The following is a 115343-nucleotide window of genomic DNA, read 5'->3' as shown; positions in this document are numbered from 1 at the left end:
TACCGCGACTGGCAGATCCCGCTCGGTAGGCGGTTCCGGGCGCTGAAGCTGTGGGCGGTGCTGCGGACCCACGGGCTGTCCGGGGTGCGGGCGCACCTGCGCGGGCACGTGGAGCTGGCGCGGCGGTTGGAGGGGTGGGTCGCGGCGGACCCGAGGTGGGAGGTGGTGACGCCCAGGACGCTGTCGCTGCTGGTCATCGCGGTGCGCGGGGACGAGGCGGCGACCAGGCGGGCGGTGGAGGCGGTGAACGCGGGCGGGGAGGCCTACCTGACGCACGCGGTGGTGGGCGGGCGGTACGTGGCCAGGGTGGCGATCGGGGCGGTGGGGACGGAGGAGCGGCACGTGCGGGCGCTGTGGGAGGCGCTGCGCGCGGCGGTGTGACGCGGCGTGGTGGCCGGGCTCCCGCCCCCCGTCACCGCCGCAGCAGCTCCGCCAGGTCGACCACCAGCGGGAACGGGCTCGCCAGCTCCACCTCGCCGCTGCCCGAGGCCACCCGCCGGTACTCGCCGTCGACGAGGGTGAACGCGGTCAGGCTCACCGGGTCGTCCAGCTCGATGATCCAGTAGTCCGGGATGCCCGCGTCGCGGTACTCGGCGAGCTTGGTGACCCGGTCCGTCCGCCCGGTCCCCGGCGACACGACCTCGACCGCGAGCAGCACGTCCTCGGCGTCGAACCGCACCGGCTCCTCGTCAAGGCGGGCGCTCGGCACGACGACCACGTCGGGCGCGCGCACGGTCGCGGGTCCGACCACCACGTCGGTCCGCAGGACCGCCGTGCGGCCGGGCGCGACGTCGAGGATGGTCGCCAACCGGGCGCAGGCCACCTGGTGCCGGGGCGCCGGCGGCGGGACCGGGACCAGCTCGCCCGCCACGAGCTCGTGCGCGCGGCAGACGTGCTCGGGCAGCGCGTCCCACCGCGCCAGCGCACCGGTCACTTGATGACCCGCAGCAGCCCCTCCTGCACCACCGTCGCCACCAGCTCCCCGTCCGCGCTGAAGAACCGCCCCGTCGCCAGCCCACGCGCGCCCGACGCCGAGGGCGAGGCGCAGTCGTACAGGAACCACTCGTCGGCCCGGAAGCGCCGGTGGAACCACATCGCGTGGTCGAGGCTCGCGCCCAGCACGTTGTCCGTGCCCCAGTACACCCCGTGCCTGACCAGGATCGAGTCCAGCAGCGTCATGTCCGACGCGTACGCCAGCACGCACACGTGCAGCAGGTCGTCGTCGGGGAGCTTGCCGTCCGCCCGCATCCACACCTGGCTGCGCGCCTCGGCGGGGCCGGTGTCGCGGGCCTTCCACGGCGGGGTGGTCACGTACCGCAGGTCGATCGGGCGCGGCAGTCGCGCCATCGCGCCCGCCTTGTCGAGGTAGCCCTCGGCGGCGGTGGCGTAGTCGGGCAGGGTGTCCGGCGCGGGGACGTCCGGCATCGGCTCCTGGTGGTCCATGCCGGGCTCTTCGCTCTGGAAGGACGCCGACAGGGAGAAGATGGCCTTGCCGCGCTGCACCGCCACCACCCGGCGGGTGGTGAACGAGCGGCCGTCGCGGATGCGGTCCACTTCGTACACGATCGGGATGCGCGGATCACCGGGGCGGATGAAGTACGAGTGCAGCGAGTGCACCCGGCGCTCCGGCGGGACGGTGCGCCCGGCGGCCACCAGCGCCTGCCCGGCCACCTGCCCGCCGAACACCCGCACGGGCGACTCCGCCGGGGACACCCCGCGGAAGATGTTCTCCTCGATGCGCTCCAGGTCGAGCAGCGCCACGAGGCGGTCGAGCACGGGCTGCCCGTGCGGCACGCCGTCGGTGTCCAGCGGCCCCTCGGTGGGGAAGCCGGCGGCAGCGGCGGCACGGGCAGCCTCGGTCACGTCATCTCCAGTGGTCAGGCGTGGTCTTCCTCGCCGAGCCGGTGGACCCGGATGAGGTTCGTCGACCCCACGGTACCGGGCGGGGAGCCCGCGACGACCACCATGAGGTCACCCGCCTGGTACCGCCCGATGGACAGCATCGACGCGTCCACCTGGCGGACCATCTCGTCGGTGGACTCCACCCTGGGCACCAGGAACGTCTCGGTCCCCCAGGTCAGCGACAGCTGGGCGCGCACGCTCTGCTCGGGCGTGAACGCGAGCAGCGGCAGGTGCGTGTGCAGGCGGGCGAGCCGCCGCACGGTGTCACCGGACTGGGTGAAGGCGACCAGCGCCTTCGCGTTGAGGCGCTCGCCGATGTCGCGGGCCGCGTAGGAGATCACGCCGCGCTTGGTGCGCGGGACGTGGGTCAGCGGCGGCACGGTCGTCGACTCGGTCTCGACGTGCTCGATGATCCGGCTCATCGTCTGGACCGTCTCGATGACGTAGCGGCCGACGCTGGTCTCGCCGGACAGCATCAGCGCGTCCGCGCCGTCGAGCACGGCGTTCGCCACGTCGGAGGCCTCCGCGCGGGTCGGCCGGGAGTTCGTGATCATCGAGTCGAGCATCTGGGTCGCCACGATGACCGGCTTGGCGTTCTCGCGGGCGATCTGGATGGCCCGCTTCTGCACCAGCGGCACGTACTCCAGGGGGAGCTCGACGCCCAGGTCGCCGCGGGCGACCATGACGCCGTCGAAGGCCAGGACGATGGCCTCCAGGTTGTCCACCGCTTCCGGCTTCTCGATCTTGGCGATCACCGGGAGGCGGCGGCTGCCCGACCGGTCCATGACCTGGTGGACCAGGTCGATGTCGGCGGGCGAGCGGACGAAGGACAGGGCGATGAAGTCCACGCCCAGGCTGAGGGCGAACTCCAGGTCCTCGATGTCCTTCTCGGACATGGCAGGGACGGAGACGTCCATGCCGGGCAGGGACAAGCCCTTGTTGTTGCTGACGGGGCCGCCTTCGGTGACCTCGCAGACGACGTCCGGACCGTCGACCTCGATCACGACGAGACCGACCTTGCCGTCGTCCACGAGCAGCCGGTCGCCGACCTTGGCGTCCTTGGCGAGCTCCTTGTAGGTGGTGGAGACCCGGTCGTGGGTGCCCTCGACGTCCTCGACGGTCACCCGCACGACGTCGCCCGTCCGCCACTCGACGGGACCGTGGGCGAAGCGCCCGAGCCTGATCTTGGGGCCCTGGAGGTCGGCGAGAACGCCCACCGCCCGACCCGAGGCCTCCGCCGCGGATCGCACCAGGTCGTAGACCTGCTTGTGATCTGCGTGGCTGCCGTGGCTGAAGTTCATCCTTGCCACGTCCATACCGGCCGCAACCAGCTCGTTGATCTTGTCAGCGGTAGCGGTGGCGGGGCCCAGGGTACAGACGATCTTCGCGCGTCGACTCACGTTCCAAGAGACTAGCCCTGCTGACTGGACCGATCAGGATGTACCCGGCGGTAATCCGCTCGAAACAGGGAAAATCCCCGGTGTGATGGCCAGATTCTTTCCGTTCGTGACCGCGCTGTTGCTCAGCGTCATCATTTTGTTCACCCCGGCGTCGGGCGTGCCCAGTTCACCGCCCGGAACGGACAAGGTCGTGCACGCCGCGCTGTTCGCGCTGCTCGCGCTCACCGCGCTGCACGCCAGGCTGCCGCGCGCGGCGGTGCTGGCGGGGCTGGTGGCGTACGCGGGGGCGTCCGAGGTGGCGCAGCACCTGCTGACCGGTCTGGGGCGGTCCGGGGACGTGGCGGACGCGGTGACGGATGTCGCAGGAATCGGGCTGGGGTGGCTGCTGCACCGGTGGCTGGCGCGTCGGGGCGGACGCGTTCGAGGGGGCGCGGGCGGGCGGCAGGCCTGATTCCCCCGCCGCCGGAAGACTTCCGGTCCCGGACGTTCCAGGGGTCGGGACGTCCGGGACCGGAGCGCTTTCCCGCGCTCAGCGCCGGAAGCCGACCTCGGTGACGCCGACGTGGTCGGCGCACCACTCGTTGAACGCCACCAGCTCGCGCCAGGCGCCGAGGACCCGGTCGAAGCACTCGCGCTCGTGCAGCACGTCGTCCGGCTCCCAGACCTTGCCGGTGTAGATCGAGCGGTGCTTGAGCAGCTCCAGCCGGGGGTGCTCGGGGTCGACCCCGCGCGGGGCGCGCTTGAGCCGGTTGCCCCTGACCTCCCAGCCGCCCGCGACGAGCTTGTCCAGGATCGCGCGCAGCTCCTCGCCCCGGCGCTCGTCGGCGGCGGACTCGCGGTAGCGCGCGAGCTGGTCGGACGCCATGGCGAACGACCCGCCGCCGACCATCAGCCCCTCGGGGCTGATCTGCACGTAGTAGGCCCCTCCACCGCGCCCGGACTCGACCACGCCGCCGCAGTGCGTCTTGTACGGCGTCTTGTCCTTGCTGAACCGGACGTCCCGGTGCGGCCGGAACACCTTCCCCGCCCCGAACTCCGCCTCCAGGTCGGCCAGCAGGGCGCGCATGGGGTCGCGGACGTCGGAGTGGTAGGTGTGCTTGTTGGCCTCCCAGTAGGCCTTGGAGTTGTCGGCCACGAGCCCGTCGAAGAAGTCGATCGCGTACTCACCGAACCCGCGGAATTCCATGGGTACAGCTTACTTCGCCGGTTCGGGTGGTTAGCGCAAACCCTCCGCGACGGGACGCGCACCACAGCCACCACCGAGCTAGCGAAACTTCACCCCATCGGGAACTTAGGACCCTCTGCATCTATTCCACATCAAAAGGATATGATCTGAATCACGCGAGCCAACACCCATGTTGTCCGCTCGACACCAGCGAAAAGCTCACACATTCATCGGAGGATCTCGACGTGAAGACTGCACGTGGCGGCGAGGGCGGCGACGGCGATGGCGACTGAGCCATCGCACTATCCACTTTCGAGCAATTCGCCTTCAGATGATCTGCAGGAGCACGCCTAGTTCGCGGTGCGCCACCACGTCGACGCCATCGACGTAGAAGCGCGTGCGCCCTTGCTCATCGGTCGCCCTGCCCAGGTGGAACCCGTCGTCGTGCTCGGCGAACCCGTGCGGTTCGCACACGGCGTCGACCCCCTCGGGCAGGGTGATCTGGTAGCGCGCGTAAGGCACCGGCCTGCTGAACCGGAACGTGAACTTGTCCGCTTTCCCCTCGCGCATCAACGGCATCGACTTGCCGGGCCAGTCGCACTCGACCACAACGGAGATCTCCTCACCGACGCGCGGCGGTTCCGGGAAGTGGATGACCAGGCGCAGCTTGCCGTCCTTAACCCACCGAACGGTGCGCTCCAGGTTCAGGCCGGGCCGATCCCCGATCATGAGCTTGCGCACCCGCAACCGCACCTTCCCCCGGTGCCGGGCGGGTTGCGGCCACCCGGAGCCGAAGGCCAGGCGCATGAACAGCATTCCACCGTCGATCACCTGAACCCGGACGGTGGTGGTGTCGAGCGAGTCACCCCTGCGGTTCAGGATGACCGAGGACTCCTCCCACTTGATGAAGCGGTACGGGAGCCCGTCACGATCCGCGAGCTCCTTCACGTAGCGCATGACGAGCCCGCGCTGCGAATCGACCTCGCGGCGCAGGAAACCGAGAGCACCGATCAGCAGCAGCACCGAGCACAGCGCCAGCAGCACCAGGGCCGCGACCGCAACCGCTCTCACCACCCCATCCCCGAGGACCAACCCGAGAATTGCGGACAGCAGCACGGCGCCGGCCACCGATTTGATCACCGGGCGCGCGTCCTCGCGCGCCAGGCAATCGTCGATCCGGGAGAGGAAGCCTTTGAGCACAAGAACCCCCGACGTTCCGTTTCATTCCACCGTGGAATCACGGTAACCAGTTCCGGGAGGTCCAAGCGGCCTATTCTTCACGGGCCGGAGTCCTGCCCACGGCCCTGGTGGCGCACCTCCGAAAGGAGGCGACCGGCTACCGTTCGACGCAGGCGGGCTGGGCCGGGTTCAGCAGTTCAGCCATCAGCTCGACCGGCAGGGCGGGGTTCGCAGCGGCGCGGCTGAGGGCTTTCCAGGGGGCGTCCTCGGCAAGCAGGACGCGGAACGCGGACGTGGGCAGGTTCGGGTGGCTCGCCGCTTCCTCCGCACCTCGCTCGTCGGTCAGGCAGCGCAGCAGGGTACCCGGTCCGGCGTTGGGGTGGGTCGCGATCGCGCGGTACGCCTTCCTCGGCGTTTCCGGGTCGTTGGCCATGCGGTCGAGCAGATCGGGTGGGCAGTTCGGGTTCTGGGCGAGGCGGTGGTGCAGGCGAGGGCCGTGGCGGTCGGCCAAGGCGCGCAGGCGTTGCGCGGGCAGCGCGGGGTTCGCGATCACGGCCTTGACCACGACCACGTCCTCGTCCTCCGCGAACTCCTCCAGCAGGTCGGTGGGCAGGTCCTCGCGCGCGGCGACCAGCACCCGCAACCGCCGCACCGGCGAGGCCGCCATAGCGCGCAGCTCGTCGTGGGTGGCCGTGACGATCCTGAGCAGCGGGTCGTGACCGGTGCGGGTGGTCCCGACCAGCGCCACCAGCACGTCTAACGGCACCACCGGGTTACGCAGAACCGCTTGGCGCACCTCGGAATCCGGGTCGTCCGCCAGGGCGCGCAGGAGTTCCTGCGGCACGAGCGGGTTCCGCGCGGCGGCCCAGCGGGCTGCGGGCAGCCCGTCGGAGAGCAGCGCGACGACCGCCCCGCGCGGCAGGTTGGGGTGCTCGACGAGGTCCCAGCGCACCCAGGACTCCGGGTGGCCGCACAGCGCCAGCAGCACGTCCGGCGGCGTGCTCCCGTTGCGCGACAAGGCTTTGCGCAGATCGGGCGACGGGTGCGCGAGCAGCTCGGCCGCCAGCTCGGCGGTGAGCGGCTGGAAGAGGGCAGCCTCCTGCGCGACCTCGGCGACCGGATCGCGCACCAAGGCCGTGACGACGTCGACCGGCAGCCCCTCCCCGTGCTCTGCCAACCAGGCGCGCACCCGGACATCGGGATGCGCGGCAAGGCGACGGACGAGTTCCGGATCGGCACCGGGACGCGCGGCGACCACGCAGGCCACCCGGTCGTCCCCGAGCGGGACGTCACCGGGCACGACCGCACCGGACTCCAGCAGCGCGGCCACGATCGACTCGTCCCCGCAGGCGAGCAGCGCGCGGGCCTGTGCGGGCGAGAGATCACCCCGCCGGGCCAACTCGCGCCTCAGCTCGGGACCGGCGATGGCGATGAAGCGGTCCAGCAGCTCGGCGGGCAATGCCGGGTTCTCGGCCACCCCGGACAACCGCACGTCGTACTGCGGCAACCGAACTTCCGCGCACGCCAACCCCGGACAACCTGAAGCGGAGGACGGCCGCAACATCGACTGTCCCCGAAGAACCCCAGGTCAATGATGGGGGATGGGGAGCGACGAACGCCAGGACATTTCAAGGGGCAATTCGCGGACGAGGGGTGATGCTTGGCTGGCTGCCTCTGCCAAGCTGGTGTGGAGGACGGGTAGAGGCACGAACGGCGGGAGTGAACGAAAAACGCCGGAGTGCTTGGGAACGCCGCAGGTCAAGTAGTGTCTTCCCCGCGTGGGCGGGGGTGGTCCCGGGGCGGGCACCGGCTCCGGTCGCAGGCGCCAGTCTTCCCCGCGTGGGCGGGGGTGGTCCCGCCACCGTGGTGGTGGCATCGGGCGGGAAAGCGTCTTCCCCGCGTGGGCGGGGGTGGTCCGGCGGTGTCCGTGGACACCAGCTCGGCCACCGGGTCTTCCCCGCGTGGGCGGAGGTGGTCCTCGGGCGGCGGCACCGAAGTGTTTGCCTGGTCCGTCTTCCCCGCGTGGGCGGGGGTGGTCCCAGCGCGGCCGTCTTGAGCGCGGACAGGCCTTGTCTTCCCCGCGCCCCCCATAAAAACCGCCCCCCGACACCATTGTCGGGGGGCGGCGGTCAGTGGAGGGGCGGCGTTGCCCTCCTGCTGTTGTCGCGGCGCACTTCGTCGTGCGCCGCAGCTCTGGGGCCGGGTCAGACCACGGCCAGGGGCAGCTGGTTCGGGATCACCGGGGACGGGAGGTCGGACGAGCCGGTCAGGTGGCGGTCGACCGCGTTCGCGACCGAGCGGCCCTCCGCGATCGCCCACACGACCAGGGACGCGCCTCGGTGGGCGTCGCCGCAGACGAACACGCCGGGCGCGGTCGTCTGCCAGTCCGAACCGCACGAGATCGTGCTGCGGGCGCTCAGGGAGATGCCCAGGCCGTCCAGCAGCGGCATCTGCTCGACGCCCTCGAAGCCGATCGCCAGCAGCACCAGGTCCGCGGGCAGCTCCTCGACCTCCTCGGACATCGGCACCACCACGCGCTTGCCCGTGGAGTCCCGCTGCACCTTCACCTTGCGCAGCTTCACCCCCGTGACGCGCCCGTCCTCGCCGGTGAACTCCTCCACGGCCACGGCGAACCGCCGCTCGCCGCCCTCCTCGTGCGCCGCGTAGGTGCGCAGGATCCACGGCCACACCGGCCACGGGGACCGCGCGTCGTCGCGCTGCGACGGGGGCTGCGGGTACTGGTCCAGCTGCGTCACCGACAGCGCGCCCTGCCGCACGGCCGTGCCGTAGCAGTCCGCGCCGGTGTCGCCGCCGCCGATGACCACCACGTGCTTGCCCGCCGCGCTGATCGCCGGGGCCCCGTCGCCCTCGCACGCGCGGTTGGCGGGCACCAGGTGCTCCATCGCCAGGTGGACGCCGTCCAGCGAGCGGCCGGGCGTGGTCGTGTCGTCGCGACCGCGCAGCGCGCCCACCGCGAGCACCACGGCGTCGAACGACTCGCGCAGCTGCTCCACGGTCAGGTCCACGCCGACCTCGCAGCCGGTCACGAACTTCGTGCCCTCCTTGCGCAGCTGCGCGAGGCGCCGGTCGAGGACCTTCTTCTCCATCTTGAACTCGGGGATGCCGTACCGCAGCAGCCCGCCGAGCCGGTCGTCCCGCTCGTACACGGTGACCTCGTGCCCGGCGCGGGTGAGCTGCTGGGCTGCGGCCAGCCCGGCCGGTCCGGAGCCGACGATGGCGACCTTCTTGCCCGACGACACCTGGGACTGGCTGGCCTTGACCGAGCCGTTGTCCCACGCCGTGTCGGCGATGGCCTGCTCGACCCGCTTGATCGCCACCGCTCCCCCGGCGTCGGGGGTGATGGCGAGCACGCACGCCGCCTCGCACGGCGCCGGGCACAGCCTGCCGGTGAACTCCGGGAAGTTGTTGGTCGCGTGCAACCGGTGCGACGCGGACTCCCAGTCGCCCCGGCGGACCAGGTCGTTCCACTCGGGGATCAGGTTGCCGAGCGGGCAGCCCGCGCTGCCGGAGTGGCAGAACGGGACGCCGCAGTCCATGCACCGGGTGGCCTGGACGCGGACCTGCGCTTCCCGGACCTCCGGCCCCTGGTCGAGGTACACCTCGTCCCAGTCGGCGGCGCGCTCGGTCGCGGGCCGCTTCTTCGCCTCGGCGCGGGTGTGCTTGAGAAAGCCCTGGGGATCAGCCACGGGAGGCCTCCATGATCGCCTGGTCGACGTCCCGGCCCTCCGCGCGAGCGAGCCTCATCGCTTCGAGCACGCGCTGGTAGTCCCTGGGCATGACCTTCGTGAACACCGCGGACCGCCGGGGCCAGTCGCCGAGCAGCGACGCGGCCACGGCCGATCCGGTGAGCTGGTGGTGCCGCTCGACGACCTCCCGCAGCCAGCGCAGGTCGTCGCCGCTGGGCCGCTGGAGCTCGACCATCTCCTTGTTGACGGCCTTGGGGTCGAGGTCGAGCACGAACGCGATGCCGCCGGACATGCCCGCGGCCAGGTTGCGCCCGGTCGGTCCGAGCACGACGGCGCGACCGCCGGTCATGTACTCGAACGCGTGGTCGCCCACGCCCTCGGACACGGCCAGCGCGCCGGAGTTGCGCACGCAGAACCGCTCGCCGACCCGTCCCCGCAGGAACAGCTCGCCCGCCGTGGCGCCGTAGCCGATGACGTTGCCCGCGATGACCTGCCGCTCGGCCGCGAACGGCGCGTCGGGGTGCGGTCGCACCACGATCCGGCCGCCGGACAGGCCCTTGCCGACGTAGTCGTTGGCGTCGCCGATCATCTCCAGCGTGACGCCGCGCGGCAGGAACGCGCCGAGCGACTGGCCCGCCGAGCCGGTGAACTGCACGTGGATGGTGTCGTCGGGCAGCCCGTCGCCGCCGAAGCGGCGGGTGACCTCGGCGCCCAGCAGGGTGCCGACGGTGCGGTTGACGTTGCGCAGCGGCAGTTCCAGGCGCACCGGGTGCGCGTCCTCCAGCGCCGCCTCGGCGAGCTGGATGAGCGTGCGGTCGAGCGCCTGCTCCAGGCCGTGGTCCTGGTCGCGGACCCGGCGCTTGGCCGTGCGGTACGGGGTCTCGGGCACCGCGAACACCGGGGTCAGGTCGAGCCCGTCGGCCTTCCAGTGCTCGATGGCCTCGTCGGTGCGCAGCAGCTCCGCGTGGCCGACGGCCTCGTCGATGGTGCGGAAGCCGAGCGCGGCCAGGTGCTCCCTGACCTCCTGGGCGACGAACTCGAAGAAGTTCACCACGTGGTCGGCCTGCCCGGTGTACCGCTTGCGCAGCTCCGGGTTCTGGGTGGCCACGCCGACCGGACAGGTGTCCAGGTGGCACACGCGCATCATGACGCAGCCCGCGACGATCAGCGGCGCGGTGGCGAAGCCGAACTCCTCGGCGCCGAGCAGCGCGGCGACGATCACGTCGCGGCCGGTGCGCATGGCCCCGTCGACCTGCACGGTGATGCGGTCGCGCAGGCCGTTGAGCAGCAGCGTCTGCTGGGTCTCGGCGAGGCCGATCTCCCACGGCGTGCCCGCGTGCTTGAGCGAGTTCATCGGGGACGCGCCGGTGCCGCCGTCGTGGCCGGAGACCAGCACGACGTCCGCGTGCGCCTTCGCCACGCCCGCCGCGACCGTGCCGACGCCGAGCGCGGAGACCAGCTTCACGTGGACGCGGGCCTGCTCGTTGGCGTTCTTGAGGTCGTGGATGAGCTGGGCGAGGTCCTCGATCGAGTAGATGTCGTGGTGCGGCGGCGGGGAGATCAGGCCGACGCCGGGCGTGGAGTGCCGGGTGCGGGCGATCCACGGGTACACCTTGTAGCCGGGCAGCTGGCCGCCCTCGCCGGGCTTCGCGCCCTGCGCCATCTTGATCTGGATGTCGCTGGCGTTGACCAGGTACTCGCTGGTGACGCCGAACCGGCCGCTGGCGACCTGCTTGACGGCGGAGCGGCGCTCCGGGTCGTGCAGGCGCTCGGGGTCCTCGCCGCCCTCGCCGCTGTTGGACCGGCCGCCGAGCCGGTTCATCGCGATCGCGAGGGTCTCGTGGGCCTCGGCGGAGATGGAGCCGTAGGACATGGCGCCGGTGTTGAACCGCTTGACGATGGCGCTGACCGGCTCGACCTCGTCGATCGGGATCGGCGTGCGGCCCTCGGTGCGGAAGGAGAACAGGCCGCGCAGGGTGCCGCCCTGGCGGGCGAGCTGCTCGACCTCCTCGGTGTACCGGCGGTACACGTCGGCCTTGCGGGTCTTGGCGGCGTGCTGGAGCAGGAACACCGTCTCGGGCGTGAACAGGTGCAGCTCGCCCTCGCGGCGGTACGAGTACTCGCCGCCGACCTCCAGGCGCCGGTGCACGCGGTCGGTCGGGTTGTCCGGGTGGGCGCGGCGGTGCCGCAGCGCGACCTCCTTGGCGAGCACGTCCAGGCCCGCGCCGCCGAGCTTGGAGACGGTGCCGGTGAAGTACTCGTCGAGCAGGTCGGTGGACAGGCCGACGGCCTCGAAGACCTGGGCGGCGGTGTACGCGCCGACCGTGGAGATGCCCATCTTGGACATGATCTTCAAGGTGCCCTTGACCAGGGCCTTGACGTAGTTGCGGATGGCCTTGCGGGGCTCGATGCCGCTGATCGCGCCCTGCCGGACCAGGTCCTCGATGGTCTCGAAGGCCAGGTACGGGTTCACGGCGGCGGCGCCGTAGCCGAGCAGCGCGGCGATGTGGTGCACCTCGCGGGCGTCGCCGGTCTCGACGACGAGCGCGACGCGCAGCCGCTCCTTGGTGCGAACCAGGTGGTGGTGCACGGCGGAGACCAGCAGCAGCGACGGGATGGGCGCGAGCCGGTGGTCGGAGTCGCGGTCGGACAGCACCAGGGTGCGGGCGCCCGCGGCGATGGCCTCGGACGCCTCGCGGCGCACCCGCTCGATGGCCTCGCGCAGCGCCTCGCCGCCGCCGTCCACGTCGTACAGGCCGCTCAGGACGGTGCAGGCGAAGCCGGGCAGGTCACCGTCGTCGTTGACGTGGATCAGCTTGGCCAGCTCGTCGTTGTCGATGACGGGGTAGGCCAGCTTGATGTGCCTGCACGAGACCGGGCTCGGGTCGAGCAGGTTCTGCTCGGGGCCCATGACGCGGGAGACGGAGGTGACGATCTCCTCGCGGATGGCGTCCAGCGGCGGGTTGGTGACCTGCGCGAAGTTCTGGACGAAGTAGTCGTAGAGCAGCCGGGGGCGCTGGGAGAGCGCGGCCACCGGGGTGTCGGTGCCCATCGAGGCGAGCGGCTCCATGCCGCCCACGGACATGGGCGCGAGCAGGATGCGCAGCTCCTCCTCGGTGTAGCCGAAGGTGAGCTGGCGGCGCAGCACGGACTCGTGGCTCTGCACGACGTGCTCGCGGTCGGGCAGCTCCTCCAGGCTGAGCAGGCCCGCGTGCAGCCACTCCTCGTAGGGGCGCTCGGCGGCGAGGGCGGACTTGAACTCCTCGTCCTCGACGATGCGGCCCTGCTCGGTGTCCACCAGGAACATCCGGCCGGGCTGCAGGCGGCCCTTGGCGACGACCTGGTCGGCGGGCACGTCGAGCACGCCGGTCTCGCTGGCCAGCACGACGCGGCCGTCGGCGGTCTGCCACCAGCGGGCCGGGCGCAGGCCGTTGCGGTCCAGGACCGCGCCGACGAGCGTGCCGTCGGTGAAGGTGACGCAGGCGGGGCCGTCCCACGGTTCCATCAGGCTGGCGTGGAACTCGTAGAACGCGCGGCGGCCCGCAGGCATGGAGGCGTGGTTCTCCCAGGCCTCGGGGATCATCATCAGCACCGCGTGCGGGAGGCTGCGACCGCCGAGGTGGAGCAGTTCGAGGACCTCGTCGAAGGAGGCCGAGTCCGAGCCGTCCGGGTGGCAGATCGGGAACAGCCTGCTCAGGTCGCCGGTCACCAGGTCGGAGGCGAGCAGGGCCTCGCGGGCGCGCATCCGGTTGCGGTTGCCGCGCACGGTGTTGATCTCGCCGTTGTGCGCGACGTACCGGAAGGGGTGCGCCAGCGGCCACGACGGGAAGGTGTTGGTGGAGAACCGGCTGTGCACGAGGGCGATGGCGCTGGCCAGCCGCTCGTCGCGCAGGTCGGGGAAGAACGCGGGGAGCTGGGTGGTGGTCAGCATCCCCTTGTAGACGATGGTGCGCGCGGACAGCGACGGGAAGTAGGCGCCGACCTGCGCGGTCGCGGTCTCGTGCTCGACCCGCTTGCGCAGGGCGAACGCGAGCCGGTCGAGGGCGATGCCGCTCTCGCCGTTGTCACCCTTGACGAACAGCATCGCGAAGTGCGGCATGACCGAGCGGGCGGTGGGGCCGATGTCGGCGCGCTCCGGGTCGACCGGGACCTCGCGCCAGCCGAGGACCTCGAGGCCCTCCTCCTCCGCGATCCGCTCGGCGAGCGCGACGGCCTTGGCGCGGTCACCGGGTTCGGCGGGGAGGAAGGCGGTGCCCGCGGCGTAGGAACCGCGCTCGGGCAGGTCGAAGTCCACGCTCTCGCGCAGGAACTCGTCGGGCAGCTGGAGCAGGATCCCGGCGCCGTCGCCGCTGGTCGGCTCCGCTCCGGCTGCGCCCCGGTGCTCCAGGTTGGCCAGCGCGGTCAACGCGTCGACTACGATCGCGTGCGAACGCCTGCCGAACGTGTCGGCGACCATCGCGACACCACAGGCGTCACGCTCCGCGTTCGGGTCGTAGAGACCCTGCGCGGAGGGGATGGCGGAGAAGATCACTGCGTAGACCTCCCTCGTCGTCGTTCGAGAGAACGAGTCCTCGTGCTCAGTCCTGGGAATCTCGGCTTCTGGGCACGGGACGACGATGGCCCGCGTGTTGACGCGACTTTAACAGCCGTGAAACCAAGTCACACCATCCAATGGGTGATCCCGGCTGTTGGCAAGTAACGATTGGGAGGCGGGGGGCGATAGAGCCCCTGACGCTGTTACGCCGTGTTAAGCATAACTCCGCGGACGTGCGGGCGCGTTCCCGTTGAGACGCGGGGAACAGCGACAACGCTCATCCGGCGGACGGATCGATTCCCGCTCTTTCGTCACTCTGCGTCGACTTCTTTCGGCCGGAGCGCCCAGCGGCACCCCTGTTGGTGACGTCCTCAGCGACCTTTTCGCTCAGCGAGGACGTTCGTTCGACCGCCTTCGGCGACCGTCCCGAGTGGAGCGGGACCGCCTCCGACCGGCGGATCGGGTTGCGGGAGACGCGCGGGCGGGTACGCCGGAACGGATCTCCCGTTGTGCGGGTCGGGTGGTTTTTCCACCCGCCCAGCGGAATCGCGGGACATTCTGCGTTCAGGTTCAAGATCCCGTCAAGGGGCGGCCCCGCGTCGGGCCCGGTTCGTGGCGCTGAGTGATCTTCGCCGACCTCTCGACTTGGCTGGGTTCCCGGTTCTCCCCCGGCGCAAACACGGCGTGGCGGGACCTGGGGCGACGCGCGGACGTGACCCGGCCGCAACGGGGGCGGAACGGGTGGTTCCTGGGGCCTCGCGCGGGCCGGTCCGACCGTGGCGGGCAGGTTACGGGTCGGAGAACCCACCCCATCGGGTGTCCTCTTCGGACGCTGCCCGGCGAGGCGGGGCGCCGCCCGTCCCCGGAGTGGCCCGAGGGCCCCGCCCCCGCGCGGTGCGGAGACGAGGCCCTCGGCGTCCGGGAGGGGGCCGACCCCGGTGTCGGCCTCCCCGTTCGGGGACTAGCGGGCGCCCGCGACCACCGGCTGCTTGCTGGTCTCGTCGTCGTCGCCGTGCTGCTGGTCCATCAGCTTGTCGACGTCGACCGAGTCCGGGTCGTCCAGGACGCGCTTGAGCTGCTCGCCGTCGAGCTGCTTCTGCCACTTGGCGATGACCAGGGTGCCGATGCCGTTGCCGACGACGTTGGTCAGCGCGCGGGCCTCGGACATGAAGCGGTCGATGCCGACGATCAGGGCGATGCCGACGGCCGGGATGGCGCTGTTGGCCTCGAACGCCTGGAGCGAGGCGGCCAGGGTGACCAGGCCGGCGCCGGTGACGCCCGCCGCGCCCTTGGAGGCCAGCAGCATGAACAGCAGCAGGCCGATCTGGGTGCCGATGCTGACGTCGTGTCCGGTCGCCTGGGCGATGAAGATCGCGCCCATGGTCAGGTAGATGCAGGTGCCGTCGAGGTTGAACGAGTAGCCGGTCGGGATGGTCAGGCCGACGACGGACTTGTCCGCGCCCGCCGCCTCCAGCTTGACCAGCATCCGGGGCAGCACCGACTCGCTGGAGGACGTGCCGAGCACGATCAGCAGCTCGTCCTTGATGTAGCGCAGGAACTTCACGATGTTGACACCCGCGTACATGCCCACGCCGCCGAGGACGACGAACACGAACAGGATGCAGGTGACGTAGAACGAGCCCATCAGCCAGGCGAGCTTGCCGAGGATCGTGCCGCCGAACTTGCCGATCGTGTAGGCGATGCCGCCGAACGCGCCGATCGGGGCCGCGTACATGACGATCTTGATGACGCCGAACATGACCTTGGCGGTGGTGTCCAGGGCGGTGACGACGCGCTCGCCGCGCTTGCCCATGCCCGCCACGGCGACCGCGACCAGGATCGCGATGACCAGGACCTGGATCAGCTGGCCGTCGGTGAACGCGCCGACGAACGACTTGGGGACCAGGCTCAGGATGAAGCCGGTGACGCCGGTCTCGGCGGTGGCGGCGTCGGCCAGGGTCTTCTCGGCGGCCGAGTCGTTGATCGGGATGGCCGGGCCGTGGTGGCCGGGCTGCACGACGTTGACCACGACCATGCCGATGGCGAGCGCCACCGTGGTCATCGCGGTGAAGTACAGGATGGTGCGCAGCGCCAGGCCGCCCGCCTTGGCCAGGTTGCCCAGGCCCGCGATGCCGACGACGACGGTGCAGAAGATGGTCGGGGCGATGACGACCTTGACCAGCGCGACGAAGAAGTCGGCGAGCCACTTCATGCCGGACGCCTGGGCCGGGAAGGCGTACCCGACCACCACGCCCAGCACGATCGACACCAGCACCCAGAAGTACAGGTGCTTGTAGATCGGCTTGCGCTCACGGGTTTCCGCGGTGACCACGTTGTCCTCCTCAAGGGGCCCGGCGGGTGTTGTCCGGTGATCCTGAGCACAGTGGGAACTCACGGCAAGTCGCTCGACTGAAACTTCAGATCCCTCTGACGTAACACTCTGTTCACGCGGACGAGTGAACGCGGCGTGGGGGACGGTGGCAGCGGGTGACGAACCTGGCTTGACCGGGGGCGGAGCGCGGCGGGCAAGCGTTTGGCGGGGGCGCGGGGTGGAGGGGCGGTCACGGTGGGCGACTCCCGGTGCGGACGGGTGGTCCGGGGCGGGGAGGCGGGGGGTGTTGGGGTGGGGCGGGCGTGCGTCACAGGCCGTTCGGATGGACGGGCGTGGGTGGGGTGGCGGGTGGAGGCGGGGCTCGGGGGCGTGGGCGGTGGCACGCGGGAGGTCGGGGATGGCAGGCTGCCGCGGCGGGATGGGTTGGTCGAAACCGGTCGATCGGGATCGGGCGCTGGGATCGGTTGGTCAGGACCGGTTGGTCGGGACCGGGCGGCTGGGACCGGGCGGCTGGGGCTGGACGGCTAGGGCTGGACGGCTGGGATCGGTTGGTCGGGACCGGGCGGTCTGGACTGGGCATTCCGGGACGGTCGGTCGGGATCGGTCGGTCGGGATCGGTCGGTCCGGGGCGGTCGGTCCGGGGCGGTCGGTCCGGGGCGGTCGGTCTGAGGCAGTTGGTTTGGGGCAGTCGGTCGTGATCGGTTGGTGGGAAGGGAGTCGGGGTGGAGTCGTTCGCCGGGAAGCGGTCCGGTCGCGTCGCTGCTGGTCACCGCACTGCCCGCCACCTCGCCACCGGTGGTGGTGAACTCGCTGGTCCAGGCCTCGGGGCGGGGATCTCCCGGCGCGCGCTGCTGCTGTCGGCACTGCCCGCGCTGACCTCGGTGGCCTGCGGTCCGGCTGATCCGGTGGGCCCCGAGTCGCTGGTGCTGGCGACCGGGCCGGACGGGGCCGTGTTCCGGGAGATCGGGGCGGCGCTGGCGGCGGCGCTCGCCGAGAACCTGCCCGAGACCAGGGTGACCGCGCGCCAGACCGGTGCGTCCGTGGAGAACGTCCGGCTGCTCAAGGAGGGCGCCGTCCACCTGGGACTGTCCTCGCTGGACGCGATCGTGGACGCGCTGCTCAGCGACTCCGACCCGGCGGGCATCAGCGCGGTGGGCCGGTTGTACGACAGCTTCCTGCACGTGGTGGTGCCGAACGGCTCGCCGGTGCGCGAGCTCGCCGACCTCGCCGGACTGCGGGTGTCGCTGGGCCCGGTCGAGTCGGGCAGCGAGTTCACCGGGACCAGGCTGCTCGACCTGCTGGGCATCCGCGCGCAAGGCCTGCGGATGGCGCACGACGAGGCGTCCCGGCGGCTGGCGGCGGGCGCGATCGACGCGGCGGTGCTGCTCACCGGCATCCCCACCCCGGCGGTCAGCACCCTGCTGGGCGGCCACCCGCCCCGCCTGCTGGACCTGCCCGACGAGGCCGAGGCGCTGGCCCGCGCCTACCCCGGCCCGTACGTCCCCGCGACCATCCCGGCCACCACCTACGGACCGCTCGGCCCGTGCCGGACCCTGGCCGTGCCGAACCTCCTGCTGGCCCGCACCGCGCTGGCCGAGGACACCGTCGAGGTCGTCACCCGGACAGTGTTCACCGAGTCCGAGCGGATCGTCGCGGGCCACCCGGAAGCGAGCCGGATCAACGTGCGGACGGGCATCGCGACGGGCCAGGTGCCGCTGCACCGGGGCGCGGCGCGCTGGTTCCGCGAGGTGAAGCGCTGACGGGCGGCGACGGACCGTTCGCGGGACGCGCGAAGGGCGCTGACACCGGGCTCTTGGCGACTGGCTGACACGGTGGGGTGAACCAGAGCCGAGCGCCGCCCGGAGGGCCGGTTTTTGTCGGACCCCGGTGCGATCGTGGTGACGCGGGGAAACGACTGCGGGGTCGGGGTTGCCGTCGGAGCGTGCCACGGGTGTTCGGGGCGCGGTGATGTGTGGTGAGCGCTGCGCGCTGACCAGCCTGGTCAGGCAACAGGCCGGCGACGGGCCGATGGCTGGACGATTGGCTCGCGGCTGGCTGGTGGCTGGGCGCCTGCTGGTGCCCAGGCGACGTGGCCCGTGGTCGGGTGACGTGGCTCGTGGCCGGTGGCTGGGCGATTGGTTGGTGGCCGGGCGACGTGCAGGTGTCCGGGTGCCAGGCATCGGGGCGTCGGGATGGCGGGCGTCGGGGTCGCGGGCGGAGTGGCGGGACAGGCTGAGTCGTGGGCCGGGCGTCTTCGAGGCGTGGGCACACTGCCGGCACGGGGCGACTCGGGACGTCAGGGATGGTGGCGGTCCGGTGGCGGGCGGCTTGCGGTGGACGGTGCGCTGTCGGACAGCGGTGGCGCGGAATCCGGCGATGAGCGGTCCGGCGATGAGCGCTGCGTTGACGAGCCGCTAACCACGAGCGGTCCGGCGATGGAGGCTGCGCGCTGACGGGTGGTCCTGGCACGGGCGGTCCGGCGATGGAGGCTGCGCTGATGAGCTATCCGGCTGCGGGTGCCCGGTGAGGACGGTTCTGGGGTCAGTGCTGCGCTGATGAACCATCCAGTTGCGGGGCGTCCGGCAAGGGCGGTCCGGGGATCAGTGCTGCGCTGGAAGTGATCGGTGCGGTGGGAGTGCTGGATGGGAGGTCGGGGCTGTTCTGGTGTGGTGGATCGGCTGGTGGGAGGTGTGGGTGTGGTCAGGTTTGCCCATGTTCGGGGCCGCCGAACGCGAGTGACACTGGTCGACGGGGTTGGTCAGGCGGGACTGCGCGGAGTGGTGCGGCCTGGGGGTGCGGCTCGGGGTGGGGTGGTTCGGGGAAGGAGCGGGAGTGGGGTTGGGGGGTGTTGGGGCGTCAGGGGGTTGGGCGGGTTTTCAGGCGGACTGTCGCGGTCAGGCCGTTCGGGTGGGTTTCCGCCAGGGTCAGGGCGCCGCCCGCCGAGGTGATCAGCTCGGCGCAGATCGCCAGGCCGAGGCCGGTTCCCGCGATGTTCTGGTGGCGGGGCGAGCGCCAGAAGCGGCTGAGGGCGTTCGTCCGCTCCTGGTCGTCCAGGCCCGTGCCGTTGTCGGTCACGTGCAGCTCCACGTCCTCGCCCGCCGTCCCGGCCCAGATCCTGATCTCGGTGGCGCCGGACAGCCGGATCGCGTTGCCCACCAGCTCGTCCAGCACGCTGCCGAGGCCGCCCGGTGGTTCGAGCACGCGCAGGCCGGGGGGCACGTCCACGCGCAGCGCCATCCCGCCCGCCAGCGCCCGCCAGCCGGGCACGTGCGCCGCGAGCAGCGGGTCGACCTCCACCGGTTCCGCCGACGACGCGCTGTCCAGGCGGGTCGCGGCGAGCAGGGTGTCCAGGACCCGGCCCATCTCCTCCGCCTCGTCCACGGCGATCCGCTGCGCCTCGCGGCCCGCTTCGTCGCTGACGTGGTGCTCCAGGTTGTCCACCGCCAGGCGCAGGCTGGCCAGCGGGTTGCGCAGCTGGTGGGAGGCGTCCGAGACGAACGCCCGCTGGCGGCGAAGCGCACGGCCCACCACGTCGACCATGGTATTGAACGACGCCGCCAACCTGCGCAGCTCCGGCGGACCGCCCACCTCGTCCACGCGCGCGTCCAGCTCGCCGCCCGCGACCGCCGCGGTGGCCTCGTCGAGGCTGCGCACCGGGCGCAGCACCCACCGCGACATCGGCCACGCCACCGCGACCGCGCCCAGCAGCGGCAGCAGGCCGAGCAGGGCCAGCAGGCCCCACTGGCGGGCCACCTCGGCGCGCAGCCGACCGGTCGGCGAGATCGTCACGACCGCCGCCACCACCTCGCTGTCCCGCCCCACCGGCTCCACCACGACCAGGTCCCGCTGCTCCCACGGCCACACCGACGGGTCGCCCTCGCCCCGGTACCCGCTGAACGCGGCGTGCAGGCCCGCGCGCACCGCCGGGTCGCTGCGGTCGAACGGGGTCCTGGACTCGACCAGCGAGGTGCCGTCCGTGCCGATCAGGGCCGCCGGGATGCCGTAGAGCTGGTCGTAGCGCACCAGCTCCTCGCGCAGCGCGGTCAACCGGTTGGAGGCGAGCGCGTTCTCCGCGAGCGAGGCGAACCGGCTCGCGTCGCCCAGCCGGTCGAGGTAGGTGGCCTGGCTCTCGCGCTGCACGACGGAGAACGCGAGCGGCACGCCGAGCGCGCCGACCAGGCCCACGAGCAGCGGCACGATCAGCGCCAGCAGCCTCCGGAACACGCCGACCTCCGCTGTGGAAAGCGTTCGCGGGTCCGGTACCGGTGCAACCCCGTGCGCAGGACCCGCGTTCTTGGAGCTCGGGCGCCGGGAGCGGCGCCCGACGAGAGGGGAGAGCCATGCTACGCAAGACGACGGCCGCGCTCGCCGTCCTGGTCGGACTGGCGCTCGCGCCCGCCGGGACCGCGAACGCCACCGGGAACGCCACCGGGAACGGCGGTGGCGTCGGAGCCGTGGGCAGCGCCGGGAGCGCGAACTCCGCAGACGCCGCAGGCGCCGCCGAGAGCTGTTCGGTGGGCTGGGGGTCGCAGGACAAGCTGTCCGGTGACACCTCGCCGGGTGTGCTGGTGGACCTGCGGGCCGGGCAGCAGGAGTGCTTCGACCGGCTCGTGTTCGACATCCCCGGTGGTGGCGCCGGTGAGGGGCACCTGGTCGGGTACCGGGACGAGATCCACGCGGACGGCAGCGGCGAGGTGATCCCGCTGCGCGGGGGCGCGAAGCTGCTGGTCGTGGCGCACTCGCCCGCGTACGACGACAGCGGCGCGCCGACCTACGCCTTCGCGGACCGGAACGAGCTGGTGGACGTCACCGGGTACCGGACGTTCCGGCAGGTCGCCTGGGGCAACTCGTTCGAGGGGTACTCGACCGTGGGGCTGGGGGTGCGCGCCCGGCTGCCGTTCCGCGTGTTCACCCTGCCGGGGCGGCTCGTGGTGGACGTCGCGCACTCGTGGTGACGTCGTGCTGAGCGGTCCGCGCGGCCGGTGATGCGGCGGGACCCCGGTGGAGCGCCCCACCGGGGTCCTGCGGCATCACGGGACCGGTCGCGTCACGAGGGCTGCCGGGACATGCAAGCCTGCCGGGTCGCGCAGGCTCGCCGGGGCACGGAGCCCTGCCGGGTCACGGAGTGCTGCCGCGTCGCGGAGCCCTGCCGCGTCACGGGGGTTGCCAGGTCACGAGGGCCTCCCAGACCACGGAGCTGCCGGGTCACGCAGGCCTGCCGGGTCACGAGCCCCGCCGCGTCACGGGGTGACGACGATGCGGTAGCCGACGCCGCGCACGGTCTCGATGCGGACCTCCGCGCCGAGCTTGCCGCGCAGCGCGGCGATGTGGGTGTCCAGGGTGCGCGACGGCGCCTCCCAGTGCGCCTTCCACACCTGGTCGACGATCAGGTCCCGGCTCACCACCGCGCCCGCCCTGCCGACCAGCAGGGCGAGCAGGTCGAACTCCTTGCGGGTCAGCGACAGCGGGCGGCCCGCCACGGCGGCCTCGCGGGTGGCCGGGTCCAGGGTGAGCGGGCCCAGTTCCAGCGCCTCGGAGCGGCCCGAACCGGCGCGCGCGTCGCGGGTGCGGCGCAGCACCGCCTCGATCCTGGCCAGCAGCTCCGCCGTGCCGAACGGCTTGACGACGTAGTCGTCGGCGCCCGCCCGCAGGCCCAGCACCCGCTCCCGCTCCTCGCCGCGCGCGGTCACCGCGATGACCGCGGTGCCCCGCCGGTCGCGCAGCTCGCGGAGCACGTCGAGGCCGTCGCCGTCCGGCAGGCCGAGGTCGAGCAGCACGACGTCGACCGGGGCGGCGGCGAGCGCCGCTGCGGCCGACGCCGCCCGGTGGACCTCGTAACCCGCGTGCCGCAGTGCGGTGAGCAGACCACGCGCCACCCGGTCGTCATCTTCGACGACGAGGATGCGCACGCCGGTCTACTCGCCCGGCTGCTTCTGCTTGGCCGGGTCCTCGGTGACCGGGGTGGCCGGGGCGACCGGGGTGGTGGAGCCCGCAGCGCCCGTCGAGGCCTCGGCGTCCGGCGCGGGTCGGTCACCGGCCTCTCCCGAGTCCTCCTTGGCGGACGGCGCGGCGGTCGCCGACACCTTCTCGCCCTCGGCGTCCTCAGCGGAACCCTCCGGCAGCTCGGACTCCGGGGCCGGTTCGACGTTCGTCTCCCGCTCGCCGCGCTTGGCCGCGAGCACGAAGTAGAGCACCGCGCCGAGGAACACCACGACCGACGTGATCACGTTGATCCGCAGGCCGAGGACCATGGTGGCCTCGTCGGTGCGCATCATCTCGATCCAGAACCGGCCCGCCGTGTACCCGGCGACGTACAGCGCGAACACCCGGCCGTGGCCGAGGCGCAGCTTCCGGTCGGCGACCACGATCAGCGCGGCCACGCCCAGGTTCCACAGCAGCTCGTACAGGAACGTCGGGTGCACGGTCATCAGCGGCGTGGCGGTGTCGACCGCGATGCCGTTGAGGTCGTCCTTCATGCCGGTGACCGGGTCGACCCGCTCGTAGATCTCCAGGCCCCACGGCACGGTGGTCTCCGCGCCGTACAGCTCCTGGTTGAAGTAGTTGCCGATGCGGCCGATGGCCTGCCCGACCACGATGCCGGGCGCGAGGCTGTCGGCCATCGCGGGCAGCCCGATGCCCCTGCGGCGGCAGGCGATCCAGGCTCCGACGCCGCCGAGCGCGATCGCGCCCCAGATGCCGAGGCCGCCGTTCCAGATCTTCAGCGCGTCGAGCGGGTCCTTGCCCTCGCCGAAGTACTTGTGGTAATCGGTGGCGACGTGGTAGAGCCTGCCGCCGACCAGGCCGAACGGCACCGCGAACACCGCGACGTCGGTGACCGTGCCCTTCTGCCCGCCTCGGGCCACCCAGCGCCGCTCGCCCCACGAGATCGCGACGATGATGCCGATGATGATGAAGAGCGCGTACGCCCTCAGGGGGAGGGGACCGAGATGCCACACGCCCTGGGCAGGACTGGGGATGCTCGCCAGGTAAGTCGTCACCACGCGCACCACCGTAGTCGCTGGGACCACGCCCCCGAACCGGGCGACCCGATCGTTACCGGGGGACGTCCCGCTTTCGGGGCCGTCCGAACCCGCTCCGCGCAGCCCACCACCGCAGCAGAACGGGGGCTCCACACGAACGTGTGAAACCCCCGCTGCGCACCACGTGGAGCGGTCCGGTCAGGCGCCGACCCCGCGCACGCCCTTCGCCAGCTCCTCGGCCAGCGCGGGCACCCCGCCACCGGCCACCGCCGACACGAACGCCGACCCGACGATCACCCCGTCCGCGAACGCGGCGACCTGCGCGGCCTGCGCGCCGTCCCGCACGCCGAGGCCGACGCACACCGGCATGTCGGTGTGCTCCCTGACCCGCCCGACCAGCGCGGGCGCCGCCGACGACACGGCCGTCCGCGCGCCGGTCACGCCCATGACGGCGGTGGCGTACAGGAAGCCGCTGGAGGCCTTGGCGGTCAGGTCGATCCGCTCCTCGGTGGAGGAGGGCGCGACCAGGAAGATCCGGTCCAGCCCGTGCGCCTCGGAGGCCGCCATCCAGTCCTCGGCCTCGTCGGGCACCAGGTCCGGGGTGATCAGCCCGAGGCCACCGGCGGCGGCGAGGTCGCGGGAGAACGCGTCCACGCCGTAGTGCAGCACCGGGTTCCAGTAGGTCATCACCACGGCCTTGCCGCCGAGCGCGGCGACCGACTCGACCACGCCGAACAGGTCCCGCACCCGGAACCCGCCGTCGAGCGCCTGCTGCGCGGCGGCCTGGATGGTCGGGCCGTCCATCACCGGGTCGGAGTACGGCATCCCGACCTCGACCACGTCGCAGCCGGACTCGACCATGGCCCGCAGGACGTCCTTGGAGCCCTCGACCGTGGGGAACCCGGCGGGCAGGTAGCCGATGAGCGCCGAGCGCCCCTCGTCCCGGCACGTCGCGAAAACGCCGTCCAACGCGCTCACGACGCGTCCTCCTCCTTGACGCCGAGCCCGAACCACGAGACCGCCGTGTCCATGTCCTTGTCACCGCGACCGGACAGGCTGACCACGATCAGGCCGTCCGGCCCCAGCTCCCGCCCCAGGTCCAGCGCGCCCGCGAGGGCGTGCGCGGACTCGACGGCGGGGATGATGCCCTCGGTGCGCGACAGCAGCGCGAACGCGTCCATCGCCTGCGCGTCGGTGATCGGCCGGTACTCGGCGCGGCCGGTGTCCTTCAGGTGCGCGTGCTCGGGCCCGACGCCGGGGTAGTCAAGGCCGGCCGAGATGGAGTGCGCCTCGGCGATCTGCCCGTCCTCGGTCTGGAGCACGTACGACATGGCCCCGTGCAGCGAGCCCGCGGTCCCCTTGGTGAGGGTGGCGCCGTGCCGGGTGGTCTCGACGCCGTCGCCGCCGGGCTCCAGGCCGACCAGGCGCACCGACGGGTCGTCGATGAAGCCGTGGAAGATGCCGATCGCGTTGGAGCCGCCGCCGACGCAGGCCGCGACCGCGTCGGGCAGCCGCCCGGCCTGGTCGAGCACCTGCTGCCGGGCCTCGATGCCGATCACCCGGTGGAAGTCGCGGACCATCATCGGGAACGGGTGCGCGCCCGCCGCCGTGCCCATCAGGTAGTGGGTGTGGTCGACGCTGGCGACCCAGTCGCGCAGGCCCTCGTTGATCGCGTCCTTGAGGGTGCGCGAGCCGGTGCCGACCGGGATGACCTCGGCGCCGAGGAGCCGCATCCGGGCGACGTTGAGCGCCTGGCGCTCGGTGTCGACCTCGCCCATGTAGATCACGCAGTCCAGGCCCATGAGCGCGCACGCCGTGGCGGTGGCGACGCCGTGCTGGCCCGCGCCCGTCTCGGCGATGACGCGCTTCTTGCCCATGCGCTTGGTGAGCAGCACCTGGCCCAGCACGTTGTTGATCTTGTGCGAGCCGGTGTGGTTGAGGTCCTCGCGCTTGAGGAACACCCGCGCGCCGCCCGCGTGCTCGGCGAACCGCTTGGCCTCGGTCAGCAGCGACGGGCGGCCCGCGTACTCCTTGAGCAACCGGGCGAACTCGCCCAGGAACTCCGGGTCCACCCGCGCCTTCTCGTACTCCGCGGCCAACTCGTCCTGAGCCGCGATCAGCGCCTCCGGCATGAACCGGCCGCCCCACCGCCCGAAGTGACCCCGCTCGTCGGGGTCGTGGGGGGTGTGGGCGAACTGGTCGCGCGTCATGCGCTCTCTCCCATCAACGACTGGGCCGGGGGCACGCCGGGTGCGATCCAGCGGTCACCAGCTTGTTCACCGCGACCTTGGGGTCGCCGCTCGTCACCAGGCTCTCGCCGACGAGCACCGCGTCCGCGCCCGCGCCCGCGTAGGCCATCAGGTCGCCCGGCCCGGTGACCCCGGACTCGGCGATCTTGATCGTCTCGAAGGGCAGGCCCGGCGCGATCCGGCCGAACACCTCCTTGTCGACCTCCAGGGTGTGCAGGTTGCGGGCGTTCACGCCGATGACGCTCGCCCCCGCCTCCAGCGCCCGGTCGGCCTCCTCGGCCGTGTGCACCTCGACCAGCGCCGTCATCCCGAGGGACTCGACCCGGTCGAGCAGCGACACCAGCGCGTTCTGCTCCAGCGCCGCCACGATCAGCAGCACCAGGTCGGCGCCGTGCAGGCGCGCCTCGTGCACCTGGTACGGGCTGACGATGAAGTCCTTGCGCAGCAGCGGCACCCGCACCGCCGCGCGCACCGCGTCGAAGTCCGCCAGCGACCCGCCGAAGCGGCGCTGCTCGGTCAGCACGCTGATCACCCGCGCGCCGCCCGCCTCGTAGGCGGCGGCCAGCTCGGCGGGCTCGGGGATGTCCGCGAGCGCGCCCTTGGACGGGCTCTTCCGCTTCACCTCGGCGATGACCCCGACGCCGGGGTTGCGCAGCACCGCCATCACGTCCTGCGGGGGCGCGGCTTTCGCCGCGCGCTCCCTGAGCACCTCGAAGGGCAGCGCCGCCTCGCGCGCGGCGAGGTCCTCCCGAACGCCTTCGATGATCGACTCGAGAACGGTCATGCGCACACCCCGTTCACCTCGGCCGGCCGTCCCAGTTCGGTCGTGAACTCCCGCACGTCATGCTCCCCTTCCCGCCGCAAGGATGCTAACCCCGGACGTCGGCGGCACCGGCCACCGGGTCTGCGCGTTCGCGCTGCTGGGCAGGGTCGCGCGGACCTCACGTGCGCAAACCCCGGATGAGGGGTTTGCCCGGTTCGGGCGCGCGGTTCCCCCGTGGAAGATCAGTCCCGCTCAGTGGGATCGTCGCCGCGCTCCAGGGCGTTCCACAGCTCGCGCTCCGGATCGGCGGACGGCTTGCGCGCGGCGGGCGTCTCGTAGCGATCACCCATCCGGGGCATCCTGCCGCCCTTGACCAGCAGCAGGACGCCCGCGCCGACCACGGTCAGCGCGCCGAGCAGGCCGACCACCGGGCCGGACGCGGGCAGGTCGCCGACGCCGACCACGACGGCCAGCAGGCCGACCACCGCGAGCACCGCCCCGAGCGCGCGCCGCACGACGCCGCCGAGGGCCAGCACCGCCGCGACACCCGCCCCGGCGAGCAGGGCGAGCGGGACCGGCCACTGCGGCTCGGCGCCGCCCCAGTCGAGCGCCGAGGAGCCCCAGAGGACGAGCGCGGCGAGCAGGAGCAGGCCGAGGACGAGCCGCTGCTCGCGCCGTCCGGGACGTGGCGGGGGCGAGGAGGCGGTGTCGGCGGCGGGGACGTCGGCCTGATCGGCGACCGGGTCAGCGGCCGAAGCAACTGGCCGGGCACCCGACAGGTCGGCGACCTGGTCAGCAGCGGAGGCAGCTGGCCGGGCGTCGGCCGGGTCGGTAGCCGGGGCAGTGGCCGAATCGGCGACCGAGGCGGTCGGCCGGGCGTCGGCCGGGTCGGCGGCCGAGGCAGTGGCCGAATCGGCGACCGAAGCGACGAGCCGGGCGTCGGCCGGGTCGGCAGTCGGGTCGGAGGTCGGAAGGATCGCCGAATCGGGGCTCGGGCACACGGTCGGGATGCCTGCGGGGGTCACCCGCTCCCCCGCCGCGTCCGCGCCCGCCGCACCGTCCCGCCCGGCGCCGTCCCGCCCGGCGCCGTCCCGCGCTGTGTCGCCGCCCTCAGACACGGGTCGGTTCCACGGCGGGGGCCATGGTCTGCGCCGTCGCGATCGCGGCCAGGACCGCGCCCGCCTTGTTCAGGCACTCGTTGTCCTCAGCCACCGGGTCCGAGTCGGCCACGATGCCGCCGCCCGCCTGCACGTACGCGACCCCGTCGCGGATCAGCGCGGTGCGGATCGCGATCGCGGTGTCCGCGTCGCCCGCGAAGTCCAGGTAGCCCACGACGCCGCCGTACAGGCCGCGCCTGGTCGGCTCCAGCTCCTCGATCAGCTCCATCGCGCGCGGCTTCGGCGCGCCGGACAGGGTGCCCGCCGGGAAGCACGCGGCGACCGCGTCGAACGCCGTGCGGCCCTCGGCCAGCTCGCCGCTGACCGTGGACACGATGTGCATGACGTGGCTGTACCGCTCGACCTTGAAGAAGTCCACGACGGTGACCGAGCCCGGCTTGCACACCCGGCCAAGGTCGTTGCGGCCCAGGTCGACGAGCATCAGGTGCTCGGCGCGCTCCTTGTCGTCGGAGAGCAGGTCCTTCTCCAGGAACGCGTCCTCCTCCGGGTCCGCGCCGCGCCACCGGGTGCCCGCGATCGGGTGCGTGGTGGCCTTGCCGTCCCGGACCGTGACCAGCGACTCGGGGCTGCACCCGACGATGTCGAACTCGTCCAGCCGCAGCAGGTACATGTACGGGCTGGGGTTGGAGGTGCGCAGCACCCGGTAGACGTCCAGCGGGTCGGCGGTGGTCGCCATCTCGAACCGCTGCGACAGCACCACCTGGAAGGCCTCGCCCTCCCGGATCGCCGCCTTCGCCCTCTCCACCACGGCCTGGTGCTCGGCGGAGGAGCGCCTGCGGGTGAACTCCGGCTTGGGCCGGGAGAACACGGCGGTCGTGGCGGGCGCCGGGTTGTGCAGGTCCTCGGTCATCACGTCGAGCCTGCGCACCGCGTCGTCGTAGGCCGCGTCGACCCGCTCCGGGGTGTCGTCCCAGTTGATCGCGTTGGCGATCAGCGTGACGGTGCCCTCGTGGTGGTCGAGCGCGGCGAGGTCGGTGGCGAGCAGCATGACCAGCTCGGGGACCTTCAGGTCGTCCTCGGCGAGCGAGGGCAGCCGCTCCAGGCGGCGCACCGCGTCGTAGCCGATGTAGCCGACCATGCCGCCGGTCAGCGGGGGCAGGCCGGGCAGCGGGTCGGTGCGCAGCACCTCGATGGTCTCGCGCAGCGCGGCCAGCGGGTCGCCGCCCTCGGGCAGGCCGACCGGGTGCTGGCCGGTCCAGTACGCCTCGCCGCCGGTCGCGGTGAGCGCGCCCGCGCACCGGGCGCCGACGAACGACCAGCGCGACCAGGAGCGGCCGTTCTCCGCCGACTCGAACAGGAACGTGCCCGGCCGGTCGGCGGCCAGCTTCCGGTAGAGGCCGACGGGGGTCTCCGCGTCCGCGAGGAGCCTGCGCACGACAGGGACGACCCTGCGCTGCGCGGCGAGTTCGCGGAACTCCTCGCGGGTGGGACTGACCTCGCCGAGCCCGACGCCCGCACCGATGACGCTCACCATGCCGCCATTGTCCCCGGTCCGGCTCGCGGGCCGGGCAGCCGGGGTGCGACCATTTCACCCGACGTTGAAACACGTCCGGGCCCCGGTGGGCCGGGCGGAGCGGTGAGGCGGTCGCGCGGTGGTTGCGGTGGACGGCGGTGAGCCGAAGCGCCGGGGGCGGCGCGCGGGTGGCGAGGACACCAGGGGCGCGCTGCTCCAGGCGGCGCGCGAGGTGTTCGTCGAGCGCGGTTACGAGGGCGCGACGGTGCGGGCCATCGCGGCGCGCGCGGGCGTGGACGCCGCGATGGTCAACCACTGGTTCGGCGGCAAGCAGGCGCTGTTCGCCAAGGCCGTGCTGCAGCTGCCCGTCGACCCGGTGGAGATCGTCCGCCGGATCGCCCAGGGCCCGCCCGAGCTGCTGGGCGAGCGCATGGTGCGCACGTTCCTCGGGGTGTGGGACGCCACCGGCGGCGGCGCGTTCTCCGCGCTGGTGCGCAGCGTCGCCGGGCACGAGCAGGTCACCGGCGCACTGCACGACCTGTTCATCAAGACCGTGCTGGGCCAGGTGATGCGGGGGTTCGACGTGGACCGGCCCGAGCTGCGCGCCACGCTGTGCGCCTCGCAGATGGTCGGGCTGGGCATGGCGCGGTACGTGCTGGAGTTCGAGCCGCTGGCGTCGGCCGACCCCGAGGAGCTGGTCTCGGCGGTCGGGCCGACGCTCCAGCGCTACCTGTCCGGCGACATCGGCTCCGGCGACATCAGCGAGGTCGCGTCGAAGCAGGTGTGATCGCCGGTGTGGCAGGCAGCGCCGGTCTGGTCCACGGTCAGCAGCACGGTGTCCCCGTCGCAGTCCAGCCGCACGTCGTGCACGCGCTGGGTGTGCCCGGAGGTCTCGCCCTTGACCCACAGCCTGCCCCGGCTGCGCGAGAAGTAGGTGGCGGTGCCGGTGGTGAGGGTCAGGTGCAGCGCCTCGTCGTCCATCCAGGCGACCATCAGCACCTCACCGGTGCCGCGCTGCTGGGCGACGGCGCACACCAGCCCGTCCGCGTTGCGCTTGAGCTTGGCGGCGATGGCGGGGTCGAGCATCAGCTGGCTCCGGAGAAGTGGTCGCGCGCGGGGCGCGTGTTGAGCAGGACGGCGACGAACACGTGCGCGGCGGCGATCACCGCGCTGGCCAGGCGCACCCAGACCGGGGTGGGGCCGAGCACGACGAGCAGGTGGACCAGCCCGAACAGCAGGAACACGGCCATGCCGCCGATCCTGGCCGGGCGGACCCCCTTCCACAGGCCCGCGACGACGCCCAGCTCGATGACGGCCACCGCGACGGGCAGCACGAGCGAGGCGCTGGCGGGGTCGACCAGCAGCTGGAGGGCGGCGACCAGGACGAACGCGACGGCGCTGCCGCCGCCGAGCATGATCGCGAGGCGGACCTCGGTGGTGGTGGGCATCAGCGGACCTCCACCCCGGCGTCGCGCAGCGAGCCCTTGACCTGGGCGATGCTCAGCTCGCGGAAGTGGAAGACGCTGGCGGCGAGCACCGCGTCCGCGCCCTCGGCGACGGCGGGCGGGAAGTGCCCCGGCTCCCCCGCTCCCCCGCTGGCGATCAGCGGCACGTCCACGACGGCGCGCACCCGGCGGATCAGCTCCAGGTCGAACCCGGCCTTGGTGCCGTCGGCGTCCATGGAGTTGAGCAGGATCTCGCCGACGCCCAGCTCCTGGCCGCGCTCGGCCCACTCGACGGCGTCGACGCCGGTGCCCCGGCGACCGCCGTGCGTGGTGACCTCGAAGCCGCTGGCGGTGGGGGCCTCGCCCTCGGGGACGCGGCGGGCGTCGACCGACAGCACGACGCACTGGGCGCCGAAGCGGCGGGACAGCTCGCCGAGCAGCTCGGGGCGGGCGATGGCGGCGGTGTTCACGCTGACCTTGTCCGCGCCGGAGCGCAGCAGCCTGTCGACGTCCTCGGGGGCGCGCACGCCGCCGCCGACGGTGAGCGGGATGAAGACCTGCTCGGCGGTGCGGCGGACCACGTCGTAGGTGGTCTCGCGGTCGCCGGAGGAGGCGGTGACGTCCAGGAACGTCAGCTCGTCGGCGCCCTCGGCGTCGTAGAGCTTGGCGAGTTCGACGGGGTCGCCCGCGTCGACGAGGTTGGTGAAGTTGACGCCCTTGACCACCCTGCCCCGGTCCACATCGAGGCAGGGGATGACGCGCACCGCTACTGACATGCGGTCGAGCCTACGGGGCCGGGCGGGCGGGTCCGGCGGGCGGCACGCGGGGCGCGCGCCCGCCGGGGTCAGCGGCTCGCGAAGCGGCGCAGGCCGTCGGCGATGCCGCCGGTGGTCAGCCGCCCGGTGACGACGGCGTGCACGAACTCCTCGGCGGCGTCCACGTCCAGGTCCTCGGCCAGCGGGTGGCCGTTGACGCCGAGGAACACCCAGGCGGCGTTCCAGCACAGCCGCTTGTTGCCGTCGACCAGGGGGTGGTTGCGGCCCAGCGACTCCATCAGCGCGGCGGCCTTGGCCCAGGTGTCCGGGTAGGCGTGCTCGCCGAGCACGGTCGTGGCGGGGCGGGCGGCGGCGGACTCCAGCAGCTCGACCGAGCGGACCGGGGGCCGCGCGCCGACCAGCGCCTCGGCGATCTCCAGCAGCTCGTCGGGGGTCAGGGCCTCGGGGGCGCCGGTCATCTCGCCAGCCTCCGGTTCAGCTCGGCGCTGATCCGCAGCACGCGCTCCAGTTCCTGCCGCTTGCGCTCGTCCACGTGGCCCATCTTGCCTGCGGACCCCCGTGATCCCCGTACGGTTTTCCCATGGACCTAGCCGAGGGCAAGTACCTCCTCCTGACCACCTTCCGCAAGAACGGCAACGGGGTCCCCACACCGGTCTGGTTCGCGGGCGAGGGGGACACCGCGTTCGTGTGGACCGTCGCCGAGTCCGGGAAGGTCAAGCGCATCCGGCGGAGCGGGGACGTGCTGGTGGGGCCGTGCGACGTGCGCGGCAAGCCGCTGGGCGAGTCCGTCCCGGCCAGGGCGGAGCTGGTGGACACCGCCGAGACGGACCGCGTCCGGGACCGGATCATCCGCAAGTACGGCGTCATCGGACGGTTGACGATCCTGGGGAGCAAGCTCCGCCGGGGCAAGAAGGGCACGGTAGGCATCAAGATCACGCTGTCAACCTGAGGTTGACGACGCGCCATGCGTCAACCTAGGGTTGACGCATGGCGCTCGTGCAGCTCACCGACCTCATCGTCGACGTCGCGACCAGGCACGTCTCCCCGCTGGAGCGGCTCACGGCCGCCGTCGACCTCAGCTCCCGGCTGGACGAGCTGGGTGATCACCTGATCGGGCACTTCGTGGACGAGGCCCGGCGCTCCGGGGCGTCGTGGACCGAGATCGGCGAGAGCATCGGGGTGTCCAAGCAGGCCGCGCAGAAGCGGTTCGTGCCCAAGGAATCACCCGATCTGGGCAAGCCCTCGTTCGACCGGTACACCGACCGGGCGCGCCGGGTGGTCGCGCTGGCCAAGCACCACGCCAGGCACAGCGAGCGGATCGGCACCGAGCACCTGCTGATGGGGCTGCTCGACGAGCACGGCGGCCTCGGGGCCAAGACCGTGGCGCGGCTGGAGGCGTCCGAGGGGACGACCCGGCTGGCGCTGCTGGTGGAGCTGGAGAAGGAGCCGCGCAAGCGGCCGGACCCGCAGCCGTTCTCCGCGAACTCACGGAAGGCGCTGGAGCTGGCGGTGCGGGAGGCGCTCCGGCTGGCTCACACGTTCGTGGGGACCGAGCACCTGCTGCTGGGCCTGCTGGCCGAGGGCGACGGCGCCGCGGCGCGCGTCCTCGACTCGACCGGGGTCGAGCGGGACGCGGCCGAGCGGCACGTCGTCGCCGAGATCACCGCCGCGATCAGCCGCGGACCGCGCTCAGCGCCTCGGGCAGGGTGAACGCGCCCGCGTAGAGGGCCTTGCCGACGATCGCGCCCTCCACGCCGTCGCGGGACAGCTCGGACAGCGCGACGAGGTCGGCGACCGAGGAGACCCCGCCGGAGGCGATGACCGGGGCGTCGGTGCGGGCGCAGACCTCGCGCAGCAGGTCGGTGTTCGGGCCGGTCAGGGTGCCGTCCTTGGAGACGTCGGTGACCACGTAGCGGGTGCAGCCGTCGCGGTCCAGGCGCTCCAGGACCTCCCAGAGGTCGCCGCCGTCGATCGTCCAGCCCCTGGTGGCCACGCGGTGGCCGTGCTCGGTGATCCGCACGTCCAGGCCGATGGCCACCTGCTCGCCGTGGGACGCCAGGACCTTGGCGCACCACTCCGGGTTCTCCAGGGCGGCGGTGCCGAGGTTGACCCGCGCGCACCCGGTGGCCAGCGCGGCGGCGAGCGAGTCGTCGTCGCGGATGCCGCCGGACAGCTCGACCTTCACGTCCAGCTCGCCGACGACCTCGGTGATCAGCTCGCGGTTGGCGCCCCGGCCGAAGGCGGCGTCCAGGTCGACCAGGTGGATCCACTCGGCGCCGTCGCGCTGCCAGGCGAGCGCGGCGTCCAGCGGGGTGCCGTAGGCGGTCTCGGTACCGGCCTCGCCCTGGACCAGGCGGACGGCCTGGCCGTCGACGACGTCTACGGCGGGGAGCAGCGTGAAGGTCACGCCGTTCAGCCTAGTGGGCGGTCCCGCGCACCGGAGCCCGCCCTGCGGCTCAGAACGACTTGAGCCAGTTCTCCAGCAGGTGCGCGCCCGCGTCACCGGACTTCTCCGGGTGGAACTGGGTGGCCTGCAGCGGACCGTTCTCCACCGCCGCGACGAACCGGTCGCCCCCGTGCTCGGCCCACGTCACCAGCGGCGGGCGCAGGTGCTCGGCGGGCTGGAGCTCCCAGGTGCGGACGCCGTAGGAGTGCACGAAGTAGAAGCGGGTGTCCTCGGCCAGCCCGGCGAAGAGCTGGGAGCCCTCCGGGGTCCGCACCGTGTTCCAGCCCATGTGCGGCACGATCGGGGCCTGGAGGCGCTCGACCGTGCCGGGCCACTCGCCGCAGCCCTCGGTCTCCAGGCCGTGCTCGATGCCCCGCGCGAACAGGATCTGCATCCCGACGCAGATGCCCAGCACCGGCCTGCCGCCCGCGAGGCGCTGGCCGATGAGCCTGCCGCCGCGCACGGCGTTCAGGCCCGCCACGCAGGCCGCGTAGGCGCCGACGCCGGGGACCACCAGCCCGTCCGCCGCCAGCGCCGCCTTGGGGTCGGCGGTCACCTCCACGTCCGCGCCGACGCGCTGGAGCGCCCGCTCGGCGGAGCGGAGGTTGCCTGATCCGTAGTCCAGTACGACGACGCGTGCCACGGCACCAGGCTAGGCCAACGGCGAGCCGCCCTGGGTCACCGGGACCACCGGGAGGACCGTGTTGATGGCCAGGCCCGCGCGGCCCGGCAGCGCGGACACCCAGGTGTCGGCGCGGCCCTCGTCGACGAGTCTGCGCACCTCGCGGGCGTCGTCGGGCAGGTCGAGGTCGGCCGCCGCCTTGCGCAGGCCCCACCAGCGGGTCAGCGGGACGAGCTTGCGGGCGGCCCCGGTGTGGCCTGCGGCACTGCCGTCGTCCCACAGCTCGCCCGCCGGGCTCCAGCGCAGGACCACGGCCTTGTCGCCGACCGCGCGGCACTGCTCGGCGAGCCTGGTCGCGGCGGTGTAGCCGGTCTCCCGGCGCGGGAGCAGGACGGTGCCGGAGGTCAGCGGGACGAGTGCGGCGGGACCGGCCTCGGCCCGGTGCAGGGCCAGCTGCAGCTCCGCGGTCGGCGCGGACGTCCAGATCAGCGTTCTCGGCGCGCTCACGGTGGAGATCATGCCTCAGCGGGGGTGGTCGGCTCGTGGATGCCCCCCACGTGCGCGGGGCACGTGGGGGGCGTCCCGGTCCAGCGCCCCCTCAGCGCCTCCCGAACAGCCGTCGGGCCGCCTCCCGGATGCCCACCGGGTCGAGCTCGTGGGCGCTGTCGTGGTCGGCGGTGGTGCCGTAGGCGCGCAGCTCCTCGTCCCGGCGCACGCCCAGCGAGCGCAGCCGGTGCGGCTCGTCCGCCAGGGCCGCCGCCACCCGGTGCGCGGAGGTGCCCTCCAGGTACGGCTCGACCAGCAGCACGTCCGGGCGGGCGTGGGCCACCGCGCGGCGCAGGCCCGCCGAGTCGAACGGGCGGACCGTGGTGGCGTAGAGCACGGTCACGTCCAGGTCGGACACCGCGGCGAGGACGTCGTCCAGCACCGGGCCGACCGCGATCACCACGCCCGCGCCGCCGCGCCGCACCTCGGTGAACCCCTCGACCACCGGGAGCGGGGCGGCGTTGGTCCGCAGGGACAGCCGCAGGTAGGTGCGGTCGTCGCGGGCCAGCGCGGCGGTGAGCAGCGGTTCGACCTCGTCGGGGTGGCCGGGGACGTGCACGGTCCAGCCGGGCAGGGTGTCGATCAGGGCCACGTCGGCGGGCGACTGGTGGGTGCGGCCGAGGCCGGGGTCGTCGTAGGAGCCGCCGATGCCGACCAGGACCGCGCCGAGGTCCTGGTGGCCGAGGTCGAGCTTGAGCTGCTCGTACGGGCGCTCGACCAGGAACGGGGCGTAGGAGTGGACGACCGGGCGCAGGCCGGTGAGGGCCAGGCCAGCGCCGACGCCGACCATGGCCTGCTCGCGGATGCCGACGTTGACCACGCGCTCGTGGTCGGGCAGCACGTCGCGGGAGATCTCGGCGATGACGGCGGCGATCCTCGGGTCCTCGGCGAGGCCGGTCCGCAGGACGCGGGCGAAGACCTCGCGCATGGTGGTGGTGCTCATCGCTTGGCCTCCACCTTCGCGACGACGGCCAGCGGCCTGCCGGGGTGCGGGGCGGTGTACGCGGCGTGCAGCGCGTCGTGGTCGCGGCCGTCCACCTCGGCGGTGGCCCAGCCCTCGACCTCGAAGCGGCGGGCGACGCCGCCGGGCCAGCCGAGCGAGCCGGAGGAGTTGTCCACGACGGTGGTCACGAGCGAGTCCAGGCCGCGCCTGCCCGCCACCGCGATGGCCTCGTGGTTGCTGCCCTCGTCCAGCTCGGCGTCGCCGACGAGCACGTGCACGGCGGGGTCGGGCCTGCCGCGCAGGCGCAGGCCGATGGCGACGCCGACCGCGATGGGCAGGCCGTGGCCGAGCGAGCCGCTGCCGATCTCGACGCCGGGCACGAGCACGCCGTCGGGGTGCAGGCCCAGCCGCGAGCCCCAGCCCGCCCAGCCGTCCAGCTCGGCCGGGTCGAGGAAGCCCTTGGCGGCGAGGACCGCGTAGTAGGCCATCGGACCGTGCCCCTTGGACAGCAGGAACCGGTCCCGGTCGGGGTCGTCGAGGTGGCGCGGGTCGACCCGCAGCACCCGGTCGTAGAGGACCCAGAGGACGTCGAGGGTGGACTCCGCGGCCCACCCGTGCTTCTCGTCGCCGGTCATCCGCGTGATGAGCGCGGGGAGGGCGGCGTAATCGGTCGCCGTGGTCATGGCTACAGCCAACAACCTCGACCAAGGTCGAGGTCAACAGTAAGGTTGAGCTGGTGAGCAAGTTGCCGGAGATGTTGACCATCGGCCAGGTCGCCGAGCGCAGCGGGGTGCCGCACACGGCGCTGCGGTTCTACGAGGAGCGCGGGCTGATCGCCTCGGAGCGCACGGCGGGCAACCAGCGCCGCTACCCCAGGCACGTGCTGCGCAGGCTGGCGTTCATCCGCACCGCGCAGCGGGTGGGGCTGAGCCTGGAGGAGGTGCGGGCGGCGCTGGCGACGCTGCCGGAGGGGCGCACGCCGACGAAAACCGACTGGAGCAGGCTGTCCGGGCAGTGGCACTCTGAGCTCGACGCCCGGATCGACGCGCTGATCAGGCTGCGCGACCGGCTGACCTCCTGCGTGGGCTGCGGCTGCCTGTCCCTGCGGAGCTGCCTGCTGCAGAACTTCGACGACCAGCAGGCCGCCGACGGGCCGGGCGCGCCCAAGCTGAAGCCCGCCTCGGAGGGCGGGACCTGAGAGGAAGCACGTGACCGAGGACGAAGTGGTCAAGCTGTCCAAGCGGATGTCGCGCTGCCTGCGCCACGACCCCGGCCGGTACGGGCTGGCCCTGGACGCGGCGGGGTGGGTGGACCTGGGGAAGCTGGTGCGGGCGCTGCGCACCGACCGGGCGTCCGTGCTGGAGGTGGTGGAGCGCAACAACAAGCGGCGCTTCACCGTGCGGGGCGACCGGATCAGGGCCAACCAGGGGCACAGCGTCGCCGTGGAGCTGGGGCTCGCCCAGGTGGAGCCGCCGGGGGTGCTGTTCCACGGCACGAACGTCAAGGCGCTGCCGGACGTCCTGGTGGAGGGGCTGCGGCCGATGAACCGGCACGCGGTGCACCTGTCCACCGACCTGGCGACCGCGACGCAGGTGGGCGCGCGCCGGGGCAGGCCGGTGGTGCTGGAGGTGGACGCGGCGCGGATGCACGCCGACGGCCACGCGTTCAGCGTCAGCGAGAACGGGGTGTGGCTGGTCGCCGCCGTGCCGCCGGACTACCTGCGGCAGCGCTGATCCGGGGGCGGCCACCCGCCCCCGGACCCGTCAGCTCCAGGTCAGCGGCTCACAGCGCCCAGGCCACCGCGCCGCCGACGGCGAGCACCGCCAGCACGCCCAGCACGACCGCGAACCCCCGGTTCGTCTTCCAGGTGCTGTACACGCCGCCCAGCAGGAACCCGGCGACCGCGATGGTCCCGTAGACCACGTACTCCTTCTGCACCTACAGCACGCCCTTCGTGGACGGGACGACGCCCGCCACGCGCGGGTCCGGCTCGACCGCCGCGCGCAGCGCCCGGCCGATCGCCTTGTACTGCGCCTCCGCGATGTGGTGCGGGTCGCGGCCGTACTCCACGCGCACGTGCAGCGCGATGCCCGCGTGGAACGCCAGCGAGTCGAACACGTGCCGGTTCAGCACGAACGGGTAGTTCCCGCCGATGGTGAAGGCGTTGAACTCGGCCGGTTCGCCGGTGTGCACGCAGTACGGGCGGCCGGACACGTCGACCGCCGCGTGCGCGAGGGTCTCGTCCATGGGGATCCAGCAGTCGCCGAAGCGGCGGATGCCCTTCTTGTCGCCGAGGGCCTGCCTCAGCGCCTGGCCGAGCACGATCGCGGTGTCCTCGACGGTGTGGTGCGCGTCGATGTCCGTGTCGCCGGTGGCCCTGACCACCAGGTCCAGCGATCCGTGCGTGCCGAGCGCGTTGAGCATGTGGTTGTAGAACGGCACGCCCGTGTCGATCTCCACCTGCCCCGTGCCGTCGAGGTCGACCTCGACCAGCACCGAGGACTCCCTGGTGGCGCGCTCCACCCTGCCGACCCGGCTCACCGGCTGACCTCCTTGCTCGCTGACAGGAAACCGTTGTTCTCGTCCGGCGTGCCGATGGTCACCCTGAGCCTGCCGGGGATGCCGACGTCGCGGATGAGCACGCCCCGGTCCAGGTACTCCTGCCAGGTGGCGCGCGCGTCGGCGAACTCGCCGAACAGGACGAAGTTGGCGTTGCTGGGCGTCACGTCGAAGCCCATGCCGGACAGCTCGGACACCACCCGGTCGCGCTCGGCGGCCAGCAGCGCCACCGACCCGAGGGTGGCGCCCGCGTGCCGGAGGGCGGCGCGCGCGGCGGCCTGGGTGAGCGCGGACAGGTGGTAGGGCAGCCGCACGAGCAGCAGCGCGTCGACCACGGCGGGGGCGGCGGCCAGGTAGCCGAGCCGCCCGCCCGCGAACGCGAACGCCTTGCTCATGGTGCGGCTGACGATGAGCTTGTGCGGGAACTCCGCCAGCAGCCCGACCGCGCTGGGCCGGTCGGAGAACTCGGCGTAGGCCTCGTCCACCAGGACCACGCCGGGCGCGGCCTCCAGGAGCCCGCGCAGGTCCTCGGTGGGCACGGACTGCCCGGTGGGGTTGTTGGGGCTGGTCACGAACACCACGTCCGGCCGCCGCTCGGCCACGACCTCGGCGGCCCGGTCGGTGTCCAGGGAGAAGTCCGCGCGCCGGGGCGCGGGGAACCACTCCGTCCTGGTGCCCGCCGCGATGATCGGGTGCATCGAGTAGGACGGCTCGAAGCCGAGCGCGGTGCGGCCGGGTCCGCCGAAGGCCTGGAGCACCTGCTGCAGGATCTCGTTGGACCCGTTGGCCGCCCACAGGTTCCGCTCGGTCAGCGGCACGCCGGTCGCGCCCGCGAGGTACCGGGCGAGGTCGGCGCGCAGCGCGCGGGCGTCGCGGTCCGGGTAGCGGTGCAGCTCGGCCGCCGCCTCGGCCACCTCGGCGGTGATCTCGGCGACCAGCTCCGGGGTCGGCGGGTACGGGTTCTCGTTGGTGTTGAGCCGGATCGGCACGTCCAGCTGCGGCGCGCCGTACGGCGACCTGCCGCGCAGGTCCTCGCGCAGCGGCAGGTCCGCGAGGCCCACCCGCTCGCCGGGCGCGGCGGCGCCCTCCCGCTCCAGGACGGCGCTCTCCCGCTCCAGGTCGGAGCTGTCCAGCCTCGGGCTCATCGGGGGAACCTCGCCGTCACGGCCTGGCCGTGCGCGGGCAGGTCCTCGGCCTCGGCGAGCGCCACGACCTTGGCCGCGACCTCGCGCAGGGCGTCCTCGCTGTAGTCCACGACGTGGATGCCGCGCAGGAACGTCTGCACGGACAGCCCCGACGAGTGCCGGGCGCAGCCGCCGGTGGGCAGCACGTGGTTCGAGCCCGCGCAGTAGTCGCCCAGCGACACCGGCGAGTGCGGCCCGACGAACACCGCACCGGCGGCGCGCACCCGCGCGGCCACGGCGGCGGCGTCGGCGGTCTGGATCTCCAGGTGCTCGGCGGCGTAGGCGTCCACGACGCGCAGGCCGTCGTCCACGGTGGACACCAGCACGACGCCGGACTGCTCGCCGGTGAGCGCGGTGCGGACCCGCTCGTGGTGCTTGGTCCCCGGCACCAGCCGGGCCAGCTCGGCGTCGACGGCGTCGGCGAGCGGCTCGGAGGTGGTGACCAGGACGGCGGCGGCCAGCGGGTCGTGCTCGGCCTGGCTGATCAGGTCGGCGGCCACGTGCACCGGGTCGGCGGTCTCGTCGGCGAGCACCGCGATCTCGGTGGGACCGGCCTCGGCGTCGATGCCGATCAGGCCGCGCAGCAGGCGCTTCGCGGCGGTCAGGTAGATGTTGCCGGGGCCGGTGACCAGGTCGACGGCCTCCAGCTCGTCCCCGGTGGTGTCCGTGCCGCCGTGCGCGAGCAGCGCGACGGCGAGCGCGCCGCCGACCGCCCACACCTCGGTGACGCCGAGCAGCGCGGCGGCGGCCAGCACGGTGGGGTGCGGCAGCCCGCCGAAGTCGGCCTGCGGCGGCGAGCACACCACGAGCGACTCGACGCCCGCCGTCTGCGCGGGGACGACGTTCATGACCACGCTGGACGGGTACACGGCGAGGCCGCCGGGCGCGTACAGGCCGACCCGGCGGACCGGGACCCAGCGCTCGGTGACCGTGCCGCCGGGCACGACCTTGGTAGTGGTGTCGGTGCGGCGCTGGTCGGCGTGGACGGCGCGGGCGCGGGCGATGGACTCCTCCAGCGCGGCCCTGACCTCGGGGTCGAGCCCGGCGAGCGCGGCGTCCAGCTCGGCCTGCGGCACGCGCACCCGCTCGGGGCGGACGCCGTCGAAGCGCTCGGTGTGCTCCAGCACGGCCTCGACGCCCCGGTCCCGCACGTCCTGCACCAGCGGGCGGACCTGATGCAGCACCGCGTCCACGTCGACCTCGGCGCGCGGCAGTGCGGCGCGCAGTTCGGCGGCGGACGGGACCCGACCTCGCAGGTCGACGCGGTTGAGCATGTCACCAGGGTAGGGCGTCCACCATCCGGGCGAGTGGCAGGCCCGTGGTGCGTCAACTGTCAGCTCTCACACCATGCGGTGAAGCCGTCCAATGGACCTTTCCGAAGGGTGACGGGAGCGCCACGCTGCGTGGTGCGCGACAACGAGGTCGCCGCACTCCGTCGCACAACCCTGCCTGATGATGGAGGAAGCAGATGTCCTTCAAGCGACGCGGTCTCACGGCCGTGGCGCTCGGAGCCTGCCTGGTCCTGGTGCCCCTGCACACCGGGTCCGCGCAGCCGAGCGCGCAGAAGTCCCCCCAGCGGGAGCTGGTCGAGATCACGGCCGTCGACGCGCAGCAGCGCACGAGGGTCGCCGACACCGGGGTCGACGTGCTCGGCGTCGACGGCGACCGGATGACGGTCGTCGCCGAGCCGAACCACCGGAGCCTGCTGACGGCCACCGGACTGCCCACCAGGTCGCTGGGCGACGCGAACGCCGAGCTGGCGGCGCTGGGGAAGGTGCAGTTCGCCGATCCGAAGCCGGGCGAGGTGGGCGCCAGAGACTTCCCGTCCGGGTACACCGGGTACCACAACTACGCCGAGATGGTCGCCGAGCTGCGGCAGACCGTGACCGACCACCCCACCCTGGTCACGCTGCGCAGCATCGGCAAGTCGTACGAGGGCCGCGACCAGTGGGCCATCAAGCTCAGCGACAACCCGTCGGTCGACGAGGCCGAGCCCGAGGTGCTGTTCACCTGCAACCAGCACGCGCGCGAGCACCTGACCGTCGAGATGTGCCTGCACATCATCAAGCGCTACACCGACGGCTACGCCACGAACCCCACGATCAAGTCCCTGGTGGACTCGCGGGAGATCTGGATCGTGCCCAGCGTCAACCCGGACGGCGCCGAGTACGACATCGCGGCGGGCACGCTGCGGGCGTGGCGCAAGAACCGGCAGCCGAACTCGACGTCGGTCGGCACCGACCCGAACCGCAACTGGGGCTACAAGTGGGGCTGCTGCGGCGGTTCCAGCGGCTCCGGGTCGTCGGAGACCTACCGGGGCACCGCCGCGTTCTCCGCGCCGGAGACCCGCAACATCCGCGACTTCGTGGGCAGCCGGGTCGTCGGCGGCGTGCAGCAGATCAAGGCCAACATCGACTGGCACACCTACTCCGAGCTGATCCTGTGGCCGTACGGCTACACCTACTCGGACACCGACACCGGGCTGAACGCCACGCAGGCCAGCGTGTTCTCCACGCTGGGCAGGCGGATGGCCGCGCTGAACGGGTACACCCCGCAGCAGGCCAGCGACCTGTACATCACCGACGGCGCGGTGGACGACTGGATGTGGGGCACGCACAAGATCTGGAGCTACACGTTCGAGATGTACCCGTCCTCGGGCGGCGGGACGAGCGGGTTCTACCCGCGCGACACGGTCATCGCGGCGCAGACCGCGCGCAACGACTCGGCCGTGGAGCTGTTCCTGGGCTACGCGGACTGCCCGCCCCGGATCATCAGCAGCACCTGCTGACCCGGTAGCGACGCGGCCCGGCCGCGCGGGGGCCCCGAACCTCCCCGCGCGACCGGGCCGCCGCTCTCGCCCGTCCTGCCGCTCTCGCCCGTCGTCCCCGCTCAGAGCCCGGCGACGACGTCCACGGCCCGGTCGACCTGGGCGGGTTCGAGGAAGTAGTGCGGGGAGGCCCGGACCACCTCGGTGACGCCGCGCCTGGTCATGTCCAGCCGGGTGGAGGTGAGCCCGCTGGTGGTGACGGTGACGTCCGCCTCGGCGAGCCGGGCCCTCACGTCCGAGGGCTCCCGGCCGTCGACGGTGAACGTGACGATGCCGGAGCGCCGCTCCCCCAGGTCGCGCACGGTCACCCCGCTGATCCCGGACAGCCCGGCGCGCAGCCGCTCGGCGCGCGCGGACACCTCGGCGGCAATGGCGTCGATCCCCAGGTCCAGGGCGTAGCGGGCGGCGGTGATGAGGCCGAGCCGGTCGGCGATGCCGTACTCCCACAGCTCGTGGGCCCTGGCGTCCGCGCGCACCGAGAACTCGGCCGGTCCGGTCCACTCGCCGCCGTGCAGGTCGACCAGCCGGGGCCGCACCCGCTCGGCGACGGCCCTGCGGACGACCAGCACGCCGGTGCCCCTGGGCCCGCGCAGCCACTTGCGGCCGGTGGCGGAGATCAGGTCCACGCCCAGCTCGTCGGCGCGCACCGGCAGCTGGCCGATGCTCTGGCAGGCGTCCAGCAGCACCAGCGCGCCCACCTCGTGCGCGGCGTCGGCGACCTCGCGGACCGGGTTGACCAGGCCGCCGTTGGTGGGGGCGTGCACGAGGGAGACCAGCTTGACCCGCTCGTCCAGCAGCTCCCGCAGCGCGGCCACGTCGACCTGGCCTGCCGCGTCGGACGGGATGGTCTCCACGGTCGCGCCGACCTCGCGGGCGCGCTGCAGGACCGGGATGGCGTTGCCCGCGTACTCGACCTCGGTGACCAGCACCCGGTCACCGGCGGCCAGCGGGACGGCGTCGAACGCGGACAGCCACGAGCGGGTGGCGCTGTCGGTGAAGGCGATCTCGTCGGGTTCGGCCCCGAGGAGCTCGGCGAGCACGCCGTACCCGGCTTCGAGGTCGTCGGCGCGCTCGGCGGCGGCGAGGTAGCCGCCGATCTCGGCCTCGCGGCGCAGGTGGCCGACGACCTCGTCGACGACCTGGTTCGGCGGGAGGGAGGAGCCCGCCGAGTCGAGGAAGGCGCCTCGGGAGGCGGCGGGGGTGTCGGCTCGGACGGTGGTCAGGTCGATCACTTGGAACCCCACTTCTCGATGTTCCACCACGGCCCCCAGGAGAGCGGACCGGCGCCCGCCGTGTCCACCACCTGCTGGTAGCCGTTCCAGTTGTCGCGCACCACGTAGGTGTGCTGGACCAGGGCGAGCACGACCATCGCCGGGTCCTCGACGTAGGCGCGCTGGAACTGCCGGTAGGCGGTGGCCCGCTGGGCGGGGTCGAGCTGGGCGCGACCGGTGTCGAGCGCGGCGTCCACGACCGGGTCGGAGTAGCCCCACGGGTTGCCGGTGCGCAGCGCGGCGGTGAGGGCGAGGTCGGGGTCGAACGGGGAGCCGCCCGCCCACAGCAGCGCGTCCTGGCCGAGGCGGGGCCGGATCGAGTCCCAGGCCAGGCCTGCGAGCTGCACGTCGACGCCGACCGCGCGGGCGTCGGCGGCGAAGCCGGTGGCCAGGTCGTTGCGGACGACGTCGCCGATCGGGTACATCAGGGTGAACCGGGCGGGCGCGCCGTCGCGCGAGCGCATCCCGTCCGCCCCCTTGGCCCAGCCCGCCTGGTCGAGCAGCTGCTCGGCGCGGGCCTTGTCGTGGCGGATCGACGCGGTGGTGTCGACGTACTCGGGCGTGGTCTCCGGGACCGGGGTGCTGGCGGCGGCGCCCTTGCCGCCCAGCAGGCTCTGCACGAGGGCCTCCCGGTCGACGGCGGCGTTGAGGGCGGCGCGGATCGCCGGGTCGCCGGTGACCTGGTTGCCGGTGGGCAGGGTGACCGCGCGCAGGTCGGCGGACCGGTGGGTGATCAGCCGCATCCCGCTGGCCGAGCCCGCGAGGGAGGCGAGGCGGGGCGGCAGCTCGGCGCCGTCGAAGTCGCCCGCCTGCATCCGCTGGGCGCGGGTGTTGTCGTCGGGCACGAACACGACGGTCAGCTCGCGCACGCCCGGCGCGCCGCCCCGGAACTCGGGGTTGGCGGTGAGCTGGAGGCGGTCGCCGCGCTTGTGCTCGACGACCTGGTAGGGGCCGGTGCCGATGGGCTTGACCTGGTCGAGGGGCACGCCGAGCGCCTCGCTGGGCAGGATGCCGAGGACGAGCTTGTGCGGGAACGCGGCCCAGGGCTTCTCCAGGGCGAACCGGACGGTGCGGTCGTCCAGCTGCTCGACGCCCTGCAACCCGGCGAAGTCGGCGCGGACGGTCGAGCCGGTGGCCGGGTCGAGCAGGGCGCGGTAGGTGGCGACGACGTCCTCGGGGCCGAAGGTGGAGCCGTCGCTGAACTTGACGCCCTCGCGCAGGGTCGCGGTCCAGGACAGGCCGTCGGCGGAGGGGGTGGGCAGCTGCTCGGCGAGGGCCGGGGCGAGGGTGAGGTCGGCGGAGTGCGCGACGAGCCCGTCGTAGACCTTGGCGGCGCCGTTCGCGCCGTAGCCGAGCAGCGGGTTCAGCGAGGTGGGCTCGACGGCCTGGGCGAGCACCATGGAGCTGTTGTCGTCGGTGCCGCCCGCGTTCGGCGTGGGCGACCCGGTGCACCCCGCGACGCCGACGAGGAGGGCCAGGGCGGACGGGAGCAGGAGGGCGCGCACGGGGCCCGACACTACCTAGAGTGGGGTCATGCGTGTCGCGCTGTGCCAGTTCAACTCGACCACCGACCCGGCGGCCAACCTGGGGCTGGTGAAGACGCAGGTGGCGACGGCCGCCGCGCGGGGCGCGCGGGTGGTGGTGCTGCCCGAGGCGGTGATGTGCCGGTTCGGCGTGCCCCTCGGTCCGGTGGCGGAGCCGCTGGACGGACCGTGGGCGACGGCGGTGCGGGCGGTCGCGGACGAGCACGGGGTGGTCGTGGTGGCGGGGATGTTCACCCCATCGCCCGACGGACGAGTGGCCAACACCCTCCTGGTCACCGGCGGTGACCACCACGTCGGGTACGACAAGATCCACCTGTTCGACGCGTTCGGCTTCACCGAGTCGCGCACCGTGGCACCCGGCGGCGAGCCGCTGGTGGTGGAGGTCGACGGGGTGGGGCTGGGCCTGGCGACCTGCTACGACGTGCGGTTCCCCGAGCTGTTCCGGGCCTTGGCGGACCGGGGCGCGGCGGCCGTGGTGGTGGCCGCGTCGTGGGGGGCGGGCGAGGGCAAGGTGGAGCAGTGGCGGCTGCTGGCGCGGGCGCGGGCGCTGGACAGCACGACGTGGGTGCTGGCGTGCGGCCAGTCCGACCCCGGCGAGCAGGCGGGCTCGGCGCCGACCGGGGTGGGGCACAGCCTGGCGGTGGGGCCGATGGGCGGGGTGGTGGCCGAGCTGGGGGCCGAACCGGGGGTGCTGGTGGTGGACGTGGACGTGGCGGCGGTGGCGAAGGCGCGCGAGGTGCTGCCGGTGCTGGCGAACCGGCGGTTGTAGCGGGCGGGGCGGTTGCGCCGGGTGGGACGGTTGTGCTGGGCGGGGCGCCCGGCTTCCCTGCGGCACTGGCGCGCAGCGGTGTGAAACCTCGATCACTTCCGGGTGGACCGCCTGCTCGGGACGGGTGTCGGGCGCGGGGAGCGGGTAGCTCGGAACCTGGCGGGGGTGCCCCGCGAGGGGAGCTGCGTGATGATCAACCCGGTCGACGTGGACCGACTCCACGACTGCGAGGTGCTGGACGAGCGCGGCAAGCGCATCGGGTCGGTGAAGCGGGTGTGGCTGGACGACGAGGACGGGCGGCTGGTGTGGGCCTCGGTGCACACCGGGCTGCTCGGGCTGCGGGAGCGGTTCGTGCCGATCCAGCAGGCGGCGATCGACGAGCAGACGATCGTGGTGCCGTTCGCCAAGCAGTGGGTGCGCGACTCGCCGCACCTGGAGGTCACGGGCGAGGTGCTGACGGACGCCCAGCAGGCCGAGCTGTACAGCTACTACGGCGTGACCCCGCGAACGGGTGACCACGACCGGTTGACCGGCAGCAACTTCAGTGGCGGCCGGGCGATCAGCGACCGGATCGCCGCGGAGCGCTGGCCCTCGGCCGACGAGGACGAGGTGGGAGGCGCGCAGTAGCGCGCCGCCGTCCGGTGGCGAGGGCCACCGGACGGCGGGACGAGCACGGGGGACGCGGGGGCGGCAAAGGCGCGAGCAGGGTAGGCGCGGAGCCCGATCGGCGCGAACCCGCCCCACCCGGCGCGAGCCAGCCCGGTCAGCGCGCCCCACCAGGGCGGGGCGCGAACCGGCCCCGGTCAGGACGCGCCCATCCCGCTCAGCGCGGCCCTTCGGTCCGGCCGGGTCCGCTGTTCAGCGCGGCCCCCGGTCCGGCCGGGTCCCCCGCTGAGTGCGGGCCCACCCCGATCCGGCCGGTCCCCCGCTCAGCGCAGGTCCATCCCCAGGTCCAGCGCGGGCGAGGAGTGGGTCAGGCCGCCGACCGCCAGGTAGTCCACGCCGGTCTCGGCGTACGCGCGGGCCACGTCCAGGGTCAGCCCCCCGGACGCCTCCAGCAGCACCCCGCGCCCGGCCGCCCGGCGGACCGCCTCGGCGCAGTCGGCGACGGTGAAGTTGTCCAGCAGCACCAGCCCGACGCCCTCGTCCAGCGCCTCGTCGAACTGCTCCAGCGAGTCCACCTCGACCTCGCACGGCAGGTCGGGGGCGTGCGCGCGCACCGCCGCGATCGCGGCCCGCACCGATCCGGCGGCCTGCACGTGGTTGTCCTTGACCAGCACCGCGTCGCCGAGCCCGAGCCGGTGGTTCACCCCGCCGCCGCAGCGCACCGCGTACTTCTCCAGCAGCCGCAGCCCCGGCAGCGTCTTGCGCGAGTCGCGCACGGCCGCCTTCGTCCCGGCGACCTCGTCGACCCACGCGGCGGTCGCGGTGGCCACGCCGGACAGGTGGCACAGCAGGTTGAGCGCGGTCCGCTCGGCCGTGAGCAGCCCGCGCACCGGCCCGCGCAGCACCAGCGCGGGCTCGCCGGGCACCGCCTTCGCGCCGTCCTCGGCCCGCGCCAGCACCTCCACGCCGTCCCCGAGCACCGCCCGGAACACCTCCAGCGCCACCGGCACCCCGGCGAGCACCCCGGCCTTGCGCGGGGTCAGCTCGGCGACCGCCACGGCGTCGGCGGGCACGGTGGCCTCCGTGGTGGCGTCGGGCCCGTAGCGCAGGTCCTCCGCGAGCGCGGTCGTGATGACCGCGCGGGCGTCGTCCAGGTCCAGTCCGGTGCTCACGCCGCTCCCCTCACCCGTGCGGGTCCGCCCCGCACACCGGCGACGCCCCGACGGGCGCCGCTCACGTCCAGCGCGACCTTCACGCCGCGCCCCGCGCCAGCGCCGGATCGGCCAGCACCGGCTGCCCGCTCGGCGTCAGCCGCACCACCTGGCTGCGCGACCACCGAACCTCGTCGCGCCCCGCGTGGTCCGTCCGCACGTGGCACCCGCGCGTCTCGGTCCGCTCCGCGGCCGCCGCGATGAGCGCCCGCGCCGCGAGCGTCAGCGCCGCGTCCTCGACCAGCTCCCGGCTGTCCAGCACCCGGTCGGTGGTGGACAGGTCCAGCACCGACCCGACCACGGCCAGCCCCTCGGCGTCCCGCCCGATCGCCGCGTAGCGGCTCATCACCCGCTGCAGCGAGTCCCGGTCGGCGACGGGGGCGGTCGGCAGCTCGGCGTGGCCGGTCGTCCTGGTGAGCAGGCCAAGCGCCAGGTCGGCCGCGACCGCCTCGGCGGCCCGCTCCCCCACGACCAGCCCCTCCAGGAGGCTGTTCGACGCCAGCCGGTTCGCCCCGTGCAGCCCGGTCCTGGCCACCTCGCCCGCCGCGTACAGGCCGGTCACGGCGGTGCGCCCGTCGACGTCCGCCACCACGCCGCCGCACGCGAAGTGCGCGGCGGGCGCGACCGGGATGGGCTGGCTCGCCGGGTCGATCCCGGCCGCCAGGCACGCGGCCAGCACGGTCGGGAAGCGCCGGGCGAAGTCGCCGATGCCGGTCGCGTCCAGGAACACGTGGTCGTCGACCCCGCCGGGCGCGGTGGCCGCGTGCCGGGTGATGGCGGCGGCGACCACGTCGCGCGGGGCCAGGTCCTCCAGCGGGTGCACGCCGCGCATCACGCGCTGCCCGAGCGCGTCGAGCAGCACCGCGCCCTCGCCGCGCACGGCCTCGGTGACCAGCGGGCACCGGCCGCGCGCGCCGCGCCCGGTGTAGAGCACGGTCGGGTGGAACTGGACGAACTCGACGTCGGCCGCGAGCGCGCCCGCGCGCATGGCGAGCGCAAGCCCGTCGCCGGTGGCGACCTCCGGGTTGGAGGTGGCCTGGTAGAGCTGGCCGAGCCCGCCGGAGGCGAGCAGCACGGCGGGGGCCGTGACGACGCCGGGCACACCGGCCGAGTCCAGCACGAGCAGCCCGCACACCGCGCCGAGCGGGGTGCGCACGGCGTCGACGGCGACGTGGTCCTCCAGCACCGGCACCCGGTCGTCGAGCGCGGCGGCGAGCAGGGCCCGCTCCACCTCGGCCCCGGTGGCGTCGCCGCCCGCGTGGACGACGCGGAACGCGCTGTGCCCGCCCTCGCGGGTGCGGGCGAGCTTCCCGCCGGGGGCTGGGTCGAACACGGCGCCGCGCTCGCGCAGCCGGGTGACCGCCGCCGGTCCGCCGGAGACGATCGCCGCGACCGCGTCCTCGTCGCACAGGCCCGCGCCCGCGACGAGCGTGTCGGCGACGTGCGCGGCGACGGTGTCGCCCTCGTCGTGCTCGCCGGGCAGGACGACGGCCACGCCGCCCTGCGCCCACCGGGTGTTGCCGTCGCCGCCCGCCGCCTTGGTCACGACCAGCACGCGCAGCCCCAGCTCACGGGCCCGCAGCGCGGCGGTGAGGCCCGCCACGCCGGTGCCCACGACGACCAGGTCGGCGCGGGCCTCCCAGCGCGCCGCGCTCACTCGCCGCCGCCGGGCTGACCGATCTCGATCATGCGCTGCACGGCCCCCTGGGCGCGGCGGGCGGTCTCCAGGTCGACGTGCACCTCGTCGCGGTTCTCGCGCAGGCAGCGCAGCAGCGCGGTCGGGGTGATCATCTTCATGTAGGTGCAGGACGCGCGGTCGTTGACCGGGCGGAAGTCGATCTCCGGAGCGGCCTTGCGCAGCTGGTGCAGCATCCCGACCTCGGTGGCGACCAGGACGGACTTCGCGCTGGTCCCGCGCGCGGCGGTGATCATGTCGCCGGTGGACAGGATCTTGACCTGCTCGGCCGGGACGGTGCCCTCGCCCGCGAGGTAGAGCGCCGAGGTGGCGCAGCCGCACTCGGGGTGGATGAACAGGTCGGCGTCCGGGTTCTCGGCGGCGCGCGCGGCCAGCTCGGGGCCGTTGATGCCCGCGTGGACGTGGCACTCGCCCGCCCAGATGTGCAGGTTCTCGCGACCGGTCTCGCGCTTGACGTGCGCGCCGAGGAACTGGTCGGGCAGGAACAGCACCTCGCGGTCGGCCGGGATCGAGGCGACCACGTCCACCGCGTTGGACGAGGTGCAGCAGATGTCGGTCTCCGCCTTCACGTCGGCGGTGGTGTTGACGTAGGACACCACGACCGCGCCGGGGTGCTGCGACTTCCACTCGCGCAGCTGGTCGGCGGTGATGGAGTCGGCCAGCGAGCAGCCCGCGCGCTCGTCCGGGATGAGGACGGTCTTGTGCGGGGCGAGGATCTTCGCGGTCTCGGCCATGAAGTGCACGCCGCAGAAGATGATCGTGGACGCCTCGCTGGCGGCGGCGATGCGGCTGAGCGCCAGGGAGTCGCCGGTGTGGTGGGCGATGTCCTGGATCTCGGGCAGCTGGTAGTTGTGCGCCAGGATGACCGCGTCGCGCTCGCGGGCGAGCCGCAGCACCTCCTCGCGCCAGTCCGCGTCGGGCGCGATCCCGTCGTACGCGCCGTCCGAAGCGCGCTCCAGATAAGCGGTGGCAGCCATGAGTGGTCCTTCCCCGAGCCCCGTCGCCAGGTTTTCGCCCAGGGGACGAAAACACGGTCGATAGTATCATCGGGTGGGACTCGCGGAACATGAGGTGCTCGCCGCCGTCCTCCAGGTGAGAGCCGGATCACTCCAGGTCATGCTGTGGGAGCGGGGGCGGGAGCCGCAGGCGGGGCGCTGGTCGCTGCCCGGCGGGAAGCTCGGCTCCGACGAGGACGTGGAGGGGTCGATCCGGCGGCAGCTCGCCGAGAAGGTCGACGCGCGGCAGCTGGCGCACGTGGAGCAGCTGGCGGTGTTCAGCGCGCCGAGGCGCACGCCGGGGCAGCGGGTGGTCGCCACCGCGTTCCTCGGCCTGGTGCCGTGCGACGTGGACCCGGCGGTGCCGCCCGACACCGGCTGGCACCCGGTGGACGCGCTCCCGCCGACGGCGTTCGACCACGAGGCGATCGTGCTGCGGGCCAGGCAGCGGCTCGCGTCCAAGCTGTCCTACACCAACCTCGGGTTCGCGCTGGCCCCGCCGGAGTTCACCATCTCCGCGCTGCGCGAGCTGTACTCGGCCGCGCTGGGCTACCCGGTGGCCGCGACGAACCTGCAGCGGGTGCTGTCCCGGCGCGGACTGCTGGAGCCGACCGGCGCGACCTCGCCGCCGGGACCGGCGGGCGGCAGGCCCGCGGCGCTTTTCCGTTTCGCGTCAAGGGGAATGCGGGTCACCGACCCGTTCGCCGTGCTGCGACCACCCTCAGGTCGTAGCGTGGGACCGTGACGTCGACGCTCCCGTTGTTCCCGCTCGGCACCGTGCTGCTGCCGGGGGCGTCCCTGCCACTGCACATCTTCGAGCCGCGCTACCGCCAGTTGACCGTGGACCTGGTGACCGGCACCGTGCCGGACCGCAGCTTCGGGGTCGTGTCGATCAAGCAGGGCTGGGAGGTCGGCGCGGAGAACGTGCAGGCGCTGCAGGCGATCGGCTGCTCGGCGGTCCTCCAGGACACGCACCGCTTCCCGGACGGCCGCTTCGACCTGGACACGGTGGGCGGCAGCAGGTTCCGGCTGCTGGAGGTCGAGGAGAACGCGGCGCCGTACCTGGTGGGCAAGGTGGAGTGGCTGCCGGACACCCCGTCCCCGCCGGAGCTGGAGTCGGTGCTTCCGCTGCTGGCCGCGAGCGCGCAGGCCGCGCACGCCCGCTACCGGGAGGCGGCGCGGTTCGAGGAGGAGTGGTTCCCCGAGCACGAGCCGGAGATGTTCGACGACCTGGCCTACCGGTTGGCCAGCGACTGCCTGATGACGATGGAGGACAGGCAGCGGCTGCTGGAGGAGACCGTGGAGGCGCGGCGGCTGAGGTTGGTGCGCAAGGTGCTGCACCGCGAGGCCGGTCTGCTGGCGGCGCTGCGCGCGGTGCCCGCGCCGCTGTCGGAGTTCGGCCACCCGCCGAGCCGGAACTGACGGCGGGGCCGGGGTTCCACGCCCGGCGCTTCCCGGAACCGACGGCGCGGCAACGGGATTCCTCGCGACACGGGGGCGAGCGCGGGCATTGGTGGGGAACTTCGTCGCCCCGCAGGGGTTTCGCAGTTTCCCGTGGGGGGTTTCGGGTTGCCCGCAGGGTTTTCGGGTTGCCCGGTAGAGGTTTCGTGTTGCCCCGCAGGGGTTTCGCGCCGCCCGGAGAACGCCTCGGGCGGCGGCGCGGGACTGATGCCCCATCCGCCGACCGGAGCAACCCGGTGTGGGCGGCGCGCGCCTGCTCTCCGAGATGAGTTTCTCAACGGCGGCAACGATTCCGCGCCGCCGGCCTCGGTGAGCGATCACGCGCACCGCGCCTTCCGGGTCGCCCGGCGCGCACCGCATGACGTCGGCGCGACGACCGCTCCCGTTGTGCGGCAAGAAGTCCGAGGCCGGGTGGCGCGCCTCCCGGTCCCCGCGCGCCCCCCGTCCGGCCAAGCGCAGGCGCGCACACCCCCGAACCCGCCTCACCCCGAATTCCCATCACCCCCCGAAGCATCCTGGTGGGATTGTTCAACAATCCCCTACCGTGTGGCGCACGGCACACCCCTCCCCCTGCGAGGTGAGAATGAGCGCCACCGCACCGGACAGCGCCACGTCCAGCGACGAGAACGGCCGGTTCGCCTGGTACCGCACCCTCGGGCAGCGCGGCAGGCGCGCCTTCGTCGGCGCGTTCGGCGGTTACGGGCTGGACTCCTACGACTTCCAGGTCCTCCCGCTGGGCCTGGTCGCCATCACCGCCTACTTCGGCATCACCAAGGGCGAGGCGGGCCTGCTCACCACGGTCACCCTGGTGGTCAGCGCGCTCGGCGGGGCCATCGCGGGCGTGCTCGCGGACCGCATCGGCCGCACCCGCGCCCTGATGATCACCGTCGTCACCTACGCCGTGTTCACCGTCCTGTGCGGGTTCGCGACCAGCTACGAGATGCTGCTGGTGTTCCGCGCCCTGCAGGGCCTCGGCTTCGGCGGCGAGTGGGCGGTCGGCGCGATCCTGGTCGCCGAGTACTGCCAACCCCGCTACCGGGGACGCACCGTGGCGTTCATCCAGAGCTCGTGGGCGGTCGGCTGGGCGCTGTCGGTGCTGGTCTACGCGCTGGTGTTCGAGCTGGTCCACCCCGACCTGGCCTGGCGGGTGCTGTTCTTCACCGGCGCGCTGCCCGCCCTGCTGATCGTCTACGTCCGCCGCCGCGTCCAGGACGCCCCCGAGGCCACCGCCCGCCGCACCGCGAGCGCCGAGCGCGGCTCGTTCGGCGCGATCTTCACCGGCCCGCTGGCCCGCACGACCCTGTTCGCCTCCCTGCTGGCCACCGGCGTGCAGGGCGGCTACTACACGCTCGCGACCTGGCTGCCGACGTACCTGAAGTCCGAGCGGGACCTGACCGTCATCGGCACCGGCGGCTACCTGGCGTTCCTGATCTCCGGCGCGTTCACCGGCTACGTGTCCGGCGGGTACCTGACCGACAAGCTCGGCCGCAAGCGCACGTTCGCGCTGTTCTCGGTGCTGTCGGCGGCGCTGATCCTGCTCTACACCCGCGTCCCGGAGGGCGCGAACACCGCGATCCTGTTCCTGGGCTTCCCGCTGGGCTTCTGCATGTCGGCGATCTTCAGCGGGTTCGGCTCGTTCCTGTCCGAGCTGTACCCGGCGCACCTGCGCGGCACCGGCCAGGGCTTCACCTACAACTCGGGGCGGGCGGTCGGCGCGCTGTTCCCGGCGGCGGTCGGGTTCGCGGCCGAGAGCGCGGGCGTGGGCGGCGCGATGGCGTTCGGGGCCGCCGCCTACGGCATCGCCGTGCTGGCCCTGCTCGGCCTGCCGGAGACGCTCGGCCGGGAGCTGGGGTGAGCACGCCCGCGCGGGTCAGGGCGACCGCGACCGGCAGCACCACCGGGCTGGCCGACGGGTACGCGCAGGCCAACCTGGTGGCCGTGCCGCGCGACTGGGCCTACGACGTGCTGCTGTTCGCCCAGCGCAACCCGAAGCCGTGCCCGGTGCTGGACGTGACCGACCCCGGCGACCACCGCACGGTGCTGGCCCCGGACGCCGACCTGCGCACCGACCTGCCGCGCTACCGGGTGTGGCGCGACGGCGAGCCGGTCGAGGAGCCGACCGACGTGCTGCGGTGGTGGCGGGACGACCTGGTGTCGTTCCTGATCGGGTGCAGCTTCACGTTCGAGACGGCGCTGAAGCGGGCGGGCGTGCCGCTGCGGCACGTCGAGCAGGGGCGCAACGTCGCCATGTTCACCACGGACCGGCGCTGCCGCGACGCGGGCAGGCTGGGCGGACCGCTGGTGGTGTCGATGCGGCAGGTCCCGGAGGGGTTGGTGGGAGTGGCGCGCGAGGTGACCGCGCGGATGCCCGCCGTGCACGGCGCCCCGGTGCACGTCGGCGACCCGGCCGCGCTGGGGATCGCCGACCTGGATCGGCCGGACTTCGGCGACCCGGTGGTGGCCGAGCCGGGTGACGTGCCGGTGTTCTGGGCCTGCGGGGTGACGCCGCAGGCCGCGCTGGTGGCGTCCCGGCCGCCGTTCGCGATCACGCACGCGCCGGGGCACATGCTCGTCACCGACGTGCCGGACCACGTCTACGCGGTGTGAGGCGTGGGGCGCGGGACGTGGGGGGTGAGGCGTGGGGCGTGGGCTCAGGCGAGCCTGCGCCCCAGGTCGTCCATGCCGTTCCAGGCGGCGAGGCAGCCGTACGCGAGCGCGGTGCCGAGCGGCCAGGCCACGATCCCCCACGCGCTGTCCAACGAGGGGGCGAGCCTGATCACCTCGCCGACGACGGGGGCGGACGCCAGCTCGTAGTGCCAGGTCGAGAGGGGCGCGCCGACCCGGAACGCCAGGAACGCGGCCAGCACCGACCCGACCGTCGCGGCCAGCATGACCACGGGGCCGCGCAGTTCCCGCATCATCCACGACCCGGTGCCGGTGAGGACGCCTGCGGCCAGGCCGAGCAGCACGAACACCATCAGCGAGTCGAGCCGGTGGTAGCTCTCGCCGGGCACCGGGACGAACCCGCCGGACTGGACGACGGCGTTCTGCGCGGGCGCGAGCCACGCCCACAGCAGGCCGATCGGCAGGCCGAGGAGGGAGGTCGTGGAGAACACCTTGATCGCGGACGGGATGTCCCGCTGCACCACGACCTTCGGCCGGTCGCGGTGGAAGGCGTGCAGGACGTGCACGGGGGCGCCCACCCAGGACTCGGCCGGGGGCTGCCGGTCGTACCCGTCGAGGGTGTCGGGCCGGGCGACCCGCTCGGTCGCGGGCTCGGTGTCGACGACGGGGGCGGGCGCGGCGACGTGCGCGGCCACGACGACGGCCTCGGGCGAGGACGAGGGGGCGGGCTCGGGCTCGTCGGTGACGGGGGTGAGGGCGGCCTGGGTGCTCTCGTCGGCCTTCGACGCCGGGGGCTTCACGGCATCGGCGGACTCGGGGACGGAGGGCTTGGAGTCGGCGGACTCGGGGGCGGTGGACTTGGAGTTTGTGGGCTCGGAGTCGGCGGGCTCGGGCTTCACCGCTTCGGACTTCACGGCTTCGGGGTTCGCGGCTTCGGGGTTCGCGGCCTTGGGCTCCACCGGCTCGGGCTTCACGGCCTCGGGCTTCACCGGCTCGGGCTCCACGGCCTTGGAGTCGGCCACCGCAGGTTCGGGGGCGGGCGCGGCGTCAGCGGGCTTGACCGGAGTGGACTTCCCCACGACCGGCTTCGCCAGCACGGCGGTCTTCTCGTCCGCCCCGCCCAGCGCCGCCTTGCTGATCCTCGTGGTCGCCTCGTCGCGCCGGGGCCACCCGGCCTCGGCGCGCCCGGCCGGGGCCGAGGTCGACGAGCCGTCCGACCCGCCCTGCCCGTCAACCGGTTGCTCAGCCACCCGAGACCTCCCTGCGCCCGACCGTCGGCAGGAGGTTACCGCGCGCCCCGCGACCACCCGACGGTCGCGGGGCGCGCGCGGGCGCCGCCGGTCAGGCCGACCGCACCTCGCCGTGCCTGCCGCACGAGGCCGTCCACCCTCCGGGTGTCACCTGCACGACCATCCGCCGCGCGCACGCCGAGCAGAACCGGGGAGGGTCGACCACCCCGAGCCGTCGCGCGCACGCGCCGTGGTCGGCCGCGTCCCGAGCGTGGCCGCAGTGCCCGCAGTACTCCTCGCCCGCGCTCACAGGGTCTTGTTCAACTCCTTGATCGGCATGGCCAGCTCGGCCAGCATGTCCAGGTCCTCCTGCGCGGGCCGCCCGAGGTTGGTCAGGTAGTTCCCGACGATGATCGCGTTGATCCCGCCGAGCATCCCCCGCTTAGCCCCGAGGTCGCCGAACGTCAGCTCCCGCCCGCCAGCGAACCGCAGGACCGTGCGCGGCAGCGCCAACCGGAACGCCCCGACCACCCGCAGCGCCTCGGGCCCCTCCACCACCGGGTAGTCCTCGTACGGGGTGCCGGGGTTGGGGATGAGGAAGTTGAGCGGCACCTCGTCGGGTTCGAGGGCGGCGAGCTGGACGGCGAACTCGGCCCGCTGCGCCGGGGTCTCCCCCATGCCGATGATCCCGCCGCAGCACACCTCCATGCCCGCCGCGCGGACCATCCGCAGGGTGTCCCGGCGCTCCTCCCAGGAGTGCGTGGTGACCACGTTCGGGAAGTGCGATCGGGCGGTCTCCAGGTTGTGGTTGTAGCGGTGCACGCCCATCGCGACCAGCTCGTCCACCTGCGCCTGGGTGAGCATCCCGAGCGAGCAGGCGATCTGGATGGGGTTGCCGTCGGCGCGGATGGCCTCGATCCCGGCGCGGACCTGCGACATCAGCCGCGCGTCAGGCCCCCGCACGGCCGCGACGACGCAGAACTCGGTGGCCCCGGTCTCGGCGGTCTGCCTGGCCGCGCGGACCAGGCCGGGCACGTCCAGCCAGGCGGAGCGCACCGGCGAGGGGAACCGGCCGGACTGGGAGCAGAAGTGGCAGTCCTCGGGGCAGCCGCCGGTCTTGAGGGACACGATGCCCTCCACCTCGACCTCGGGCCCGCACCAGCGCACGCGGACCTCGTGGGCGAGCGAGAGGAGTTCGGGGATGCGCTCGTCGGGCAGGGCGAGCACCCGCCGGACCTGCTCCTCGGTGAGTCCGACGCCGCCCTCCAGCACCCGCTCCCCGGCCTCGGCGAGCACGTCACCGGCCTGGTCGGTCCCGGAGTCCGGGGTGGTCTGCGCCTGCTCGGGGGCTGCCGTCACGACTTCTCCTCGGGGTCGACTCGCGCCGTCGGTCACCGAGTGTGCCCGAGCAACCCCGCTGAGTGGCAGAGCGCGGCGGGCGTGTCAGCAGGTGTGCGGGGCGGAGAACTTGTCCGGGTCGAACGTGCCGCCGAACCACGGGGACAGCCCGGCGCGCGCGACCTCCAGGAACTCCGAGCCGGTGAGCGCGCCCGCCCCGTCCGGCAGCGCGCCCAGCAGCGGGGCTCCCGCGACCTCGGGCAGGTCGACGAGGTTGCACCGGGCGGCCAGGTCGGGGTGCTCGGGCCAGCGGCCGATGACCACGCCGATCGACTCGAGGCCGCGCCGCACCAGCACCTCGGCGGTGAGGGCGGTGGTGTTGAGGGTGCCGAGCTCGGCGTGGGCGACGACGAGCACGGGGGCGTGCAGCGCCCAGGCCGCGTCGGCGAGGGTGGCGCCCCGGTCGTCGAGCGGCACGAGCAGGCCGCCCGCGCCCTCGACGATCACCAGGTCGTGTGCGTCGTCCAGCGCGGTGGCCGCGCCTGCGATCTCGGCCGGGTGCGCGGTGGGCAGGCCGGAGCGGCGGGCCGCGGCGGCCGGGGACAGCGGGTCGGGGTAGCGGCGCAGCTCACGGGTGGTGACGGGGCCCGCCATCCGCTGGACCTCCGCCAGGTCACCCGGTTCGCCGGGCAGGACGCCGGTCTGCACCGGCTTGAGGACGGCCACCCGACGGCCTTCGGCTGCCGCGATCGCCGCCAGCGCGGCCACGACCACGGTCTTGCCGACGTCGGTGCCCGTGCCGGTGATCACGAGGACGCTCACGGCCCCCCACACTACGACGACACGCAGCGTTGCCGTGAGTGGCGTTCTACAGTCACCGGCATGGGTGAAATCGTGGTTTACAGCGCCGACTGGTGCGGCGACTGCCGCCGGGCCAAGGCGTGGTTCAGGGAGAACGGGGTTCCGTTCACCGAGGTCGACGTCGAGCACGACGAGGTGGCGCGCGAGCGGGCCGTGGAGATCGCGGGCGGGCGCAAGAACATCCCGGTGGTCGTGCTGGCGGACGGGACGGTGCTGGTGGAGCCCACCAACACCCAGTTGGCCTCCGCCATAGCGGTCGAGGGCTGACGGCGGTGGGCAGGGGGTCGCGCCGCAGGCGGCGGCAGCGGCGGGAGCAGGGGCAGTGGCAGGGGCAGCGGGTGCGCGACAAGGCGTGGCTCACCGGGCGGACGCCGGAGACCGCCGTGCGGGAGCGGTCGTGGTTCGAGCGGCTCAGCGACGGCAAGCAGGTGGGGGTGGTGCTCGGCGCGATCCCGCTGGGCGTGCTCTGCCACTACGTTCTGTGGTCGCACGTGGTCCCGCTGGTGGGTGAGGTCGTGGCCCCGATCCCGGTGGTGTCCACGGTGGTGGGCTGGCTGTTCGCGGGCGCCGCGTTCGCCGTGGGCGGGATCGCGCTCCTGGTGGGGCGGTCCGGCGGACCGGAGCGGGCGCGGCAGTGGCGGCGCGCGACCTGGGTGTGGGGTTCCGTCGCGGTGCTGATGGCCCCGGTCAGCGGGTGGTCGGACGTGCCGCTGCCGGTGGACTACTTCGGCGGGGTGTTCGCGGGGGCCTGGGGCGTGCTGCTGGCCCCGCTGGCGCTGGCCGTGGTCGCGCTGGTGGCGGCGGTCACGGCGCGGTTCTCGGCGCGGGCCAGGGCGTTCGGCGGGGGCGACGGCGGGAACCGGCTGCTGGGGTGGCTGCTGATCGGGTACTCGGTGCTGCTGCTGGTGTGGGGGTCAACGCTGCTGCGCCAGTGAGGACGCCTCGGCCGCCGCGACCACGGCGGCGGCGATGTCGGCGACGTCCTGATCGGAGCAGACGAACGGCGGCATGGTGTAGACGAGGTCGCGGAACGGCCGCAGCCACACCCCGCGCTCGACGGCGGCGGCGGTGGCGGCGGCCACGTCCACCTCGTGGTCCAGCTGCACCACGCCGATCGCGCCCAGCACCCGGACCTGACCGGGTGCGCCCGCCAGGCCCTCGCGCAGGCCGGACTCGATGCCCGCCACCTCCGCGCGCCAGTCGCGGGAGAGCAGCAGGTCGGTCGAGGCGAGGGCGGCTGCGGAGGCGAGCGGGTTGCCCGTGAACGTGGGGCCGTGCGCGAGCAACGGGACGTCGCCGCGCGCGATGCCCTCGGCGACGCGCGGGGTGCACAGGGTCGCGGCCTGGGAGAGGTAACCGCCGGTCAGGGCCTTGCCGACGCACATCACGTCCGGGCTGACGCCCGCGTGGTCGGCGGCGAACAGCTCGCCGGTGCGGCCGAAGCCGGTGGCGATCTCGTCGAAGACGAGGAGCACGTCGTTCGCGAGGGTCAGCTCGCGGAGCACGTGCAGGTAGCGGGGGTCGTGGAACCTCATGCCGCCCGCGCCCTGGACGACGGGTTCGACGATGACGGCGGCGAGCTCGTCGGCGTGCCGCTCGACCAGGTCGGCCAGCTCGGCGACGTAGGCGGTGTCCATCGCGGCGGGCGGGGCGGAGGCGAACACCTGCTCGGGCAGCACCCCGCGCCAGAGGGAGTGCATCCCGCCGTCCGGGTCGCAGACGGACATGGGGTGGAAGGTGTCCCCGTGGTAGCCGCCGCGCCAGGTGAGCAGGCGGCGCTTCTCCGGCTTGCCCAGGGAGCGCCAGTGCTGGAGGCACATCTTGACCGCGATCTCGACGGCGACCGAGCCGGAGTCGGAGAGGAAGACGTGCTCCAGTCCGGGCGGGGTGATCTCGGCCAGTCGGGTGCAGAGGGCAACGGCGGGCTCGTGCGTGAGGCCGCCGAGCATGACGTGGCTCATTTGGCCGAGCTGGTCGCGGATCGCGGCGTCGAGGACGGGGTGCCGGTAGCCGTGGATGGCGGCCCACCAGGAGGACATGCCGTCGATCAGGTCACGGCCGTCGTCCAGGCGGAGGCGGACGCCTTCGGCGGAGGTGACGACGAGCGGGTCGGTGGTGGCAGGCATGGGGGCGTAGGGGTGCCAGACGTGCTGCCGGTCCAGGCGGAGGAGATCAGCTCGGTCCACGGCGGGTGAGGGTAGTGGAGGGGGCGGGGGTGGGTGGGGGTGGCGGCGAGTGCTGAAGGGCAAGAGCGGAAAGTCAAAAGCTGAAAGGCAAGAGCTGAAGGGCGCGCCTCGCCAGCGGGGCAGGCCTCCAAAAACGAGAGGGACGGGCTCTGCCGACCGGTGACCGTTGGGGTGGTGGTCCGGTTTACGGACAACTACTGCGGTGGGCGGGGTCCCTCGTCTCCGTTTGGCCTCCTTTCAGGCAAGCACACTCGTCAAGACGCCGGATGACTGTGCGGTCTGCCGGGCAGTGCGGCGGCATCTTGACGAGCGTGCTCGGGCTGCGCCAGGCCAAACGGAGACGAGGGACGCGGGAGTGGGGCTGCTTGGGCTCGCTGCGCTCGCCCCGCAGCCCGCTAGTGCGTTCGACTTGCAGGGGTGCGAGTGGTGACCCCGGCGGTTCCCTGTCGGGGGGCGCGCCCGGCAGGGGATCGCCGGGCGCGCCGCTGTCAGCCCAGGCAGCCCGGTCCGAGCAGGGCCTTCAGGTCGCCCTTGAGCGACGGGGTCGGGTTGACCCGCAGGGCGTCGTCCAGCTTCAGCAGGGTCTGGCGGCTGCTGTTGATCACCAGGTTGAGGTGCACCTCGGTCGTCCCCGGATGTGCCGACAGGACTTCCTTCAGCGAGGTCACCAGTTTCGGGTCGCAGCGCGACGCGTTCAGCTTCAGCCTCAGGGCCTGGTTGCCCAGCTCTGCCAGGTCCGGCACCACCAGGTCGTTGGCGATCAGGGAGATGCGGTCGTCCCGCTTCGCCACGCGCGCCTTCACCAGCACGATCGCGTCCTCGGCCACGGACATGCCGTGCACGACGTAGCTCTTCGGGAAGAACAGCACCTCGATGCCACCGGCCAGGTCTTCGAGCATCGCCGACGCCCACGGCTCGCCGTTCTTGTTGACCCGCCTGGTCACCGACGCGAGGATGCCGCCGAGCGTGACCTGCGTGCCGTCCGCGACGTCGCCTTCCAGGATGCGCGCGATGGACGCGTCCGAGTAGGACTCCAGCACCTGCTCGACCCCGTTGAGCGGGTGCCCGGACACGTACAGGCCCAGCATCTCCCGCTCCAGGGTCAGCTGGTGCTTGGACTCCCAGTGCTCCTCGGGGATGCGCACGTCGAAGACGCTGCCGTTGCCGTCGTCCCCGCCGTCGCCGAACAGGTCGAACTGGCCGCGCGCCTCCTCCTTCTTGGTCAGCATGATCGCGTCCACCGCCTCGACGTGCACCATGTGCAGGCCCTTGCGGGGGTGGTTCAGCGAGTCGAAGGCGCCGGCCTTGATCAGCGATTCCACGACCTTCTTGTTGCAGACCGTGGCGTCGACCTTGCGCAGGAAGTCGGAGAAGTCGGTGAAGCGGCCCTTCTCCTTGCGCGCCTTGATGATCGCGTCGACCACGTTCGCGCCGACGTTGCGGATCGCGCCGAGGCCGAACCGGATGTCCTCGCCGACCGCGACGAACTCGCGCTCGGACTCGTTGACGTCCGGCGGGAGCACCGTGATGCCCATCCGGCGGCACTCGGCCAGGTAGATGGCCGACTTGTCCTTGTTGTCGGAGTTCGTGGTGAGCAGCGCGGCCATGAACTCGGCCGGGTAGTTCGCCTTCAGGTACGCGGTCCAGTACGAGACCAGGCCGTACGCGGCCGAGTGCGCCTTGTTGAAGGCGTAGTCGGCGAACGGGACGAGGATCTCCCACAGGGTCTTGATCGCGTCGGCCGGGTAGCCGTTGGCCAGCATCCCGGCCTCGAAGCCGGCGAACTCCTTGTCCAGGATCTCCTTCTTCTTCTTGCCCATCGCGCGGCGCAGCAGGTCCGCTTGGCCGAGCGTGTAGCCCGCCAGCTTCTGCGCGATCGCCATGACCTGCTCCTGGTACACGATCAGGCCGTAGGTCGTGCCGAGGATGTCCTCCAGCGCCTCCGCCAGCGACGGGTGGATCGGCGTGATCTCCTGGAGCTTGTTCTTGCGCAGCGCGTAGTTCGTGTGCGAGTTCGCGCCCATGGGGCCGGGGCGGTACAGCGCGCCCACGGCCGAGATGTCCTCGAAGTTGTCGGGGCGCATCAGGCGCAGCAGGTCCCGCATGGGGCCGCCGTCCAGCTGGAACACGCCCAGGGTCTCGCCCTTGGAGAGGAGCTGGTAGGTCTTCTTGTCGGTCAGCTCCAGGTGGTCGAGGTCGACCGGCTCCTTGCCGTTGATCTTCATGTTCTTGAGCGCGTCGTCGATCGTGGTGAGGTTCGACAGGCCCAGGAAGTCCATCTTCAGCAGGCCGAGCGTCTCGCAGGTCGGGTAGTCGAACTGCGTGATGATCGAGCCGTCCTGCGGGCGCTTCCACACCGGGATGTGGTCCATCAGCGGTTCGGCGGACATGATGACCGCGCAGGCGTGCACGCCCGCGTTGCGGATCAGGCCCTCCAGGCCGCGACCGGTGTCGATGATCTCCTTGACCTGCGGGTCCGTGTCGTACAGGCCGCGCACCTCGGACGCCTCGGCGTACCGCTTGTGCTGCGGGTCGAAGATGCCCGACAGCGGGATGTCCTTGCCCATGACGGCGGGCGGCATGGCCTTGGAGATCCGGTCGGCGACGGCGTAGCCGGGCTGGCCGTACAGCACGCGCGCGGAGTCCTTGATGGCCGCCTTCGCCTTGATGGTGCCGAAGGTGATGACCTGGGCGACCTTGTCGTCGCCCCACTTGTCGGTCACGTACCGGATGACGTCGCCGCGCCTGCGCTCGTCGAAGTCGATGTCGATGTCGGGCGGGCTGACGCGGTCCGGGTTCAGGAACCGCTCGAAGATCAGGCCGTGCGCCAGCGGGTCCAGGTCGGTGATGCCCATCGCGTAGGCGATGAGCGCGCCCGCGGCGGAGCCTCGGCCGGGGCCGACCCGGATGCCGTTCTCCTTGGCCCAGTTGATGAAGTCCGCGACGACCAGGAAGTACGAGGGGAAGCCCATCTGCAGGATGACGCCGATCTCGAACTCCACCTGCTTGGTGTGGACCTCGTCGACGCCTCCGGGGAACCTGCGGCGCATCCCCTCCCACACCTGCTCGCGGAAGTAGTCCGCCTCGGTCATGCCCTCCGGGACGGGGTAGCGCGGCATGAGGTTCTGGAAGGCGAACATGTCGGTCGTGTCGACCTTCTCGGCCACCAGCAGCGTGTTGCGGCAGCCCTCCTGCCACGGGTCCGAGGAGTCGATCGCGTACATCTCCTGCGGGGACTTCAGGTAGTAGCCGGTGCCGTCGAACTTGAACCGGCTCGGGTCCTGCAGGGTCTTGCCGGTCTGCACGCACAGCAGCGCCTCGTGCGCCTCGCGGTCCTCGGCGTACGTGTAGTGCGAGTCGTTGGTGACCACGAACGGGATGTCGAGCTTGCGGGCGATGTCGACCAGGCCGTCGCGGACCCGGCGCTCCAGCTCGATGCCGTGGTCCATCAGCTCGACGAAGAAGTTGTCGGCGCCGTAGATCTCGCGCCACTTGCCCGCCGCCTCGTAGGCCTCCTTCTCGTGGCCGAGGCGGAGCCGGGTCTGCACCTCGCCGGACGGGCAGCCGGTGGTGGCCATGAGGCCCTTGGAGTGCTCGGCGAGCAGCTCGGCGTCCATGCGCGGCCACTTGCCCAGCTGGCCCTCGGTGGAGGCGCGGCTGGAGCACTTCATCAGGTTGTGCAGGCCCTCGACGGTGCGCGCCCAGATCGTCTGGTGCGTGTAGGCGCCGCTGGCGGACACGTCGTCGGCCTTCTGGCCGGGGTCGCCCCAGGTGACGCGCTTCTTGTTGAACCGGGACTCGGGGGCCAGGTACGCCTCGATGCCGATGACCGGCTTGATGCCCGCGGCGGTGGCCTGGCGGAAGAAGTCGTAGGCGCCGTACATGTTGCCGTGGTCGGTGATCGCCGCGGCGGGCATCCCCAGCCGCTCGCACTCGGCGAACATGTCCTTGAGCTTCGCCGCCCCGTCGAGCATCGAGTACTCGGTGTGCACGTGGAGGTGCGCGAACGAGTCGGACACCAAACCCCCTATGAAGATCGGCAGCGGGCCCGGACGACGCGCGGGCGAGACCTCAGCGACTCTATACGCCGAGCGGGTGGTGGGCCGTCCGCCCGCGCCGAACGCGGGAGCGTCACACCGGCGGTTCCGGAGCGGGGCCGCCGCGCGCGCCGACCGGGCCACCGGCGCAGGTCGCGACCCGGTCACAGCGACGGGGCACTCACGCGGGCGCGCTGCCAGGCGGGTAGCGTTCGTGGGCGTGGTTGCCCCTGATCCAGTAGACGCCCGCCTCCTCGCCATGATCGCGGAGATGGGCCGCGCCGCCGTGCACGAGGTGGCCGCGCGGCTGGGCATGGACCCCAGGGAAGCCGCCATGCGGTTGATCACCCTGTCCGGCAGCGGGCTGCCGCTCCTGGTGGGCGTGGAGTGCGACCCGAACGGCATCCGCAAGGCGCTGGCCAACAGCATGGCGTGGGGCAGCTACGCCGGTCAGCCGCAGCCCCAGCCGGGCCCGTACGCGCAGCCGGGCTCCGGTCCGCTGCCGCTGCCGGGCACGGTCCAGGGCACCCCGTCCGGCTCCTACCCCGGACACCCGGTGGTCGGCCCGCCGAGCCAGCCCTTCCCCGCGCAGCCGCTGCCGTCGGGACCGCTCCCGGTGCAGGAGGCGAACCCGTGGGGCCCGCCGCAGACGGCCGGGTGGGCGCGCGGCGACCAGCAGCCCGCCGCGCCGAGGGCCCGCACCGGCAAGATCGGCAGCGTCCTGGAGACCGAGGGCCTGGAGGGCGCCCGGTTCACGATCCAGCTGGTCGAGGTCGTCGACCCGGCCGACTTCCTGTTCACCGCCGCCGGCTACAAGCTGGCCGAGGGCGAGCGGGCCGTCGTGGTGCACACGGAGCTGGCGAACACCGGGAACGTGCCGTTCAACGCGCTGCCCGACATGTACCTGGTGCTGACCACCAGCACCGGCGAGAGCGTGGCGAAGGCCCCGGTGTCGCTGTCGTCCCGGCCGCCGCACAAGATCGGCGTGCAGCCGGGCGAGACGGCGGGCGGCCACACCGTGTACGTGCTGCCGGAGAGCACGGTGGTCACGTCCGTGCGCTGGAGCGTGCGACCCGAGGCCGACCTGAACACGCTCGTGTGGACCGTCGAGGACTGACCCGGCCCACGCGCCGCTCCCGCCCCAGAGCGTGAGCCCGCTCACCCGGTCGGCGGGTCCACTCCACCCGATCGGTTCGCGACCCCGGCGATAACCTCGTTCCGGGCCCGCTCCAGCCGTTCGACCTGGTGGTTCTCCCCCGCATCCACCCGCGCCGTGTTTTGCGACCGGAGGCGCTCGCGCGCGCCGGAACGGCGGACCCCCGAAATTCGAGGGCCGAACCGGGAAGCAGAGCGGCTTCCCCCGCGTTGTCCACCACCGGCGGCTCACCCCGCCAGGCACCTGCGCCGTGGGGTCGAGATCCACCTCCTTGGACACCGTCGTCCCGCAAAGCCTCGAGAGACACAAGACCGACGACTGTCGAAGAACCATGGGGGTCACCGCTGTGCAAGGACGTGGGAAGCTCGTCGCCCTGCTGGGCGTGCTGTGCTGCCTCGGCCCGCTGTCCATCGACGCCTACCTGCCCGCCTTCCCCGACATGGCGAAGGAGTTCGGGGCGGGCGAGTCGCAGATCCAGCTGTCGCTGACGACGTTCATCATCGGCCTGTCCGTCGGCCAGCTGCTGATCGGCCCGCTGTCGGACTCGATCGGCAGGCGCAAGCCGCTGCTGTTCGGCATCGGCTCGTACGTGGTGCTGTCGCTGGTGTGCGCGCTGGCGCCGACCGCGACCGCGCTGGCCGCGTTCCGGCTGCTCCAGGGCCTCGGCGTCGCCGCAGGCTTCGTGGTGGCCATGGCCGTCGCCCGCGACCGGTTCTCCGGGCTGGCGATGGCGAAGTTCATGTCGCTGATCATGCTGGTCAACGGCCTCGGCCCGATGCTCGCGCCGGTGCTGGGCGGGCAGGTGCTGCGCTACGCGTCGTGGCGCGCGACGTTCGTCGTGCTCGCGGTCGTCGCGGTGGTGCTGCTGGTGCTGATGGCCGTCGGCCTGAAGGAGACCCTGCCGCCGGAGAAGCGCCGCCCGCTGGACCTGGGCGGCACGCTCCGGGTGTTCGGCGGCCTGCTGACCGACCGGGTGTTCGTCGGCTACGTGCTGGCGTCGGCCTTCGCGCTCGGCGCGATCTTCGGCTACGTCTCCGGCTCGTCGTTCGTGCTGCAGGGCGTGTTCGGCCTGTCCCCGCAGGAGTTCAGCCTGGTGTTCGCGCTGAACTCGGGCGGCATCTTCATCGCGGGCGTCATCAACACCGCGCTGACCGGGCGGATCATGCCCAGGGGCCTGCTGCGGATCGGCCTGAGCACGGCGGTGGCGGCCGGGATCGCCCTGGTCGTCGCGGGCCTGGTGGGCGGTGGCCTGGTGACGTTCCTGGTGCCGCTGTTCCTGGTCACGTGCAGCATCGGCCTGCTGATGCCGAACGCGGCGACCCTGGCGATGGCCAGGCACCCGGAGGCGGCGGGCAGCTCGTCGGCGCTGCTGGGCGTGTCGCAGTTCCTGATGGGCGGCCTGATGGCGCCGGTCGTGGGCGCGGGCGGTTCGAGCAGCGTGCTGCCGCTGGCACTGGTCATGGCGGCCTGCACGGCGCTGGCGCTGACCTCGTTCCTGGTGCTGACCAGGGGCGACAAGGGCATCACGAAGGACGAGCCCGAGGTGGTCGAGCCCGCTCAGGCTCCTGCCGGTTCGGCGGTCTAGTCCTCGGACGCGGAAGGGGCGCCCACCGTCGTGGTGGGCGCCCCTTCGTGCTTCGCGGGTCCGGTCCCCGTCAGCTCTCCGAGCGGAGCAGCTCCAGCGCGTGGTTCAGGTCGGCCGGGTACTCGCTGGTGAACTCGCCCCACTGCCCGTCGGCGGGGTGGTGGAAGCCGAGGGTGCGGGCGTGCAGCCACTGCCTGGTCATGCCCAGCCGCTTGGCGAGCACCGGGTCGGCGGTGTACGTCAGGTCGCCGACGCACGGGTGCTTGAGCGCGGAGAAGTGCACCCGGATCTGGTGGGTGCGCCCGGTCTCCAGGTGCACGTCCAGCAGCGACGCGGCGCGGAACGCCTCCACGACCTCGTAGTGCGTGATGCTCGGCTTGCCGCTGGCCATGACGGCGAACTTGTAGTCGTGCTTGGGGTGCCGGTCGATGGGCGCGTCGATGGTGCCCTTGATCGGGTCCGGGTGGCCCTGCACCAGCGCGTGGTACAGCTTCTCGACCGTGCGCTCCTTGAACGCCTGCTTGAGCACCGAGTAGGCGTGCTCGCTCTTGGCCACGACCATGACGCCGGTGGTGCCGACGTCGAGCCGGTGCACCACGCCCTGCCGCTCGGCCGCGCCGGAGGTGGACACCCGCACGCCCGCGGCGGCGAGCCCGCCGACCACGGTCGGGCCGGTCCAGCCCGGCGAGGGGTGCACGGCGACGCCGACGGGCTTGTCCACGACGATCACGTCGTCGTCCTCGTGCAGGATGATCATGCCCTCGACCGCGACGGCCTGGACCTGCACGGGCCGCTCCGGCTCGGGCAGGGTGAGCTCCAGCCAGGAGCCCGCGACCAGGCGGTCCGACTTGCCCGCGACGCGGCCGTCGAGCACGACGTCGCCGCTCTCGGCCAGCGAGGCGACGACCGTGCGGGAGAGCCCGAGGAGCTTGGCGAGACCCGCGTCGACGCGCATCCCGTCGAGGCCGTCGGGGACGGGGAGGGTCCGGTAGTCGCCGCTCACGCCTGTGCCTGCTTCCCGCCGTCGGCGGACTCGCCTGCGGTCTGGTTCTCGGTGGTCTCGGGGGTGGTGCTGGTGGTGCTGGTGGTGCTGCCCACGGGGGTGGCGCCCGACGTGGTGGCGCCCGCGCTGACGGCAGCCTTGCCGGAGGGCTTCTTCTCGAACCGGGTGCCGTCGTAGTCGCGCTGGAGCAGCGACATCAGCACGATCACGCCGCCGCCGACGCAGATGGCCGAGTCGGCCAGGTTGAACACGGGGAAGAAGCCGCCCCACGGGTCCAGCACGGACAGGAAGTCCACGACGTGGCCGCGCAGCGGGCCGGGCGAGCGGAAGACCCGGTCGACCAGGTTGCCGAGCGCGCCGCCCAGCACCAGGCCGAGGCCGATGGCCCAGCCGACCGAGCGGAGCTTGCGGGCGATCCACAGGATGAACCCGACGACGCCGAACGCGATGATCGCCAGGACGATCGTCCAGCCCTCGGCCATGCCGAACGCGGCGCCGGGGTTGCGGATCAGCGGCAGGTAGAGCAGTCCGCCGAACAGCTCGATCGGCTGCCTGCCCTCCAGCTCGGCGACCGCGATCACCTTGGTGGCGATGTCGAGCGCCAGCACGACGGCGGCGATCACGCCGAGCAGCACGACCCGCCGCTTGGGCTGGGCGTCCGGCGCGGGCGAGGCGGCCTCGTCGGGGGCGTCGGGTTCGGTGTTGGGGTCCGTGCTCACCCGGCCATTGTCCAGCATCGCGCGGCGAGGGGGCCGGTCAGCCCGGTGCGGTGGCCGGTCAGGCCAGGAACGGCGGCAGGGCGCGGTCGTCCTCGGCAGGCTCCCAGCGGCCGTCGCGCTGGGTGTAGGCGACCTTGGGACCCTCGGTGACGAGGGAGCGCAGCGCGGCGACGAGGCGGTCCACGTGCTCCTCGGTGGAGCCGAGGCCCAGGGAGGCGCGCAGGGCGCGCTCGCCGCCGGTGAGGCGGTGCACGGCCACGTGGGCGCAGAACGCGCCGTCGCGCACGCCGACGCCGTGCTCGGCGGACAGGGCGGCGGCGAGGTAGCCGGAGTCCTGGCCCGCGACGGTGAAGCTGACCACGCCGACCCGGTCCTGCCCGGAGCCGAACAGGGACAGCTCGCGCACGCCGGGCACGGTCGCCAGTCCGGCGCGCAGCCGCTCCAGCAGGGCCCGCTCGTGCGCGACGGCCTGCTTCCAGCTCCGGCCGAGCACGTCGCAGGCGACGGCGAGCGCGTGCACGCCGACCACGTTGGGCGACCCGGCCTCGTGCCGCTCGGGCACCTTGGACCAGGCGACGCCGAGGTGGTCGCCGTGGTCGGTGACCAGCGAGGTCGCCCCACCGCCGACCAGGTAGGGCTCGGCGGCCTGGAGCCAGTCGGCGCGGCCGACCAGCACGCCCGCGCCGAACGGGGCGTAGAGCTTGTGGCCGGAGAAGGCGACGTAGTCGACGCCCAGCTCCTTGATGTCGAGCGGGCGGTGCGGGGCGAGCTGGGCGGCGTCGAGCACGGTGCGCGCGCCCCGGCGGCGGGCGATCGCGGCCAGCTCGGCGACCGGCCACACCTCGCCGGTGACGTTGGACGCGCCGGTCAGCACCACCAGGCGCGGCCCGATCGGGCACTCGGCGAGCGCGGCGTCGAGCACGCGTGCGGCCTCGGCGGGCGTGCCGGGGGTGCGCAGTCGGCGCACGTTCGGCCCGCGCCACGGCAGCAGGGCCGCGTGGTGCTCGGTGTCGAACAGGAGCACGGAAGTGCCCCTGGGCACGGCGCGGGCGAGGGCGTTGAGCGAGTCGGTGGTGTTGCGGGTGAACACGACGGTGTCGCCGGCACGGGCGCCGGTGAAGCGGCGCACCGAGTCGCGGGCCTGCTCGTAGACGCGGGTGGACACCTTGGACGCGAAACCCGCGCCCCGGTGCACGGAGGCGTACCAGGGCAGCAGCTCGTCGACGGCGTCGCGCACCTGCTCGAGGCAGGGGGTGGAGGCGGCGTTGTCGAGGTTCGCGTACTCGACCCGCTGCCCGGTGACCAGCGGAACCCGCAGCGCGGCCCCGACGACGGCGGGGAGCGCGCCGGTGGCGGCGCTCGCGGGAGCGGCGACCCGGTCGACGGCGAAGTCGGCGTCGGCGGGCGTGGCGGCGGTGGACGTGGCGGCGGTGGGCGTGGTGCGGGCGGACGTGGTGCGGGCGGACGTGGCGGGGGCGGACGTGGCGGGGGCGGTCGCGGTGTGGGCGGTGCCCACCGACGCGGCACGGCCGGCGGCGAGATCAGCACTCACCGACGTGGCGGGGGCGTCGGTGAACCCGGCGCCGATCGGGGCGGCGGGGGCGTCCGCGCCGTCAGCGGTCCCGACGAGGGCGCGGGCGGTGCGGGAAACGGCGAGCGTCATGATCGTCCTCCGAGCGACTCGGGGTCGCCCGTGATGAGGATGACCCGCGCTTGCCCGACGCCCTGCGCGCCGGACCTGGTCGTCACCGGGGGCACCCCACCGCGGAGGAGGGTTGTCGTCCAGCAAGCCCGGGCTTGACGCTGGAACTCATGACCTGCCGAGAAAGCTAGCCGACCCTCCCGAGGACCGTCGAGCACTTCCCACATGCCGAGAGCAACCGGATCGCCCCCGTGGCGAGACCCGGATCAGCCCCGAACCCCGCACTGCGCGGCGCCACGAGACCGCTGCGCAGCAAGGTGAGCCCCCGGCCGCCGAACCACAGCCTCGCGCCACGACTCACCGGAACCGGTTCTCCCCGCTGATCCACATCCCGCTCGGGACGCCGCCCCGACCGCAGCCCGCCACCAGCAGTCCACCGCCAGCCACCAGTGGCCGGTGGCCGGTCGCCACCTCCAACCACCGGTCACCGGCCGCCAACCGCCGATCGCTGGCCGCCAACCGCCGGTCGCTGGCCGCCGGTCGCCAGCCCCAGCCCCCAGCCCCCAGTCGCCAGTCGCCAGTCGCCAGTCGCCGATCATCGGTCGCCGGTCGCTAGTCGTCGGTCACCGGCAGCCAGCCGCCGATCATCGGTCGCCGGCCATTGACCACCGGCTGATGACCGCCAGCCGCCCATCCCACCTCGTTCACCACTCCGGCCAGCGCGCCGTCCCCTGTTGTCCGCCCCGCTGTCCACCTCGCTGCCCGCTGCCCGCTACCCACCCCGCTCAGGTCGGCGCGCTGCCCTTCCACCGCGCGTACCGCCCGCCCTTGTCGACCTCCCGGATCCGGGTCTCCGCCGCGTCCCGCGCCGCTTCCGTGCTGACCACCAACAACTGGTCGCCCTCCTGCAACCGCGTGGTCGCCTGCGGCGTGAAGCCCTCCTCCGCCCGCACCACCAGGCTCACCATCGCCCCCGGCGGCAGCCTCAGCTCGGACAGGTACACGCCGTGCAGCTTCGACCCCGCCTGGATGCGCACCTGGAGCAGCTCGGCCCCCAGCTCGTCCAGCGCCGACGAGTCGACCTGCACCTCCTCGGCCTCCCCGGACTTCACCAGCCCTAGCTTGCGCGCCAGCCACGGCAGCGTGCTGCCCTGCACGATCGTCAGGATCACGACCAGCACGAACACCACGTCCACCAGGACCTGCGCGCCCTCAACGCCCTGGACCAGCGGCAGCAGCGCGAACACGATCGGCACCGCCCCGCGCAGCCCCGACCAGGACACGAACACCTGCTCGCGCCACGGCACCCGGAACGGCAGCGCCGCCGCGGCCACCGACAGCGGGCGCGCCAGCAGCACCAGGACCGCGCCCGCGACCAGCGCGGGCACCACGGCGTCGACCAGGCGCGCGGGCGAGGAGTACAGGCCGAGCAGCACGAACAGCCCGATCTGCGCGACCCACCCGAGGCCCTCGGCGAACGAGAGCGTGTCGGAGCGGTGCGGCAACCGGGCGTTCCCGAGCACCACCGCCCCCGTGTACACGGCCAGGAAGCCGGACGCGTGCGCGAAGTCGCCCACCGTGTAGGCGAGCAGGCACACCGCGACGGTCGCCAGCGGGTACAGGCCGGTGGCGGGCAGCGCGGCACGCCGCAGCCCGAGCGCGCCGAGCCAGCCGAGCCCGATGCCGATGGCCGCGCCCGCGAGCAGCTCGTAGACCATCAGCAGCGGCGCGGTCCAGGTGATCGCCTCGGTGGACGCCAGCAGCACCACGGCGATGTACACCGGCGCGTCGTTGATGCCGGACTCCAGCTCCAGCGCGCCGATCAACCGCTTGCCGACCCCGACCCCGCGCAGCACGCTGAACACCGCCGCCGCGTCGGTCGACGACAGCACCGCGCCCCACAGCAGGGCGGTGCGCCAGTCGAGCCCGAGCAGGTGGTGCAGCGCGACCCCGGTGACCCCGATCGAGATTCCCACGGACACCGTGGACAGCCCGATCCCCAGCCCCAGCGCGGGTTTCACCGCGCTCCACCGGGTGGTCAGGCCACCTTCGACCAGGATCAGGACCAGGGCGATCGTGCCCAGCGAGCGGGTCAGGTCGGCGTCGGAGAACTGGATGCCGAGCACCGATTCGCCCAGCAGCACCCCGATTCCCAGGTACAGCAGCAGCGAGGGCAGTCCCAACCTGGTCGAGACCCTGACCGCGACCACCGCGACCATGAGCACCGCTGCACCGATACCGAGGATGACGCTGACGTCGCCCACTCAACCTCCCGGTTGTCCTCCACGACGGGGTTCCATTCTCCCCCCGCGCCGTTGACGCGGGTCAGCGCGCCCGCGAACCCCCGGACCGGAACCCCCGAAGGCCACGCGGCAAGCGCATTCCCCGCACGGCCGGAAGACCGCCGGAACACCACCGGAACACCACCGGGAGCACCGTCCCCAGAGGACCGGAACCCGCTCCGAACGCGACCCCGAGCACCCCGCGAGCACCCCGCGCGGTCACGACCAGCACGGAGGAACCCCGCACGGGGACAACCCGATCCCGCGCCACGCGCAGGAGGTCACGCGCAAGACCCGCGACCCGAGGGAGAACCCCACCGGACGACCGCGAGGAGAGCACCACAAGGGGACCACCGCCTCCGGCAGCCCCGACGAACCCCGCGATCAGCTTTCCACCAGCAGTGCGACGCCGTCCAGCACCCTGGCGAGACCAAAATCGAACCACTCGTTCAGGTCACGCTCACCGGGCGGCGCCCCGCTCGCCAGCTCGCGCACCCACGGGAAGTCCGCGGCGTCCAGCCACCCGCCCCTGGCGCCCCACCACTGCGGCCCGCTGACCCCGGTGTCGCGGGTCTGCTCGCTCTCGCTGACCAGCAGCAGCGCCATCCCCTGCACGTACCCGCTGACCAGCAGGCACACCGAAAGCCCGGTCGCGTGGTCCACCCCGCGCCCGGCGAGCGCGACGAGGTAGCGGTCGACCACCGCGATCAGCTGCGGCCCGAGCGGTGGCCTGCTGGTGGCCAGCGCCCCCAGCGCCCACGGGTGCTCCCAGTACAGCAACCACTCCTCGCGCGCCTCGCGCTCCAGCACCTCCCGCCACCCCGGTCCTCCGGCAGCACCGCCACTCGGCGCACCACCACCCGACGCAGCACCACCGCCCGGCGCGCCACCACCACCCGGCGCACGACCTCCCGCAGGCGCACGACTCCCAGCGGGTGCGCGCCTCCCGTCCCCCACGCCCCAGGACCGCTCCCGCCAGAGCTCGCGGGCCTCGACGAGCACCGCGTCGACCATGGCCGCGATCAGGTCGGCCCGCCCCGTGACGTGCCGGTACAGCGACATGGTCGCCACCCCGGTCCGCGCCGCGAGCGCCCGCATCGACAGCGCGCCCAACCCCTCGGCGTCGGCCAGCTCGATGGCCGCCCGCACGACGGCGGCCCGGTCCTGCGGCGGCCCACCACCCCGCCGCCGCACGGCCGGTCCCCCGCTCGCACCCCGTCCGGCACCACGTCCCCGCGCGTCCGGCCCGACACCCGCAACACCCCGCACCGCGCCACGCACATCCGCCCCGGCAGCCACACCGCCCCGCGCCGCGCCACGCACATCCGCCCCGGCACCGGCCGCACCCCGAGGCACACCACGCACATCCGCCCCAGCACCCGCCGCACCCCGTCCGGTGCCACGTCCCTGCACATCCGGCCCGGCACCCGCCACGTCCCGAGCCGCACCACCCACATCGGACCCAGCACCCACCGCACCCCGAGCCACACCAAGTGAACCCGCCCCTGCGCCCGTTCCCCCGCGAGCGGCGCCAGCCCCTCCCGCACCAGCCCCGCCCCGAGCCGCCGCAGCGCGTCCCCGAGGGTCCTGCCCGGCGTCCCGTCGAGCGCGGTACGCCCGCGCCTGGCAGGCCCGCCCGCAGTACCGCCGAGGCCTCCCCCGAGCCGCCCGCTCCACCAGAGCCCCGCACTGCGCGCACCCCACCGCATCCCCTTTTCGTCACACCAACACCGCGTGACGCAATCGTTGGAGCGCCAGCCCAGCGGAGGAAATCATCGGACTACAGCGTACGAGCGAAGGAGCGGGAAGATGCAGGTGCGCAAGGCACTCCAGGACGAGTCCGACGCCGTGGTGGACCTGGTCCGGCGCGCGGCGGCCGACGAGGTCGTCACGGCGTGGGTCCTGGACTCGGACGAGGTCAGGAACGCCGACCGGACCCTCACCGACGAGATCATCCGAACGCTGGTCGACGAGCAGGCCCGCCGGTGCGAGGTGCTCGTCGCCGAGGACGAGCGAGGCTTCGCCGGGTACGCGTTCTGGACCGAGGCAGGCGGCGGGACGGCGGGCGGCGAGCCCCCGAGGCCGGACGGGACGCCGCCGAGGGCCGAGGCGCTGTTCACCCTGCTGACCGCCGCGCGCCCGACCTTCCCGCACCTCTACCTGGCCGCCACCGCAGTCCTGCCCGAGCGCAGGGGCCAGGGCGTCGGCGGCCTCCTGCTGGCCCACCGGCTCGCCGACACCGCGGGCCTGCCCTGCTACCTGGAGGCGAGCACCACCCGCTCGGCGGCCCTGTACGCGCGGCACGGCTTCGCGCACGCGGGCAGGCCGATCGAGCTCCCCGAGAACGGCCCGACCCTGTTCCCGATGCTGCGACCGGCGACGACCTGACCCCGCCCCCCCGAACCCCGCCTAACCCCCGAGCAGCTCCACCAGCAGCCCGTCCGCCCCGTCGGGCGCGGGGTCGATGACCACGACCTTGTCGCGGCCCCGCTCCCCCGACACGATCTCCACGTCCTGCCTGCGCACCCCGAACGCCTTGGCCAGCGCCTTGCGCACCGCCTCGTTGGCCTTGCCCTCGACGGCGGGCGCGGCCACCGCCACCACGAGGGCGCGCTCGTCCCACCGCCCGCCGACGGCGTCGCGCTTGGCCCCCGGCTTCACCCGCACCACGAACTTGAGCATCGCACCCCCCACCGACAAAGAAGCCTCCGAGAGCAGACCGGTCCCGGCACGTCACCCGATCGAGCGGGCAACGCGCCGGGACCGCGTCACGCGAGCGCTCAGCCGGCCTTGACGACCAGCACCCGCACCTTGACCCCGTCGCCCACGGCGCCCTCGGACCCGCCGTCGACGGCCCCGTACGACACCTCGACCGCCAGCGTCTCCTCGCGCACGAACGCCTCGAACGCCCGAGCCGCGTCGGCGGCGGCCCCGGCGGGCGCGTCCACGGTCAGCGCGATCCGGTCCGACACGTCCAGCCCGGCGTCCTTGCGCGCCTGCTGCACGACCCGCACCAGGTCCCGCGCCACGCCCTCGGCCGCCAGCTCCTCGGTGACCTCGGTGTCCAGCACGACCAGCCCGGCCCCGCCGGGCAGCGCCGCGGTGGCCGCCGGATCGGTGGCCACGAGCCGCTGCTCGTACTCCTGCGGGAACAGCTCGATCCCGGCCGCGACGACGCTCCCGTCGACCTCGGACCAGTCCCCGGCCTTCACCGCCTTGATCACCTTCTGCACGTTCGGCCCGAGCCGGGGCCCGGCCACCCGCGCGTTCACCGCCAGCTGGAAGTGCCCGTGCGCGGCCACGTCGGTGGTCAGCTCGACCGCCTTGACGTTGACCTCGTCGCTGAGGATCTCCCGGAACCCGTCGAGCACCCCGGCCGTCGGCGACGCGATCACCAGCTTGGCCAGCGGCAACCGCACCCGCAGCTTGTTGGCCTTGCGCAGCGACAGCGCCGTCGACGCCACCTGCCGCACCGCGTCCATCGCCGCCACCAGCTCGGGGTCGGCGGGCAGGTCGGCCGCGGCCGGGTAGTCGGTCAGGTGCACCGAGCGCCCGCCGGTCAGCCCGCGCCACACCACCTCGGTGGTCATCGGCAGCAGCGGCGCGGCCACCCGCGACACCACCTCCAGCACGGTGTGCAGCGTGTCCACCGCGTCCTGGTCGCCCGCCCAGAACCGGTCGCGCGAGCGCCGCACGTACCAGTTGGTCAGCACCTCCAGGAAGTCCCGGACCGACGCGCACGCGCCGGAGATGTCGTACTCGTCGAGCTGCCCGGTGACCCGAGCGACCAGGTCGTGCGTCTTGGCCAGCGCGTACCGGTCGAGCACGTGCGTCGAGTCGGTCCGCCAGGTCCCCTCGACGCCCTCGGCGTTGGCGTACAGCGCCAGGAAGTACCAGGAGTTCCACAGCGGCAGCACGGCCTGCCGCACGCCGTCGCGGATGCCCCGCTCGGTGACGACCAGGTCGCCGCCGCGCAGGATCGGCGAGGACATCAGGAACCAGCGCATCGCGTCCGAGCCGTCCCGCTCGAACACCTCGTTCACGTCCGGGTAGTTCTTGCGCGACTTGGACATCTTCTGCCCGTCGTCGCCGAGCACGATGCCGTGCGCCACGCAGTTGCGGAACGCGGGCCGGTCGAACAGGGCCGTGGCCAGCACGTGCAGCGTGTAGAACCAGCCTCGGGTCTGCCCGTTGTACTCGACGATGAAGTCGCCGGGGTAGTGGTTCTCGAACCAGTCGGCGTTCTCGAACGGGTAGTGCACCTGGGCGAACGACATCGACCCGGACTCGAACCAGCAGTCCAGCACCTCGGGCACCCGGCGCATGGTGGACTTGCCCGAGGGGTCGTCCGGGTTGGGCCGGGTCAGCTCGTCGATCGCGGGCCGGTGCAGGTCGGTCGGGCGCGTGCCGAAGTCGCGCTCCAGCTCGTCCAGCGAGCCGTACACGTCCACGCGCGGGAACTCGGGGTCGTCCGAGACCCACACCGGGATCGGGGAGCCCCAGAACCGGTTGCGGGAGATGTTCCAGTCGCGCGCGTTCGACAGCCACTTGCCGAACTGGCCGTCCTTGATGTGCTCGGGCGCCCAGTTGATCTGCTGGTTCAGCTCGACCATGCGGTCGCGGAACCGGGTCACCGCGACGAACCAGGACGACACCGCGCGCTGGATCAGCGGGTTGTCGCAGCGCCAGCAGTGCGGGTACGGGTGGTCGTAGGTCTCGTTGCGCAGCAGCAGGCCCGCGTCCCGCAGGTCGCGGATGATGACCTTGTTGGCCTCGAACACGTGCTGACCGGCGTACGGCGGCACCTCGGCGGTGAAGCAGCCGTGCGGGTCGACCGGCACGACGACCTCGATGTTCGCGGCGTCCGTGACGGCCTTGTCGTCCTCGCCGAACGCGGGGGCGATGTGGACGATGCCGGTGCCGTCCTCGGTGGTGACGTAGTCGGCGGGCAGCACCTGGTGCGCGTTGTCCCGGCCGAGGAAGAAGTCGAACGGCGGGGTGTAGCGGCGGCCGACCAGGTCGGAGCCCTTGCAGCGGGCCACGACCGGCGGCTCCTCGCCCAGCTCGCGGGCGTAGGCGGCGACGCGGGCCTCGGCGAGCAGGTACTTCTCGCCGTTCGCCTCGACCGTCACGTAGTCCACGTCCGGGTGCACGGCGGCGGCCAGGTTCGACGGCAGCGTCCACGGCGTGGTCGTCCACACCAGGGCCAGCTCGCCGGTCTCCAGGCGCAGGCCGACGGTCACCGCCGGGTCCTGCCGGTCCCGGTAGGTGTCGTCCATCTTGGTCTCGGTGTTGGACAGCGGCGTCTCGCAGCGCCAGCAGTACCAGAGCACCCGGAAGCCCTCGTAGACCAGGCCCTTGTCCCACAGGGTCTTGAAGGCCCACATGACGCTTTCCATGTAGTCCAGGTCGAGGGTCTTGTAGTCGTTGTCGAAGTCGACCCAGCGGGCCTGCTTCGTCACGTAGTCGCGCCACTGGTCGGTGTAGCGCAGCACGGACGTGCGGCAGGCGTCGTTGAACTTGTCGATGCCGAAGGCCTCGATGTCGCTCTTGGACGAGAAGCCGAGCTGCTTCTCCGCCTCGACCTCGGCGGGCAGGCCGTGCGTGTCCCAGCCGAAGCGGCGCTCCACGTGCTGGCCGCGCATGGTGCGGTAGCGCGGCACCAGGTCCTTGACGTACCCGGTCAGCAGGTGGCCGTAGTGCGGCAGGCCGTTGGCGAACGGCGGGCCGTCGTAGAAGACGAACTCGTTGGAGCCGTTCTCCCCGGCGGGCCGGGCGTCGACGGAGGCCTGGAAGGTCTGGTCGTCCTCCCAGAAGCCGAGCACGTCGCGCTCCAGCGCGGGGAAGGACGGCTGGGAGGGAACGGCGTCCGCTCCCGCCTTGGGGTAGGGCATGGTCAAGCTCCTCGCGTGCGTCACCGGCGCACGGGGACGACGCGCCCACCCCGTAGGCGCACCGCGGTACCACCCCGCTTGCCAGGGCACGGGGCTCTGGCCTCTCTTCGACGGCTGTGACGGGCCGTTCCCGTCCGGTTCTACTGGGGCCCGAGGGCCTGTTCTTCCGGAGGCTCCCCCGGTGATGGCCGGATCAACGCCTGTGCCACCAAGGGTAGCCGAGGGCGCAAACCGGTTCGGCGGACCCGGCCTGGCGCGGGTGGGCGGTCAGCTCCGCGCGGCGGGTTCGTCCTCGGCGGGGCCACCGGTCCCGCCCGCGCTCCCGGCGGGCTCCGCGGCCCCGGCACCCGTCCCGGCGGCTCCGAGAGCGTCCTCGGCGGCCTGAGGGGCCCGCACGGCCCGCTCGGGCTCGGCGGCGGCCCGCTCGGTCGGGGCTTCGGGGGTCGCGGCGGACGGCGCGGGCTCCACGGCGGTCGCTCCGGCACCGACGGCGCCAGTCCCCGCCGCGCCAGTCCCAGCGGCGCCCACCCGCTCGGCCCGCTTCGCGGCGGCCCGCTTGGTCGCGGCCAGCGCCGAGTCCGGCCTGCACACCCCGCACGGGGTGAACCCCAGCTCGCGCGCCTCCGCCAGCGGCAGCCCCAGCGCGGCCCGGTCGCCCACCCAGGAGCAGCCCGCCAGGTGGTACCGGGGCCGCTCGTCGAGCACCCGGACCTCGTCCGGGGCGTCCGCGACGGCCAGCAGGTCGGCCGCGTCGGTGTCCTCCTCGGCGGGCTCGTCCTCGGGGGCGACGCCGGTGGGAACGACCGCGGGAACGCCGACGGGCGGGGCGGGAGCCTGATCGGCCCCGCCCCGCCCGTCACCGGAACGATCTTGAGTACTACCCTGTGCCACGACGGCACCCGCCCCCGACCGGCGGTGCAGCCACCAGTCCAGCACCAGTCCCACCGCCGCGGCGGCGCTCGCCGCGACCGACGACCACGCCCACAGGGTGGACGCGCTGGTCAGCGCGGGCACGAGCAAGCCGAGCGCGGCCAGGACCAGGAGCAGGACTGCGTACAGCACGCTCGCAGCGTAGATCAGCGCTGGAGCGCGGGCTGAGCCCGGCCGGGCTCAGCCCGCTTCGGCACGCGCCCCGAAGGAGTAGCCCTGCTGCCCCGCCCTGCCGTCGGACGGCGCTGCGGGGCCCCGGTCCTGCAGGTCGCGCAGCGACGACTCCAGCATGGTCTTGAGCCTGGTGCGGTACTCGCGCTCGAACGTCTGGAGCTTGTCGATCTGCTTCTCCAGCGTGTTCTTCTCCTGGGTGATGTTGCCCATCACCTCGGCGTGCTTGCGCTGCGCGTCGCGGTCGAGCGCGCTGGCCTTGTCACGGGCCTGCCGCTCCAACGTCTCGGCGCGGGTCCGCGCGTCGTTCAGCATGGTCTCGGCACGCGTGCGCGCCTCGTTCACCATGGTGTCGGCCTTGGACCTGGCCTCCGAGAGCAGCTGCTCGGACTTCGTCCTGGCCTCCGACAGCATCCCGTCGGCCTCGGCCTTGGCCTCGCCGGTCAGGCGGTCGGCCATCTCCTGGGCGAGCCCGAGGACCTTGGCGGCCTGGACGTGGTGGTCACCCCCACCACCGGGGGACGTCTGCTCCAGCGCCGAGGGGGGCGGCACGGGCGCGAGCCTGCGGGGCTCCTCGACGACGCGGCTGGGACCACCGACACCGGCGGCGATCTTGGCTCGTGCGTCCTCCAGGTCGGCACGCGCGGTCTCGACCTGCTGGTCGAGCTGCTCGACCTGCTGGCGCAGGTCGTTGTTCTCCTCCATCAGGCGGGCGAGCTCACCCTCAACCAGGTCGAGGAACGCGTCCACCTCGTCCTCGTTGTAGCCCCGCTTGCCAATCGGCGGCTTGCTGAACGCGACGTTGTGCACGTCCGCGGGGGTCAACGGCATCAGATCACCTCACGCACTCCTGGGCTGTGGACATCCCTGGTCCCCTCACCTGGGATCGGCTACTCGCATCAGAATGATAACGACCAGCAACAGCACAATAATGGACAAGTCCAGACCGATGTTCCCAATCCGCACGGTGGGGATGACTCGCCGCAGCAAGCGGATCGGGGGATCGGTCACGGTGTAGACGGTCTCCAGGGCCACTGCCGTGCCGCCCGCGGGCCGCCAGTCCCTGGCGAACGAGCGGACGCCTTCCACGACCATGCGCGCGATGAGCAGCAGCCAGAACGAGAACAGCAGGTAGTAGACCACGAGCAAGAGGGCATCCACACCTCCAACTGTGCCACCACTCAGCCGTGGTTGAGGAATCCGCCCTCGGCGAGCCGCCTCCGGTCTTCGGCGGTCACGTCGATGTTCGGGGGTGAGAGCAGGAACACCTTGTTGGTCACCTTGTCGATGGACCCCCGGAGGGCGAACGCCAGCCCGGCGGCGAAGTCGACCAACCGCTTGGCGTCGGCGTCGTCCATGTCGGTGAGGTTCATGATGACCGGCGTGCCGTCCCGGTAGTGCTCCCCGATGGCCCGCGCCTCGTTGTAGCTGCGCGGGTTGAGGGTGGTGATCCGGCCGAGCGCGGCAGCCGCCGGGGCGGGCTGCTGCGCCTGCGGGACGGGCAGGGGCCGGGGCCGCGGCGCGGGCTCGCGCTGCGACTCGATGGCCAGCGCGCCGTGCACCGGGGTCTCGCTCCACGAGCGGCGGGACCGGGCGCGGGCGTCCGACTCGTACTCCTCGGCGTCCTCCAGGTCGGAGCGGTACTCCGACCTGCTCGAACGGCGCCGTCCGCGCTGCTCGGGGTAGGTCTCGTACTCCGCGGTCTCCGGGTACTCGGAGCGGTACTCCGAGTAGCGACCACCGCGCTCGTCCTCGTAGGCGTCAGGGTCGTCGGCGTACTCGGCGGGAACCATCCCGAAGTACGCCTTCAGCTTGTGGAACCCGCTCATGCCAAGCCCTTCCTCCGCCGTTCCCCAACCGCAAGGACGTCGCGGCCGCCCCAGAGGTTCCGGACAGTTACGGCGAGGTTAGTCCCCGGCTGCCCAGCAACGCTGTTCCGACACGCACGCACGTCGAACCCCATGCGATCGCATCTTCCAGGTCGCCGCTCATCCCCGCCGAGATCACGGTGGCACCGGGATGATCGTCACGCAAGCGGGTTACCGCTCCCTTCAAGAGCGCAAACGCTTCTCCGGGATACCGGCCCAGTGGTGCGACAGCCATCACACCCCTCAGCCGAAGTTCACTCGAACGGCCGATGCGCGCGGCGAGGTCCGGAAGATCAGGGACCGGACATCCTCCTCGCGCAGTGTCACCGTCAATGCTCACCTGGATGAGCACATCCCGGTGAACGCCGTTCTTGGCCGCCGCCTCGACGAGCGCGTCGACCAACCTGGCCGAGTCTACGCTGTCGATCCGGTCGGCCCAGGTCAGGACCGACTTGGCCTTGTTCCGCTGCAAGCGGCCCACCATGTGCCAGTTCGCGTCGAGATCACCCAGGTCGGCGACCTTGGCGCGGGCTTCCTGGTCCTTGTTCTCGGCGAAGTCGCGCAGCCCGAGGCCGTGCAGCAGCCGGACGTCGGAGGCCGGGAAGGTCTTGGTGACCGCGAGCAGGGCCACCTCGGCGGGGTCCCGGTCCGCCGCCTCGCAGGCCTTGTCGACGCGGGCGCGGACCTCGGCGAGGTTGAGCCGCAGCTCCTCCTCGCGGCTCACGGCTCGATCCAGGCGACGGAGGCGAGGCGGCCGGTGCCGGGGGTGCGGCGGTGGCTGAAGAGGGAGCGCTCCTCGACGGTGCAGCGCGGGTCGACGCCGATCTTGCCCACGCCCGCGGCGGCGAGCTGGTTCCACAGGCCCGCGCGCAGGTCGAGCGAGGGCTTGCCCGCGCGGGACTTGGCCGCGCTGCCGGGCAGGTGCTTGTCGACGTCGGCCCGCATGTCGGCGGGCACCTCGTAGCAGTCGCCGCACACCGCCGGGCCGAGCAGCACCTCGGTGTTCTCGGGCGTGGCGCCCGCGTCGGCCATGGCCTTGAGCACGGCGGGCACGATGCCGACCCGCGCCCCGACCCGCCCGGCGTGGGCGACGGCGGCGACCCCGGCGACCGGGTCGCCGAGCAGGACCGGCACGCAGTCCGCGGTGAGCACGGCGAGCGCGAGGCCGGGCCGGGTGGTGACGACGGCGTCGGTGGCTTCGAGCGGGACCCGCTGCGGCCCGTCGACGACGGCGACCGTGCGCCCGTGCACCTGCTCCATCCAGACCAGGTCGGTGGCGGGCACCCCGATCCCCTCGGCGAGCCGGGCGCGGTTGGCCCGGACCGAGTCCGGGTCGTCGCCGACGTGGTCGCCGAGGTTGAACGAGTCGTAGGGCGCCCTGGAGACGCCGCCTTCACGGGTGGTCACGACACGTCTGATGCGCACACCCCCAGCTTGTCACGCGCGGCGCGGAACCCGGACCCCCAGGGCGTGGGGAGCGCGGGTGTTCACCGCCACGGGGCCGCCGAGCCGGAGCCGCCGAGCCGGAACCGCAGCGCCGGGCCCGCGCACGACGAAGGCCCCCGGTGGTCACCACCGGGGGCCTCGCGCGTTCACCTGCCAGGGGGCTCGTCCGCCCCTCGGCTCCGCCTGCCGACTACCGCCGCATGAACGGCGGCACGTCGACCTCGTCGTCCGGGTCGTCCGTGACCGGCACGGCCCGGTTGCCCAGGCCCAGCGGTCGGGGCAGCGGCTGCGGCGGCTGGTACGTGCTCGCGGGCGGCTGCGGCTGGACCGGGAGGGTCGGCAGCGGCGGGGTCGGCGGTGGTGACGGCTCGACCGCGACCGGCGGCGCCGGTGCGGGCTCCGCCGCCTTCTGCGGGCTGGACAGGGCCTGCGGTTCGAGCTTCTTGTGCGTCGGCCCGTTCCCGTCGAACCCGGCCGCGATCACCGTCACCCGCACCTCGTCGCCGAGCGAGTCGTCGATGACCGTACCGAAGATGATGTTCGCGTCGGGGTGCGCCGCCTCCTGGACCAGCGAGGCGCTCTCGTTGATCTCGAACAGCCCCAGGTCGGACCCGCCCGCGATCGACAGCAGCACGCCGTGCGCGCCCTCCATGGACGCTTCCAGCAGCGGGCTGTTGATCGCCTTCTGGGCCGCTTGCACCGCTCTGCCCTCGCCTCGGGCCGAGCCGATGCCCATCAGCGCGCTGCCCGCCCCGGACATGACGGACTTGACGTCCGCGAAGTCCAGGTTGATCAGACCGGGCGTGGTGATGAGGTCGGTGATGCCCTGGACACCGGACAGCAGCACCTCGTCCGCGGAGCGGAACGCGTCCATCAGCGAGACGCCGATGTCGCCGAGCTGGAGCAGCCGGTCGTTCGGGATGACGATGAGCGTGTCGCACTCGTTGCGCAGCGCCTGGATGCCCTCTTCGGCCTGCTTGGCCCGGCGCTTGCCCTCGAACGAGAACGGCCGGGTCACCACGCCGATGGTCAGCGCGCCGAGCTTGCGGGCGATCGAGGCCACGACGGGCGCGCCACCGGTGCCCGTGCCACCGCCCTCACCGGCGGTGACGAACACCATGTCGGCGCCCTTGAGGACCTCTTCGATCTCCTCGCGGTGGTCTTCCGCGGCCTTGTGGCCGACCTCGGGGTTGGCGCCAGCGCCGAGTCCCCTGGTCAGCTCACGGCCGATGTCGAGCTTGACGTCGGCGTCGGACATCAGCAGCGCCTGCGCGTCGGTGTTGACCGCGATGAACTCGACGCCCTTGAGCCCGACCTCGATCATGCGGTTGACGGCGTTGACACCACCGCCGCCGATGCCGACGACCTTGATCACCGCGAGGTAGTTGTGCGGGGGCGTCATCGGTCCGCCTTCCTGATCGTGTCCGTGCTCATGTGCTGGAGTGGATGACCACCGGGTCACCGCACCCGGATTGAAACCCTCGACGCTGGGTCAAGAGTTGTGTCAACCCCGTATGTTCCTGCTGGACGGTATGCACCGGTGGTGCGTCGGTCCAGCAGCCACGCCGTAGTTGCCACGGGCGTCCGCCGTCCGGTCACCCCGTAGGGCAGCGCCGCGCTGGGCCAAGGGTAGTCCGACCGCGCGGGCGGTTTCGCCCAGCCCGCTCGGCGCGGCGGGCGTGACGGCCGCCACCGACCGTCCTCATCGGACGTGGTCGGGGGCGCGGAGCCGTGATCACGGGTGGTGGGAAGTGTCCCGACCCGCCGGGACCGGCGACGACGTGATCGACCCCCGCGCCAAACCGTGACGGGAATCACCACGCGCGAGTGCCTGAAAGGGCACCGCCGCGAGCGGTTCACGCGCCCCCGGCCGGAATCGGGGGCGCCTGCGCGCGCAGGCGCCCCCGACCCGTGAGCACAGCCAGGACCCCGGCCTCAGGACACCGTCGGCAGCTCGGGGCTGGTCACGTCGTACACCTTGCCCTCGCGGGTCAGCAGCACGTCCAGGACGGCAGCCTTGCGCGGGGTGTCCTGCGCCGAGCCCCAGCGGACCTCGCGGCCCGCCGACATCTCCAGCACCAGGTCGGACCCGCCGCTGGAGCTCACCGACAGCACCTCGCGGCGCAGGTCGTCCGGCAGCTGCACGAGCACCGACACCGAGGCGGCGAGCGCCTCCTCGCCGGTCCCCCTGAGCACCGGCAGCCCGGCGGGCGCGGCGGACGTGGTCGCGTAGTCCTTGCCGGTCCGGTCGACCAGGTGCGCGCCGTCGTCCGCCTGCACCACGGCGACCGGGGTGCGCTCGGTGACCTTGAGCAGCACCGTGCCGGGCAGCGACCGGGAGACCTCCACGTCCGCCACCCTGGGCAGCTCGCGCACCTTCGCCGCGACCGCCCCGGTGTCCAGGCTCAGGATCGGCTCGCCGGTGCCGACCTCGGCCGCCACCCGCACCTGCTCGGCCGTCAGCTCGGCGTTGCCCTCGACCTCCACCGCGCTCACGCCCACCAGCGAGGTGAACCAGAGCGCGTAGCCGAGCACCACGACGGTGACGACGCTCATGACGGCGACCGCCCGCCTGCGCAGCACCGTCGCGCGGTCGGGACCGCGCGAGGACTTGCGCCGCTGCTGCGCGCGCGGGCGGCGCGCCGTCGTGGCGCTCATCCTCGCTGCGCCAGCGCGTCCACGATCACCGGGCCGAGCATGGTGACGTCGCCCGCGCCCATCGTGACCACCAGGTCGCCCTCGCGGACCAGGCCCGCGACCAGCTCGGGCACCCGGTCGAACGAGGGCACGTGCCGCACCCTGCCCGCCTCCAGCGGGACGGCGTCGGCGACCAGCTCGCCGGTCACGCCGGGCTCCGGGTCCTCGCGCGCGCCGTACACGTCGAGCACGACGACCTCGTCGGCGAGCGCGAGCGCCTGCCCGAACTCGGCGGCGAACGCCTTGGTGCGCGAGTACAGGTGCGGCTGGAACACCACGACCAGCCTGCCGTCGCCCGCGACCGGGCGGGCCGCCTTGAGCTGCGCGGCGACCTCGGTGGGGTGGTGGGCGTAGTCGTCGTAGACCCGCACGCCCGCCGCGACGCCCTTGAACTCGAAGCGCCTGCGGACCCCGCCGAACGCGGCCAGGCCCTCCAGGACGCCCCAGCGGTCGGCGCCGAGCTCGACGGCGGCCAGCAGCGCGGCGACCGCGTTGCCCGCCATGTGCTCGCCGGGCACGGCGACCCGCACGTCCAGCCGCTCGCCGTCCAGCTCCACGACGGCCAGGCCGCCCGCGCCGTCCGGCCGGTGCTCGACCAGCACGGCGGCGCCATCGCCGGTCGCGGCGCGGCCGTAGCGGCGCACCCGGATGCCGCGCTTCTCGGCGCGGTCGGCCAGCGCGGCGGAGCCCTCGTCGTCGGCGCAGGCGATCAGCACGCCGCCGGGCTCGACGCGCTCCAGGAACTCGTCGAACACGGCCACGTAGGCCTCGACGGTGCCGTGGTGGTCGAGGTGGTCGGCCTCCACGTTGGTCACGACCGCCACCGACGGCGCGAAGAACAGGAACGAGCCGTCGCTCTCGTCGGCCTCGGCCACGAACACGCCGCCCGCGCCCTGGTGGGCGTTGGCGCCGGACTCGTTGAGGTCGCCGCCGATCGCGAACGACGGGTCCATGCGGCAGTGCTGGAGCGCCACGGTCAGCATGGACGTGGTGGAGGTCTTGCCGTGGGTGCCCGCGACGCAGGCGACCCGGTGGTCGAGCATCAGGGCGGCCAGCGCCTCGGCCCGGCGGAGCACGGCCACGCCGCGCTCGCGGGCGGCGACCAGCTCGGGGTTGTCCTCGCGGATCGCGGTGGACACCACGACGGCGGTGGGGCCGCCGTCGAGCTGGTCGAGGTTGGCGCCGTCGTGGCCGATGGCGACGTGGGCGCCCTGGGCGCGCAGCGCGAGGACCGTCCGCGAGTCCTTCGCGTCCGATCCGGACACCCCCGCGCCCCTGGCGAGGAGGATGCGCGCGATGCCGCTCATGCCCGCGCCGCCGATGCCGACCAGGTGGACCCGGTCGAGGACCCCGCTCACTTCTTGATCACCTCCAGCACCATGCGCGCGAGCACCTCGTCGGCCTCGCGGTGGCCGGTGGACAGCGTCGCGGCCGACATGGCGGCGAGGCGCTGGCGGTTCGCGACCAGCGGGACGACGTTGGCGGCCACCCACTCGGGGGTGAGCTGCTCGTCGGGGATCAGGACGCCACCACCGGCGGCGACCACCGGGTTGGCGTTGAGGGCCTGCTCGCCGTTGCCGTGGGGCAGCGGGACGAACACGGCCGGGAGGCCGACCGCGGAGACCTCGGCGACCGTCATCGCGCCGGAGCGGCACAGGACGGCGTCGGCGGCGGCGTAGGCCAGGTCCATGCGCTCCAGGTAGGGCACCGGGACGTAGGCCGGGGTGTTCGGGACCTGCTGGACGGCCACGGTGTTCTTGGGGCCGTGGGCGTGCAGCACGCCGATGCCCGCCGAGGCGAACGCGGGGGCGGCGGCGGAGACCGCGGTGTTGATCGAGCGGGCGCCCTGCGAGCCGCCGAACACCAGCAGGACCGGCGCGGTCGGGTGCAGGCCGAAGGCCCGGCGGGCCTCGGCGCGCAGCGCGGCGCGGTTCAGGGTGGTGATGGAGTGGCGGAGCGGGATGCCGATCACGCGCGCGTCCGAGAGCCCCGAGTCGGGCACGGCCGCCGCGACGCGCTCGGCGAACTTCGCGCCGACCTTGTTGGCGAGGCCGGACTTCGCGTTGGCCTCGTGCACGACGATCGGCACGCGACCGCGCGCGGCGAGGTAGGCGGGGAGCGAGACGTACCCGCCGAAGCCGACGACGACGTCCGCGCCGACCCGCTCCAGCACGTCGCGGGTCTGCTTCACGGCGCCGCGCACCTTGAGCGGCAGCTTGAGCAGGTCCGCGGTGGGCTTGCGCGGCATGGGGACGGGCGGGATCAGTTCGAGGGGGTAACCGCGCGCGGGCACGAGCCGGTTCTCCAGCCCCCGCTCCGTCCCGAGCGCGACGACCCTGGCGTCCGGCCGAAGCCTCATGACGGCGTCGGCCAGGGCGAGCGCGGGCTCGATGTGCCCAGCGGTGCCGCCTCCGGCGACGACCACGCAGGGACCGTTCTTGGCAAGCCGATCGCCGGACAGGGTGACCTCCAGGTGTGGGGAAGCGCTCGTCGGACTCGACGCCGAAAAGCCTAGCAACGGCGGTTGGGGGCGGTTCTCCACCTTGGACGTGTGGGGGGGGGGGGGGGGGGGGGGGGGGGGGGGGGGGGGGGGGGGGGGGGGGGGGGGGGGGGGGGGGGGGGGGGGGGGGGGGGGGGGGGAGGTGGTCGAGTCAGGCAGGGCAGCCGGGCTGGGCGGGGTGGGGCGGCGAGGAGAGGGGACCGGGCAGTGGGCAACCGGGGTAAGGCGGCCGTAGGCCAGGGGCGAGGTCGCGGCCTGAGCGGACCGGGGTGAGCGACGGCGGGTGAGCGGACCGCTCACCCGGAGGCGACCGGACCGCTCGACTCGGCTGCCCCGAGCCTGTTGGCGAAAAACGGAACTGTGGCGGAAACAGCACCATCGGGCGGGGGTGGAGAACCGATGAACGGCCCGGCGGCGGGTCCAGCGGCTGGTGCGGTTGAACGGACCGTTCAACCGCACCAGCCGCGCGGTGAACTACTGCGGTAGCAGGCCTGACCAGCGCTTTGGCGGCGGTGAACGGACCGTTCAACCTTGGCCAGCCGTCCGACCTTGAGCGAACGGACCGTTGGCCCGAAGCTGGCGGGCGGTGAACGGACCATTCACCTGGTCCTGAGCGAGCGGACCGCTCACCCAGGACCGGCCGTCCAACCTTGGGTGAGCGGACCGTTCGCCCTTGATCAGCCGTCCAACCTTGGGCGAATGGACCGTTCACCCATGACTGGCCATCCAACCTTGGGCGAACGGACCGCTCACTCAAGACTGGCCATCCAACTTCGAGCGAACGGACCGTTCACCCGAAATCCGCGTGCGGCGAGCGGACCGCTCACCCAGGACCGGTCGTTCGACCTTGAGTGAACGGACCGTTCACCTGAAGGCGGTGAGCGACGAACGGACCGTTCACCTGAGAGCGATGCGCGGCGAACGGACCATTCGCCCGAAGGCCGTGCGCGACGAGCGGGCCGTTCACCTGAAGGCCGTGCGCGACGAACGGACCGTTCACCCGGAGGCCGTACCAGCGAACGGGCCGTTCACTCAGGCTGGGGCGAGCGGACCGTTCACTCAAGCTGAGTCGAACGGACCGTTCATCCGAGATTCAGGCGAGCGGATCGTTCAGCCGGAGTTCGGGAACGCGGTGGTCGGGTCCCACCCGACCCCGTCCCCACAACCGAGTTCCCGCAACCCAGTCCCCACGCCCAAGTCCCCGCTCCCCGCGTCCAAGTCCCCACCACCCCCACCCTCACCGCCCGTCGCGCCCAGTCCTCCTCGTCGGCCGCGCCACTCGCGTGGTCCGGTCCTGCGTGGCCTTCCTGGACTCCCGCCGCCGGTACTCCGACGGCGGCGCCGAGCGTCCGCCCACTCGCCGCTCCTCGACCTTCGGCGCGGGCGCCGCGCGGCGGCCCGGCGCGCGTGGCGGCGACGACGGGCGGCCGGGCTTGCGGCGGGCCGGGGGGCGGTAGGCCTCGGGGGCGGGCAGGCGCAGGAAGCCGCCGACGCGGCCCGGGCCGAGCTTGCGCAGCGCCGCCACCGCCTCCGGCTCGTGCCGGGCGCAGCTCGCCAGGATGCCGAACACGATCATCGTCGTGACGATCGACGTGCCGCCCGACGAGATCATCGGCAGCGTGATGCCGGTGACCGGGAGCAGCCGCACCACGTAGCCGATGTTGATCGCGGCCTGCGCGACCAGCCACACCGTGAGCGTCCCGGCGATCATCCTGATCCACGGGTCGGTGTTGCGCGCCGCGATCCGCAGCCCCACCACCGCCAGCAGCGCGAACAGCCCGAGCACCAGCAGGCACCCGATGAACCCGAGCTCCTCGCCGATCACCGCGAAGATGAAGTCGCTGTGCACGTTCGGCAAGTACCGCCACTTGGCGCTGCCGTTCGTCAGCCCCTTCCCGAAGAACCCGCCCTCGGCCAGCGCGTACATCGCCTGCAGCGACTGCAGCCCGGACCCGAGCGGGTCCTCCTCGGGGTCGAGGTACGCGAGCACCCGGTCCAGCCGGTAGGACGCGCCGACCGCCAGCACGACCGCGCCGCCGACCGCCGCGGCCAGGATCACGCCGAACACCCGCATGGGCGCGCCGACGAACCAGAGCAAGCTGAGCAGCACCACCGCGAGGGTGATCGTGCCGCCGAGGTCGGGTTGCAGCATGACCAGCGCGAACACCATCAGCGCGACCGGCACGACCGGCACGAGCAGGTGCCGGTACTGGTTGAGCAGCGCCCGCTTGGTGACCAGCACGTGCGCGCCCCACAGCGCCATGGCGAGCTTCGCGGGCTCGATCGGCTGGAACGAGATGCTGCCGATGCGGAACCAGGACTGGGCGCCCCAGATGTTCGTGCCGAGCGGCGTGAGCACCAGGCCGAGCAGGACGACGGACACGAGCATGGCCATCGTGCTGCTGTGCCGGATGCTGCGCAGCGGCAGCCGGAGCGTGATCCAGAAGAGCACCGCGCCGACGCCGACGTACATCAGCTGGTTGCGGAACACCGAGTAGGCTGCCCGCCCCGAGGCGACCTCACCCGGTGCCGACGCCGACAGCACCATGATCAACCCGATGGCGGTGAGCATCCCGAAGACCGCCAGCAGCAGGTGGAAGTCCGCCAGCGGTCTGCTCAGCCACGCGGTCAGCGCGCTGCGGGGGTGCCGCCACGCCTTCCCGCGCGCGGTCCCCTGCTCGCGCTCGACGACGGTCACGTCCCGACCCGCCCAGGGCCGCTCATCCCGATCCACATGCGCTCATGGTCTCGCGCGCAAGCCGACACGCCGGGAAGCGCTCCCGCGTGTCGCGTTCACGCGAGCGCGATCACGGTCGCGCCGGCCCAGGCGCGGGGGTGTGCCAGTGGTGGTGCTGGTGCAGTCCGCCGTGCACCGAGCCGACCTGGGTCACGCTGCCGCTCCCCGCGCCGGTGGCGGTGTTCGTGCTGGAAGCGGTGGGTCCGGCGCCGAGGTCCGCAGGCCCGACGACCACCCGTCCCAGCACCCCCATGGACCGGTCGGCCGCCGCCGTGACCAGGCTGTTCGCCCCGGCGCGGGCGCTCTCCGCCGCGCACAGCCCGCCGAGCGCCGCCCGCATCACCGCCCGCGCGGTGAACTGCTCGCCGCTGCCCCTCGCGGGCGGGCGCAGCGCGGCGACCGCGCCCAGCACGGCGCCCAGGTTCCACACCAGCGCCCAGTGCGCGCCCGTCCCCCGCTCGGCGAGGAACCGCAGCCACCACTCCTCGTGCTCGTGCCACGGCGAGTCCAGCACCGCCCCGAGCCCGACCCCGCGCAGCAGGGTGGTCAGCAGCGGCACGTCGAACAGCGGGAAGTCGGCGGAGAGATCGCCGTCGAACCGGGAGAGGCCTGGCACACCGGTGGGCAGGTCGCCGCCGAGGAAGTCCAGGTAGTGCCGGGTGTAGGCGGTGGAGATCCGCCGCTTGACCTCCCCCTCCACCTCGGCCCCGCCACCGACCCGCCTGGCGGTGGCCTGGAAGAGGCTGAACGTGATGGCCCGCTCCCGGCGCTTGAGCAGGGCCCGCAGCACGACGCGGCGGGCGAGCCCCCGGCTGCCGCCCCCGTCACCGGTCCCGGCCCAGGCGAGCAGCGATCCCTGCAGCGCCTCGGTGGTGTCAGCGTCCTTGTGCAGCGTGGGGCGGACCAGTTCCAGCCGCGCGCTCTCCCGGCCGAAGTACAGCGGGTACCGGTGGGCGTCGTGCCGGTAGAGGCGCTGCCGGGAGCTGACGAACTCGTCGAGCGTGCCCTGGTAGCTGATCGGCTGGAAGGAGTCGTGCTCCGCGAGCGCGGAGAGCAGCCGGTGCTCGCGCTCCCCGAGGCCGCCGTTCTCCCAGACCAGGGAGATGCCGCAGCACAGCGGTGACGTGGTGCCCAGGAGCAGGCACTTCACCACGTGCTCGAACACGCGCGGGGTCAGCCGGAACCCGACCGAGCCGCCCAGCTCCCGGTCGAGCAGGTGCAGGTAGAGCGGTCTGCCGCTGACCGGCCCCGCCCCGGCGGCCGAGGGGAGGCCCACCTCACTGCCCCGCGAGCACCGGGGACTCGTCGACCCTGCGGCGTTCCAGCGACCGCGCGATCACCCGGCGCAGCTCCCGCTCGCCGTCCTCGGCGCCTGCCAGGAGCTCCTCCTCGAAGGTGACCTCGGCCGCGCCGGTGGGAGCGATCTCCGAGGAGGTGGGGCTCACCGTGTGGTAGCGGACGGTCTTGCCGAGACCGGCCGCGTACCCGATCTCGAACAGGACCCCGTTGGAGACGGGCCCGAACACCCAGACCTCGTCGGCCATGCGCACGAGGTTGTTGTTGCCCCGACGCACGAGATCGCGGTCGACCCGGTCGTTCAGGAAGTAGTCGAACAAGCGGAAGGGGTTGACCGGGACCGCACCCAGGCGCAAAACGTATTCGCATATCGCGTCGCGGCAGAAGAAGTTTAACTTCGAGTGCGCCGTGTAGACCACGGGCTTCACCTCGGTAATGTCCACCAGACCTCCACGTCGACCGTCACACCGATCCCTCGCGCAGGCGCAGCAGCGCCTGCTGTCCGGAGAAGTGACCGCTCACCAGCGCTGCCGTGATTCCGCGGAATTTCCCGGACGCGTCCCCCGCGACCCACAGGGGGAATCCCGGCAATCGCAAACCGGAATCGGTTCGCGGATAGTATCCAACCCCTTCGACGGCGGGCCAGTGCAGCACCGAACCGGACAAGGGCGTGTCGCCGAATAGCCCCGATAGTGTGATGAGCCCACGCCGCACGGCGCTCAGCAGCCACGGAGCGCCCTCGCCGCCGCCCAGCAGTTCCGCACCTCCGTCGTCGTCCGCCATGAACCGCTCCCAGGGAAGACCTTCGGGAACGCTCCTGCCGGGCACCGAGGTGGCCAGCAGCCCGAGCAGCGCGCGCCCCCGCGCCTCGTCGGTGACCCGCATGGTGAACCCGACGTTGGACAGCCCGGTGGGCGGGCAGTCCGCGCGCCCGGACAACGAGCGCCACCGCCCGAAGGCGGTCGGCACGACCCGGCCGTCCCGGCAGCAGCAGAAGGTGCGCCACTGCGCCCCGGTGACCGGGTCCGGGATCAGGTACTTCGGGTCCAGGTCGGGCTCGTCCAGCAGGAAGAACACCGGCGCGGGCTGCTCGATCCGCAGGCCCAGTTCGACGCGCTCGAACCGCAGGTGCCGCCGGTCCAGCCGGGCGGAGAGCGGACCGAACCGGCCCCCCGCCAGCACGACGGCCCTCGCGGTGATCACAGCGGTGCTCCCCCGTCGCCGGACGACCAGGTCGACGGGACCGCCGCGCCTCGGGTGGACCTCGACGACCTCGGTGTCGAACAGGATCTCCCGCCCGCCTGCTCGCGACAACTCACCGACCAGCTCGAAGCGCTGCTCCAACGGCACGTAGCGGGACCGGTAGGACTTGCGGCGCGCGCCGACCGGCGGTGGCGCCGCTGGTCCGCTCACCCGCCCCTCCGGGTATCCGGGCACCGGGAGCACGTCCGCCAGCAGGTCGGCGAACCACCGGTAGGACTCGGCCAGCGCCCCCTGGGGCTCGACCTCCCACAACCGGGAAGCGGACGGGTGGAAGGAGAACTTCCCGTCCGAGTACAGCCCGGCCCCGCCCTGCCCGGAGACCAGGTCGCCGGGGTCGTCCTCCGACCGCAGGGCGAGCGGTCCGCCCCGGTCGAGCAGCAGCACCTCCCCCGACCACGGGGCCAGCGCCGCCGAGGCGGCCAGCCCGGCAGGCCCCGCGCCGACGACCAGGACGTCCACCCGGCGGTCCCCGACCACCCCGGAATCCCCCGCTCGCACTCCCCCACGGTCGGCGCGCCGCCACCGCCCCCTGCCGCACATCTGCGGTCCCCGCCCACCTCGCCCCGGAAAGCGGAAGGACCCCATCCCCCAACCGGGGAACGGGGTCCTTCCGCACAAGCCCAGGAGCGCGCTCACCCGGCCAGTTCGCGCACCGCCTCGGCGAAAGCCCGCCCCCGGTGCGCGTAATCCGCGAACATGTCCATCGACGCCGCAGCGGGCGCCAGCAGCACCGCGTCGCCCGGCCGCGCGAACCCGGCCGCCGCGCGCACCGCGCCCGCCATGCCGCCCTCGGCGAGCTCCACCACCGGCACCGCGGGCGCGTGCTCCGCCAGCGCCGCCGCGATCGCCGCCCGGTCGGCGCCGATCAGCACGGCCGCGCGCAGCCGGTGCCCCTCGGCCCTGACCAGCTCGGCCACCGACGCGCCCTTGAGCAGCCCGCCCGCGATCCACACCACGCTCTCGTGCGACCGCAGCGACGCCACGGCCGCGTGCGGGTTGGTCGCCTTCGAGTCGTTCACGTACCGCACCCCGCCGACCTCGCCGACGACCACACCCCGGTGGTCGCCCGGCCGGAAGTCCAGCAGGCCCCTGCGGACCGCCTCCGGCTCGACCCCGTAGGCCCGCGCCAGCGCCGCCGCCGCGAGGGCGTCCGCGATGCCGGGCGGACCGCCGGGCGTCACGTCCGCCACCGCCGCCAGCCTGCTGTCCGGGCCGAACGCCCGGTCCACCAGGTAGCCGCCCGCGACCCCGAGCTGCCCCTCCTCGGGCTCCCCCAGGGTGATCCCGACGTGCGCGGTCCCCGGAGCCTCGGTCAGCAGCTTCGCCACGTACGGGTCGTCGACCCCGGCGATCGCCACGTCGCCGACCAGCGCGCCCGCCTTGGCCAGCGCGTACGCCTCCAGCGACCCGTGCCAGTCCAGGTGGTCCTCGGCGACGTTGAGCAGCACCCCGGCGGTCGGCCGCACGGACGGGGACCAGTGCAGCTGGAAGCTCGACAGCTCGACCGCGAGCACCCGGTGCCCGGCGAGCAGCGCGTCGACCACCGGCAGGCCGACGTTGCCGCACGCGATCGCGTCCAGCCCCGCCGCCCGCAGGATCGACTCCAGCATGGTCACGGTCGTGGTCTTGCCGTTGGTGCCGGTGACCACCAGCCACGCGGGCGGGTCGGCCAGCTCGGCGGCCATCCGCCAGGCCAGCTCGACCTCGCCGATCACCTCGACCCCGGCCGCCGCCGAGGCGGCCAGCAGGGGGTTGTCCGGGCGCCACCCCGGACTGGTCACCACCAGGTCGACGCCCTCGGGCGGGGCAACGAGCCCCGCCACCAGGTCGACTCCGGGCAGCAGCTCGCCCATCGCGGCCAACCGGTCGGCGGAGGAGTCGGTCACGGTGACCGTCGCGCCCGCCGCCAGCAGGGCCTCCGCCGCCGAGCGGCCCGCCACCCCGGCGCCCGCGACGAGCGCCGAACGTCCAGCCAGGAACCCCACGGTCAGCTCCCGACCGCGGTGAGCCACTCGCTGTAGAACAGGCCCAGGCCCAACATGCAGCAGATGCCGCCGAGGAGCCAGAACCGGATGATGACCGTGGTTTCCGCCCAGCCCGCGAGCTCGAAGTGGTGGTGGAACGGGGCCATGCGGAACAACCGCCGCCTGGACGTGCGGAACACCGCGACCTGGAGCACCACCGACAGCGCCTCGACCACGAACATGCCGCCGATGACGACCATGAGCAGCTCGGTGCGGGTGGTGATGGACAGACCGGCGACCAGGCCGCCGAGCGCGAGCGAGCCGGTGTCACCCATGAAGATCTTGGCCGGGGCCGCGTTCCACCACAGGAAGCCGATGCAGCCCGCCATCGCGGCGGCGGCGACGAGCGCCAGGTCCAGCGGGTCGCGCACGTCGTAGCAGCCCGCGACCGGCATGTTGGTGCAGTTGTAGCGGAACTGCCAGAAGCTGATCACCACGTAGGTGCCGAACACCATCGCCGAGGTGCCGCCCGCGAGGCCGTCGAGGCCGTCGGTCAGGTTCACCGCGTTGGACCAGGCGCTGATCGCCGCGTAGCAGAACACCACGAAGCCGATGACGCCGAACGAGACCACCGTGATGTCGCGGACGAACGACAGGTTCACCGACGCGGGCGTCAGGCCCTGGTTGTCCGGGAACTGCACGACCAGCACCGCGAAGATGATCGTGGCCACGAACTGGCCGACGAGCTTCGCGGTCTTGTTCAGGCCGAGGTTGCGCTGCTTGCGGATCTTGATGAAGTCGTCGAGGAAGCCGACGACGCCCAGCGAGGTGGTGAGCATGAGGACGAGCAGGCCGGACGCGGTGGGCGTCTGGTCCTGCGCCGACGCGGACATGGAGTTCACCAGGTGCGCGCCGAGGTAACCGGCCCACATCGCCACCAGGATCGCGACACCGCCCATGGTGGGCGTGCCGCGCTTGGTCTTGTGGCTCTGCGGGCCCTCCTCGCGGATCTCCTGGCCGAAGCCCTGCCGCGAGAAGATCTTGATCAGGTACGGCGTGAGCATGATCGACGTGATCAGCGCGATCGCCGCCGCGATCAGGATGCTCTTCACTTGCTGCCCGCCTCCAGGAGAGCCTCGGCAACCCGCCACAGGCCGTATGAGTTGGATGCCTTAACCAGAACGACGTCACCGGGCCGCACCTCGTCGCGCAGCAGTTCGATCGCCGCAGCGACGTCCGGCACCAGGATCGACTCGTCGCCCCATGATCCTTCCAGGTGCGCTCCCTGGTGCATCGCGCGGGCGTCGTCACCGATGACGACCAGCCGGTTGACGTCCAGGCGCACCGCGAGCCTGCCGATCTCGTCGTGCGCGCGCACCGAGTCGGCGCCCAGCTCCGCCATCGGCCCCAGCACGGCCCAGCTGCGCCGCGCGGGGGTGGTGGAGCGGGAGATGGTGGCCAGCGACTTCAGCGCCGCCTTCACCGACTCCGGGTTGGCGTTGTAGGCGTCGTTGACGACCGTGACGCCGTCGGCCCGGTCCACGACCTCCATGCGGTGCGCGGAGACCGGCTTCGCCGAGGCCAGCCGGTCGGCGACCTCCTGGGGCGTGGCGCCGAGCTCCAGCGCGATGGCGGCGGCGGTGAGCGCGTTGCCGACCTGGTGGGGACCGTGCACGGCGAGCTGGACGCGCGCGCTGCCGCGCGGGGTGAGGAGCGTGAAACCGGGGCGGGCCTGGTCGTCGAGGACGATGTCGACCGCGCGGACGTGCGCCCTGCCGTGCTCGCCGACGAGGACGACCTTCGCCCTCGTGCGGTCGGCCATGGCCAGCACCAGCGGGTCGTCGGCGTTGAGCACCGCGACGCCGTCCTCGGGCAGGGCCTCGACCAGCTCGCCCTTGGTGCGGGCGACGCCCTCGCGGGAGCCGAACTCGCCGAGGTGGGCGGTGCCGACGTTGAGCACCGCGCCGATCCTCGGGGGCGCGACGGCGCACAGGTCCGCGATGTGGCCGGGACCGCGCGCGGACAGCTCCAGCACCAGGTAGCCGGTGTCCTCGTCGGCGCGCAGCGCGGTCCACGGGTGGCCCAGCTCGTTGTTGAACGAGCCGGGCGGGGCGATCGTGGGGCCCATCGGGGACAGCACCTGGGCGATGAGGTCCTTGGTGGACGTCTTGCCCGAGGAGCCGGTGACGCCGACGACGGCCAGCCCGGACGCGGTGAGCTCGTCGGTGACGTGCCTGGCGAGCTTGCCCAGCGCGGCGAGCACGGCCGCGCCGGAGCCGTCGCTGTCGCCGGACAGCACGTAGGCGCCCTCGTGCTCGTCGGCGGGGGCGACCGGCGGGGCGATCACCGAGGGCGCGGGGACCTCGCGGCCCGCCAGCACGCCCGAGGCGCCCGCCTCGATCGCGGCGGCGGCGAAGTCGTGGCCGTCGACCCGCTCGCCGGGCAGGGCCAGGAACAGTCCGCCGGGCAGCAGCCTGCGGGTGTCGAACTCGACGCCCGCCTTGACGACGGGCGAGCCGTCGGTGTTGTGCAGCCTGCCGCCGACGATCTCGGCGATCTCGGCCAGGGTCAGCGTGATCACCGGAGGGCCTCCTTGATCGCCCCGGTGAGGGCGTCGACGTCCGAGAACGGGTGCACGACGCCCGCGACTTCCTGACCGGTCTCGTGCCCCTTGCCCGCGACGACGACCACGTCGCCCGGCGCGGCCAGCGACACGGCGTGCGCGATGGCCGCGCCCCGGTCGCCGATCTCGACGACCTCGCCGCGCTCGGCCTCGGGCACCTCCAGCGCGCCCGCGAGCACGGCGGCGCGGATGTCGGCCGGGTCCTCGCTGCGCGGGTTGTCGTCGGTGACGACGAGCACCTCGCTGCGGCGGGCGGCCTCGGCGCCCATGAGGGGGCGCTTGGCGGTGTCCCGGTCGCCGCCGCAGCCGAGCACGGTGATGACCCGGCCGGTGGCGCGGGCGCGCACAGCGTCGAGCGCGAGCACGACGGCGGCGGGCTTGTGCGAGTAGTCCACGACGGCGGTGAAGCCCTGGCCGACGTCGACGCGCTGCATCCGGCCGGGCACCTGCACCTCGGCCAGGCCGCGCGTGATCGCCTCGGCGCTCACGCCGGACGCGTGCAGGCAGCCGATGGCGAGCAGGGCGTTGGCGACGTTGAAGTCGCCGGGCAGCCGCAGCTCCACCGCGAGCTCCAGCCCGTCCGGGCCGTGCGCGGTGAAGCTCTGCTCGCCGGTGGCGGAGACGCGGACGCCGCTGGCGGTCCAGGTCGCCTCGCCGACGGGCGCGGTCGCTGACACGGTGACCGTGCCGGGCTTGACCAGGCGGCGGCCCCACTCGCCGTCGACGCAGACGACCTCCCGGCGGGCGCGGCCGTCGAACAGCTCGGCCTTCGCCTGGAAGTAGTCCTCCATGTCGGGGTGGAAGTCGAGGTGGTCCTGGGACAGGTTGGTGAACGCGCCGACCGCGAAGCCGGCCCCGCCGACGCGGCCGAGGCGCAGCGCGTGGCTGGACACCTCCATGACCGCGTCGCCGACGCCGCGCTCGACCATGACGGCCAGCAGGGCCTGCAGGTCGGGCGCCTCGGGGGTGGTGAACGCGCTGTCGAGCCGCTCACCGGCGATGCGGGTCTCGACGGTGCCGATGAGCCCGGTCGCGCGCCCCTCGGCGCGCAGGCAGGACTCGATCATGTACGAGGTGGTGGTCTTGCCGGACGTGCCCGTGACGCCCCAGAGGGCGACGCGCGCGGCGGGTTCCCCGTAGACGCGGGCGGACAGCGCCCCCAGCGCGGCGCGCGGGTCCCGGTGCACCAGCACCGGGACGTCGCGCAGCTCCGGGCGGGAGGCGCCGTCCTCGTCGGTCAGCACGGCCACCGCGCCGCGGCGGACCGCCTCGGCGGCGAAGTCCGCGCCGTGCGCCCTGGCTCCGGGCAGCGCGGCGAACAGGTCGCCGGGCAGCACGTGCTGGGCGCGCAGTGTCACGCCCGTGACCAGCACGGGCGCGTCGGCGGGCGAGGTCAGCCGGGCGTCGACTGCCGCGGCGAGTTCCGACACGGGGACGGACTGGGTGCGGGAAGGGCGAGGTGGGGCGGTCGCTACCTTGCCCTCAAGCTTGGCAGGCACGCGCGGAAGGCTACCGGCGCACGGAGAGTGGTCGGCCATCACATCCATTCCGGACCCGCACCGCTGGTCAGGCCCTTTCCGGGAGGTCGGATCCGGGGTGTTCACAGCACCAGCGGGACCACCGGGCTCTGCTCCGCCGACATCGGGACCTGGTAGCGCTGCGCGAGGTAGGACGCGATGTCGTGGAACAGCGGGGCCGCCGAGGCGCTCTCCTGGGTGCCCGCCTGGGGGTTGTCCAGCATGACGCCCACGGCGAAGCGCGGGCTGTCCGCCGGGAAGATGCCCGCGAACGTGATCCAGTACTGGGAGTTGCTGTAGTTGCCCCTGGCGTCCAGCTGCTGCGCGGTGCCGGTCTTGCCGGAGACCTGGTAGCCGGGGACGGCCGCCGCGGTGCCGGTGCCGCTCTGCCCGTTGGGGGCGGACTGGACGATGGAGCGGAACATGTCGCGGACCGTCTTGGCGGTCTGCGGGCTGACCACGCGCACGCCCTCGGGCCTGCCCAGCTCGGTGCGGGAGCCGTCGGCGCCCACCTCGGCCTTGATGATCCTGGGCGGCACGCGCAGGCCGTCGTTGGCGATGGCCTGGTACATGCCGGTCATCTGCAGCAGGGTCATGTTGAGGCCCTGGCCGATGGGCAGGTTGCCGAACGTGGAGCCGGACCACTGCTGGCGCGGCGGGACCAGGCCCGCCTCCTCGCCGGGCAGGCCGGAGCCGGTGCGGGTGCCGAGGCCGAACTTGGTCAGCAGGTCCGCGAAGCGGTCCGCCCCGACCTGCTGGGCGGTCATCAGGGTGCCGACGTTGGAGGACTTGGCGAACACCCCGGTGAAGCTCATCTTCTGGGTGTCGTGCCAGGTGGCGTCCTTGATGGTGCGGTCGGCGACCTTGATGCTGCCGTCGACGGTGAGCACGCTGTCCGGCCGGTAGATGCCGTCCTCGATGGCGGCGGCGGCGGTGACGATCTTGTTGACCGAGCCGGGCTCGAAGTTCGCGCTGACCGCCGTGTTGCTGCGCTGGGCGTCGCTGGCGCGGCCGAAGTCGGTGGGGTCGAACGTCTTGTCGTTGGCCATGGCCAGGATCTCGCCGGTGGCGGTGTCGAGCACGACCGCCGACGCGCTGTCCGCGCCCGCCTTCCTGGCGTAGTCGGTGACCATGTTCTGCACCGCGTACTGGGTGTCCAGGTCGATGGTCAGCTCAAGGCTCTTGCCGGGAGTGGCCGGGGTGATCTCGCGGGAGCGGCCGGGACCGGGGATGACGACGGTGTCGTTGCCCTGGACGGTGTCGACGATGCGGCGGCCGTTGGTGCCGGAGAGCAGGTTGTTCTGCGAGTTCTCCAGTCCGAGCAGGCCCTGCGTGCCCGGCGGCTGCTGGTCCTTGCGCCAGTTCGCCGCGCCGACGATGTTGGAGGCCAGCTCGCCGTTGGGGTAGACGCGCACGGCCCGGCGCTCGTAGCCGACGTCCGCGTACACCTCGCTGATCGCCTCGGCCTTGTCGGGCTCGACGTGGTCGGCGATCTCGGTGTAGCTGATGTCCTTGGTGAGCAGCGCGTAGACGGTGTCCGCGTCGGTCTTCTGGCCCGCCACCTCGCGGCCGAGGGTCTTCTCGACGAGCTCGGCGATCTTGCGGGCGCGCTCCTCGTAGCTCTCCAGCTTCGAGTTCTTCTTGACCTCCTCGTCCCACTTCTGGCGCATGAGCGCGGGCAGCACGTAGAGCGCGCGCGCCTCGATGCTGAACGCGAGCTGGTTGCCGTTGCGGTCGGTGATGGAGCCGCGCTCGGCCGGGATGTCGATCGGGGTGGCCCGCTGCTTCTCGGCCTGCGCGGACAGCGCTTCCGCCTGGAAGCCCTGGACCTGCACGAGCTTGACGCCCGCGGCGAGCAGGGCGGCGATCAGCAGCACCCGGCCGACGGCGATCCGCAGGCGGCTGTTGGCGGCCTTCCCGCGCTTGGCGGGCACGGGCCTGCGGACGGACAACGGACGGCGCGCTGGCCTGCCGCGCGATGGCCCCGGCATGACTGACCTCCTGGGATCGTGCGCGCGGGCCTGGCGGCGGGCGCGCTCGTGGCGTCCGCCGGACGGCGGCGCTGCGGTGTTCGTGCCGCGCGCGGTGGCGCGGTGCGTGCGGAAGGCGCGGGTGGCTCGACGGGCGCTAACCCGCCGGACCACGGCGCGCGCGGTTCCCGAACCCCTCCAGCCCGCCGGACGCGGAGCCGCTCTACCAGGGCTTCTTCAGCACATGCCTCTTCGGTGCAGGGTTCTTGGGCGCGTACTCGACCGGTGCGCGCTTCACCGGCTCGGACTTGCGCGGCGCAGGCTTGCGCCGTGCAGGCCTGGGCGGCGCAGGCTTGAGCGGTGCGACGGGCGTGCGGCGGCCGGGGTTCGTCGGGTTCGCCCGATCCGGGCCGAAAACGCCGATCAGCCGCGCCCAGCCCGTGGACGCGGCCAACCCCTATGTGCCACACCTGCTCCCCGTGCCCGACCTCGGTCGAGGCGCGGCGCGAGGGGGAGCGTCCGGCGCTAGCCCGGCGGCTGCTGCTGACCCTGCTGCTCACCGGTCTGCTGCCCCTGCTGGCCGTCCTGCGCGTTCGGCTGCGGCTGGCCCTGCTGGGCCTGACCCTGTTCGGTCTGGTTCTGCTGGGCCTGACCTTGCTGGTTCTGGCCCTGCTGGGCCGGGTCCTGCTGCCCCTGCCCCTGCTGGCCCTCCTGCCCCTGCGCGGTCCCGTTCTGCTGGGCCTGCGCGTCCTGCTGGGCGCTCGGGGGCGGGCTCACCGTGGTCGGCGCCGGGAGGGGCGCCGCGCTGGGGGTGCCGTAGACCTGCACCGAGCCGTCGGGGAGCTGGCGCAGCCTGGCCGGGTCGTTCGCGGGGACCATGCCGAGGCCGCGCGCGGCCTCGGACAGGGTCAGGGGGGACTCGGCCTGCGCGACCTCGCGGCGCAGCTGCTCGACCTTGCGGGCCAGCTCGGTCTCCTCGGCGCGGGCCTCCTGCAGCCGGTAGGAGTCCTCGGTGGCCTGGGTCGACAGCCACATGATCGCCGCGATGCCCACGCCGAGCACCATCATCACCATGACCACGAACGGGGCCTTGTGGACGGGCGCGGGCTTGCGGACCTGCTCGGGTCTGCGACCGGTGCGCTGCGCCTTGCGGGCGTAGGCCTTCTCGGCCGCGCCGGACCTCGGGCGCGCCGGGCGCTCGGGCACGGCGCGCAGCGCGCGCTCGCGTGGCCCCTTAGCCGGGTTGGTCGGGACGCCGCCCGCGCGGGCCGGTGCGGTCATGTCGCCTCCCTGATCCGTTCCGCAGCCCGCAGGCGCACGGGAGCCGCCCTCGGGTTGTCCTCGATCTCGGCCTCGTTCGCGACCTCGGCGCCCCTGGTCAGCAGCTTGACCTCGGGGCCGTGGCCGGGCAGCTCCACCGGCAGGCCCGCCGGGGTGCGGGACGCGGCCAGGTCCGCGAGGGCGCGCTTGACCATCCGGTCCTCCAGCGACTGGTAGGACTCGACGACGATCCGCCCGCCGACGGCCAGCACCGACAGCGCGGCGGGCAGCGCCGCGCGCAGCGACTCCAGCTCGCGGTTGACCTCGATGCGCAGCGCCTGGAACGTGCGCTTGGCCGGGTGGCCGCCGGTGCGCCTGGTCGCGGCGGGCACCGACGCGTACAGCAGCTCGACCAGCCTGCCGCTGGTGGTGAACGGCTCCTTGGCGCGCTCGCGCACCACGGCGGCGGCGATCTTGCGGGCGAACCGCTCCTCGCCGTAGTCGCGCAGCACGCGGGCCAGGTCGGCGGCCGGGTAGGTGTTGAGCACGTCGGCCGCGGTCTCGCCGCTGCCCGCGCTCATCCGCATGTCCAGCGGCGCGTCCTGGGAGTAGGCGAACCCGCGCTCGCGCGCGTCGAGCTGGAGCGAGGACACGCCGAGGTCCATCAGGACGCCGTGGACCTCGCGCCCGTCGACCGCCTCGGCGATGCCGTCGTAGGTGGTCTGGACGAACTCGACCCGGTCGGCGAACGGCTCCAGCCTGGCCTTCGCGAGCGCGATGGCCTGCGGGTCGCGGTCGAGGCCGATCAGCCGCACGCCGGGGTGCGCCTTGAGGACGGCCTCGGAGTGCCCGCCGAGGCCGAGGGTGCAGTCCACGAAGACGGCGTCGTCGCGGTCGGCCAGCGCGGGGGCGAGCAGGCCGAGGACGCGGTCGAGCAGCACCGGCACGTGCCGCGCCGCCTCACCCATGAACGTCCTCTCCTCGACCGTGGCCGTGCTGTGCCTGCTCTGGTTGCTGCTGCCCTCGTGGTGCGGCGCTCTCGCGGGCCGCGGTGCTCCGCGCGCCGATCCGCCGCGCGGGCGCCCGGTCGTGGGCGCGTTGTTCCGGCACTGGGTCCTGCTCCTGGTTCGCGCTCGCGGTGACGGGCACAGCGGGGGTGCGGTGGGTGGAGGTGCGGTGGGTGGGGTCGGTGGTCCCGGCGTGGTCACGGCGCCGCCCGCGCCGGACCGGGAAAGCGAATCGGGTGTCGTCAGGTCCCCGCCCGCCCGTCGAACCTGGCGCCGGGGAAGGTGCGCCAGGGCCGATAGCCGAGCGGACCGAGGCCTCACGGCACCCGAATCCTCAAGCGGTCGAGCCACGAACAACCGGATCAGAAGACGCCGGGCAGCACCTCCTCGCGGGCCTCGGCGTAGCGGTCCTCGTGCTCTTCGAGGTAGCGCTGCCAGGCCTGCGCGTCCCAGATCTCCAACCGGCTGATCGCGCCGATGACCACGCACTCCTTGGTCAACCCGGCGTAGCGCCTCAGCTCGGGGGCGATCAGGACGCGGCCCTGACCGTCGGGTCGCTGCTCGTCGGTGCCCGCGAACAGGTAGCGCTGGTAGGCGCGGACGGCCTCGTTCGTGAAGGGGGCCTCCGCGACCTTGCGCGCCATCTGCTCGAACTCGGCCCTGGGGAACACGTAGAGGCAGTGGTCCTGGCCCTTGGTGACCATGAGACCCCCCGCTAGCGCGTCCCGGAACTTCGCAGGCAGCGTGAGCCGGCCCTTGTCGTCGAGCCTCGGGTGGTGCGTGCCCAGGAACACGGCGTGGCACCTCCCGTCGCCGACGAGATCGCGACCGGCAGTGGAGCCCCCGTCTGCCCCACCGGCCGCCACAGTACCCCACTTTTCACCACAGTCAACGCCAAAAGTCCTCCCCACCTCACCCCGCGAGCGACGTTTGCGCTGGTAGAAGGACTGCGTTTCCCGGCAGCGCCGGTGGGGGAAAAACGCGGCCGACACCCCGGCGAGTGACTCCAACAGGGCCGAACATCACCCGAACGGCCTAGGGATTTGTCCCAAAACCGGGCTTCGGACCGATCAGGTGGGGAATCGTGGTGGCCGGGGGTGGGGGCCCGCGGGGGAAGCGCGCCGGATCGGCCTCGTGGAAACCTGGAGGCCGGTTCTGTTGAATCGGCGGTCCGGGCCGAGGAAGTCCCGGAGCACACCCGTGCTTAGCCCTGGTTTGACACACTTCGTGAAACGCTCACGCCTTCCCCCTACGGTCGTGCGTGGGCCGCGCCCCAGGAGGTCGAGTGACTCCGAGTACCCCGCCAACCGCGCTGTCCGGGCACCCCGGCGGGGGTGCGGCGAACCCCAACGGCTCCGGCAGGGGTCAGCGGCCGGATGAGGTGCTCGCCGAGCTGCACTCGGTGGTCGGCCGGATAGCGGCCAACGTCGAGCGGGTCATCGTGGGCAAGCCCGACGTGGTCCGCGTCGCGCTGGTCACCCTGCTGGCGGAGGGCCACCTGCTCGTCGAGGACGTGCCGGGCGTCGGCAAGACGTCGCTGGCCAAGGCGCTGGCCAGGTCGATCGACTGCACGGTGAGCCGCATCCAGTTCACCCCCGACCTGCTGCCCAGCGACATCACCGGCGTCTCGATCTACAACCGGCAGGAGAACGACTTCGAGTTCCGGCCGGGACCGATCTTCGCGAACATCGTGATCGGCGACGAGATCAACCGCGCCTCCCCCAAGACGCAGTCCGCGCTGCTGGAGTGCATGGAGGAGCACCAGGTCACCGTCGACGGCAGCACCTACGCGCTCGGCGAGCCGTTCATGGTGGTCGCGACGCAGAACCCGATCGAGATGGAGGGCACCTACGCCCTGCCCGAGGCGCAGCGCGACCGGTTCACCGCGCGCGTGTCGATCGGCTACCCGGACCCGGCGGCCGAGCTGGCGATGGTGGACGAGCACTCCGGGCACGACCCGCTGGGCGAGCTGCGCCCGGTCTCGGACGCCGCGCAGGTGCTGCGGCTGGTCAAGGCCGTGCGCGGGGTGCACCTGTCGCCCGAGGTGCGCCGGTACGCGGTGGAGCTGGTCGGCGCGACGCGACGACTGCCCGAGCTGCGGCTGGGCGCCTCGCCGCGCGCGACGCTGCAGCTCGTGCGGGCCGCGCGGGCGCAGGCCGCGCTGTCGGGCCGGGACTTCGTGGTGCCGGACGACGTGCACGCGGTGGCCGTTCCGGTGCTCGCGCACCGGCTGGTGCTGACCGCGGAGGCGCAGGCCGCGCGCAGGTCGGCGGCGGACCTGGTGCGCGCGCTGGCGCAGCGGGTCCCGGTGCCGCAGGCGTCGGACCAGCGCCCGCAGGCCCACCGCTGACATGGCGGGGGCGCTGTCGGGGTTGACCACGCGCGGCCGGTGCCTGCTGGCCGCCGGGTTGACGGCGGGCGTGTGCGCGTGGGTGCTGGACGAGCGGGACCTGCTGCGGGTGGCCGTGTTCGTGGTGGCGATGCCGCTGCTGGCGGCGTGGCTGGCGCAGCGGGCCCGCGTGGGGCTGCGCGCGGCGCGGTCGGTGGAGCCCGCGCGGGTTCCGGTGGGCGCTGCCGCCGAGGTCCGGGTGGAGCTGCGCAGCACGGGCAGGCTGCCCACGGGCGGGCTGCTGCTGGAGGACGCGGTGCCGTACGCGCTGGGCAGCAGGCCGAGGTTCGTGGTGGAGCGGTTGCCGCGCAACCACCGGACCGCGCTGCGCTACCAGCTCAAGCCGGTGATGCGCGGGGTGCAGCAGGTGGGTCCGCTGCTGGCCAGGATCACCGACCCGTTCGGGCTCGCCGAGTTCGACCAGGAGATGGCGGGGCGGACCCGGCTGGTGGTGGTGCCGAGGGTGGTGCGGCTGTCCGGGCTGCCCGGCGGGTCCGGCATGGGCTCGGGCGACGACGGGTCGATCCGGTTGCGCACCGGGCAGGGCGAGGACGACGCGGTGGTGCGGCCGTACCGGCACGGCGACGACCTGCGGAAGGTGCACTGGCGCTCGACCGCGCGGCGGGACGAGCTGATGGTGCGGGTGGAGGAGCGGCCGTGGCGCGGTGGCACCACGGTGCTGCTGGACCACCGGTTGGCCGCGCACCGGGGCAGCGGGCCGTCGGCGAGCCTGGAGTGGGCGGTGTCGTTCGCGGCGTCGGTGTGCCTGCACCTGAACCGGTTCGGGCACCAGGTGAAGCTGGTCGGCGACGACGGCCGGGTGCTGGCGGGCGCGACGGGCGACGCGGGGCACGGCGACGACGCGGTGCTGGACTCGCTGGCCGCGCTCCAGCCGTCGCACCGGCTGGAGCTGGCGGCCGGGTTGGACGCGGGCGCGGGCCAGGAGGTGGTGGCGGTGCTGGGCGCGTGCTCGCCGGAGGCGGCCGAGTCGCTGGCCAGGCACCGCAGGCGCGGGACGCGCAGCCTGGCGGTGGTGCTGGACGTGCAGGCGTGGGCCGGGGCGCGGGAGAACGCGGCGGTCAGCGCGGCGGGCGCGGCGGGGGCCGCGACGGCGTCGGCCGAGGACACGGCCAGGGTGCTGCGGGCTTCGGGGTGGGGCGTGGTGCTGGCGACGCCTGCCACGCCGATGGACCAGGTGTGGCAGGAGCTGTGCCACAGCGCGGGCAACCGCGGTCGCGCGGAGGTGGGTTAGGTGGCGGGGAGAGGGAGCGCGGGCGGCGACTGGGTCGTGGCCACGACCCCGGCCGTCGCGGGGTTGGCGACGCTGTGCACGGCGATGGCGCTGTCCAGCGTGCTGACGGGGACGCTGTGGGTGGTGTACCTGGGGGTGGCGATCGCCGTCATCGCCGGGGTGGGCGTGCTGCTCAGGTCGGTGCGGGTGCCCGCGCCGCTGGTGCCGTTCGGCCAGTTCCTGGCGCTGGCCTGCCTGCTGGTGACGATCTTCACCCGGACCGGCGTGCTGGTGGTGCTGCCGGGTCCGCAGTCGGTGGGCGACCTGGTGGAGGTGCTCGGGTCCGCGCTGCAGGAGGTGCAGACCGGGGTGCCGCCGGTGCCGGACAGCCCGGCGCTGCGGTGCCTGGTGATGCTGGCGATCGGCGTCGTCGCGGTGGTGGTCGACACCCTGGCGGTGGCCGCCGCCGCGCCCGCCGCGTCGGGGCTGGTGCTGCTGTGCGTGTTCGCGGTGCCGGTGTCGCTGGCGGACGAGGTGCTGCCGCTGTGGATCTTCGTGCTGGGCGCGGCGGCGTTCGCGCTGCTGCTGGCCGTGGACGGGCAGCACCGGCACAGCGCGTGGCGGGGCAGGCTGCCCAGGGGCGCCGGGGCGAACTCGGCGCCCGCCGCGACGGCGGTGGCGGGCGCGGCCGTGGTGATCGCGCTGCTGGCGGGCGTGGTGAGCGCGCCGCTGGTCGGCACGGTCGGGCGGCTGCCGGGCACCGGCGAGGGCGGCGGGTCGGGCAAGCTCGGCATCGACCCGATGACGGAGCTGCGCGGGATGCTCCAGCGGGGGCAGACGCGCGAGCTGTTCCGGGTGCGGGACCTGCCCAGGTCGGAGTACCTGCGGGTGATGACGCTGCGCCAGTACGAGTCGGACAAGGGCTTCCAGCTCGGTGGCACCATGAACGAGGGCGTGCAGGTGAACCAGGGCGCGCTGCCCAGGGACGCCGGGTACGACGCGGCGGCCAAGACCGCGGTGCTGGAGGTCGAGACGGTCGAGTGGTTGGACTACTGGCTCCCGGTGTACGGCAAGCCGAGGCGGATCGAGTCGCTCAACGACGAGTGGCGGTTCGACCCGGAGCGGGAGATGGTCTACAACACCCAGCAGCGCGAGGTCGACCGGTACCAGTTGGAGACCGTGCTGGACACGCCCAGCGCCGAGGAGCTGCGGCTGGCCGCGGCGACCGGGACGGCGTTCGACGGGACGACGATCAGCGAGGAGTACTCGGCGGTCCCGGACGTCGACCAGCGGGTGCGCGACCTGGCGCAGGGGATCACGGCGTCCGCGCGGAGCCCGTTCGACCAGGCGCTCGCGCTGCGCGACTACTTCCACAACCCGGACAACGGGTACAAGTACGCGCTGCAGACGAAGGACGACTCGGGCTCGGGCGCGCTCGTCGACTTCGTGCTCAACGGGAAGACGGGGTTCTGCGAGCAGTACGCGACGGCGATGGCGGTCATGGCGAGGACGCTGGGGCTGCCCGCGCGGGTCGCGATCGGGTTCACCCCAGGCTTCCCGACGGGGCAGTACCAGAAGATCACCACGGATGACGCGCACGCGTGGGTGGAGATCTACTTCGACGGGCACGGCTGGGTGACGTTCGACCCGACGCCGCTGAGCGACAGCCGGGCGGTCGTGCCCCCGTACGTCTCCGGGAACCAGCTGGAGAACGAGGACGACCCGAGCAGCTCGCCGACCACCACGACGACCACGACGGCGGTGTCGGAGTCGTCGGCGAACCCGTCGGCCTCCACGTCCGCAGACGCGGCGGCGCAGGGGCAGCAGGGCGAGGGCGGGAACCGGGTGCCGACGTGGCACCTGGCCGCGCTGCTGGGCGCGCTGGCGCTGGCGGTCCTGCTGGCGGCGGTGGCGCTGCTGGGCGGGCGGCGGCGGGACGCGGACGGCGGTCCGCGCGCGGTGCCGGACCGGGTGAAGCGGGCCTTGGTGGCGGGTGCGGCCGGGGCGGGCGTGACGGCGCTGGCGCTGACGGCGGCGCTGCTGTCGTGGTGGCTGGCGGGCGTCGTGGCGGTGGCGGCGGTGGTCGCGGCCCCGGCGGCGCTGCGCGAGGCGGCAAGGCGCGGCAGGCTGCGCAGGGTCGCGGCGCTGGGCCCGGACGCGGCGGGCGCGGCGTGGCAGGAGCTGATCGCGGAGTCGCTGGACCGGGGCGCGGGCGTGCGGAGCACGGAGACGGTCCGGGTGGCGGCGAGGCGGTTGGTGCGGGAGCACAACCTGGACGACCAGGGCAGGGACGGCCTGCGCGCGGTGGTCGGCGCGGTGGAGCGCTCGTGGTACAGCGCGAACGGCGCGGCGGACCCGACCCTGCCGAACGCGGTCGACGAGGTCCGCCGCTCGCTGACCCGCAACGCGCCACTGGCCCTGCGGGCGAAGGTGCTGCCGAAGTCGGTGTTGCAGCAGAAACCACCGGGCGGCAAGGAGATCTGACCGGAGGTCGGTCGACGGGTGGTTGCCGGGCAAGCGGCCCCGCCAGGTGTTCAACCTGGCGGGGCCGTTCTGGGTTCGGGGGCGGGGGTCTGTCCTGGGGGCGGGGGTCTGTCCTGGGGGTGGTTGCGGATCACCACCAAGGTGGGACCGGCGGGCGGGCAGCGGCGAGCCGGGCAGGTGGGCGCGGCCAGACGAGTCGACGCCAGGCGCGCACCGGGCGGGCAGCAGGTGGGACCGGGCAGGCAGGGCTAGGCAGGCAGGCGCTGGGCAGGTGAGCACCGGGCGACGGGCGTTAGGCGGACGGGCGTTGAGCGGACGCCGGGTAAGTAGGTGCCAGCCAGGCGGACAGGCATTGGGCGGGCAGATGCCGGGCAAGTAGGTACCAGGCGGGCGGACGCCGGGCGAATAGGTACCGGACGGGGACCGGGTAGACAGGCCATTCGGCGCGGTGGATACGCGACGGTAAGCCGCGAGCGGGAACGTCAACGGCGCAGGCGCCCCACGAGGTCAAGATCAACTGGAGCCGCAGGGGACGAGCGTCGAGCGAAGAAGCGCTTGCCCGCCAAAGACCCGCGCACCCTGAGGCCGCTCAGCCCGGCAAAGCTGCTCTCCCCGACAAGGCTGGCCGACTCGGAAAGGTCGGTCGCTCAGCACGGATGCTCAGCAAGACAGCGCCGGTCAACTCACGGCACCGGTCGACTTACGGCACCGGTCGACTCACGGCATTGGTCGACTCATGACGCTGGTCGACTCGCGACGCTGGTCGGCTCAGCGAGCTCAGGTTCGCCCGTGCCACGGCAGGTGCGGGTTTCCGGCCAAAAGCGTGCTGAGGCCCGCCCCAACCGGGGCGGGCCTCAGCACGACTACTGGTCCTCGGGCCGGATTACTCGCCCTCGAAACGACGACGGAAGCGTTCTTCCATCTTCTGGGAGAACGAGCTGCGACTGGTCGGCCTGCTTCCCTGCGCTTCGGGCTCCTCGGCACCCTGCTCACCGCGACGCAGCGTCGTCACTGTGAGCAGCACGCCGAAGAACATCATCAGGAAGCCGACAACGCTCACCACCGGGATACCAGCGAGCTTCGGCAGCATGACACCGGTCACGAGCAGTGCGACACCCACGGCGAACAGCACGATGCCGTAGATGCGACGCCGTCGGGACGGTTTGCGCAGCTTCGCGCCGCGCACGGTGGATGCGAACTTCGGGTCCTCGGCGTAGAGCGCGCGCTCGATCTGGTCGAGCAGTCGCTGCTCGTGCTCGGAGAGTGGCATGGCTCCTCCTCCGGCACAGCGGTCGCGGGCGCCGGGTGTCGCGGTTGCCGCCGGTCCCGGCGGACGCCCCGCTTTGGGGGTGTCACGTCAAGGATACGATTTGGGGAGCTTCTCGACTACCCAGTCGTAGGACCCGGACGGTTCCTTCTGTCACCATCATCCTCACGGGTCAACGGTCAGGCCCCCGTGAGGTCGCAAGGTCATCCTGCGGTCAGCCCCCACCCCTCGGCGGAGCACTGCCCGGACGCCTCACCAGGCGGCAAACCGCAGGACGCGAAGGACTCGCGCACCCCACGACGTCGACCGCCGACCCTGCACAACGGCCTCGCGCGCGACCACCTGAGCCATTCCGCCACCCCCCTCCCGAGGCCCGCGCGCGCCCCTCCCGCTCCCCCGCGCCGACACCCCGGACCGCCCTGCGGCGGAGAGCTGCGGCACGAGAGGTGACCAAGATCACCTTGTGTGCGCACTCGGGCGGACGTCGGTACAGCCTCCCGGACCGCACCGCTGCGGACACAGAGCCCTTTGGCCGCCCCGCAGACGTGGCTGTTGACCACGCGACTTGCGGAGTGCGGGGCGGGCCTGCCCATGAATCCCGACAGCGCAAGTTGATCAAACCGAGCGCGAGCGCGGGACTGCCACCCGAACCACGCGGTGAACGACGACAGCGGACCGACGGCAGGCACCACTGCCCCGGCGGCAGGCACGACTGACCGACGGTGGGGGCGGGGCAGGACGGTTAGCGGGACAGGACGAGAAGACGAGGCGGGACAGGACGGGGTTAGCGGGCGAGGGCAGGAGGCGGACGAGGGCGATGGATGACCGGTGGAGGACAAGAACAGCAAGCGGCGAGAGAGGGGCGGTGGATGACGGGCAGCGGGTGGCGGGTGGCGGGCAGCGGATGGCGGGTGGCGAGTGGCGGGCAATGAACAAGGGCGTTAGACGGGCCTCCGGCTGGATGGTGGTGGGGAGACGAGGACGGTTGGCGAGGACGGCAGGTGGGGGGCGGTGCAGGCTGTGGGTGACTCCATCCGCATGGACGCCACCCCTATGAGGTAAGCGAGTCCACGAGGTGAGCGGGGTGGTTGGTCGGCGGGGCTGCGGTTCGTTGTGGGTGACGGAGTGACGTGGGGGCGGGCTGGTGTGGGGGCGGGCCGGCTTAGGGGGCGGGGCGCGAGTTGGACCTGGGGTGCGGCAGGAGCTTGGGGCGTGACCGGTGGCGACCGGGCGGAGTGGGGCGGCCGGGCTTGGGTGGGGTGTGCGGGGCTGGGCGGGTTTGCGGGTCAGTTGTGGGCGTGCGGTGGGTGGGTGTTGTGGGGTCGGGGTTGGTTGGATGCCGTTCTTCGCCGTCAGGGGTGGGCGGGGGCGGGTGTGGGCTTGGGCGGTTGCCCTGGCCAGGGCGGTGAGGAGTTCGGGGCCTCCCGTTCTGAGGGTTGTGGGGTCGGTGTGGACCACGACCGCGCCCGCTGCCAGCAGTGCGGTCGAGGCGGATCTCCCGGTTCTGAACTGCCAGGCCAGGCCTGGGGCGTCCCACCAGGCGTCGGCCACGCCCAGCGGGTCGCCGTCCGACGTCGTGATCGTGGGGCCCCACCTCGGCTCCGGCAGGCCGAGGCGGGCGGTCAGCTCTTGAGCGCGCTTCACCGCCAGCGGTGGGCGTTCCACCACGGCCAGGGCTTGGCGGGTCGCGGCCGTCGCCTTCGGGAGGAGCTCGCGCAGGTCCGCCGTGGACACCTCGGTCCTGGTGACCACCTCGGTGAACACGGCGCTCAGCGCTCGGGGGTTCGCCAGGACCCGCGCCGCGTCGGTGGCGGCCCTCGGCAGCGGGGCCACCGGGAAGCCGTCCTTGAGCTGGGGGCACGGCGGGTGTCTGGTGGCCATCACCCTCACCCGGTCGGTGGGTGGTTTGCCCCTGCGGCACAGGACGAGGACCTGGCCCGCCGGAAGGAGCGAGCGCATCCCGTGCAGGTGGAGCGCGTCGACGCCGGTGAGCTGGGCGCCCGCCCCGGCGTAGCAGAGGGCCGCGCGGGCCCACTGGGCGCGGGTCGGCGGGGTCGCGGCGAGCAGGAGCACTCCGGGGAGCAGGCGCTGCCACGGGCCGCCCCGCTCGCAGCGGGACAGGAGTTCGGACGCGGGCAGGCCGAGGCGGACCAGGAGCGCGGCCGAGGCCACCCGGTTCGCGAAGAGGAGGGCCAGCGCGTCGAGGTCGATCGTGGGGGTTCGGGTCATGGGTCCACTGTGGGTGGTGGGGGTGGCGGGTGGCGAGGAGGAAGAACGGGGGTTGTGGAGAAGTCGGAGGGTTGTGGAGAACTCGGGGGAATAGCGGGGTTCGGTCGGTGGGGTGGGGTACGCGCGCGGCAGAAATGCGGAAAGGCTCCCGGTGGCCTGGTGGCCGCCGGGAGCCTTTGCACAGAAGGTGATCACCCCTCGAAATCACCTTCACCCGATCAGAACCTCGCCAGTTCCTCCTCCTGGTTGATCTCCTGATCGATTTCACGCGCGGTGACGCGCACGCCGGACCAGGCGTCGTAGAGGGCGACCAGTCCGCCCGCGGTGCAGAAGGCGATCGCCAGCGCGGTCACGCCGTCGACCTCCAGCCGGGTCAGCACCACGGCCAGCGCCCACAGCTGGATGGCGGAGAACAGCAGCGCGCAGGCGAGCCGCTCGGTGAACTTCCTGCGGGACCTGATCTCGGCTTCACGGCGGATCATGGCTCCCCCTTTCGTCATGACTCCTTTTTAGAAGCCTTTCCGAAGGGGATCTGCGTCAGATGACGCACTGGGCGCGAATTCAGTCCGCGTAACCCTGGAGGCGTCGGACGTCGTGAATGTCCACCACTCGCCTTCCCGTGGAGATGATGCCCTCGGAACGCAGGGTGCGCAGCACCCGGACCAGTGATTCTCGCGAGGTTCCGGCGATTCCCGCGAGTTCTTCCTGGGTCATCGGCACGGCCCCCTGGTCGGCGATGCCGCGCTGGAGCGCCACGTCGAGCAGGACGGCGGCGACCCGCTGGGTGGCGGTGCCGCTGATCTGCACGCGCTGGCGGTCGGAGTCGCGCTGGCGGCCGACGACCACCCCGAGGACGGCCCAGGAGATGCCGGGCTCGCGGCGGCACAGGGCGGTGAACGAGGCGGAGGTGAGGACGAGCGCCCTGGTTCGGCCGCTGGCGCTGACGGTGGCCGAACGGGGCAGTCCGTCCACGGCGGACCGCTCGCCGACGATGTCGCCGGGGCCGCGCACCGCGAGCAGGCGCTCGCCGGTCGGGGTCGCGGCGGTGACCCGGAGGAGGCCTTCGCGGACGACCAGGACGTGCGCGGTGGTCTCGCCCTCGCGGCACACGACGGCGCCGCGCGCGTAGTCGCGCTCGACGCCCGAGGCGCGCAGGAGGGCCTGCTCCGCGACGGTCAACCGGGTCCAGAACCGCTCCACCAGAACAGGGTGCACTCGGTTAGCGCGAACGGGTGGAGAGCACGCCGGGATGACACCCGAACGGCGGTGCGGCGGCTACGGAACTCCGGGAAGCGCTGCCGGACAAGGCGTTGAGCAGCGCACACGGGGGATAGAGAGCAGCGGGGGGGCAGCACACCGGAGGAGAGGGAAGGCGGAGGGAGAGAGGAGGGAGGAAGGACGCGGAGGGAGGAGGAGGAGGAGGAGGAGGAGATACGGCGGAGCGGGCAAGGCAAGGCGAACGGGAAGAGGCGGGCGGGGAGAGGCGGGCGGGGCGGGCGAAGTGAGGCGGACACAGCGGGGCGGACACGGCACGGCAGGGCGGGGGGCAGCAAGACGGCAGCAGTGGAACGGAAACGGCGGGGCGGGAGGGCTGAACGGTGGGCCAGGAGCGGGCCCTCGATGGCGAGGCCCGAGCGCCGGGAGCCGGAGTGGCGGGTCGGGAGGACGTGCCCTGGACAGCGGGGCCGGAATGGCAGGAGCAGGACGGAGAAAGCGAGACAGTGGGGCGAGAACAGCAGCACAGGAGCTACAGGGCCGGGGAGAGCAGGCCCCGAACGGTGGGACCGGAACCGCAAGACCTCGGATGGTGCGACCGGAGGGTGAAGGTGTGCGGAGGTGGTGGACCAGCGCCTCCCGCGCTCAGCGCCCCTCGGGGCGGCGTTCCGGTTTCGGCTCCGGTTCCGCCGAGCGGGTCGGGGCGGTGGAGAGGAGGGAGGCCGGGCGGACGGCTGCCGTGCCGAAGCGGGTTCTCGCCTGGTCCGCCGCCTGCTCCGCCTCGCGCCAGCCGCGTTCCGGCGCGTCGAACGCCAGCTGCTCCCCCGCCGTGCCCTCGGACAGCTGCTCCACCCGCACCCCGATGAGCCGCACCGCCCCCGGTGGCACGTGGTCGTCCAGCAGGGACGTCGCCGTCGCGTACACCTCGCGGGCCACGTCCGTGGCCACCCGGAGGGTTCTCGACCGGGTGATCGTGGTG

General features: G+C 73.1%; 101 protein-coding genes, 1 CRISPR repeat array and 1 riboswitch (2 of these 103 running past the window's edge). Of the genes, 26 read left to right on the top strand and 75 right to left on the bottom strand.

The features are described from left to right. On the top strand, window positions 1–381 hold the 3' end of the coding sequence (locus tag LV78_RS10945; RefSeq protein WP_253844746.1) for an aminotransferase class V-fold PLP-dependent enzyme. 1008 nt of this gene lie to the left of the window's left edge; the window shows 381 of its 1389 coding nt (coding positions 1009–1389); its start codon lies off the left edge, out of view; it ends in the stop codon at window positions 379–381. A 31-nt stretch (window positions 382–412) separates the two neighbouring features. Here LV78_RS10945 and LV78_RS10940 read toward each other — a convergent pair whose 3' ends face one another. Genes LV78_RS10940 through pyk form a run of 3 tightly spaced genes read right to left on the bottom strand, consistent with a single transcriptional unit; the run spans window position 413 to window position 3302 of the window. After that, window positions 413–934, bottom strand: coding sequence for a Uma2 family endonuclease (locus LV78_RS10940; RefSeq protein WP_253844744.1), 522 nt, complete (start codon window positions 932–934; stop codon window positions 413–415). Continuing rightward, on the bottom strand, window positions 931–1863 hold the full coding sequence (tesB, locus tag LV78_RS10935) for an acyl-CoA thioesterase II (protein WP_253844742.1): 933 nt from the start codon (window positions 1861–1863) through the stop codon (window positions 931–933). Before tesB ends, LV78_RS10940 begins: the two co-directional genes overlap by 4 nt. A gap of 14 nt (window positions 1864–1877) precedes the next feature. After that, window positions 1878–3302 carry a pyruvate kinase gene (gene pyk / locus LV78_RS10930; RefSeq protein WP_096496398.1) on the bottom strand — a complete coding sequence of 475 codons (1425 nt, stop codon included), beginning with the start codon at window positions 3300–3302 and terminating at the stop codon, window positions 1878–1880. A gap of 106 nt (window positions 3303–3408) precedes the next feature. On the opposite strand from pyk, the gene LV78_RS10925 reads away from it, so the two are divergent. Further along, window positions 3409–3753, top strand: a complete 345-nt coding sequence (locus tag LV78_RS10925; RefSeq protein ID WP_253844740.1) for a VanZ family protein — start codon at window positions 3409–3411, stop codon at window positions 3751–3753. Between the two features lie 78 nt (window positions 3754–3831). Here LV78_RS10925 and LV78_RS10920 read toward each other — a convergent pair whose 3' ends face one another. The 6 genes from LV78_RS10920 to dctA form a co-directional block, all read right to left on the bottom strand. Next, window positions 3832–4488 carry a DUF2461 domain-containing protein gene (locus tag LV78_RS10920; RefSeq protein ID WP_253844738.1) on the bottom strand — a complete coding sequence of 219 codons (657 nt, stop codon included), beginning with the start codon at window positions 4486–4488 and terminating at the stop codon, window positions 3832–3834. Window positions 4489–4794: 306 nt separating this feature from the next. Then, window positions 4795–5538: a hypothetical protein gene (locus LV78_RS10915; RefSeq protein WP_253844736.1), complete on the bottom strand. Its 744-nt coding sequence runs from the start codon at window positions 5536–5538 to the stop codon at window positions 4795–4797. A gap of 265 nt (window positions 5539–5803) precedes the next feature. After that, window positions 5804–7153 (bottom strand): variant leucine-rich repeat-containing protein, encoded by a 1350-nt coding sequence (locus LV78_RS10910; protein ID WP_253844735.1) that lies wholly within the window; start codon window positions 7151–7153, stop codon window positions 5804–5806. Between the two features lie 260 nt (window positions 7154–7413). Next, window positions 7414–7685: direct repeats of the CRISPR family, unit length 28 nt; unit sequence GTCTTCCCCGCGTGGGCGGGGGTGGTCC. A gap of 165 nt (window positions 7686–7850) precedes the next feature. Next, window positions 7851–9353 (bottom strand): glutamate synthase subunit beta, encoded by a 1503-nt coding sequence (locus LV78_RS10905; protein ID WP_253844733.1) that lies wholly within the window; start codon window positions 9351–9353, stop codon window positions 7851–7853. After that, complete coding sequence (gene gltB / locus LV78_RS10900; protein ID WP_253844732.1) at window positions 9346–13884, bottom strand: glutamate synthase large subunit; 4539 nt, start codon at window positions 13882–13884, stop codon at window positions 9346–9348. The genes LV78_RS10905 and gltB overlap by 8 nt, the downstream gene beginning before the upstream one ends. Before the next feature lie 964 nt (window positions 13885–14848). Then, on the bottom strand, window positions 14849–16219 hold the full coding sequence (gene dctA / locus LV78_RS10895; RefSeq protein WP_253844730.1) for a C4-dicarboxylate transporter DctA: 1371 nt from the start codon (window positions 16217–16219) through the stop codon (window positions 14849–14851). A gap of 722 nt (window positions 16220–16941) precedes the next feature. Between dctA and LV78_RS10890 the strand changes: the two genes are divergently transcribed. Next, entirely contained in the window at window positions 16942–17979 is a 1038-nt protein-coding gene (locus LV78_RS10890) for a TAXI family TRAP transporter solute-binding subunit (RefSeq protein ID WP_253844729.1), read from the top strand. Window positions 17980–19075: 1096 nt separating this feature from the next. Here the strand turns inward: LV78_RS10890 and LV78_RS10885 are convergent. Then, window positions 19076–20443: a sensor histidine kinase gene (locus LV78_RS10885; RefSeq protein ID WP_253844727.1), complete on the bottom strand. Its 1368-nt coding sequence runs from the start codon at window positions 20441–20443 to the stop codon at window positions 19076–19078. Between the two features lie 116 nt (window positions 20444–20559). Between LV78_RS10885 and LV78_RS10880 the strand changes: the two genes are divergently transcribed. Further along, window positions 20560–21174, top strand: coding sequence for an AMIN-like domain-containing (lipo)protein (locus LV78_RS10880; protein ID WP_253844726.1), 615 nt, complete (start codon window positions 20560–20562; stop codon window positions 21172–21174). Between the two features lie 285 nt (window positions 21175–21459). Here the strand turns inward: LV78_RS10880 and LV78_RS10875 are convergent, their stop codons facing one another. The 7 genes from LV78_RS10875 to LV78_RS10845 all read right to left on the bottom strand — a co-directional run bounded on the left by LV78_RS10875 (window position 21460) and on the right by LV78_RS10845 (window position 28863). Continuing rightward, window positions 21460–22128 carry a response regulator transcription factor gene (locus LV78_RS10875; protein ID WP_253844724.1) on the bottom strand — a complete coding sequence of 223 codons (669 nt, stop codon included), beginning with the start codon at window positions 22126–22128 and terminating at the stop codon, window positions 21460–21462. 6 nt (window positions 22129–22134) lie between these two features. Next, complete coding sequence (gene lgt, locus LV78_RS10870; protein ID WP_253844951.1) at window positions 22135–23217, bottom strand: prolipoprotein diacylglyceryl transferase; 1083 nt, start codon at window positions 23215–23217, stop codon at window positions 22135–22137. A gap of 180 nt (window positions 23218–23397) precedes the next feature. Next, window positions 23398–24177, bottom strand: a complete 780-nt coding sequence (trpA, locus tag LV78_RS10865) for a tryptophan synthase subunit alpha (protein ID WP_253844722.1) — start codon at window positions 24175–24177, stop codon at window positions 23398–23400. Further along, window positions 24174–25409, bottom strand: coding sequence for a tryptophan synthase subunit beta (trpB, locus tag LV78_RS10860; RefSeq protein WP_253844720.1), 1236 nt, complete (start codon window positions 25407–25409; stop codon window positions 24174–24176). Before trpB ends, trpA begins: the two co-directional genes overlap by 4 nt. 13 nt (window positions 25410–25422) lie before the next feature. Continuing rightward, window positions 25423–26232, bottom strand: a complete 810-nt coding sequence (gene trpC / locus LV78_RS10855; RefSeq protein ID WP_253844718.1) for an indole-3-glycerol phosphate synthase TrpC — start codon at window positions 26230–26232, stop codon at window positions 25423–25425. Window positions 26233–26453: 221 nt separating this feature from the next. Continuing rightward, window positions 26454–27329, bottom strand: a complete 876-nt coding sequence (locus LV78_RS41540) for a Trp biosynthesis-associated membrane protein (RefSeq protein WP_253844717.1) — start codon at window positions 27327–27329, stop codon at window positions 26454–26456. After that, the gene (locus tag LV78_RS10845; RefSeq protein ID WP_253844715.1) at window positions 27322–28863 is read right to left on the bottom strand and encodes an anthranilate synthase component I; all 1542 of its coding nucleotides are present in this window, start codon (window positions 28861–28863) and stop codon (window positions 27322–27324) included. The genes LV78_RS41540 and LV78_RS10845 overlap by 8 nt, the downstream gene beginning before the upstream one ends. A gap of 118 nt (window positions 28864–28981) precedes the next feature. Here LV78_RS10845 and LV78_RS10840 point away from each other — a divergent pair, with 118 nt between their 5' ends. Next, window positions 28982–29629 carry a TetR/AcrR family transcriptional regulator gene (locus LV78_RS10840; RefSeq protein ID WP_253844713.1) on the top strand — a complete coding sequence of 216 codons (648 nt, stop codon included), beginning with the start codon at window positions 28982–28984 and terminating at the stop codon, window positions 29627–29629. Here the strand turns inward: LV78_RS10840 and hisI are convergent. From hisI to LV78_RS10820, 4 genes are all read right to left on the bottom strand, one after another. Continuing rightward, window positions 29569–29928, bottom strand: coding sequence for a phosphoribosyl-AMP cyclohydrolase (gene hisI / locus LV78_RS10835; protein ID WP_253844711.1), 360 nt, complete (start codon window positions 29926–29928; stop codon window positions 29569–29571). The genes LV78_RS10840 and hisI overlap by 61 nt on opposite strands. Then, entirely contained in the window at window positions 29928–30290 is a 363-nt protein-coding gene (locus LV78_RS10830) for a hypothetical protein (RefSeq protein WP_253844710.1), read from the bottom strand. The genes hisI and LV78_RS10830 overlap by 1 nt, the downstream gene beginning before the upstream one ends. Beyond that, window positions 30290–31063, bottom strand: a complete 774-nt coding sequence (gene hisF, locus LV78_RS10825) for an imidazole glycerol phosphate synthase subunit HisF (protein WP_253844709.1) — start codon at window positions 31061–31063, stop codon at window positions 30290–30292. The genes LV78_RS10830 and hisF overlap by 1 nt, the downstream gene beginning before the upstream one ends. Before the next feature lie 68 nt (window positions 31064–31131). Then, complete coding sequence (locus LV78_RS10820; RefSeq protein WP_253844708.1) at window positions 31132–31521, bottom strand: type II toxin-antitoxin system death-on-curing family toxin; 390 nt, start codon at window positions 31519–31521, stop codon at window positions 31132–31134. A gap of 122 nt (window positions 31522–31643) precedes the next feature. Between LV78_RS10820 and LV78_RS10815 the strand changes: the two genes are divergently transcribed. Both LV78_RS10815 and LV78_RS10810 read left to right on the top strand, forming a co-directional pair. Further along, complete coding sequence (locus LV78_RS10815) at window positions 31644–32012, top strand: PPOX class F420-dependent oxidoreductase (RefSeq protein ID WP_253844707.1); 369 nt, start codon at window positions 31644–31646, stop codon at window positions 32010–32012. A 38-nt stretch (window positions 32013–32050) separates the two neighbouring features. Beyond that, window positions 32051–32773: a Clp protease N-terminal domain-containing protein gene (locus tag LV78_RS10810; protein WP_253844706.1), complete on the top strand. Its 723-nt coding sequence runs from the start codon at window positions 32051–32053 to the stop codon at window positions 32771–32773. Here the strand turns inward: LV78_RS10810 and priA are convergent. The 5 genes from priA to LV78_RS10785 all read right to left on the bottom strand — a co-directional run bounded on the left by priA (window position 32736) and on the right by LV78_RS10785 (window position 36303). Next, a complete protein-coding gene (gene priA / locus LV78_RS10805; RefSeq protein WP_253844705.1) occupies window positions 32736–33470 on the bottom strand; it encodes a bifunctional 1-(5-phosphoribosyl)-5-((5-phosphoribosylamino)methylideneamino)imidazole-4-carboxamide isomerase/phosphoribosylanthranilate isomerase PriA in 735 nt (244 codons plus the stop codon). The genes LV78_RS10810 and priA overlap by 38 nt on opposite strands. A gap of 49 nt (window positions 33471–33519) precedes the next feature. Next, complete coding sequence (gene hisH / locus LV78_RS10800; protein ID WP_253844704.1) at window positions 33520–34152, bottom strand: imidazole glycerol phosphate synthase subunit HisH; 633 nt, start codon at window positions 34150–34152, stop codon at window positions 33520–33522. A gap of 9 nt (window positions 34153–34161) precedes the next feature. Continuing rightward, window positions 34162–34638, bottom strand: a complete 477-nt coding sequence (locus LV78_RS10795) for a hypothetical protein (protein ID WP_253844703.1) — start codon at window positions 34636–34638, stop codon at window positions 34162–34164. A 91-nt stretch (window positions 34639–34729) separates the two neighbouring features. Next, window positions 34730–35620 (bottom strand): transketolase family protein, encoded by an 891-nt coding sequence (locus LV78_RS10790; protein ID WP_253844702.1) that lies wholly within the window; start codon window positions 35618–35620, stop codon window positions 34730–34732. Next, on the bottom strand, window positions 35617–36303 hold the full coding sequence (locus LV78_RS10785) for a thiamine pyrophosphate-binding protein (protein ID WP_253844701.1): 687 nt from the start codon (window positions 36301–36303) through the stop codon (window positions 35617–35619). The genes LV78_RS10790 and LV78_RS10785 overlap by 4 nt, the downstream gene beginning before the upstream one ends. A 71-nt stretch (window positions 36304–36374) precedes the next feature. Between LV78_RS10785 and soxR the strand changes: the two genes are divergently transcribed. Then, window positions 36375–36818, top strand: coding sequence for a redox-sensitive transcriptional activator SoxR (gene soxR, locus LV78_RS10780; protein WP_253844949.1), 444 nt, complete (start codon window positions 36375–36377; stop codon window positions 36816–36818). A 10-nt stretch (window positions 36819–36828) separates the two neighbouring features. Then, window positions 36829–37353, top strand: coding sequence for an RNA 2'-phosphotransferase (locus LV78_RS10775; protein WP_253844700.1), 525 nt, complete (start codon window positions 36829–36831; stop codon window positions 37351–37353). Window positions 37354–37402: 49 nt separating this feature from the next. Here LV78_RS10775 and LV78_RS10770 read toward each other — a convergent pair whose 3' ends face one another. From LV78_RS10770 to hisD, 4 genes are read right to left on the bottom strand one after another with little or no spacing between them, the layout of a single operon-like run. Next, window positions 37403–37558, bottom strand: a complete 156-nt coding sequence (locus tag LV78_RS10770; RefSeq protein ID WP_162945570.1) for a CG2302 family histidine operon protein — start codon at window positions 37556–37558, stop codon at window positions 37403–37405. Then, window positions 37559–38161 (bottom strand): imidazoleglycerol-phosphate dehydratase HisB, encoded by a 603-nt coding sequence (hisB, locus tag LV78_RS10765; protein WP_253844699.1) that lies wholly within the window; start codon window positions 38159–38161, stop codon window positions 37559–37561. It abuts the gene before it with no gap. Beyond that, window positions 38158–39324, bottom strand: coding sequence for a histidinol-phosphate transaminase (locus LV78_RS10760; protein WP_253844698.1), 1167 nt, complete (start codon window positions 39322–39324; stop codon window positions 38158–38160). Before LV78_RS10760 ends, hisB begins: the two co-directional genes overlap by 4 nt. Beyond that, a complete protein-coding gene (gene hisD, locus LV78_RS10755; RefSeq protein ID WP_253844697.1) occupies window positions 39321–40637 on the bottom strand; it encodes a histidinol dehydrogenase in 1317 nt (438 codons plus the stop codon). Before hisD ends, LV78_RS10760 begins: the two co-directional genes overlap by 4 nt. Before the next feature lie 194 nt (window positions 40638–40831). Between hisD and LV78_RS10750 the strand changes: the two genes are divergently transcribed. Continuing rightward, window positions 40832–42151 carry a M14 family metallopeptidase gene (locus LV78_RS10750; protein WP_015804423.1) on the top strand — a complete coding sequence of 440 codons (1320 nt, stop codon included), beginning with the start codon at window positions 40832–40834 and terminating at the stop codon, window positions 42149–42151. 101 nt (window positions 42152–42252) lie between these two features. On the opposite strand, the gene LV78_RS10745 is transcribed toward LV78_RS10750, so the two are convergent. Together LV78_RS10745 and LV78_RS10740 are read right to left on the bottom strand one after the other, a co-directional pair. After that, complete coding sequence (locus LV78_RS10745; protein WP_253844696.1) at window positions 42253–43434, bottom strand: aminotransferase class V-fold PLP-dependent enzyme; 1182 nt, start codon at window positions 43432–43434, stop codon at window positions 42253–42255. Continuing rightward, a complete protein-coding gene (locus tag LV78_RS10740; protein WP_253844695.1) occupies window positions 43419–44966 on the bottom strand; it encodes an ABC transporter substrate-binding protein in 1548 nt (515 codons plus the stop codon). Before LV78_RS10740 ends, LV78_RS10745 begins: the two co-directional genes overlap by 16 nt. A 28-nt stretch (window positions 44967–44994) precedes the next feature. Between LV78_RS10740 and LV78_RS10735 the strand changes: the two genes are divergently transcribed. Both LV78_RS10735 and LV78_RS10730 read left to right on the top strand, forming a co-directional pair. Then, a complete protein-coding gene (locus tag LV78_RS10735; protein ID WP_253844694.1) occupies window positions 44995–45774 on the top strand; it encodes a carbon-nitrogen hydrolase family protein in 780 nt (259 codons plus the stop codon). 189 nt (window positions 45775–45963) lie between these two features. Further along, window positions 45964–46401: a PRC-barrel domain-containing protein gene (locus tag LV78_RS10730; RefSeq protein WP_253844693.1), complete on the top strand. Its 438-nt coding sequence runs from the start codon at window positions 45964–45966 to the stop codon at window positions 46399–46401. A 302-nt stretch (window positions 46402–46703) separates the two neighbouring features. Here LV78_RS10730 and nadC read toward each other — a convergent pair whose 3' ends face one another. The 3 genes from nadC to nadA form a co-directional block, all read right to left on the bottom strand. Next, window positions 46704–47552, bottom strand: a complete 849-nt coding sequence (gene nadC, locus LV78_RS10725) for a carboxylating nicotinate-nucleotide diphosphorylase (protein WP_253844692.1) — start codon at window positions 47550–47552, stop codon at window positions 46704–46706. Between the two features lie 79 nt (window positions 47553–47631). Next, window positions 47632–49248, bottom strand: a complete 1617-nt coding sequence (locus LV78_RS10720) for an L-aspartate oxidase (RefSeq protein ID WP_253844691.1) — start codon at window positions 49246–49248, stop codon at window positions 47632–47634. Further along, on the bottom strand, window positions 49245–50264 hold the full coding sequence (gene nadA / locus LV78_RS10715; protein ID WP_253844690.1) for a quinolinate synthase NadA: 1020 nt from the start codon (window positions 50262–50264) through the stop codon (window positions 49245–49247). The genes LV78_RS10720 and nadA overlap by 4 nt, the downstream gene beginning before the upstream one ends. A gap of 73 nt (window positions 50265–50337) precedes the next feature. Here nadA and LV78_RS10710 point away from each other — a divergent pair, with 73 nt between their 5' ends. The 4 genes from LV78_RS10710 to LV78_RS10695 all read left to right on the top strand — a co-directional run bounded on the left by LV78_RS10710 (window position 50338) and on the right by LV78_RS10695 (window position 54350). Next, entirely contained in the window at window positions 50338–51027 is a 690-nt protein-coding gene (locus tag LV78_RS10710; protein ID WP_308208699.1) for an NUDIX hydrolase, read from the top strand. Beyond that, on the top strand, window positions 51024–51704 hold the full coding sequence (locus tag LV78_RS10705; RefSeq protein ID WP_253844689.1) for an LON peptidase substrate-binding domain-containing protein: 681 nt from the start codon (window positions 51024–51026) through the stop codon (window positions 51702–51704). The genes LV78_RS10710 and LV78_RS10705 overlap by 4 nt, the downstream gene beginning before the upstream one ends. 622 nt (window positions 51705–52326) lie before the next feature. Then, on the top strand, window positions 52327–53598 hold the full coding sequence (locus LV78_RS10700; RefSeq protein ID WP_253844688.1) for an MFS transporter: 1272 nt from the start codon (window positions 52327–52329) through the stop codon (window positions 53596–53598). After that, a complete protein-coding gene (locus LV78_RS10695; RefSeq protein WP_253844687.1) occupies window positions 53595–54350 on the top strand; it encodes a putative hydro-lyase in 756 nt (251 codons plus the stop codon). The genes LV78_RS10700 and LV78_RS10695 overlap by 4 nt, the downstream gene beginning before the upstream one ends. A gap of 44 nt (window positions 54351–54394) precedes the next feature. Here LV78_RS10695 and LV78_RS41535 read toward each other — a convergent pair whose 3' ends face one another. From LV78_RS41535 to bioD, 4 genes are all read right to left on the bottom strand, one after another. After that, window positions 54395–55618 (bottom strand): DUF2567 domain-containing protein, encoded by a 1224-nt coding sequence (locus tag LV78_RS41535; protein WP_253844686.1) that lies wholly within the window; start codon window positions 55616–55618, stop codon window positions 54395–54397. Window positions 55619–55709: 91 nt separating this feature from the next. Further along, window positions 55710–55907, bottom strand: a complete 198-nt coding sequence (gene bsaP, locus LV78_RS10685; protein ID WP_253844685.1) for a biotin synthase auxiliary protein BsaP — start codon at window positions 55905–55907, stop codon at window positions 55710–55712. Beyond that, window positions 55904–56956, bottom strand: a complete 1053-nt coding sequence (gene bioB / locus LV78_RS10680) for a biotin synthase BioB (protein WP_253844684.1) — start codon at window positions 56954–56956, stop codon at window positions 55904–55906. Before bioB ends, bsaP begins: the two co-directional genes overlap by 4 nt. Before the next feature lie 84 nt (window positions 56957–57040). Then, a complete protein-coding gene (gene bioD / locus LV78_RS10675; RefSeq protein ID WP_253844683.1) occupies window positions 57041–57757 on the bottom strand; it encodes a dethiobiotin synthase in 717 nt (238 codons plus the stop codon). Between the two features lie 60 nt (window positions 57758–57817). Here bioD and LV78_RS10670 point away from each other — a divergent pair, with 60 nt between their 5' ends. Further along, a complete protein-coding gene (locus LV78_RS10670; protein WP_253844682.1) occupies window positions 57818–58063 on the top strand; it encodes a glutaredoxin family protein in 246 nt (81 codons plus the stop codon). A 5-nt stretch (window positions 58064–58068) separates the two neighbouring features. Next, entirely contained in the window at window positions 58069–58731 is a 663-nt protein-coding gene (locus LV78_RS10665) for a hypothetical protein (protein ID WP_253844681.1), read from the top strand. On the opposite strand, the gene LV78_RS10660 is transcribed toward LV78_RS10665, so the two are convergent. Further along, complete coding sequence (locus LV78_RS10660) at window positions 58711–59982, bottom strand: adenosylmethionine--8-amino-7-oxononanoate transaminase (protein WP_253844680.1); 1272 nt, start codon at window positions 59980–59982, stop codon at window positions 58711–58713. The genes LV78_RS10665 and LV78_RS10660 overlap by 21 nt on opposite strands. A 488-nt stretch (window positions 59983–60470) precedes the next feature. After that, window positions 60471–64001, bottom strand: a complete 3531-nt coding sequence (gene dnaE / locus LV78_RS10655) for a DNA polymerase III subunit alpha (RefSeq protein ID WP_253844679.1) — start codon at window positions 63999–64001, stop codon at window positions 60471–60473. Window positions 64002–64239: 238 nt separating this feature from the next. Between dnaE and LV78_RS10650 the strand changes: the two genes are divergently transcribed. Both LV78_RS10650 and LV78_RS10645 read left to right on the top strand, forming a co-directional pair. After that, window positions 64240–65136, top strand: a complete 897-nt coding sequence (locus LV78_RS10650; RefSeq protein WP_253844678.1) for an Lrp/AsnC family transcriptional regulator — start codon at window positions 64240–64242, stop codon at window positions 65134–65136. Between the two features lie 370 nt (window positions 65137–65506). Then, complete coding sequence (locus LV78_RS10645) at window positions 65507–66760, top strand: multidrug effflux MFS transporter (protein ID WP_253844677.1); 1254 nt, start codon at window positions 65507–65509, stop codon at window positions 66758–66760. A 70-nt stretch (window positions 66761–66830) separates the two neighbouring features. On the opposite strand, the gene LV78_RS10640 is transcribed toward LV78_RS10645, so the two are convergent. From LV78_RS10640 to LV78_RS10615, 6 genes are all read right to left on the bottom strand, one after another. Beyond that, window positions 66831–67715 (bottom strand): RluA family pseudouridine synthase, encoded by an 885-nt coding sequence (locus LV78_RS10640; protein ID WP_253844945.1) that lies wholly within the window; start codon window positions 67713–67715, stop codon window positions 66831–66833. Between the two features lie 44 nt (window positions 67716–67759). Then, complete coding sequence (gene lspA, locus LV78_RS10635; protein ID WP_253844676.1) at window positions 67760–68482, bottom strand: signal peptidase II; 723 nt, start codon at window positions 68480–68482, stop codon at window positions 67760–67762. A 58-nt stretch (window positions 68483–68540) separates the two neighbouring features. Further along, the gene (locus LV78_RS10630) at window positions 68541–70145 is read right to left on the bottom strand and encodes an aminotransferase class V-fold PLP-dependent enzyme (RefSeq protein ID WP_253844675.1); all 1605 of its coding nucleotides are present in this window, start codon (window positions 70143–70145) and stop codon (window positions 68541–68543) included. 41 nt (window positions 70146–70186) lie between these two features. Then, window positions 70187–70300, bottom strand: a riboswitch (SAM riboswitch). Window positions 70301–70481: 181 nt separating this feature from the next. Further along, window positions 70482–70643 carry a hypothetical protein gene (locus tag LV78_RS10625; RefSeq protein WP_253844674.1) on the bottom strand — a complete coding sequence of 54 codons (162 nt, stop codon included), beginning with the start codon at window positions 70641–70643 and terminating at the stop codon, window positions 70482–70484. Between the two features lie 266 nt (window positions 70644–70909). Next, window positions 70910–72388: a potassium/proton antiporter gene (locus LV78_RS10620; RefSeq protein ID WP_253844673.1), complete on the bottom strand. Its 1479-nt coding sequence runs from the start codon at window positions 72386–72388 to the stop codon at window positions 70910–70912. Between the two features lie 402 nt (window positions 72389–72790). Next, window positions 72791–73600: a TetR/AcrR family transcriptional regulator gene (locus tag LV78_RS10615; RefSeq protein WP_253844672.1), complete on the bottom strand. Its 810-nt coding sequence runs from the start codon at window positions 73598–73600 to the stop codon at window positions 72791–72793. Between the two features lie 615 nt (window positions 73601–74215). Between LV78_RS10615 and LV78_RS10610 the strand changes: the two genes are divergently transcribed. After that, on the top strand, window positions 74216–74794 hold the full coding sequence (locus LV78_RS10610) for a GNAT family N-acetyltransferase (protein ID WP_253844671.1): 579 nt from the start codon (window positions 74216–74218) through the stop codon (window positions 74792–74794). A gap of 21 nt (window positions 74795–74815) precedes the next feature. Here LV78_RS10610 and LV78_RS10605 read toward each other — a convergent pair whose 3' ends face one another. From LV78_RS10605 to mraZ, 24 genes are all read right to left on the bottom strand, one after another. Next, window positions 74816–75088: a DUF167 domain-containing protein gene (locus LV78_RS10605; protein ID WP_253844670.1), complete on the bottom strand. Its 273-nt coding sequence runs from the start codon at window positions 75086–75088 to the stop codon at window positions 74816–74818. Between the two features lie 98 nt (window positions 75089–75186). Beyond that, the gene (gene ileS / locus LV78_RS10600) at window positions 75187–78300 is read right to left on the bottom strand and encodes an isoleucine--tRNA ligase (protein WP_253844669.1); all 3114 of its coding nucleotides are present in this window, start codon (window positions 78298–78300) and stop codon (window positions 75187–75189) included. A 267-nt stretch (window positions 78301–78567) separates the two neighbouring features. Next, the gene (locus tag LV78_RS40645; protein ID WP_301306230.1) at window positions 78568–79362 is read right to left on the bottom strand and encodes a hypothetical protein; all 795 of its coding nucleotides are present in this window, start codon (window positions 79360–79362) and stop codon (window positions 78568–78570) included. Between the two features lie 48 nt (window positions 79363–79410). After that, a complete protein-coding gene (gene wag31 / locus LV78_RS10590) occupies window positions 79411–80232 on the bottom strand; it encodes a DivIVA-like cell division protein Wag31 (protein WP_253844668.1) in 822 nt (273 codons plus the stop codon). A gap of 45 nt (window positions 80233–80277) precedes the next feature. Continuing rightward, window positions 80278–80562 carry a YggT family protein gene (locus LV78_RS10585; RefSeq protein WP_253844667.1) on the bottom strand — a complete coding sequence of 95 codons (285 nt, stop codon included), beginning with the start codon at window positions 80560–80562 and terminating at the stop codon, window positions 80278–80280. A gap of 20 nt (window positions 80563–80582) precedes the next feature. Continuing rightward, on the bottom strand, window positions 80583–81230 hold the full coding sequence (locus LV78_RS10580) for a cell division protein SepF (RefSeq protein ID WP_253844666.1): 648 nt from the start codon (window positions 81228–81230) through the stop codon (window positions 80583–80585). Window positions 81231–81297: 67 nt separating this feature from the next. Continuing rightward, entirely contained in the window at window positions 81298–81993 is a 696-nt protein-coding gene (locus tag LV78_RS10575) for a YggS family pyridoxal phosphate-dependent enzyme (protein ID WP_253844665.1), read from the bottom strand. Continuing rightward, window positions 81990–82694, bottom strand: coding sequence for a peptidoglycan editing factor PgeF (gene pgeF / locus LV78_RS10570; RefSeq protein WP_253844664.1), 705 nt, complete (start codon window positions 82692–82694; stop codon window positions 81990–81992). Before pgeF ends, LV78_RS10575 begins: the two co-directional genes overlap by 4 nt. A 211-nt stretch (window positions 82695–82905) precedes the next feature. Further along, window positions 82906–84117 (bottom strand): cell division protein FtsZ, encoded by a 1212-nt coding sequence (ftsZ, locus tag LV78_RS10565; RefSeq protein WP_253844663.1) that lies wholly within the window; start codon window positions 84115–84117, stop codon window positions 82906–82908. A gap of 533 nt (window positions 84118–84650) precedes the next feature. Further along, window positions 84651–85373 (bottom strand): cell division protein FtsQ/DivIB, encoded by a 723-nt coding sequence (locus LV78_RS10560; protein WP_253844662.1) that lies wholly within the window; start codon window positions 85371–85373, stop codon window positions 84651–84653. After that, window positions 85370–86770, bottom strand: a complete 1401-nt coding sequence (gene murC / locus LV78_RS10555; RefSeq protein ID WP_308208698.1) for a UDP-N-acetylmuramate--L-alanine ligase — start codon at window positions 86768–86770, stop codon at window positions 85370–85372. Before murC ends, LV78_RS10560 begins: the two co-directional genes overlap by 4 nt. After that, entirely contained in the window at window positions 86767–87885 is a 1119-nt protein-coding gene (gene murG, locus LV78_RS10550; RefSeq protein ID WP_301306331.1) for an undecaprenyldiphospho-muramoylpentapeptide beta-N-acetylglucosaminyltransferase, read from the bottom strand. Before murG ends, murC begins: the two co-directional genes overlap by 4 nt. Before the next feature lie 1264 nt (window positions 87886–89149). Next, complete coding sequence (gene ftsW, locus LV78_RS10545; RefSeq protein ID WP_253844660.1) at window positions 89150–90610, bottom strand: putative lipid II flippase FtsW; 1461 nt, start codon at window positions 90608–90610, stop codon at window positions 89150–89152. 109 nt (window positions 90611–90719) lie between these two features. After that, window positions 90720–91925 carry a hypothetical protein gene (locus tag LV78_RS10540; RefSeq protein WP_253844659.1) on the bottom strand — a complete coding sequence of 402 codons (1206 nt, stop codon included), beginning with the start codon at window positions 91923–91925 and terminating at the stop codon, window positions 90720–90722. A gap of 1 nt (window position 91926) precedes the next feature. Then, window positions 91927–92388 carry a DUF7768 domain-containing protein gene (locus LV78_RS10535; protein WP_015804464.1) on the bottom strand — a complete coding sequence of 154 codons (462 nt, stop codon included), beginning with the start codon at window positions 92386–92388 and terminating at the stop codon, window positions 91927–91929. 19 nt (window positions 92389–92407) lie between these two features. Beyond that, window positions 92408–93685: a hypothetical protein gene (locus LV78_RS10530; RefSeq protein WP_253844658.1), complete on the bottom strand. Its 1278-nt coding sequence runs from the start codon at window positions 93683–93685 to the stop codon at window positions 92408–92410. A gap of 155 nt (window positions 93686–93840) precedes the next feature. Continuing rightward, the gene (gene murD / locus LV78_RS10525; RefSeq protein WP_253844657.1) at window positions 93841–95193 is read right to left on the bottom strand and encodes a UDP-N-acetylmuramoyl-L-alanine--D-glutamate ligase; all 1353 of its coding nucleotides are present in this window, start codon (window positions 95191–95193) and stop codon (window positions 93841–93843) included. A 2-nt stretch (window positions 95194–95195) separates the two neighbouring features. Further along, complete coding sequence (gene mraY / locus LV78_RS10520) at window positions 95196–96284, bottom strand: phospho-N-acetylmuramoyl-pentapeptide-transferase (RefSeq protein WP_015804467.1); 1089 nt, start codon at window positions 96282–96284, stop codon at window positions 95196–95198. Next, window positions 96281–97753, bottom strand: coding sequence for a UDP-N-acetylmuramoyl-tripeptide--D-alanyl-D-alanine ligase (locus tag LV78_RS10515; protein WP_253844656.1), 1473 nt, complete (start codon window positions 97751–97753; stop codon window positions 96281–96283). Before LV78_RS10515 ends, mraY begins: the two co-directional genes overlap by 4 nt. Next, on the bottom strand, window positions 97750–99333 hold the full coding sequence (locus tag LV78_RS10510) for a UDP-N-acetylmuramoyl-L-alanyl-D-glutamate--2,6-diaminopimelate ligase (protein WP_253844655.1): 1584 nt from the start codon (window positions 99331–99333) through the stop codon (window positions 97750–97752). Before LV78_RS10510 ends, LV78_RS10515 begins: the two co-directional genes overlap by 4 nt. A 62-nt stretch (window positions 99334–99395) precedes the next feature. Beyond that, window positions 99396–101303: a peptidoglycan D,D-transpeptidase FtsI family protein gene (locus LV78_RS10505; RefSeq protein ID WP_253844654.1), complete on the bottom strand. Its 1908-nt coding sequence runs from the start codon at window positions 101301–101303 to the stop codon at window positions 99396–99398. A 504-nt stretch (window positions 101304–101807) separates the two neighbouring features. Further along, window positions 101808–102563 (bottom strand): cell division protein FtsL, encoded by a 756-nt coding sequence (gene ftsL, locus LV78_RS10500; RefSeq protein WP_253844653.1) that lies wholly within the window; start codon window positions 102561–102563, stop codon window positions 101808–101810. Beyond that, window positions 102560–103510: a 16S rRNA (cytosine(1402)-N(4))-methyltransferase RsmH gene (gene rsmH, locus LV78_RS10495; protein WP_253844652.1), complete on the bottom strand. Its 951-nt coding sequence runs from the start codon at window positions 103508–103510 to the stop codon at window positions 102560–102562. The genes ftsL and rsmH overlap by 4 nt, the downstream gene beginning before the upstream one ends. A gap of 401 nt (window positions 103511–103911) precedes the next feature. Then, window positions 103912–104343, bottom strand: a complete 432-nt coding sequence (gene mraZ, locus LV78_RS10490) for a division/cell wall cluster transcriptional repressor MraZ (protein ID WP_015804473.1) — start codon at window positions 104341–104343, stop codon at window positions 103912–103914. Window positions 104344–104834: 491 nt separating this feature from the next. Between mraZ and LV78_RS10485 the strand changes: the two genes are divergently transcribed. From LV78_RS10485 to LV78_RS40635, 4 genes are all read left to right on the top strand, one after another. Further along, the gene (locus LV78_RS10485; protein WP_253844651.1) at window positions 104835–105899 is read left to right on the top strand and encodes an AAA family ATPase; all 1065 of its coding nucleotides are present in this window, start codon (window positions 104835–104837) and stop codon (window positions 105897–105899) included. Window position 105900: 1 nt separating this feature from the next. Continuing rightward, complete coding sequence (locus LV78_RS10480) at window positions 105901–107190, top strand: DUF58 domain-containing protein (protein WP_253844650.1); 1290 nt, start codon at window positions 105901–105903, stop codon at window positions 107188–107190. Then, complete coding sequence (locus tag LV78_RS40640) at window positions 107191–109653, top strand: transglutaminase TgpA family protein (RefSeq protein WP_308208697.1); 2463 nt, start codon at window positions 107191–107193, stop codon at window positions 109651–109653. A 123-nt stretch (window positions 109654–109776) separates the two neighbouring features. Further along, window positions 109777–109905: a hypothetical protein gene (locus LV78_RS40635; protein WP_301306229.1), complete on the top strand. Its 129-nt coding sequence runs from the start codon at window positions 109777–109779 to the stop codon at window positions 109903–109905. 631 nt (window positions 109906–110536) lie between these two features. Here LV78_RS40635 and LV78_RS10470 read toward each other — a convergent pair. Continuing rightward, entirely contained in the window at window positions 110537–110923 is a 387-nt protein-coding gene (locus LV78_RS10470) for an SCO2097 family morphological protein (protein WP_015804477.1), read from the bottom strand. A 1723-nt stretch (window positions 110924–112646) separates the two neighbouring features. Between LV78_RS10470 and LV78_RS10465 the strand changes: the two genes are divergently transcribed. Beyond that, complete coding sequence (locus LV78_RS10465; RefSeq protein WP_253844649.1) at window positions 112647–112934, top strand: hypothetical protein; 288 nt, start codon at window positions 112647–112649, stop codon at window positions 112932–112934. Window positions 112935–113367: 433 nt separating this feature from the next. On the opposite strand, the gene LV78_RS10460 is transcribed toward LV78_RS10465, so the two are convergent. The 3 genes from LV78_RS10460 to LV78_RS10450 all read right to left on the bottom strand — a co-directional run. Then, window positions 113368–113649, bottom strand: coding sequence for a hypothetical protein (locus LV78_RS10460; RefSeq protein WP_253844648.1), 282 nt, complete (start codon window positions 113647–113649; stop codon window positions 113368–113370). A gap of 61 nt (window positions 113650–113710) precedes the next feature. Beyond that, window positions 113711–114349 (bottom strand): Crp/Fnr family transcriptional regulator, encoded by a 639-nt coding sequence (locus tag LV78_RS10455; protein WP_253844647.1) that lies wholly within the window; start codon window positions 114347–114349, stop codon window positions 113711–113713. Window positions 114350–115009: 660 nt separating this feature from the next. Then, on the bottom strand, window positions 115010–115343 hold the 3' end of the coding sequence (locus tag LV78_RS10450) for a DNA polymerase IV (RefSeq protein WP_253844646.1). It continues 959 nt past the right edge of the window; 334 of the gene's 1293 nt are visible here — the last part of the coding sequence; the start codon falls outside the window, past its right edge; the stop codon is at window positions 115010–115012.

It is taken from the genome of Actinosynnema pretiosum (genome assembly GCF_024171695.1).
In the GTDB taxonomy this organism is placed as follows: domain Bacteria; phylum Actinomycetota; class Actinomycetes; order Mycobacteriales; family Pseudonocardiaceae; genus Actinosynnema; species Actinosynnema pretiosum.
The sequence above is the reverse complement of the archived record's forward strand: the minus strand, read 5'-3'. Positions and strand labels throughout refer to the sequence as shown.

Bases quoted from the DNA above. Each gene is read 5' to 3' on its own strand.
- LV78_RS10580 (WP_253844666.1), bottom strand. From the start codon at position 81,230: ATGAGCGGGTTCCACAAGCTGAAGGCGTACTTCGGGATGGTTCCCGCC.
- LV78_RS10700 (WP_253844688.1), top strand. From the start codon at position 52,327: ATGAGCGCCACCGCACCGGACAGCGCCACGTCCAGCGACGAGAACGGC.
- LV78_RS10510 (WP_253844655.1), bottom strand. From the start codon at position 99,333: ATGGCCGACCACTCTCCGTGCGCCGGTAGCCTTCCGCGCGTGCCTGCC.
- LV78_RS10630 (WP_253844675.1), bottom strand. From the start codon at position 70,145: ATGACGCTCGCCGTTTCCCGCACCGCCCGCGCCCTCGTCGGGACCGCT.
- LV78_RS10760 (WP_253844698.1), bottom strand. From the start codon at position 39,324: ATGAGCCCGAGGCTGGACAGCTCCGACCTGGAGCGGGAGAGCGCCGTC.
- ileS (WP_253844669.1), bottom strand. From the start codon at position 78,300: ATGCCCTACCCCAAGGCGGGAGCGGACGCCGTTCCCTCCCAGCCGTCC.
- LV78_RS10470 (WP_015804477.1), bottom strand. From the start codon at position 110,923: ATGCCACTCTCCGAGCACGAGCAGCGACTGCTCGACCAGATCGAGCGC.
- LV78_RS10610 (WP_253844671.1), top strand. From the start codon at position 74,216: ATGCAGGTGCGCAAGGCACTCCAGGACGAGTCCGACGCCGTGGTGGAC.
- wag31 (WP_253844668.1), bottom strand. From the start codon at position 80,232: ATGCCGTTGACCCCCGCGGACGTGCACAACGTCGCGTTCAGCAAGCCG.
- LV78_RS10645 (WP_253844677.1), top strand. From the start codon at position 65,507: ATGGGGGTCACCGCTGTGCAAGGACGTGGGAAGCTCGTCGCCCTGCTG.
- ftsL (WP_253844653.1), bottom strand. From the start codon at position 102,563: ATGACCGCACCGGCCCGCGCGGGCGGCGTCCCGACCAACCCGGCTAAG.
- LV78_RS10735 (WP_253844694.1), top strand. From the start codon at position 44,995: ATGCGTGTCGCGCTGTGCCAGTTCAACTCGACCACCGACCCGGCGGCC.
- LV78_RS10670 (WP_253844682.1), top strand. From the start codon at position 57,818: ATGGGTGAAATCGTGGTTTACAGCGCCGACTGGTGCGGCGACTGCCGC.
- LV78_RS10460 (WP_253844648.1), bottom strand. From the start codon at position 113,649: ATGACGAAAGGGGGAGCCATGATCCGCCGTGAAGCCGAGATCAGGTCC.
- LV78_RS10815 (WP_253844707.1), top strand. From the start codon at position 31,644: ATGGACCTAGCCGAGGGCAAGTACCTCCTCCTGACCACCTTCCGCAAG.
- trpB (WP_253844720.1), bottom strand. From the start codon at position 25,409: ATGACGCGCGACCAGTTCGCCCACACCCCCCACGACCCCGACGAGCGG.
- LV78_RS10560 (WP_253844662.1), bottom strand. From the start codon at position 85,373: ATGAGCGCCACGACGGCGCGCCGCCCGCGCGCGCAGCAGCGGCGCAAG.
- nadA (WP_253844690.1), bottom strand. From the start codon at position 50,264: ATGGCTGCCACCGCTTATCTGGAGCGCGCTTCGGACGGCGCGTACGAC.
- hisD (WP_253844697.1), bottom strand. From the start codon at position 40,637: ATGCTCAACCGCGTCGACCTGCGAGGTCGGGTCCCGTCCGCCGCCGAA.
- LV78_RS10505 (WP_253844654.1), bottom strand. From the start codon at position 101,303: ATGCCGGGGCCATCGCGCGGCAGGCCAGCGCGCCGTCCGTTGTCCGTC.
- LV78_RS10920 (WP_253844738.1), bottom strand. From the start codon at position 4,488: ATGGAATTCCGCGGGTTCGGTGAGTACGCGATCGACTTCTTCGACGGG.
- hisI (WP_253844711.1), bottom strand. From the start codon at position 29,928: ATGCTCGACCCCGCCATCGCCGCCAAGCTCAAGCGCAACGCGGACGGG.
- LV78_RS10790 (WP_253844702.1), bottom strand. From the start codon at position 35,620: ATGAGCACCACCACCATGCGCGAGGTCTTCGCCCGCGTCCTGCGGACC.
- LV78_RS10730 (WP_253844693.1), top strand. From the start codon at position 45,964: ATGATCAACCCGGTCGACGTGGACCGACTCCACGACTGCGAGGTGCTG.
- LV78_RS10820 (WP_253844708.1), bottom strand. From the start codon at position 31,521: ATGACCGGCGCCCCCGAGGCCCTGACCCCCGACGAGCTGCTGGAGATC.
- LV78_RS10810 (WP_253844706.1), top strand. From the start codon at position 32,051: ATGGCGCTCGTGCAGCTCACCGACCTCATCGTCGACGTCGCGACCAGG.
- LV78_RS10830 (WP_253844710.1), bottom strand. From the start codon at position 30,290: ATGCCCACCACCACCGAGGTCCGCCTCGCGATCATGCTCGGCGGCGGC.
- LV78_RS10640 (WP_253844945.1), bottom strand. From the start codon at position 67,715: ATGCGCGTCGACGCGGGTCTCGCCAAGCTCCTCGGGCTCTCCCGCACG.
- trpC (WP_253844718.1), bottom strand. From the start codon at position 26,232: ATGACCGTTCTCGAGTCGATCATCGAAGGCGTTCGGGAGGACCTCGCC.
- LV78_RS10605 (WP_253844670.1), bottom strand. From the start codon at position 75,088: ATGCTCAAGTTCGTGGTGCGGGTGAAGCCGGGGGCCAAGCGCGACGCC.
- LV78_RS10480 (WP_253844650.1), top strand. From the start codon at position 105,901: ATGGCGGGGGCGCTGTCGGGGTTGACCACGCGCGGCCGGTGCCTGCTG.
- rsmH (WP_253844652.1), bottom strand. From the start codon at position 103,510: ATGGGTGAGGCGGCGCGGCACGTGCCGGTGCTGCTCGACCGCGTCCTC.
- LV78_RS10880 (WP_253844726.1), top strand. From the start codon at position 20,560: ATGCTACGCAAGACGACGGCCGCGCTCGCCGTCCTGGTCGGACTGGCG.
- LV78_RS10845 (WP_253844715.1), bottom strand. From the start codon at position 28,863: ATGGTGAGCGTCATCGGTGCGGGCGTCGGGCTCGGCGAGGTCAGTCCC.
- LV78_RS10750 (WP_015804423.1), top strand. From the start codon at position 40,832: ATGTCCTTCAAGCGACGCGGTCTCACGGCCGTGGCGCTCGGAGCCTGC.
- soxR (WP_253844949.1), top strand. From the start codon at position 36,375: ATGTTGACCATCGGCCAGGTCGCCGAGCGCAGCGGGGTGCCGCACACG.
- hisF (WP_253844709.1), bottom strand. From the start codon at position 31,063: ATGTCAGTAGCGGTGCGCGTCATCCCCTGCCTCGATGTGGACCGGGGC.
- LV78_RS10785 (WP_253844701.1), bottom strand. From the start codon at position 36,303: ATGACCACGGCGACCGATTACGCCGCCCTCCCCGCGCTCATCACGCGG.
- ftsZ (WP_253844663.1), bottom strand. From the start codon at position 84,117: ATGACGCCCCCGCACAACTACCTCGCGGTGATCAAGGTCGTCGGCATC.